Annotated in this window: 99 protein-coding genes and 2 tRNA genes (1 of these 101 running past the window's edge); 40 read left to right on the top strand and 61 right to left on the bottom strand. The window is 73.9% G+C overall.

The window, feature by feature from the left end; all coding sequences use genetic code 11:
* Positions 1-755, bottom strand: the 5' end (the start) of a protein-coding gene (locus tag DS079_RS10760) for a Na+/H+ antiporter subunit A (RefSeq protein WP_164736222.1). It extends 2,173 nt beyond the left edge of the window; only the first 755 of its 2,928 coding nucleotides appear in the window; the start codon lies at positions 753-755; its stop codon lies off the left edge, out of view.
* Positions 756-898: 143 nt separating this feature from the next.
* Between DS079_RS10760 and DS079_RS10755 the strand changes: the two genes are divergently transcribed.
* Entirely contained in the window at positions 899-2,242 is a 1,344-nt protein-coding gene (locus tag DS079_RS10755) for an MFS transporter (RefSeq protein ID WP_164736207.1), read from the top strand.
* A gap of 42 nt (positions 2,243-2,284) precedes the next feature.
* Here DS079_RS10755 and DS079_RS10750 read toward each other — a convergent pair whose 3' ends face one another.
* Positions 2,285-3,091, bottom strand: coding sequence for a hypothetical protein (locus DS079_RS10750; RefSeq protein WP_126987467.1), 807 nt, complete (start codon positions 3,089-3,091; stop codon positions 2,285-2,287).
* Positions 3,088-3,684, bottom strand: a complete 597-nt coding sequence (gene dcd / locus DS079_RS10745) for a dCTP deaminase (protein ID WP_164736206.1) — start codon at positions 3,682-3,684, stop codon at positions 3,088-3,090. The genes DS079_RS10750 and dcd overlap by 4 nt, the downstream gene beginning before the upstream one ends.
* 141 nt (positions 3,685-3,825) lie before the next feature.
* On the opposite strand from dcd, the gene DS079_RS10740 reads away from it, so the two are divergent.
* Together DS079_RS10740 and DS079_RS10735 are read left to right on the top strand one after the other, a co-directional pair.
* A tRNA-Gly gene (locus DS079_RS10740) sits at positions 3,826-3,896 on the top strand.
* 216 nt (positions 3,897-4,112) lie between these two features.
* Positions 4,113-4,688: a TetR/AcrR family transcriptional regulator gene (locus DS079_RS10735; RefSeq protein WP_053918353.1), complete on the top strand. Its 576-nt coding sequence runs from the start codon at positions 4,113-4,115 to the stop codon at positions 4,686-4,688.
* Positions 4,689-4,699: 11 nt separating this feature from the next.
* Here the strand turns inward: DS079_RS10735 and DS079_RS10730 are convergent, their stop codons facing one another.
* From DS079_RS10730 to DS079_RS10700, 7 genes are all read right to left on the bottom strand, one after another.
* On the bottom strand, positions 4,700-7,153 hold the full coding sequence (locus tag DS079_RS10730) for a pyrophosphatase (RefSeq protein WP_126987464.1): 2,454 nt from the start codon (positions 7,151-7,153) through the stop codon (positions 4,700-4,702).
* 32 nt (positions 7,154-7,185) lie between these two features.
* Positions 7,186-9,090 (bottom strand): thioredoxin-like domain-containing protein, encoded by a 1,905-nt coding sequence (locus tag DS079_RS10725; RefSeq protein ID WP_126987461.1) that lies wholly within the window; start codon positions 9,088-9,090, stop codon positions 7,186-7,188.
* Between the two features lie 82 nt (positions 9,091-9,172).
* Positions 9,173-9,850: an HAD family hydrolase gene (locus DS079_RS10720; protein ID WP_126987458.1), complete on the bottom strand. Its 678-nt coding sequence runs from the start codon at positions 9,848-9,850 to the stop codon at positions 9,173-9,175.
* Complete coding sequence (locus tag DS079_RS10715; RefSeq protein ID WP_126987455.1) at positions 9,847-10,560, bottom strand: HAD family hydrolase; 714 nt, start codon at positions 10,558-10,560, stop codon at positions 9,847-9,849. The genes DS079_RS10720 and DS079_RS10715 overlap by 4 nt, the downstream gene beginning before the upstream one ends.
* A 64-nt stretch (positions 10,561-10,624) precedes the next feature.
* Positions 10,625-11,914, bottom strand: coding sequence for an O-acetylhomoserine aminocarboxypropyltransferase/cysteine synthase family protein (locus DS079_RS10710; protein ID WP_126987451.1), 1,290 nt, complete (start codon positions 11,912-11,914; stop codon positions 10,625-10,627).
* Positions 11,915-11,947: 33 nt separating this feature from the next.
* Positions 11,948-13,651: an ABC-F family ATP-binding cassette domain-containing protein gene (locus tag DS079_RS10705; RefSeq protein ID WP_126987448.1), complete on the bottom strand. Its 1,704-nt coding sequence runs from the start codon at positions 13,649-13,651 to the stop codon at positions 11,948-11,950.
* A gap of 97 nt (positions 13,652-13,748) precedes the next feature.
* Positions 13,749-14,717, bottom strand: coding sequence for an N-acetylmuramic acid 6-phosphate etherase (locus tag DS079_RS10700; RefSeq protein ID WP_126987445.1), 969 nt, complete (start codon positions 14,715-14,717; stop codon positions 13,749-13,751).
* A 108-nt stretch (positions 14,718-14,825) separates the two neighbouring features.
* On the opposite strand from DS079_RS10700, the gene DS079_RS10695 reads away from it, so the two are divergent.
* Together DS079_RS10695 and DS079_RS10690 are read left to right on the top strand one after the other, a co-directional pair.
* Positions 14,826-15,860, top strand: coding sequence for an N-acetylglucosamine kinase (locus DS079_RS10695; protein WP_126987442.1), 1,035 nt, complete (start codon positions 14,826-14,828; stop codon positions 15,858-15,860).
* A gap of 173 nt (positions 15,861-16,033) precedes the next feature.
* The gene (locus tag DS079_RS10690; protein WP_126987439.1) at positions 16,034-17,461 is read left to right on the top strand and encodes a flavin-containing monooxygenase; all 1,428 of its coding nucleotides are present in this window, start codon (positions 16,034-16,036) and stop codon (positions 17,459-17,461) included.
* Between the two features lie 75 nt (positions 17,462-17,536).
* On the opposite strand, the gene DS079_RS10685 is transcribed toward DS079_RS10690, so the two are convergent.
* The 14 genes from DS079_RS10685 to DS079_RS10620 form a co-directional block, all read right to left on the bottom strand.
* The gene (locus DS079_RS10685) at positions 17,537-19,291 is read right to left on the bottom strand and encodes a cytochrome c oxidase assembly protein (RefSeq protein ID WP_126987436.1); all 1,755 of its coding nucleotides are present in this window, start codon (positions 19,289-19,291) and stop codon (positions 17,537-17,539) included.
* Positions 19,288-19,698, bottom strand: coding sequence for a fluoride efflux transporter FluC (locus tag DS079_RS10680; protein ID WP_126987434.1), 411 nt, complete (start codon positions 19,696-19,698; stop codon positions 19,288-19,290). Before DS079_RS10680 ends, DS079_RS10685 begins: the two co-directional genes overlap by 4 nt.
* Positions 19,695-20,258 (bottom strand): FluC/FEX family fluoride channel, encoded by a 564-nt coding sequence (locus tag DS079_RS10675; protein ID WP_241237626.1) that lies wholly within the window; start codon positions 20,256-20,258, stop codon positions 19,695-19,697. Before DS079_RS10675 ends, DS079_RS10680 begins: the two co-directional genes overlap by 4 nt.
* A gap of 34 nt (positions 20,259-20,292) precedes the next feature.
* Complete coding sequence (locus DS079_RS10670; RefSeq protein ID WP_126987431.1) at positions 20,293-21,783, bottom strand: dihydrolipoamide acetyltransferase family protein; 1,491 nt, start codon at positions 21,781-21,783, stop codon at positions 20,293-20,295.
* A 33-nt stretch (positions 21,784-21,816) separates the two neighbouring features.
* Positions 21,817-22,824, bottom strand: a complete 1,008-nt coding sequence (locus DS079_RS10665; protein ID WP_126987428.1) for an alpha-ketoacid dehydrogenase subunit beta — start codon at positions 22,822-22,824, stop codon at positions 21,817-21,819.
* Positions 22,821-23,930 carry a thiamine pyrophosphate-dependent dehydrogenase E1 component subunit alpha gene (locus DS079_RS10660; RefSeq protein ID WP_126987780.1) on the bottom strand — a complete coding sequence of 370 codons (1,110 nt, stop codon included), beginning with the start codon at positions 23,928-23,930 and terminating at the stop codon, positions 22,821-22,823. The genes DS079_RS10665 and DS079_RS10660 overlap by 4 nt, the downstream gene beginning before the upstream one ends.
* A gap of 106 nt (positions 23,931-24,036) precedes the next feature.
* Positions 24,037-24,897, bottom strand: coding sequence for a MurR/RpiR family transcriptional regulator (locus DS079_RS10655; RefSeq protein ID WP_126987425.1), 861 nt, complete (start codon positions 24,895-24,897; stop codon positions 24,037-24,039).
* The gene (locus DS079_RS10650; RefSeq protein WP_126987422.1) at positions 24,894-26,099 is read right to left on the bottom strand and encodes an anhydro-N-acetylmuramic acid kinase; all 1,206 of its coding nucleotides are present in this window, start codon (positions 26,097-26,099) and stop codon (positions 24,894-24,896) included. Before DS079_RS10650 ends, DS079_RS10655 begins: the two co-directional genes overlap by 4 nt.
* Entirely contained in the window at positions 26,096-27,703 is a 1,608-nt protein-coding gene (locus tag DS079_RS10645) for a glycoside hydrolase family 3 N-terminal domain-containing protein (protein WP_126987419.1), read from the bottom strand. The genes DS079_RS10650 and DS079_RS10645 overlap by 4 nt, the downstream gene beginning before the upstream one ends.
* Positions 27,704-27,706: 3 nt before the next feature.
* Positions 27,707-28,534 (bottom strand): carbohydrate ABC transporter permease, encoded by an 828-nt coding sequence (locus DS079_RS10640; protein ID WP_126987416.1) that lies wholly within the window; start codon positions 28,532-28,534, stop codon positions 27,707-27,709.
* On the bottom strand, positions 28,531-29,505 hold the full coding sequence (locus DS079_RS10635; protein WP_126987413.1) for a carbohydrate ABC transporter permease: 975 nt from the start codon (positions 29,503-29,505) through the stop codon (positions 28,531-28,533). Before DS079_RS10635 ends, DS079_RS10640 begins: the two co-directional genes overlap by 4 nt.
* Positions 29,502-30,794, bottom strand: coding sequence for a sugar ABC transporter substrate-binding protein (locus DS079_RS10630; RefSeq protein ID WP_126987410.1), 1,293 nt, complete (start codon positions 30,792-30,794; stop codon positions 29,502-29,504). The genes DS079_RS10635 and DS079_RS10630 overlap by 4 nt, the downstream gene beginning before the upstream one ends.
* Positions 30,795-31,125: 331 nt before the next feature.
* Positions 31,126-32,421: a Gfo/Idh/MocA family protein gene (locus DS079_RS10625; RefSeq protein WP_126987407.1), complete on the bottom strand. Its 1,296-nt coding sequence runs from the start codon at positions 32,419-32,421 to the stop codon at positions 31,126-31,128.
* A 150-nt stretch (positions 32,422-32,571) separates the two neighbouring features.
* Entirely contained in the window at positions 32,572-33,906 is a 1,335-nt protein-coding gene (locus DS079_RS10620; RefSeq protein ID WP_126987404.1) for an MFS transporter, read from the bottom strand.
* Positions 33,907-34,277: 371 nt separating this feature from the next.
* Here DS079_RS10620 and trpB point away from each other — a divergent pair, with 371 nt between their 5' ends.
* The gene (gene trpB / locus DS079_RS10615; protein ID WP_126987402.1) at positions 34,278-35,582 is read left to right on the top strand and encodes a tryptophan synthase subunit beta; all 1,305 of its coding nucleotides are present in this window, start codon (positions 34,278-34,280) and stop codon (positions 35,580-35,582) included.
* Between the two features lie 299 nt (positions 35,583-35,881).
* Here the strand turns inward: trpB and DS079_RS10610 are convergent, their stop codons facing one another.
* The gene (locus DS079_RS10610) at positions 35,882-36,991 is read right to left on the bottom strand and encodes a histidinol-phosphate transaminase (protein WP_126987399.1); all 1,110 of its coding nucleotides are present in this window, start codon (positions 36,989-36,991) and stop codon (positions 35,882-35,884) included.
* 318 nt (positions 36,992-37,309) lie between these two features.
* On the opposite strand from DS079_RS10610, the gene DS079_RS10605 reads away from it, so the two are divergent.
* Positions 37,310-37,708: a phage holin family protein gene (locus tag DS079_RS10605; RefSeq protein WP_053918306.1), complete on the top strand. Its 399-nt coding sequence runs from the start codon at positions 37,310-37,312 to the stop codon at positions 37,706-37,708.
* A gap of 148 nt (positions 37,709-37,856) precedes the next feature.
* The gene (gene purB / locus DS079_RS10600; RefSeq protein WP_126987396.1) at positions 37,857-39,272 is read left to right on the top strand and encodes an adenylosuccinate lyase; all 1,416 of its coding nucleotides are present in this window, start codon (positions 37,857-37,859) and stop codon (positions 39,270-39,272) included.
* Between the two features lie 106 nt (positions 39,273-39,378).
* Here purB and DS079_RS10595 read toward each other — a convergent pair whose 3' ends face one another.
* Complete coding sequence (locus DS079_RS10595) at positions 39,379-40,104, bottom strand: SDR family oxidoreductase (protein ID WP_126987393.1); 726 nt, start codon at positions 40,102-40,104, stop codon at positions 39,379-39,381.
* Positions 40,105-40,140: 36 nt separating this feature from the next.
* On the opposite strand from DS079_RS10595, the gene DS079_RS10590 reads away from it, so the two are divergent.
* Positions 40,141-40,908, top strand: a complete 768-nt coding sequence (locus tag DS079_RS10590) for a CPBP family intramembrane glutamic endopeptidase (protein ID WP_164736205.1) — start codon at positions 40,141-40,143, stop codon at positions 40,906-40,908.
* A 10-nt stretch (positions 40,909-40,918) separates the two neighbouring features.
* Here the strand turns inward: DS079_RS10590 and DS079_RS10585 are convergent, their stop codons facing one another.
* The 10 genes from DS079_RS10585 to mshD all read right to left on the bottom strand — a co-directional run bounded on the left by DS079_RS10585 (position 40,919) and on the right by mshD (position 50,526).
* Positions 40,919-41,245: a rhodanese-like domain-containing protein gene (locus DS079_RS10585; RefSeq protein ID WP_010549566.1), complete on the bottom strand. Its 327-nt coding sequence runs from the start codon at positions 41,243-41,245 to the stop codon at positions 40,919-40,921.
* A gap of 65 nt (positions 41,246-41,310) precedes the next feature.
* The gene (locus DS079_RS10580; protein ID WP_126987387.1) at positions 41,311-42,672 is read right to left on the bottom strand and encodes an FtsX-like permease family protein; all 1,362 of its coding nucleotides are present in this window, start codon (positions 42,670-42,672) and stop codon (positions 41,311-41,313) included.
* Complete coding sequence (locus DS079_RS10575; RefSeq protein ID WP_126987384.1) at positions 42,669-43,445, bottom strand: ABC transporter ATP-binding protein; 777 nt, start codon at positions 43,443-43,445, stop codon at positions 42,669-42,671. Before DS079_RS10575 ends, DS079_RS10580 begins: the two co-directional genes overlap by 4 nt.
* Positions 43,446-43,677: 232 nt before the next feature.
* On the bottom strand, positions 43,678-44,463 hold the full coding sequence (gene pstB / locus DS079_RS10570) for a phosphate ABC transporter ATP-binding protein PstB (RefSeq protein ID WP_010549563.1): 786 nt from the start codon (positions 44,461-44,463) through the stop codon (positions 43,678-43,680).
* A gap of 29 nt (positions 44,464-44,492) precedes the next feature.
* A complete protein-coding gene (gene pstA / locus DS079_RS10565) occupies positions 44,493-45,659 on the bottom strand; it encodes a phosphate ABC transporter permease PstA (RefSeq protein ID WP_126987381.1) in 1,167 nt (388 codons plus the stop codon).
* Between the two features lie 10 nt (positions 45,660-45,669).
* Positions 45,670-46,632, bottom strand: coding sequence for a phosphate ABC transporter permease subunit PstC (gene pstC / locus DS079_RS10560; RefSeq protein WP_126987378.1), 963 nt, complete (start codon positions 46,630-46,632; stop codon positions 45,670-45,672).
* A 120-nt stretch (positions 46,633-46,752) separates the two neighbouring features.
* A complete protein-coding gene (gene pstS / locus DS079_RS10555; RefSeq protein ID WP_126987375.1) occupies positions 46,753-47,889 on the bottom strand; it encodes a phosphate ABC transporter substrate-binding protein PstS in 1,137 nt (378 codons plus the stop codon).
* Between the two features lie 219 nt (positions 47,890-48,108).
* On the bottom strand, positions 48,109-48,669 hold the full coding sequence (locus DS079_RS10550; RefSeq protein ID WP_126987372.1) for a DUF4190 domain-containing protein: 561 nt from the start codon (positions 48,667-48,669) through the stop codon (positions 48,109-48,111).
* A gap of 22 nt (positions 48,670-48,691) precedes the next feature.
* Positions 48,692-49,642, bottom strand: coding sequence for an NUDIX hydrolase (locus DS079_RS10545; RefSeq protein WP_164736204.1), 951 nt, complete (start codon positions 49,640-49,642; stop codon positions 48,692-48,694).
* A complete protein-coding gene (gene mshD / locus DS079_RS10540) occupies positions 49,639-50,526 on the bottom strand; it encodes a mycothiol synthase (RefSeq protein ID WP_126987369.1) in 888 nt (295 codons plus the stop codon). Before mshD ends, DS079_RS10545 begins: the two co-directional genes overlap by 4 nt.
* A gap of 148 nt (positions 50,527-50,674) precedes the next feature.
* Between mshD and DS079_RS10535 the strand changes: the two genes are divergently transcribed.
* From DS079_RS10535 to DS079_RS10510, 6 genes are all read left to right on the top strand, one after another.
* Positions 50,675-51,424, top strand: a complete 750-nt coding sequence (locus DS079_RS10535; protein ID WP_126987367.1) for a hypothetical protein — start codon at positions 50,675-50,677, stop codon at positions 51,422-51,424.
* 137 nt (positions 51,425-51,561) lie between these two features.
* A complete protein-coding gene (locus DS079_RS10530; RefSeq protein WP_010549555.1) occupies positions 51,562-52,203 on the top strand; it encodes a heme-binding beta-barrel domain-containing protein in 642 nt (213 codons plus the stop codon).
* Positions 52,196-53,329: a CAF17-like 4Fe-4S cluster assembly/insertion protein YgfZ gene (gene ygfZ, locus DS079_RS10525; RefSeq protein WP_164736203.1), complete on the top strand. Its 1,134-nt coding sequence runs from the start codon at positions 52,196-52,198 to the stop codon at positions 53,327-53,329. Before DS079_RS10530 ends, ygfZ begins: the two co-directional genes overlap by 8 nt.
* 91 nt (positions 53,330-53,420) lie before the next feature.
* Positions 53,421-53,855, top strand: coding sequence for a hypothetical protein (locus DS079_RS10520; protein ID WP_126987365.1), 435 nt, complete (start codon positions 53,421-53,423; stop codon positions 53,853-53,855).
* Entirely contained in the window at positions 53,852-55,150 is a 1,299-nt protein-coding gene (locus DS079_RS10515) for an FUSC family protein (RefSeq protein WP_126987362.1), read from the top strand. Before DS079_RS10520 ends, DS079_RS10515 begins: the two co-directional genes overlap by 4 nt.
* Before the next feature lie 118 nt (positions 55,151-55,268).
* Positions 55,269-55,586 (top strand): DUF2516 family protein, encoded by a 318-nt coding sequence (locus DS079_RS10510; RefSeq protein WP_070502213.1) that lies wholly within the window; start codon positions 55,269-55,271, stop codon positions 55,584-55,586.
* A gap of 384 nt (positions 55,587-55,970) precedes the next feature.
* Here the strand turns inward: DS079_RS10510 and fbaA are convergent, their stop codons facing one another.
* From fbaA to DS079_RS10495, 3 genes are all read right to left on the bottom strand, one after another.
* A complete protein-coding gene (fbaA, locus tag DS079_RS10505; protein ID WP_010549550.1) occupies positions 55,971-56,999 on the bottom strand; it encodes a class II fructose-bisphosphate aldolase in 1,029 nt (342 codons plus the stop codon).
* Positions 57,000-57,205: 206 nt separating this feature from the next.
* Positions 57,206-57,856 carry a TrmH family RNA methyltransferase gene (locus DS079_RS10500; protein ID WP_126987359.1) on the bottom strand — a complete coding sequence of 217 codons (651 nt, stop codon included), beginning with the start codon at positions 57,854-57,856 and terminating at the stop codon, positions 57,206-57,208.
* Complete coding sequence (locus tag DS079_RS10495) at positions 57,853-58,593, bottom strand: DedA family protein (protein ID WP_126987357.1); 741 nt, start codon at positions 58,591-58,593, stop codon at positions 57,853-57,855. The genes DS079_RS10500 and DS079_RS10495 overlap by 4 nt, the downstream gene beginning before the upstream one ends.
* A 167-nt stretch (positions 58,594-58,760) precedes the next feature.
* Between DS079_RS10495 and ypfJ the strand changes: the two genes are divergently transcribed.
* Positions 58,761-59,690 (top strand): KPN_02809 family neutral zinc metallopeptidase, encoded by a 930-nt coding sequence (ypfJ, locus tag DS079_RS10490; RefSeq protein WP_126987354.1) that lies wholly within the window; start codon positions 58,761-58,763, stop codon positions 59,688-59,690.
* Between the two features lie 75 nt (positions 59,691-59,765).
* Here ypfJ and DS079_RS10485 read toward each other — a convergent pair whose 3' ends face one another.
* Together DS079_RS10485 and DS079_RS10480 are read right to left on the bottom strand one after the other, a co-directional pair.
* Positions 59,766-60,365, bottom strand: a complete 600-nt coding sequence (locus tag DS079_RS10485) for an orotate phosphoribosyltransferase (RefSeq protein WP_053916145.1) — start codon at positions 60,363-60,365, stop codon at positions 59,766-59,768.
* A 28-nt stretch (positions 60,366-60,393) separates the two neighbouring features.
* Entirely contained in the window at positions 60,394-61,245 is an 852-nt protein-coding gene (locus tag DS079_RS10480; protein ID WP_126987351.1) for an SDR family NAD(P)-dependent oxidoreductase, read from the bottom strand.
* Positions 61,246-61,325: 80 nt separating this feature from the next.
* On the opposite strand from DS079_RS10480, the gene DS079_RS10475 reads away from it, so the two are divergent.
* The 7 genes from DS079_RS10475 to DS079_RS10445 all read left to right on the top strand — a co-directional run bounded on the left by DS079_RS10475 (position 61,326) and on the right by DS079_RS10445 (position 66,972).
* Positions 61,326-62,126 carry an exodeoxyribonuclease III gene (locus DS079_RS10475; RefSeq protein WP_126987348.1) on the top strand — a complete coding sequence of 267 codons (801 nt, stop codon included), beginning with the start codon at positions 61,326-61,328 and terminating at the stop codon, positions 62,124-62,126.
* A gap of 342 nt (positions 62,127-62,468) precedes the next feature.
* Complete coding sequence (locus DS079_RS10470) at positions 62,469-63,635, top strand: CpaE-like family protein (RefSeq protein ID WP_126987346.1); 1,167 nt, start codon at positions 62,469-62,471, stop codon at positions 63,633-63,635.
* On the top strand, positions 63,632-64,837 hold the full coding sequence (locus tag DS079_RS10465) for a TadA family conjugal transfer-associated ATPase (RefSeq protein ID WP_126987343.1): 1,206 nt from the start codon (positions 63,632-63,634) through the stop codon (positions 64,835-64,837). The genes DS079_RS10470 and DS079_RS10465 overlap by 4 nt, the downstream gene beginning before the upstream one ends.
* The gene (locus DS079_RS10460; protein ID WP_126987340.1) at positions 64,834-65,925 is read left to right on the top strand and encodes a type II secretion system F family protein; all 1,092 of its coding nucleotides are present in this window, start codon (positions 64,834-64,836) and stop codon (positions 65,923-65,925) included. Before DS079_RS10465 ends, DS079_RS10460 begins: the two co-directional genes overlap by 4 nt.
* 116 nt (positions 65,926-66,041) lie before the next feature.
* Positions 66,042-66,242: a DUF4244 domain-containing protein gene (locus DS079_RS10455; protein ID WP_126987338.1), complete on the top strand. Its 201-nt coding sequence runs from the start codon at positions 66,042-66,044 to the stop codon at positions 66,240-66,242.
* Positions 66,242-66,637, top strand: coding sequence for a TadE family type IV pilus minor pilin (locus DS079_RS10450; RefSeq protein ID WP_126987335.1), 396 nt, complete (start codon positions 66,242-66,244; stop codon positions 66,635-66,637). Before DS079_RS10455 ends, DS079_RS10450 begins: the two co-directional genes overlap by 1 nt.
* Complete coding sequence (locus tag DS079_RS10445) at positions 66,634-66,972, top strand: Rv3654c family TadE-like protein (RefSeq protein WP_126987332.1); 339 nt, start codon at positions 66,634-66,636, stop codon at positions 66,970-66,972. The genes DS079_RS10450 and DS079_RS10445 overlap by 4 nt, the downstream gene beginning before the upstream one ends.
* 61 nt (positions 66,973-67,033) lie before the next feature.
* Here the strand turns inward: DS079_RS10445 and DS079_RS10440 are convergent, their stop codons facing one another.
* Positions 67,034-68,362 (bottom strand): heparan-alpha-glucosaminide N-acetyltransferase domain-containing protein, encoded by a 1,329-nt coding sequence (locus DS079_RS10440; RefSeq protein WP_164736202.1) that lies wholly within the window; start codon positions 68,360-68,362, stop codon positions 67,034-67,036.
* A 172-nt stretch (positions 68,363-68,534) separates the two neighbouring features.
* Positions 68,535-70,979, bottom strand: a complete 2,445-nt coding sequence (locus tag DS079_RS10435) for a DEAD/DEAH box helicase (RefSeq protein WP_126987327.1) — start codon at positions 70,977-70,979, stop codon at positions 68,535-68,537.
* Positions 70,980-71,072: 93 nt separating this feature from the next.
* Here DS079_RS10435 and DS079_RS10430 point away from each other — a divergent pair, with 93 nt between their 5' ends.
* From DS079_RS10430 to DS079_RS10405, 6 genes are all read left to right on the top strand, one after another.
* Positions 71,073-72,683 carry a DUF7059 domain-containing protein gene (locus DS079_RS10430; RefSeq protein ID WP_126987324.1) on the top strand — a complete coding sequence of 537 codons (1,611 nt, stop codon included), beginning with the start codon at positions 71,073-71,075 and terminating at the stop codon, positions 72,681-72,683.
* Positions 72,680-73,660 (top strand): phosphatase PAP2 family protein, encoded by a 981-nt coding sequence (locus DS079_RS10425; protein ID WP_126987321.1) that lies wholly within the window; start codon positions 72,680-72,682, stop codon positions 73,658-73,660. The genes DS079_RS10430 and DS079_RS10425 overlap by 4 nt, the downstream gene beginning before the upstream one ends.
* 101 nt (positions 73,661-73,761) lie before the next feature.
* Positions 73,762-76,464 carry a type I DNA topoisomerase gene (topA, locus tag DS079_RS10420; RefSeq protein WP_126987319.1) on the top strand — a complete coding sequence of 901 codons (2,703 nt, stop codon included), beginning with the start codon at positions 73,762-73,764 and terminating at the stop codon, positions 76,462-76,464.
* A gap of 223 nt (positions 76,465-76,687) precedes the next feature.
* Positions 76,688-77,761, top strand: a complete 1,074-nt coding sequence (locus DS079_RS10415) for a Gfo/Idh/MocA family protein (RefSeq protein WP_126987316.1) — start codon at positions 76,688-76,690, stop codon at positions 77,759-77,761.
* Positions 77,758-78,549, top strand: coding sequence for a dTMP kinase (tmk, locus tag DS079_RS10410; RefSeq protein WP_010549528.1), 792 nt, complete (start codon positions 77,758-77,760; stop codon positions 78,547-78,549). The genes DS079_RS10415 and tmk overlap by 4 nt, the downstream gene beginning before the upstream one ends.
* A complete protein-coding gene (locus DS079_RS10405; protein WP_126987313.1) occupies positions 78,546-79,724 on the top strand; it encodes a DNA polymerase III subunit delta' in 1,179 nt (392 codons plus the stop codon). Before tmk ends, DS079_RS10405 begins: the two co-directional genes overlap by 4 nt.
* A 238-nt stretch (positions 79,725-79,962) precedes the next feature.
* Here the strand turns inward: DS079_RS10405 and DS079_RS10400 are convergent, their stop codons facing one another.
* From DS079_RS10400 to DS079_RS10385, 4 genes are all read right to left on the bottom strand, one after another.
* A complete protein-coding gene (locus tag DS079_RS10400; RefSeq protein ID WP_126987310.1) occupies positions 79,963-81,177 on the bottom strand; it encodes a DUF3027 domain-containing protein in 1,215 nt (404 codons plus the stop codon).
* A gap of 1 nt (position 81,178) precedes the next feature.
* Positions 81,179-81,565 (bottom strand): cold-shock protein, encoded by a 387-nt coding sequence (locus DS079_RS10395; protein WP_053916106.1) that lies wholly within the window; start codon positions 81,563-81,565, stop codon positions 81,179-81,181.
* Between the two features lie 297 nt (positions 81,566-81,862).
* Positions 81,863-82,561 (bottom strand): NUDIX hydrolase, encoded by a 699-nt coding sequence (locus tag DS079_RS10390; protein WP_126987307.1) that lies wholly within the window; start codon positions 82,559-82,561, stop codon positions 81,863-81,865.
* Positions 82,558-83,253, bottom strand: a complete 696-nt coding sequence (locus DS079_RS10385; protein WP_126987304.1) for an endonuclease III domain-containing protein — start codon at positions 83,251-83,253, stop codon at positions 82,558-82,560. The genes DS079_RS10390 and DS079_RS10385 overlap by 4 nt, the downstream gene beginning before the upstream one ends.
* 156 nt (positions 83,254-83,409) lie before the next feature.
* On the opposite strand from DS079_RS10385, the gene DS079_RS10380 reads away from it, so the two are divergent.
* Positions 83,410-84,087: a Crp/Fnr family transcriptional regulator gene (locus DS079_RS10380; protein ID WP_010549522.1), complete on the top strand. Its 678-nt coding sequence runs from the start codon at positions 83,410-83,412 to the stop codon at positions 84,085-84,087.
* 162 nt (positions 84,088-84,249) lie between these two features.
* On the opposite strand, the gene DS079_RS10375 is transcribed toward DS079_RS10380, so the two are convergent.
* Genes DS079_RS10375 through DS079_RS10360 form a run of 4 tightly spaced genes read right to left on the bottom strand, consistent with a single transcriptional unit; the run spans position 84,250 to position 86,103 of the window.
* Positions 84,250-85,071 (bottom strand): MBL fold metallo-hydrolase, encoded by an 822-nt coding sequence (locus DS079_RS10375; RefSeq protein WP_126987301.1) that lies wholly within the window; start codon positions 85,069-85,071, stop codon positions 84,250-84,252.
* Positions 85,072-85,082: 11 nt separating this feature from the next.
* Positions 85,083-85,589, bottom strand: a complete 507-nt coding sequence (locus DS079_RS10370) for a RidA family protein (RefSeq protein WP_062947400.1) — start codon at positions 85,587-85,589, stop codon at positions 85,083-85,085.
* A gap of 4 nt (positions 85,590-85,593) precedes the next feature.
* Positions 85,594-85,764 (bottom strand): Sp36 family protein, encoded by a 171-nt coding sequence (locus DS079_RS10365; RefSeq protein ID WP_126987298.1) that lies wholly within the window; start codon positions 85,762-85,764, stop codon positions 85,594-85,596.
* A 36-nt stretch (positions 85,765-85,800) separates the two neighbouring features.
* Positions 85,801-86,103 carry a WhiB family transcriptional regulator gene (locus DS079_RS10360; RefSeq protein ID WP_010549518.1) on the bottom strand — a complete coding sequence of 101 codons (303 nt, stop codon included), beginning with the start codon at positions 86,101-86,103 and terminating at the stop codon, positions 85,801-85,803.
* 238 nt (positions 86,104-86,341) lie between these two features.
* Between DS079_RS10360 and DS079_RS10355 the strand changes: the two genes are divergently transcribed.
* From DS079_RS10355 to DS079_RS10330, 6 genes are all read left to right on the top strand, one after another.
* The gene (locus DS079_RS10355; RefSeq protein ID WP_126987295.1) at positions 86,342-88,741 is read left to right on the top strand and encodes a penicillin-binding protein; all 2,400 of its coding nucleotides are present in this window, start codon (positions 86,342-86,344) and stop codon (positions 88,739-88,741) included.
* Position 88,742: 1 nt separating this feature from the next.
* On the top strand, positions 88,743-89,681 hold the full coding sequence (locus tag DS079_RS10350; protein ID WP_010549516.1) for a metallophosphoesterase: 939 nt from the start codon (positions 88,743-88,745) through the stop codon (positions 89,679-89,681).
* A gap of 55 nt (positions 89,682-89,736) precedes the next feature.
* Positions 89,737-89,810 (top strand) — tRNA-Pro (locus tag DS079_RS10345).
* Positions 89,811-90,488: 678 nt separating this feature from the next.
* Positions 90,489-91,544, top strand: a complete 1,056-nt coding sequence (locus DS079_RS10340) for a C40 family peptidase (RefSeq protein WP_241237625.1) — start codon at positions 90,489-90,491, stop codon at positions 91,542-91,544.
* Positions 91,545-91,746: 202 nt separating this feature from the next.
* Positions 91,747-93,159, top strand: coding sequence for a beta-N-acetylhexosaminidase (locus DS079_RS10335; RefSeq protein WP_126987289.1), 1,413 nt, complete (start codon positions 91,747-91,749; stop codon positions 93,157-93,159).
* Between the two features lie 8 nt (positions 93,160-93,167).
* Positions 93,168-93,785 (top strand): LytR C-terminal domain-containing protein, encoded by a 618-nt coding sequence (locus DS079_RS10330; RefSeq protein ID WP_126987286.1) that lies wholly within the window; start codon positions 93,168-93,170, stop codon positions 93,783-93,785.
* A gap of 25 nt (positions 93,786-93,810) precedes the next feature.
* Here DS079_RS10330 and DS079_RS10325 read toward each other — a convergent pair whose 3' ends face one another.
* Positions 93,811-95,778, bottom strand: a complete 1,968-nt coding sequence (locus DS079_RS10325; protein ID WP_126987283.1) for an Ig-like domain-containing protein — start codon at positions 95,776-95,778, stop codon at positions 93,811-93,813.
* 88 nt (positions 95,779-95,866) lie between these two features.
* On the opposite strand from DS079_RS10325, the gene DS079_RS10320 reads away from it, so the two are divergent.
* A complete protein-coding gene (locus DS079_RS10320) occupies positions 95,867-97,330 on the top strand; it encodes a phosphotransferase (RefSeq protein WP_126987280.1) in 1,464 nt (487 codons plus the stop codon).
* On the opposite strand, the gene DS079_RS10315 is transcribed toward DS079_RS10320, so the two are convergent.
* The 8 genes from DS079_RS10315 to DS079_RS10280 all read right to left on the bottom strand — a co-directional run bounded on the left by DS079_RS10315 (position 97,293) and on the right by DS079_RS10280 (position 108,400).
* The gene (locus DS079_RS10315; RefSeq protein WP_010549510.1) at positions 97,293-97,802 is read right to left on the bottom strand and encodes a hypothetical protein; all 510 of its coding nucleotides are present in this window, start codon (positions 97,800-97,802) and stop codon (positions 97,293-97,295) included. The two genes, DS079_RS10320 and DS079_RS10315, sit on opposite strands and share 38 nt — an antisense overlap.
* A gap of 139 nt (positions 97,803-97,941) precedes the next feature.
* On the bottom strand, positions 97,942-101,355 hold the full coding sequence (locus tag DS079_RS10310; protein ID WP_241237624.1) for an ATP-binding protein: 3,414 nt from the start codon (positions 101,353-101,355) through the stop codon (positions 97,942-97,944).
* A gap of 54 nt (positions 101,356-101,409) precedes the next feature.
* Entirely contained in the window at positions 101,410-102,444 is a 1,035-nt protein-coding gene (locus DS079_RS10305; protein ID WP_126987279.1) for an alcohol dehydrogenase catalytic domain-containing protein, read from the bottom strand.
* Between the two features lie 41 nt (positions 102,445-102,485).
* Positions 102,486-104,435 carry an SIP domain-containing protein gene (locus DS079_RS10300; protein ID WP_126987276.1) on the bottom strand — a complete coding sequence of 650 codons (1,950 nt, stop codon included), beginning with the start codon at positions 104,433-104,435 and terminating at the stop codon, positions 102,486-102,488.
* A 4-nt stretch (positions 104,436-104,439) separates the two neighbouring features.
* On the bottom strand, positions 104,440-105,456 hold the full coding sequence (locus tag DS079_RS10295; RefSeq protein WP_126987273.1) for a FecCD family ABC transporter permease: 1,017 nt from the start codon (positions 105,454-105,456) through the stop codon (positions 104,440-104,442).
* A complete protein-coding gene (locus tag DS079_RS10290) occupies positions 105,453-106,451 on the bottom strand; it encodes a FecCD family ABC transporter permease (protein WP_126987271.1) in 999 nt (332 codons plus the stop codon). Before DS079_RS10290 ends, DS079_RS10295 begins: the two co-directional genes overlap by 4 nt.
* Before the next feature lie 3 nt (positions 106,452-106,454).
* On the bottom strand, positions 106,455-107,513 hold the full coding sequence (locus tag DS079_RS10285) for an ABC transporter substrate-binding protein (protein ID WP_126987268.1): 1,059 nt from the start codon (positions 107,511-107,513) through the stop codon (positions 106,455-106,457).
* Between the two features lie 182 nt (positions 107,514-107,695).
* Positions 107,696-108,400 carry a DUF4194 domain-containing protein gene (locus DS079_RS10280; protein WP_126987265.1) on the bottom strand — a complete coding sequence of 235 codons (705 nt, stop codon included), beginning with the start codon at positions 108,398-108,400 and terminating at the stop codon, positions 107,696-107,698.
* 172 nt (positions 108,401-108,572) lie between these two features.
* On the opposite strand from DS079_RS10280, the gene DS079_RS10275 reads away from it, so the two are divergent.
* From DS079_RS10275 to DS079_RS10265, 3 genes are all read left to right on the top strand, one after another.
* Complete coding sequence (locus DS079_RS10275; RefSeq protein ID WP_126987262.1) at positions 108,573-109,016, top strand: hypothetical protein; 444 nt, start codon at positions 108,573-108,575, stop codon at positions 109,014-109,016.
* 225 nt (positions 109,017-109,241) lie between these two features.
* Complete coding sequence (locus tag DS079_RS10270) at positions 109,242-111,041, top strand: coiled-coil domain-containing protein (protein WP_126987259.1); 1,800 nt, start codon at positions 109,242-109,244, stop codon at positions 111,039-111,041.
* 118 nt (positions 111,042-111,159) lie between these two features.
* A complete protein-coding gene (locus tag DS079_RS10265; protein WP_126987256.1) occupies positions 111,160-111,528 on the top strand; it encodes an MGMT family protein in 369 nt (122 codons plus the stop codon).
* Positions 111,529-111,547: 19 nt separating this feature from the next.
* Here the strand turns inward: DS079_RS10265 and DS079_RS10260 are convergent, their stop codons facing one another.
* Positions 111,548-113,110, bottom strand: coding sequence for a DUF3375 domain-containing protein (locus tag DS079_RS10260; protein WP_126987253.1), 1,563 nt, complete (start codon positions 113,108-113,110; stop codon positions 111,548-111,550).
* Positions 113,111-113,348 lie beyond the last annotated feature (238 nt).

The raw sequence follows: 113,348 nt of genomic DNA, 5'->3' as shown, positions 1-113,348 counted from the left end.
AGGTAGATGCCCGCCTTCACCATCGCCGCGGCGTGCAGGTAGGCGGAGACCGGGGTCGGGGCCGCCATCGCGCCGGGGAGCCAGAAGTGGGTCGGCACGAGCGCGGACTTGCTGGTCGCGCCCGCGAGCATGAGCACCATGGCGGTGATCAGGAAGGGGCCTGCCTCGGTCCACATCGGGTCCGCGACGATCTCGGACAGGCGCAGGGTGCCCGCCTCGGCGGCGACCATCAGCATGCCCACCAGCATCGCCAGGCCGCCGGCGGTGGTGGAGATCAGGGCGTTCAGCGCCGCACGGCGAGAGGCCTGCTTGTCCTGGTAGTGGCCCACCAGCAGATAGGAGAAGACGGTGGTGAGCTCCCAGAAGGTGTAGATCACCATGACGTCGTCGGCCAGGACCAGACCCACCATCGCGCCGGCGAAGGCGGTGAGCACGCCGGCGAAGCGGCCCAGCCCCGGCTCGGAGTCCTTGAAGTAGCGCGCGCAGTACAGCAGCACCATCGCCCCGATGCCGGTGGCGATCAGGCCGAGCACCCAGCTGAGGGTGTCCAGGCGGAAGGCGAGGTCGATCCCGAAGGCGGGGATCCAGGGGACGGACACCTCGACCGGCGCCTCCCCGAGGGAGCGCGGATCGAAGGTCGCCAGCCACACGGCGGAGGCGGCGGGCACCACGGCCAGGGGGTAGAAGGCGCTGCGCCCGATCCAGCGGACGAGGAGGGGAGCCACGAGCGCCGCCACCATGTGGGCGAGCAGCATCGTGAACACGGAATCTCCGTCCGGCGCGGGGAAAGGGCCAGGTGCCATCCTACGGGAGGGGGCGGCTCCGTTCCTGGGCCTCCACTGATCTCACAGCGGGCGGGGCCCACGGCACGGGGCCCGTCGCTCCGTAGAGTATGGCCATGACCTCGCCCCGACGGCTCCGTCCCCCGGTCGTCCCCTTCGCACTGTGGGACGGCGGCATGTCCGCCTTCAGCTCCGTCATCCTCACCTTCGTCTTCGCCACCTACGTGGCCAGCGGCGTCGCCTCCGAGGGCGCGGTCGGCGAGGAGGCGATCACCGCCGCGCAGGCCCACGGCTCGCAGGTGCTGACCACCTGGCAGTCGATCGGCGCTGTCGCCGTCGCGCTGCTCGCCCCGCTGCTGGGCAACCTCGCCGACTCCGGCGGCGCCCGCAACGCCCTGCTGCGGATCACGACGCTCGCCACCGTGGCGACCGTCGCGCTGATGCCGCTGGTGAGGCTCGACTCCGACTACCTCACCCTCGGAGCGGTGCTGATCGCGCTCGCGGTCGTCTTCAGCGAGCTCGCCGGCGTGTTCGTGAACTCGGTGCTGCCGGAGATCTCCACCCCCGAGAACCGGGGACGGATCTCGGGGACCGCCTGGGCGGTCGGCTACTGGGGCTCGATCGTGTGCCTGGGCCTGGTGCTGGTGCTCTTCGTGATGCCGGGGACGGGAATGCTGGGGATCACGGGCGAGGACGGCTGGAACTACCGGGCGATCCCCCTGTTCGTGGCGCTGTGGATCCTCCTCGGGACGCTCCCGCTGATGCTCCGCGCCCCGCGCCACCCGGCCACCGCGCCCGGCGAGCGCTGGAGCCCTTGGCAGGGCTACGCCTCGATCATCCGCCGCGTGCTCCGGGCGGTGAAGGAGGAGCCGGTGATGCTCCAGTACCTGGTCGCCTCCGCGATCTACCGTGACGGACTCGGCGCCGTGTTCTCGATCGCGGGCGTCCTCGCCGCGAACGCCTACGGCTTCGGGGCGGTGGAGATCATCGTCTTCGGCATCGCCGCGAACCTCGTCGCCGGCGTCGGGGTGTTCCTCGGCGGGAGGGTCGACGACCGCGTCGGCCCCCGCCCCGTGATCATCGCCGGCTGCGCCGGCATCATCGTGCTGGGCCTGGTGGTGCTCGCCTTCGAGCCGACGATCGTGTTCTGGGTCGCGGGCCTGGCGATCTGCCTGTTCGTCGGCCCCGTGCAGTCCGCCTCGCGGAACCTGCTCACCCGGCTCTCGCTCCCGGGCCGGGAGACGGAGAACTTCGGCCTCTACGCGACAACGGGCCGGGCGCTCGGGTTCCTCGGCACCGCGGCCTTCGCAGCGACGGTCGCGCTCTCCGGCGAGACCCGCACCGGGATCCTCGGGATCGTGATCGTGATGGCGCTGGGCCTGGTGGCGTTCCTGCCGATCCGGCTGGGGGCGGCGGGCCGCGCCGCCTCGGCCGCGCGCTCGGGAGCCCCGGCCGCCTGACCGGGATCACACGTCCGACCGGGTTCAGCCGCCTGACCGGGATCAGGCGAGGTCGGCGGGGTCCACCAGGAGGCCGTCGAGGTCCAGGACGTAGCCGCCGACGCTCTCGGCGATCAGCCCGGCGATCACCCCGATGCGCCGGTACGCCTCCTGCCAGCGCTCCGCCGTCGGGGCGTCCGGCGTCTCGATCGCGTCCTCCTCCGGGTCCGCGGTGACGTGGACCAGCTGGTAGTCCACGGCATCGCCCAGCCATTCGAGGGCGCTGAGGGCGACGGGGCGGGCGCTGCGCCCCACCCGCACCTCGATCACGTCGCCGCCGGGCAACGGCGCGGTGAGCCCGTAGCCGGTGCGGGAGGTCTCCTCGGGGGCGCGGTCCAGCTCCGCCTCCGGCTCGAGCGGCGCGAGCAGCTGGGCGAGGGACTCCGGCGCGAGGGCGTGGGGGCTCGTGACCGTCAGGTCCCGCACGTGGTACGGATGCGGCTCGAGGCGGACGTGGTCGTCGGTGACGACAGCGCCGTACATACGCCGTGCGAGCGCCCAGGCCAGGTCGAGGCTCTCCCGCTCCACGCCGAAGGGCAGCCCCTCGGGGAAGGCGCGGCCGTAGCCGTGGGAGTCGACCATGCCCTCGGGGACGGGGTCCTCGCGCACCCGTGGGGTCTCCAGGGTCCAGCGTCCCGCCCCGCGCGGCGTCCGGTCGGGGACCAGGCGGACGTCGTCGCCGATCTCGATCACCCCGCCCTCGCCCTCCCGGGCGGTGGGGCGGACGTTGAGGATCATCGTGAGCACCTCGGCGGGGTCGGTGTCCCGCGGCAGCTGGAGACGATGGCTGGTGCGGACCGGCTCGGTCACTGCTGCTCCTCCTGGAGAGGGATCCGGGTGCGATGGAAGTTCTGCGCCGAGCGGGAGGGGGTGGGCCCGCGCTGGCCGAGATAGCGGTTGAGGTTCCCGGCGCTGCCGTAGGGGTTCTGCGACGGGCTGGAGAGGCGGAAGAAGCACAGCTGGCCGATCTTCATGCCGGGCCACAGCGCCACCGGGAGGGTCGCCATGTTCGACAGCTCCAGGGTGATGTGCCCGTCGAAGCCGGGGTCGATGAACCCGGCGGTCGAATGGGTCAGCAGCCCCAGCCGGCCCAGCGAGCTCTTGCCCTCCAGCCGGGCGGCGACGTCGTCCGGCAGGGTGATCTGCTCATAGGTCGAGGCGAGCACGAACTCCCCCGGATGCAGCATGTACGCCTCGTCGGGATCGACGGCGACCTCGCGCGTGAGGTCCGCCTGCTCGATCGAGGGGTCGATCAGGGCGTGCTTGTGGTTGTCGAAGAGGCGGAAGAAGCGGTCGATCCGCACGTCCACGGAGGCGGGCTGGATCATCGCCTCGTCGAACGGGGACAGCCGCACCCGTCCGGCCTCGATCTCGGCCCGGATGTCTCGATCGCTCAGCAGCACGGCGAACAGACTAGTCCCCCGCCGGCGCCGTGCGTGAGCCCGTCCCGAATCATCCCGGTTCGCGGACCACTCCGGAGAGGGGGTATGCTGTCTCCCGTTCGCTCGGACGGCAGGCCTCCTGCTCCGGCCGGGCACCGTTTCGCGGGTGTAGTTCAATGGTAGAACTTCAGCTTCCCAAGCTGACAGCGCGGGTTCGATTCCCGTCACCCGCTCTCGCGACCAGAGCCGCGATCTCCGTCCCCGGAGGTCGCGGCTCCGTCATGTCGGGGTCATGCCAGGGGTCGAAGTCCAGGATCACGTCCGAGTGGGCCCGCGCCCTTCTCCCGCCTCGCTCCCCGCCGCGGCGTGACGCGCTCCGATCCCCCTTCGCGCAGGGGTCTGCGGCACACGGGTTCTGTCGAACGTCCCGGTGAGTGTAAGAATGCGGCATGCCCAAGATCATCGGAGGGTCGCTCGAGGAGCACCGCGAACGCACGCGGGAGAAGATCTTCGCCGCCCTGGCCGAGCTGCTGGAGACCCAGGAGTTCGAGACCATCACCTTCTCCCGCATCGCGGCCGCGGCCGGCGTGGGCCGCACCGCGATGTACAACCACTTCCCCGACCGCGAGACCCTCCTGATCGAGTACGCGATCCACGAGACGACGGACTACATCACCCAGCTGCGGGCCGGGGTCAGCGACTCGGCGACCCCGCGCGAGGCGGTCATCGCCTACGTGCGCACCCAGCTGGAGCTCACCGTCTCCTTCCACGTCCCGCAGGCCGCGGGCCGGGCCTCCCTCACCCCCGACGCGGCCTCGCGGATGCGCGAGCACGTGGTGCTGATCGAGGAGGTGCTCAGCACGATCGTGGAGGCCGGGATCGCGGCGGGCGACTTCTCCGCCGACCTCGACGTGACCGGCACCGTCCGGATCATCAACGGCCTGCTCGTCGGCTCCTCCGCGAAGCGCTACCCGCGCGAGGCGCTGGAGCGCTTCGTGCTGCAGGGGCTCGGCGCGACCGTCTGAGCGCCGGCGCCTCAGCCCTTGCCCTTGCGCTTCCTGCGGGTGGGCCGGGCGGTGACGGTGACCTCGTGGCGGTCCTCCTCGTCGACCTCCCAGTCCATCGCGTCCAGGGATTCCTCCGGGGCCTCCTCCGCGCTGCGGGAGAAGAGCGGGCGGGACAGCTCCTCGTGCTCGTCCTCGAGGTCCACCTCGGGCGCGGTGGCGGTGATGACCCAGCAGGTCAGCGCGATGATGATCGCGACCACGGCGATGCCCCAGCGGAGATAGGAGCTGGTGCCGTCGGTGCTCATCCCCACCACGGCGCTCACCGCGAGCGCGGAGAGCAGCGAAGCGGTCAGCGCCAGCGGCAGCGCCACCGAGCCGATCACGGAGCGCAGGATGCCGGTGAGCACCGCCCCGCCGAGCGCGCCGGAGTGCCCCCAGGAGCCGGGGCCGCCGTAGCGGCCGGAGCCGATCACGGCGGAGGCGCCGGCGAGGGTCGAGGCGGAGCCGAGGGTCCACAGCCCCAGGCCCGCCGCGGTCAGCACCACGCCGACGACGAGGCCCGGTAGGGCGGCCGGGCCGAGCCCGAAGCCGGCCACCACCGGGGCGAGCACCGCGACGACCACGGGGGTCAGCGCGGCCCGTCGCACCATCTCGGGCAGCTCGGGCAGGTCCGCGCCGTCACGGCCCTCGAGCATCGCCGCGCGGGTCTCCACGACCGCGTTCGCGCCGAGCCGGCGGGCGCCGTCCAGGAGCGAGGAGGTCATCAGCAGGACGGTCACCACGCCGAGGGCGACGCCGCCGAGCAGGGTGAGCGAGGCGGGGGTCGCCAGGTGCAGGGCCCGGTCCTCCCAGACGGTCGCGGCGCGCGGGGCGAGCTGCAGCGCGGAGACGACGGGTCCGAGGGCTCCGAGGCCGATCAGCACTGCGGCGAGCAGCAGCGCGCCGAGCGGACCGGTCGCGATGCCGCCCGCGGCGCGGCGCGAGCCGCTCTCCGCCCCGGCGCGGTCCAGCAGCGTGGAGGCCAGCAGCGGCCCCGCGTGGCCGGCGACCACGATCAGCGCGCCGAGGCCGGCGTGGACCGCGAGGGTCAGGGCGAGGGAGGGCACACCGGCGGCGAGCACGGAGAGCACGGCGGCGATGAGGACCACGAGGGCGAGCGCCCCGGCGGCGGTCAGCGCCGTGGAGCCCAGGCCGGCGGTGAGGCCGAGCGCCCCGCCGGTGCGGGAGGTGCGGGCGGCGCGCAGCACGGAGCCGCCCAGGCGGTGGCCGGTGCCGCCCAGCAGCAGCACCGCCGCGAGCGCGGCGAGGGCGCCGAGGCCGAGCGCCACGGCGACCACGACGTTCGGGGTGATGCCGTAGAGGGCGAGCATGTCGAGGAAGGCGGAGGCGTACTGCGAGTCGTCCGTCTGGGAGATGAACTGGCTCAGGTCGCCGCCGAGCTCCTCGATCTGCGGCTCGAGCTGCTCGCGCGGGGTGTCGGTGCCGCCGGTGATCGCGGGGTCGGTGAAGTTCTCGAGCCCGACGTCCTCGAAGCGGAGGTCCTTGTACTGGGAGGGGATCCACAGCGCCGCGGCGGCGACCGCGCCGGCGGCGCCGAGCACGGAGGGGATCAGTCCGCCCAGCTGCAGCGCACCGCGCTCGTGGCCCTCGCGGCCCGCATGGGGGACGACGGCGGCGACGCCCGCGGCGAGCAGCGCGGTGCCCAGCGCCAGCAGCGTGACGACGAAGCCCTCGGCCGCGAGGACGGGCACGCCGAGCAGCACGCCGAGGGCGGCGCCGGCGGTCGCGACGGCGACGAGGTCGGCGCCGAGGGCCCCGCCGCGGCGCACCATGCGGGCGCTGCGCAGGTGGGGGCCGCCGAGGTTCTCCTCGTCGTCGACGTCGAGCTCGTGCTCGTCGGTGCCGACCAGCACCGCGGCCGCGGCCGCTCCCGCCTCGACCGGGGCCGCGCTGGCCCGCACCACGAGGGCGGAGATCGCGGCGCCCGCGGCGAGGGCGACGAGCGCAGGCCCGGCCGTGGTCTGCAGGAACCACACCGCGATCACCACGGGCAGCGCGGCGAGCGCGAGCGCGCCGGCGACCGTGAGCGCCCCCAGACGCGGGACCATCGCCCCGCGCCGCTCGGGATCGACGCCGAGCGCGGCGAGCTGGATCGCCAGGCCCCGCCAGGCCGCGAGCGGGCCGAGCGCGAGCCCGACCAGCAGCATCGCCGAGCGCAGGATGCGGTCGTCGGTCCCGCCGGGGGCCAGGTACACCACCACGGCGAGCGGCAGCCCCACCCACAGCAGGATCGAGGCGGAGGACAGCAGCGGCGCGCCGAGCCGCCGTCCGAGGGTCGGGTCCACCTCGGCGCTGTCCTCGTCGCGCCGCAGCCGGGTGGGCACGACCGCCCCGGCGACGAGCGCGGCCACGGCCAGCAGGCCGAGGACGAGCAGGGTGACGGCGAGATCGTCGCCGAGGGGGAATTGCGTGATCAGATCCACGGGTCGGCTTCAGCTTCCGTCGGCGTCAGAGGTCAGGCGAGCAGGGAGAGGTCCAGATGATCCGGGCCGCCCTCGACGACTCGGATCGGGACCCCCCAGTCCTGCTGGTGCATGTGGCAGGCGGGGAACTCCACGGCCGGGTCCGCGTCGCAGGAGGCGGCGCGGGCGCTGACGTGGAGGACGCCCTCGGCGTACGCGGGGTCGAGGGTCACGGTGCGCTCGAGAGCGGTGTCCACCCCTCCCCCGCCGGTCAGCATCGAGGTGGGGGTGGTCGCGATCGTGACCTGCGTGGACGGCCCGAGGGAGTCGTCGAGCTTGTGCCCGGGCGGCGGCGTGAACAGCACGCGCACGGTGAGCGGGCCGGGACCCACCTCGGTCGCGGGCCGCTCGGAGCGCTGGGCGCCCTCGTCGATCACGCGCTCGGCGGCCTTCGCGACCGGCACCCAGGTGATGCGGTGCGCGCCGGACTCGACGACGATCAGCTGGCCGATCCCGTCCACGGGCGGGCCGACGATCGCATCGGAGGGCTCCTTGAGGTCGGTCGCGACGGTGACGACCTCGCCGGTCTCCTCGTCCAGGAGGCGGATCGCGCCGTTGTAGGTGTCGGCGATCGCGATGCGCCCGTCGGGCAGGGCGGTCACGCCGAGGGGGTGCTGGAGGCGGGCCCGGTCGAGCGGTCCGTCCACATGGCCGAAGTCGAACAGGCCCTTGCCCACCAGGGTGCTGACCTGCATGGTCTGCGGGTCCAGGAGGCGCACCGCGGAGGACTCGGAGTCCGCGATCACGATTCGGCCGTCGGGCATCTCGTCCAGGCCCGAGGGCTGCGCCCACCAGGAGGTGACGGCGGGGCCGTCGACCAGGCCCTCCTGGGTGGTGCCCGCGAGGACCAGCAGGGCGCCGGTGGCGGGGTCGTAGGTCCACAGCTGGTGGATCCCGGCCATGGCGATCACTGCCCGGTTCAGGGAGTGGCTCCAGGTGAGGTCCCAGGGGGTGGAGAGGCTGTAGGAGCGGGCATCGCCCTCGCCGCGCGGCAGCGGCTCGCCCTGCATCCACTGCTCGCCGGTGCCGGCGAGGGTGGTGACCTCGGTCGTGGTGCGGGAGCGCAGCAGGCGGTCCTGCCCGATCTTCACGCCGCGCAGGCGGTGCCCGGCGGTGTCGGCGACCAGGAGGTCGTAGCCGACCTCCTGGGCGACCTCGGCGGGCAGGGCGAGGACGCCGTTGGGCTCGGCGAACCGGGCGGTGTCCTCGTCGCCGTCGGCATGGCCGCGCTCCCCGGTGCCGATGATCGCGTCGACCGTCGCGCCGTCGGCCTGGAAGACGACCAGGCGGTGCTGGCCCGCGTCGGAGACCACCAGCCGGCCGTCGGGCAGGACGGCGAGCTTCGAGGGGAAGCGGAGGGTCTGCTCGGTCCGCTCGGCGAGGACGGTCGGCGCGGGGCCGCGACGCAGCGAGCCGTCGGCCTCGCCCTCGGCGACGAGCTCGGCGACCAGGCGGTCGAGGTTCGCGGCATGGCCCTCGCCGGAGAGGTTGCCGGCGATGCGGCCGTGGGTGTCCAGGACCATCAGGGTGGGCCAGGCGCGGGCGCCGTAGGCGCTCCAGGTCTCCAGCTCCGGATCGTCGATCACGGGGTGGGAGACCTCGTAGCGCTCGATGTTGGCCTGCAGCGCCTCGGGGTCCTTCTCGAACTCGAACTTCGGGGAGTGCACGCCGATGACGACGAGCTCATCGGCCCACTTCTCCTCGAGGGGGCGCAGCTCGTCCAGGACGTGCAGGCAGTTCACGCAGCAGAACGTCCAGAAGTCCAGCAGCACGATCTTCCCGCGCAGCGTCTCGAGGTCCAGCTCGGCGCCGCCGGTGTTCAGCCAGCCGCGGCCGCGCAGCGGCGAGCCGTGGGCGCGGGAGGTCAGGGGCGCGGAGGGGTCCGACGAAGTGGTCATGGGGTCCAGTGAACACCGGATCGGCGCCCGGGGGCCAACTCGGGTGACATGCGCGGACATCCGCGCGGGATCCCCTCCCGGGTCACCAGGTCGCGATCCAGGCCGCGAGCTCGGGATCGGTGAGGGAGGTGAGGGCGAGGTCCGCGGGCGGGACGGGGTGCCCGGGGGCGGGGACCGCGATGAGGCGCAGCCCCGCGTCGCGGGCGGCGCGGGCTCCGGTCCCTGAGTCCTCCAGGGCCAGGCAGTCCTCGGGCCGCTGTCCCAGGGCGCGGGCCGCCGCAGCGTACATGTCGGGGGCCGGCTTGGGGTTCTCGACGGTGTCCGAGGCCTCCAGGACGGTGAAGTGCTCCCGCAGGCCGCCGGCGACGAGCTTATGGTCCAGCGCCTCGAGCCAGGAGTTCGAGGCGCAGCCCAGCGGCACCCGGGCCGCTGCCGCCCGCAGCACCTCGGCCGCGCCGGGCAGGGTGCGCACCCCGCCGGAGAGCTCGTGGTCGAACTCGCGGTGCAGGTCGGCGAGGACCTCGGCCTCGGTGTGGTTGGAGCGGCGGGCGATCAGCTCGGCGGCGACCTCGATCGTCGAGCCGTGCAGCACGGCGTCGTCCTCGGGGTCCAGGACCGCGCCGCGCGCGGCGACGACCGTGTCCTGGGCGCGCTGCCACACCGACTCGGTGTCCAGCAGCAGGCCGTCGCAGTCGAAGACGACGGCGCGCGGGGTCCAGTCGCCGAAGGCGCGGGCGAAGCGGTCGGGCGCGGTGCTCATCGGCGGGCCTCCCAGGTCGAGATCCAGTCGGCGAGGACGGGGTCCTCGAGGGAGTCGAGCCGGCGCGGCGCGACGGGGTCCTGGCCGGGGATCGACGGCACCGCGATGAGCTGCATCCCGGCGGCGAGGGCGGCCCGGGCGCCGGTCTCAGAGTCCTCCAGCGCCAGGCAGTCGGCGGGATCGGCGCCGAGCGCCGCGGCGGCGGCGAGGTAGAGGTCGGGGGCCGGCTTCCCGGCGGCGACGTCGTCGAGGGAGACCCGGGCGTCGAAGGCGTCGGTGAGGCCGAGCGCGTCGAGGGTCCGCTCCAGCAGGTCCCGCGGGGAGTTCGAGGCGACGGCGACGGGGCGCACCGCGGCGACCGCCCGGACGGTCCTGACCGCTCCGGGCAGCGGCACCAGCGGCTCCTCCAGACGCTCCTGGTGGGCGGCCATGAGCTCCGCCCCGGCGCGGTGCGGGTCCTTGCCGATGGCCTCGGCGATCGCGGTGACCACGACCTCGATCGGCCGGCCGGTCAGGGCGCGGCGCGCCTCCGGGTCGAGGGACGCGCCGTGGTCGGCGAGATAGTCCTCCTGCAGCGCGAGCCAGCGCCCCTCGGTGTCCACCAGCAGTCCGTCGCAGTCCATCACCACGGCGGCCGGGGACCACGCGGGCGGCCACGTCTCCAGCGGGGAGGGTGCCAGGAGGGCACCGGGGTCGCTCGCATCGGTCATGGCCCCAGCCTAACGATCACCGCGGCCCCGGCGTCCAGCGAGCTCCCGCCCGCGGAGCGGCCGCTCAGGCCGACACCGCCGCGAGCCCCTGCTCCAGGTCGGCGAGGATGTCCTCGATGTGCTCGATGCCCACGGAGAGGCGGACGAAGCCGGGGGCGACGCCGGCGGCGCGCAACTCCTCCTCGGTCAGCTGCGAGTGGGTGGTCGAGGCGGGGTGGATGACGAGGCTGCGCACGTCGCCGATGTTCGCCACGTGCGAGTGGAGGGTGAGGGCGTCCACGAAGCGGCGCCCGGCCTCGAGGCCGCCGGGCAGCTCGAAGCCGAGCACGCTGCCGGAGCCCTTCGGGAGATAGCGCTGGGCCCGCTCGTGGTGCGGGGAGGAGGGCAGGGAGGCCCAGGTGACCGTGCCCACCCGCTCGTCGGCCTCGAGGAAGTCGGCGACGCGGCGGGTGTTCTCCAGGTGGCGCTCCATCCGCAGCGGCAGCGTCTCCAGGCCCTGCCCGATGAGGAAGGCGTTGAACGGGGAGACGGCCGGGCCCAGGTCGCGCAGCAGGTTGGTGCGGGCGCGGGTCGCGAAGGGGCCGGGCACGCCGGCGAAGACGAGGCCGTTGTAGGACTCGTCGGGCTCGGTGAACTGGGGGTACTTCTCGGCGTGGGCGGTGAAGTCGAAGCTGCCGCCGTCCACGATCGCGCCCGCGATCGAGGTGCCGTGCCCGCCGAGGAACTTGGTCGCCGAGTGCACGACCACGTCCGCGCCGTGCTCGAGCGGGCGCAGCAGGTACGGGGTCGCGACGGTGTTGTCGACGATCAGCGGGACGCCGACCTCGTGGGCGACGTCGGCGAGGGCGCGCAGGTCCGGGATGTCCTGCTGCGGGTTCGGGATCGACTCCACGAAGAAGGCGCGGGTGGTCCCGTCCGCGGCGGCGCGCCAGGAGGCGGGATCGGTCGGGTCCTCGACCCACTGCGGGGTGATGCCGAGGCGGGTGAGGGTGTGCTTGAAGAGGTTGAAGGAGCCGCCGTACAGGCTCGGGGAGACGGCGACCGAGTCGCCGGCCCCGGCGAGGTTCAGGATCGACAGCGTGATGGCGCTCTGCCCGGAGGCGAGCAGGAGCCCGGCCACGCCGCCCTCGAGCGCGGCGATGCGGTCCTCGACCGCGGCCTGGGTGGGGTTGGTGATGCGGGTGTAGATCGGGGCGGCCTCGGCGAGCGCGAAGCGGTCCGCGGCGGACTGCGCCGAGGGGAAGACGAAGCTGGTCGTCTGGTGGATGGGCAGGGCGCGCGAGCCCGCGTCCGCGTCGGGGGTCTGGCCGGCGTGGACGGCGAGGGTCTCGAACTTCTGGTCCTGCTGCGTCATGGCTGCGCTCCTCCTGGGCGTCGGGGGTTGCGCTCAGCCTGTCCGTCGCACGCCGGCAGGGCGAGCACTGTGAACGTCTGTGTCGCCGAGCTCGAGCAGCTCCCCGTCCCAGCGGCGGCGCAGCCAGCGGTCGTGGGAGGCGATCAGCACGGTCCCGCCCCAGTCCGCGAGCGCGGCCTCGAGCCGGGTCGCGGTGACCAGGGCCAGGTGGTTGGTGGGCTCGTCGAGGATCAGCAGCTCGGGCGGGTCCAGCAGCACCGCGGCGAGCATGACGCGGCGCAGCTGCCCGCGGGAGAGGGTCTCCAGGGGGCGGGAGAGGTCGCGGGGGTGGACCAGACCGAACAGCTCCGGCTGCTCGTCCTCCTCCAGGCCGGCCGCGCGGCGCAGATGGGCGCCGACGGTCCGGCCGGGCACGGGCTCGTCGTCCTGGCGGAGGTGCCCGATCCGCAGCGAGCGGGGCCGGCTCACGGTGCCGGAGGTCGGCGCGAGCCGGCCCGCCACCACGTCGAGCAGGGTCGACTTCCCGCTGCCGTTCGCGCCGGTGACCAGCAGGTGCTCCCCTGCCGAGAGGGCGAGGGAGACCGGTGCGAGTCGGCCTTCGACGGCGACGTCCGCCAGGGCGAGCTGGACCTGGCCGGCGCCGCGGGGCGCGTCGGGCAGGTGGGTGAGCTCGAGCTCGGCCGGCGGCTTCCTGACCTGGTCCTGCTCGAGCTGGGCGAGGCGCTGCTCGGCGTCGCGCACGTGTCGGGAGACGCGCAGGGCGTTGCGGTCGGCGAAGAACTTCCGGGCCATCTTCACCTCGGCCCGGCTGCGGGACTCGCGGCCGAGCGTGTGGGCGTCCCGGGCGACCTCCCGCAGCCGGGTCAGCTCCTCCTGCTCGGTGCGATAGCGGTGCTCCCACCGGTCGCGGGCCTCGTAGCGGGCCAGCAGGTAGTCGCTGAAGGTGCCGGTGAAGGCGCGCAGCCCGCCGGGCTCCTCGCCGAGCGGCGACTCGGCGGGGTCGAGGTCGAGCTGGGCGGAGGTCGCGTCGTCGAGGAAGGCGCGGTCGTGGCTGGCGATGAGGACGGGGCCGGGATGGGCGGCGATCGCCCCCGAGACGAAGGCGGCGGCCTCGTCGTCGAGATGGTTCGTCGGCTCGTCGAGCAGCCAGCTGGTGGGGCGGGCGATCAGCAGGTGCGCGAGCGCGAGCCGTTCGCGCTGACCGCCGCTGATCTCCCCGAGCGGGGTGTCGCCGGGCAGGTCCGCGAGCCCGAGGCCGGCGAGGGTCTCCTCGGCGCGGCGCTCGGCGTTCCAGACGTCGGCGAGGGTGGCCTCGGCGAGGACGTGGTCGTAGCGGGCGGCGGCCGCGGCGGTGCCGCCGGCGAGCTCCTCCCCCGCCGTGATCAGCTCCCGCTCGAGGCGCCGGGAGCGCTCGAGCGCGTCGGCGAGGACGCCGGCGAGCGGGGTGCGGGGGCCGAAGGGCAGCTCCTGGCGCAGCATCCCGACGGGGCCGGGCACCTCGCAGGTGCCGGCGTCGGGGTGGAGGTCCCCGGCGAGGACCCGCAGCAGGGTGGACTTTCCGCTGCCGTTCTCGCCGAGCAGCCCGGTGGGGCGCCCGGCGGGCACGACGAGGCTCACGTCGGTCAGGACGCGGCGGTCCGCGGCGAGGCCGGGATAGGTGAAGGAGATCCCGTCGGCTCGCAGGTGCAGGGAGGGGTCGGCGGCCGCGGGGGCGGCGGACGGGGTGTGGGAGGGCATGGATCAGCTCCTCGGCGCGGAGGGACGGCGGGCGCGGGGCTGATCACAGACGCATGGCGACCACGGTAGGGGCCGCGCCCCGGCGCCGTCGAGGGAATTATCCGCCCAGCGCCGCGACCGCGGAGCGGATCCCGGCGGGGTCGCCGATCCGGCGGGGGTCCCGGGGGAAGTCCTCGAGCGCGGCGGCCGACGCCCGGGCGTCCGTCCCGGACAGCAGCGCGACCAGCGCGACGCGCACGCTGCCGCCCGCGTCCTCGAGCACCCGCGCCGCCTCCTCGGGCTCGGCGCCGCTGGCCTGGACGAGCATCCGCACGGTGCGGGCGACGAGCTTCTCGTTCGTGGGCCGCACCTGGATCATCAGGTTCCCGAAGGTGGTCCCGAGCCGGACCATCGTCGCGGTGGAGAGGGCGTTGAGGGTGAGCTTCTGCGCGGTCCCGGCCTTCATGCGGGTGGAGCCGGTGACCACCTCGGGGCCGACGTCGAGGAGGATCGCATGGTCCGCGAGCGGGGCGAGCGGAGCGGCGGGGTTCGCGGAGATCAGCGCGGTGGGCATCCCCGCGGCGCGGGCGGCCTCGAGCGCGCTGGCCACGAAGGGGGTGCGGCCGCTCGCGGCGAGGCCGATCACGACATCGCCCTCACGGCACTGCTCGCGCACCAGCTGCGCGCCCTGCGCGGCGGAGTCCTCGGCGCCCTCGACCGCGGTGAGGAAGGCGCCGGGCCCGCCCGCGAGATGGGCGGTGACCATCGACTCGTCGGCGTCGAAGGTCGGGGCGAGCTCGACCGCGTCCAGCACCGCGAGCCGGCCCGAGGTGCCGGCCCCGAGGTAGTGGACGGTGCCGCCGTCCGCGATCGCCGCCACGCACGTCTCCACCAGCGCGGCGATCTCGGCGGAGCGCGCCTGGACCGCCGCGGCGACGGTCGCGTCCTCGCCGAGGATCACGTCGACCATCCCGCGGGCGTCGAGGGTGTCCAGCTCGGCGCTGGCGGGATTGCGCTCCTCGGTGGGCGAGGCGAGCCCCACCAGGTCGACGTCGAGGCGGCTCGGGTCCCTGCGGGGGTTGCTCACGTGGTCTCCAATGATCGGTGGGCGTCGCACGGGACAGCGTAGGACAGGCGGGCGCGGCCCCTACGATGTGGGGGACGCTCGACGGGGAACGCTGGAGGAGGGAGCCCTATGCGCCAGCACCTGGTGCTCGCCGGGGATGTCGGGGGGACGCGCTCGCGGCTGGTCGCCGCGTCGGTGGGCGGCGGGCTCCTCGCGCAGGTCGAGGGGCCGGGAGCGAACCTCCGCTCCTCGGGTCCGGCGGCCTTCGACACGCTCGCGGCCACGATCGCCGAGGTGCTCGAGCAGGCCCGGCTCGCACTGCGCGCCGCCGACGCGGACGTCGACGACGACACCTCCGACGGGCCCGCCGGCCCGCTCGCCGACGGCCCCGCCGCCGAGGTCGCGGCGGTCGCGCTCGGCATCTCCGGGGCGGGGCCGGCGCGTGCGGCGGAGGTCCGCGCCGCGGTCGGCGAGCGCCTCGACCCGCTCGGGATCCCCGCCGAGCGCCTCCTGGTCACCGACGACCTGCACACCGCCTTCCTCTCCGGTGGGGTGGGCGACGACGGCCTGCTGGTGCTCGCCGGGACCGGCGCGGTCGCGGTCCGCTTCCGCGACCGGGAGGCGATCGCCCGCCGCGACGGGATGGGCTGGCTGCTGGGCGATGTCGGCTCCGCGGTGTGGCTGGGGCGGCGCACCCTCGAGGCGGTCGCCGCGGACCTCGACGGCCGCGGTGCCCGCACCCTGCTGACCGAGGAGGTCGGCGCCGCGCTGGGCCTGGACCTGCGCGAGGGGCATCGCCCGCCCTCCCCCACCGGCGACCCGCGCCAGGACCTGATCCGCGCGCTCGACGAGCACCTGCCCGCCGGGGCGCCGGCGGCGCTGGGACGCTTCGCGCCGCTGCCCGCCCGGGTGCGGGAGGACCCGGTCGCCCGCGGCATCCTCGCCGCCGTGATCGAGCACGTGCTGGACACGGTCGAGGCGCTGGATCCGGAGGCGGTGCTGCCCGTCGTGCTCGCCGGCTCCGTGCTCACCGGCCCGGGCCCGATCCATGACGAGGTGACGGCCTCGCTGCAGGACCGTCGCCGCTCCGTGAGCCCCGCGCCCGACGGGCTGCCGGGCGCGCTGCTGCTCGCACGCGAGCTCGCGGACCGGGTCGCCGGATGACCCGCGCACGTCGCCTGGTGCGCCACCAGGTGGTCCTCGCCTATGTCATGACGACGCCCATCACCACGCTCGGCGTCTTCGCGGTGATCACCGCGGTCGCCTGAACCGCCCCCGCGCGGAGACTAGGATGGCGGGCGTCAGCAGGCCGTCCACCCGGAAGAAGGCTCCTTTCGATGCCCGAGCTCCACGACCAGATCCCCACCCGTGAGAAGGTGCTGATCATCGGCGCCGGCCCCGCCGGCCTCGCCGCCGCGGCGTCGCTGAAGGCGCTCGAGGTGCCCTTCGACATCGTGGACCGCGCCGACCACGTCGGCGGCATCTGGGACCCCGAGCGGGAGGACTCCCCGATCTGGCCGACGATGGAGATGATCTCCTCGCGGGAGCAGACCCAGTACGAGGACCTCCTGCAGCCGGTCTCCTTCCCCGAGTTCCTCACCCCCGCGCACATGGCGAAGTACCTGCGCGCCTACGCCTCCCGCCACGGGATCACCGACCACTTCCGCCCGCGCACCGCCGTGCGCGCCGCACGCCCCTTCGAGGAGGGCGTGTGGGAGGTGGAGCTCTCCACCGGCGAGATCGGGATCTACCGCGCGGTGATCTCCGCGCACGGCATCTCGCAGCGCCCCCACCGCCCCGACTGGGCCGCCGACGTCCCGGGCACCGTGCAGGTCATGCACTCCTCGGAGTGGACCGGCGCCGACGGTCTCGAGGGCAGGCGCGTGCTGGTCGTCGGCTCCGGCCAGTCCGCCGCGGACATCGCGGTCGACGCCGCCCGTCGCGCGCTCGAGGTGCGCTGGTCGATGCGCACCGGCCACTGGGTCGTGCCGCGCCGCATCGCCGGGATCCCCGGCGACGTCGCCTCCGCGCGCGAGCCCGCGATGCTCGGCGGGCTGAACGCGAGGATCGCGGAGACCGTGGTGCGACGCACCGTCGGCGACCCGGTCGAGGCCGGTCTGCCCCGCCCGGCGCAGCCCCTGCTCGAGGACCGCGTGATCGTCTCCGACGACCTGCTGCAGCGGGTCCGCGAGGGGCGCATCACCCCCGTCGGCGAGGTCCAGGGCGTGGACGCCGAGGGCGTGGTCACGCACGCCCGCGGCCGCGACGCCTTCGGCACCGACACCTACCGTGCGGACCTGATCGTGCTGGCCACCGGCTACGAGACCGGGGCCGACCACCTCCCCGAGGACCTCGTGCCCCGCACCGCGAGCGGCGAGAGCGACCTCTTCCTCGGCGCCTTCGCCCGCGGCCGCGACGACCTCGTGATCCTCGGCCAGCAGCGGGTCTCCGGCGGCGTGCTGCCGCTCCTCGTCGAGCAGGCCGACATCGCCGCCTACATGCTCGCCGCGACCCGTGACGGCGGCACCTCCCCCGCGCTCGAGCAGTTCCGTCGCGTGCGCGGCGGCGCCGAGGCCGCGATCCCGGCCCGTCCCGCCCCCGCCTCCGGCGGGCTGCGCGGCCGGCTCGAGACCGCCGTCGGCACCCGCCGCGTCACCCCGCGCGAGGTCCCCTCCGGCGCCGGCGCCCGGGAGGGCCTGGTCCCCGCCGTGGACCGCGAGACCCAGCTCGCGCGGCTCCGCTCGGTGCGCAGCCTCTTCGGCTGAGCACCCCGGGGCCGACGCCCCGCCGCACGCTCCGACGAGGGGCCCGCGCCACGGCGCGGGCCCCTCGTCGTGCGGTCAGCCGCGGCGCCCGCGGATCCGCAGCGCCACCCCGCCGGCCACGAGCGCGACGAGCACCACGACGACGAGCACGAGCGTGCCCGCGGACTGCTGATCGGCGAGCGCGTCGGCCCGCCAGGTGCGGCCGGTCGCGCCGAACCAGCTCGCCGCCAGCAGGCGCTCCGTGCTGCGCAGCGCGATCCCCCCGGCGGCGCCCAGCAGCAGCGGGACCGCCGCGACCCAGGCCCGACGCGGCGCGGGCGCGAGCCGCACGGCGAGCGCGATCAGCGCACCGGCGGCGAGGGCCAGCAGCTGCAGCGCGAGATGGGCGGCGTGGCTGTCCAGGGCGGCGCGGAGCAGCGGCGGGCTGATGTAGCAGGCGGCGAGGAGCAGGGGTCCTGCCGCGGCGAGCAGCGCCGCGAGCGGCCAGCGCCCCTCCAGCAGGGTGCGCAGGCGCGGCGGGAGCGTCATCGCGCAGCCCAGCAGCACCCCGGCGGGCACGAGCAGCAGCACGTGCTGGAGGACGTGGGCGGAGACGAGCACCTTGCCGTACACGTTCAGCGGGCCCGAGGTCAGCAGCACGAGCGCGGCGGTCCCGAGCAGGAGCTGCAGGCTGCGCCCGCGCGGACGCGGCGGGGCGCTCGGCCTCCACCACAGCAGCAGCAGGACGCAGGCGAGCGCCGCCCCGAAGGGGTCCGGGCGCCACTGCCCGAGCACGGTGACGAGGTCCGGGGCGGGAGGCAGGGGGTAGCCGGTGAGGGTGCCGGCGGTGCCCGCCGGCGGGGTGCCCTCCTCCGCGGGCGGCGGGGAGGAGCTCATCGCCGCGGCGAGCGCGACGGCGAGCCCCATCAGCGCCAGCTCGAGCAGGGCGAGGCGCCGGTAGGTCCCCAGCGCCCGGCGCCCCTCGGCGTCCGTGCCGAGCCCGGTGGCGAGCTGGCGCCGCTGGAGCGCGCCGAGCAGGCCCAGGAGCAGCAGCACCACGGCCTTGCCGAGCCCGATCTGCACGTACGCGCTGGTGAGGAGCTCCGCGGGGGTGTTCATGCGCACCGCGAGCGCGAGCACCCCGCTCAGCGCCAGGGCGATCCAGCAGATCAGCGCGAGATGGGAGAAACCTCGCAGCACGCGCACGTCGTCGCGGCTGCGGCCCGTGAGGACCTGCAGCACGGCGAGGCCGCCCAGCCAGATCCCCACCGCCAGCAGGTGCACGAGCATCGTGGAGGTGGCGATCTCGTGGGTCTCGTCGCCTGCGGCGTGCCCGGTCATCGCGGCGGCGAAGGCGACGACGGAGGAGAGGACCGCGACGGCGCGGGCAAGGCCGACCGAGGTGCCGAGCACGGCGACGGTGGTGGTCGCCGCGGCGGCCAGCAGCCCGCACAGGAGCCAGACGCCGAGCTCCGTGGCGAGGAAGACTCCGAGGTCGGAGCCGAAGCGCGGCGAGCCGACGGGCTGTCCGGTCGCGATCGCGTAGGAGAACGTGAGGGAGGCGCCGCGGGCGAGGGTGGTGGCCGCGGCGGCGCCCGCGACGATGCCGAGGGCGCGGGTGCGGTCGGCCTCCTCGCGCAGGAGCCAGCCGGCGACCACGGCGCCGCCGAGGGTGAGGGCGGCGGCGAGGTCGGCGAGGTTCGCGGCGACCGGGGCGCCGATCCGGGCGACGGGACCCGCGTCCAGCAGCACGAGGCTGTCGCCGCCGGCGGCGTCGGCCGCGAGGACGGCGAGCAGGCTCAGCACCGCGAGGGCGGGCAGGAGGGCGAGGAGGGAGCGGCGCAGCGTCATGAGGCGATCACCAGTCCCACCCAGAGGGCGCCCATGCCGGTGCCGACGCTGAGCATCAGGTAGGCCAGCGCGATCGAGTAGGCGCCGCGGCGGACGAGCACGACGATGTCGTGCGCGGCGGTGGAAAGCGTGGAGAGCCCGCCGCAGAAGCCGCCGCCGAGCAGCACGTAGAACACGCCGCCCGCACCGGTGGCGGAGCCGAGCCGCGCCACGACGATGCCGAGCAGGAAGCAGGCCGCGACGTTGACCAGGAAGGTCAGCCAGGGCACGAGCCGCTCCCCGTTCTCGATGCCGCGGGTGGCGATCATGCGGGTGCCGGCGGTCTGCACGCCCCAGCGGGCGACCGCGCCGAGGCCGCCGCCCACGCAGACCACGGCGAGGCCGAGGACGAGCTGCAGCGCCGTCATGCCGCCCCTCCGTCCGTCGCCTCGAGCCCCCGGGCGCCGAGGCGGTTGCCCAGCAGCAGACCGAGGACGATCGCGCCGAGGCACAGCGCGAGGGTCAGCGCGGCGTACAGCAGGGCCAGCAGCGGGAAGTCCGCGCCGATCATCGCCGAGCCCTCGAGCACCACGGTGGACATGGTCGTGAAGCCGCCGCACAGCCCGGTGCCCAGCAGCGGGCGCATCCACGGCCGTCCCTCGCGAACCTCGAGCACGCCGTTGAGCGCGCCGAGCCCGAGGGAGCCCAGCACGTTCACGGTGAGGGTCGCCCACGGCACCTCGACCAGCGTGGGGGTGGTCACGGCGGGGTCGAGCACGGTCAGCAGGAAGCGGAGCATCGCCCCGAGCGCCCCGCCGGCGGCGACGAGCAGGGCGATCCGCCAGGTCGCCGGCGCCGGACGGACCGGGCCCGAGACGAGGGTCTCGGAGTCGGCGACGTCCACGTCGCGCAGGGCCGTCATCTCCACGGTGTGCATGCGGGGGTCGTCGCGCCGCGGCGGCGGGGAAGTGGGCGGGCTCGAGGTCACCGCACAAGGGTACTAAGGAGCGACCTCTCGCCTCTCAGCCCCAGACCAGGCCCAGGGAGGGGTCCTCGAGCACGGCGGAGACGTCGCGCAGCAGCTCCGCGCCGAGCGCCCCGTCGATCAGGCGGTGGTCGAAGCTCAGCGAGAGGGTCGCGACCCGGCGCGGCTCGATCCGCCCGTCCACCACCCACGGCTTCTCCTTGATCGCGCCGACGCCGAGGATGGCGGACTCCCCCGGGTTCAGGATCGGGGTGCCGGAGTCGATGTCGAAGACGCCGTAGTTCGTGATGGTGATGGTGCCGTCGCGGGTGTCGCGCAGGGAGGTGCGCCCGGCCCTCGCGGTGCGGGCGAGCTCCCCGATCCCCTCGGCGAGCTCCCGCAGCGTCATCAGGTGCGCGTCCTTCAGGTTCGGGACGATGAGGCCGCGCGGGGTCGCCGCGGCGATGCCGAGGTTGACGTAGTGCTTGTAGACGATCTCCTGGGCGTCCTCGTCCCAGGAGGCGTTGACCTCGGGATTGCGGCGGATCGCGACCAGCAGCGCCTTCGCGATCACGGCCAGGGGGCTGACCTTCACGTCGGCCCATTCGCGCGAGGCGCGCAGCTGGGAGACGATCCGCGTCACGCCGGTCATGTCGATCTCGTTGAACACCGTGACGTGCGGGGCGGTGAAGGCGGAGGCCACCATCGCCTCGGCGGTGCGCTTGCGGACCGAGCGGATCGGGACGCGGGTGGTGCGCTCGTCGCTCGTGACGCCGGAGAAGGGCTGGTCACGGGTGGTCTTCATGACGTCGCCGAGGTGCTCGGGCGCCTGCGGGGACTCCTCGGGGAAGTACGCACCGGCGCCGTCGTGAGCGGCGGGCTCCGCGCCGTAGGAGCGCTGCTGGGCGTTGAGCACGTCCTGCCGGGTGACGGTGCCCTCGGGGCCGGTGGCGAGCACGTCGTGCAGCGCGATCCCGAGGTCGCGGGCGAGCTTGCGCACCGGCGGCTTGGCGAGGATCCGGTCGATGGGGACCTGCTGCTCCGCGGCGGGCTGCGCGGGCTGGGCCCGGCGTCGGCGGCGGCGCGTGCCCGTGGCCCGCTCCCCATAGCCGACGAGGTTCTTCGGCTCCTGCGCGGCCGGCGCGCCCTCGCCCTCGCCCGCGGCGGCGGGCTGCTCCGGCTGCCCCTCGGCCTGCTCGGCGGCCTGCTCCGTCGCCTGGGCGGAGAGCTCGGCGGCCGACGGGTCCGCCTCCGCCGCGGCGGAGGGGGCGGCGGGTGCCGGGGACGGGGCGGTGCCGCCGGTGGTGTCCACGCGCATCAGCGGGGCGCCGACGAGCACCTCCTCGCCGACGGCGACGAGGACCTCGACGACGGTGCCGGCGACGTGGCTGGGCAGCTCGACGGCGCTCTTGGCGGTCTCGACCTCGACGACGGGGTCGTTGATCTCCAGGCGGTCGCCGACGGCGACCTTGATCTCGAGGATCTCGGCCTCGGTGAGGCCCTCGCCGGGATCGGTGAGGGCGATCGTGACGATCGAGGAGGCGTTCATGGTCGTGATCCTTTCACGCGGCGGGCGCGCGGGTCAGTGCTCGAGCAGACGGTCCACGCCGTCCAGCACCCGGTCCAGGTCGGGGAGATAGGCGTGCTCCATGCGGGAGGGCGGATAGGGCAGGTGGTAGCCGCCCACGCGCAGCACCGGCGCCTCGAGGTGGTAGAAGCACTGCTCGGAGATGCGGGCGGCGATCTCACCGCCGAGCCCGCCGAGCACGGGGGCCTCGTGGACGATCAGCAGGCGCCCGGTGCGCCGCACCGAGTCCGCGATCGTGGGGTAGTCGACGGGGGCGAGGGAGCGGGCGTCGATCACCTCGAGGTCGAGGCCGTCGGCAGCGGCGGCCTCGGCGCTCTCGAGGACGACGGGCATGCTCGGCCCCCAGGCGAGCACCGTCGCGTCGGTGCCGGGGCGCACCACCTGCGCCTGCCAGGGCGAGAGCTCGGGGCGGTGGTCGGGGTCGACGTCGCCCTTGACCCAGTAGCGCCGCTTGGGCTCGAGCATGATCACGGGATCCTCGGACTCGATCGCCTGGCGGGTCAACCAGTACGCGTCCTGCGCGGTGGAGGGGGCGAGGATCCGCAGGCCCGCGGTGTGGGCGAAGAGCGCCTCAGGGCTCTCGGAGTGGTGCTCGACCGCGCCGATGCCGCCGCCGTGCGGGATCCGGATCACCATCGGCATGTTCACCCGGCCCGAGGTGCGGTTGTGCATCTTCGCGACCTGGGTGGTGATCTGGTTGAAGGCGGGGAAGACGAATCCGTCGAACTGGATCTCGACCACGGGCCGGTAGCCGCGCAGGGCCAGACCCACCGCGGTGCCGACGATCCCGGCCTCCGCGAGCGGAGTGTCGACCACGCGCTGGGAGCCGAACTCGGCGTGGAGCCCGTCGGTGACGCGGAAGACGCCGCCGAGCACGCCGATGTCCTCGCCCATCAGCAGGACCTTGTCGTCGGCGGTCATCGCGTCGCGGAGGCCCGCGGTGATGGCCTTCGCGATCGGGAGGGTCGTGGAGCCGGCTCCCTGGTGCTGCACGGCGCTCATGCGCTCGTCCCCTCCTCGTCCTCGAACTGGGCGACATAGGCGAGGTACTCCTCGCGCTCGGCGTCGACGATCGGGTGGGGCTCGGCGTAGGGGTGGTCGAACATGCGCACCGGGTCGGGGTCCTCCATGCCGTGGATGTGGTGGTGGAGCTGCATCGCGAGGTCGTGCGCCTCCTCGTCGCAGCGGGCGACGAAGGCCTCGTCGATCTCGCCGAGCTGCTCGAGGTGGCGGCGCAGGCGCAGGATCGGGTCCTTCTCCGCCCACTCCTGCTCCTCCGCGGCGGGACGGTAGCGGGAGGCGTCGTCGCTGGTGGTGTGGGCGGCCATGCGGTAGGTGAGGGCCTCGACGAAGACAGGTCCGCCGCCGGAGCGCGCCGAGTCCAGGGCGGTGCGCACGGCGCCGAGCACGGCCAGGACGTCGTTGCCGTCCACGCGCACCGAGGGGATGCCCCAGCCGCGGGAGCGCTGGGCGAGGGGGACGCGGGTCTGGACGGAGGTGGGCACGGAGATCGCCCACTGGTTGTTCTGCGTGTAGAACACGACGGGGGCCTGGAAGGAGGCGGCGAAGGTGAAGGACTCCGAGACCTCCCCCTCGCTCGAGGCGCCGTCGCCGAAGAGGGCGAGGACCGCGGTGTCGGTGGCGCTGTCGCCGGTGCCGACGACGCCGTCGCGCTGCAGGCCCATCGCGTAGCCGACCGCGTGCGGGGCCTGGGAGCCGAGCACGATCATGTACGGGTGGGTGCGCAGCTCGTTGGGGTCCCAGCCGCCGTGGCTGATGCCGCGGAACATCTCCAGCAGGCGCCACGGCTCGATGCCGCGGGCCCAGGCGACGCCGTGCTCGCGATAGGTGGGCACGAGATAGTCCTGCTCGCGGGAGGCGTGGCCGGCCCCGATCTGCGCGGCCTCCTGGCCGAGCGCGCTCGCCCACAGGCCGAGCTGGCCCTGGCGCTGCAGGTTCGTCGCCTCGAGGTCCGCGGCGCGGATCATCACCATGTCGCGGTAGTAGCCGCGCAGCCGCTCGGGGGTGGCGAGCCCCGCCTCCTCGAGCACGGCGTCGAGCTGCTCGTGCGGGGTGCGGGTGCCGTCGGGCCCCAGGAGCTGGACCATCGGCTCCTCGGCCGCGACGTCGGGGATCGTGGATCGGAAGACGCTCACGGGAGCGAGCGTAACCTACGGTGCCGTAAGTTCCAAGGAGGGGACGGCCCGCCCCGCCTCAGCGCCGCCGCGTGCCGAGGGCTGCCCGGGAGCGGCGCAGCGCCCCCTCCCCCGCGTCCGGCAGGGCCGCCGCGAGCGCGATGAGCAGGCAGTCCGCGATCGCGAGCTGGGCGATGCGGGAGGAGGTCGCGCCGGCGCGGAAGGACGGCTCGCGCGAGGCCGTGAGAAGCACCTCGTCCGCGCCGCGCGCGAGCGGGCTCGCCGGGGCGCCGGTGACGGCGAGGGTGGCGGCGCCGGCGGCGGCGGCGAGCTCGAGCGCGTCGAGCACGTCGACGGTGCGCCCGGAGTCCGAGATCGCCACCAGCAGGTCCTCCTCGCCGAGCCCGACGACGGCGGGCAGGGCGTCGTGCGCGCTGGTCAGGGCGTGGGCGGAGAGGCCGAGGCGGGTGAGCTTGTACTGCAGGTCCAGCGCCGCGAGCCCGGAGGCGCCCACCCCGATCAGCAGGATCCGCCGCGCCGCGGCGAGGCGGGCGGCGATCCTCGCGAGCTGCTCCAGGTCGAGCAGGCGCACGGTGTCCCGCACGGCACGAGCATCCGCCGCGGCGATCCGATCGACCGAGACGGACAGCGGGTCGCCCGGGTCGATCTCCAAGGGGAAGGCCAGGTCGCCCTGGTCCCCGACCGCGCGGGCCGTCTCGGCGACGAGCGCGGCGCGCAGCTCCCGGTAGCCGGTCAGCCCGAGCTCGCGGGCGAGGTTCACCACGGAGGACTGCGCACAGCCGGCCGCGCCGGCGAGCTGGTCGATGGTCATCGTCCCCGCGGCGAGGGGATCGGCGAGGATCACCTCCGCGATGCGGCGCTGGACGGGGCGGAGGTCGTCGAGCCGGCCGCGGAGGTCCTGCAGCAGCGCGGCGCTCACCGCCCCTCCTCCGGGACGAGGCGGAGACGGCGGACGGGCAGGCCGTCGGCGGGCGCGGCGTGGGCGGCCGGGCTGCGGTGCGGCGGGGTGAGGGAGCCGAGCACGACGGGGGTACGGGCGCCGGTGTGCGCGGTGCCGTCCGGGAGGGCGAGCGTGCCGGGCAGTCCGTGGGCGCCGTGATGGCCCAGCAGCGCGATCAGCAGCGCCTCCTTGCCGTCGGCGGGAATGTCGAGCTGGTCGGCGTCGAGCAGCGGGAGGGGGTCCAGGTGGGCTCCGAGCCGTGCGCGCAGCAGCGGATTGCGGATCCCGCCGCCGGAGGCGACGACACGGCGGGCTCCGAGCGGGGCGACGGCCCGGGCGATCGTCACGGCGGTGAGCTCGACCAGGGTCGCCAGCAGGTCCGGCAGCGGCAGCGCGGCGAGCGCCTCGTCGCCCAGCACGCGTCGCACGTAGCCGGCGTCGAAGTGCTCCCGTCCGGTCGAGCGCGGGAGGGGGCGGGAGTAGAAGGGCTCGGCGTCGAGCAGCCGTGCGAGGGCTGCGGGGTCGACCACGCCCTGGCGGGCGAGGGCGGCGTCGTGGTCGGCGGGGGCACCGGTCGCGGCGTGGACGGCGGCATCGAGCAGCGCGTTGCCGGCTCCGGTGTCGCCGGCGACGAGCTCCTCGCCGCCGACCAGGGTGAGGTTCGCGATCCCGCCGATGTTCAGCGCCGCCGTCGGCTCCTCATGGCCCAGCAGCAGCTGGTCCAGCAGCGGGGCGAGCGGTGCGCCCTGGCCGCCGGCGGCCACGTCGGCGGCACGCAGGTCGTGCAGGACGGGCAGGCCCGTGGCGGCGGCGAGGCGGGAGGCGTCGCCGATCTGGAGGGTCGCGCCGACGGTGCCGTCCGCGCGCACGTCGTGGTGGAGGGTCTGGCCGTGGGTCGCGACCAGGTCGGCGCCGCCGTGGGCGGCGAGGACCCGTGCGGCGGCCGCGGCGAAGGCCTCGCCGACCGCGGCGTGCAGGCGGTTCCAGGTCGCGACGTCGGCGGGCGCCGGGGACAGCGCGGCGCGCAGGGCGTCCCCCGTCCCCTCGGGCCAGGGCTCCTCGCCGAGGTGGACGAGCCTCGCCTCGAGCACGGAGGGGTCGGCCGGATCGCGGGTGAAGTCCACCAGCGCCACGTCGATCGCGTCCAGGCTGGTGCCGGACATCATCCCGAGCACCCTCATCGCGCTCCCCCGTGGGCGGCGTCGCCGTGCAGGAGCAGGTCGACGACGGCGCGCATCATCGTGCGGCCGCCGCCGTGGGCGAGGACGAGCAGGCGGTGGTCGGGGGCGGCGGCCGGGACGCCGGTGTGCACCACGATCGTGTCGGGGCGCTGCGCGAGGAGCGCGACGAGGCGTCGGCCCTCCTCGGCATCGCTGCGGGGCAGACGGGTCACCGCGAGCACCTGCGCGGCCGGGTCGCCGTGGGAGGACCGCGACGGGAGATCCGGTCCTCCGTGGGGCGAGGGCGGCTCGGGATACGAGGGCGGCTCGGGATACCGGTACTGCTCGGGCCCGCCCTGCTCCGCGGGGTCGGACGCTTCGATCCCGCGCTCGCGCAGCGCCGCGACCAGCTGCTGGGTCCGGGCGCCGGAGGCGTGCTGGGCCCGGTGGCGCAGGTCGAGCACCACCACGGGTCGCCCCTCGAGGCGGGCGTGGCCGTGCCGTGAGCGGACGGCGCGCGCGGCCGCCTCCGCGCCGAGGGCCTCCCCGTGCGCGAGGGCGTCCTCGAGCTCGGGGGCCGGGACGAAGCGGCGCCGGGTGCGCAGGCTGCGCAGCCGCTCCCGGGTGCGCTCGGCGCGCTCGTGCAGCGATCTTCGCGGGATCCGCCCCGAATCGACCGCGGCGAGGATCGCGTCGTGGGCCTCCCGAAGCATCTGCTCGTCGTCCCGGCGCAGCGAGGTCCCCAGGCACAGCAGGTCCGCGCCCGCCTCGAGGGCCCGGACCGCCGCCTCCCCGTACCCGGGGTCCTCGGCGACGGCGGCCATGTCGAGCGCGTCGGTGATGACCAGGCCGTGGAAGGTGCCGCCGACGGCGCGGTCCAGGAGCGGCCGCGACCAGGAGGCGATCGAGGCGGGCCCCTCCCCGAGCGCGGGGACCAGCACGTGCGCGGTCATCACCGCGTCGAGCCAGGGCGCGATCCGCCAGGGTGCGAGATGATCGGCCTCGAACTGCGCCGGGCCGAGGTCGATCCGCGGCAGAGCGGTGTGGGAGTCGGTGGCGGTCGCGCCGTGGCCGGGGAAGTGCTTCGCGCAGGTGCCGATCCCGGCGTCGATCAGCCCGGTCGCGAAGGCGCGGGCGTGCAGGGCGACCCGGTCGGGCTCGTCGCCGTAGGCGCGGGTGCCGATCACGGGGTTCGCGGGATCGGTGGAGACGTCGAGCACCGGGGCGAGGTCCAGGTCGATGTCGCAGGCGGCGAGGAGGTCGCCGAGCGCGCGCCCGGCGTCCCGGGTGAGCTCGGGGTCGTCGGCCTCGCCGAGCGCCCAGGCCGTGGGCAGGGACGAGCCCGTCCGCGCCTGGAGCCGGGTGACGTCCCCGCCCTCCTCGTCGATCGCGACGACGCAGTCCTCGGACCGGGCGTGGAGGGCGCGGGAGAGCTCCCGCGCCGTCGCGGGATCGGGGGTGTTGTGCCCGAAGAGGATCACGGAGGCGAGACCGTCCTCGAGCGCTCCGTCGAGCCAGGCGGGCACCTCGGTGCCGGTGAAGGGGGCCATCAGCACGCCGAGCACGTCGGCGTCGTGGCGGGTCCGGGGCGCCGCCGCGCCCGGCCGGGAAGGGATGCTGGTCATGGTTCAGCCCTTCACGGCGCCGGCGGTGATGCCCTTGGCGAGGTTCCGCTGGACGAGCACGAAGAAGAGCACCACCGGCAGGGCGATGATCGTCGAGGCGGCCATCACCGAGCCCCAGTCGGCGGTGTTCTGGGTGAAGAAGGTCCGCAGCCCCACGCCCACGGTGTACTTCGAGCCGTCCTGCATGAAGGTGAGCGCGAAGATGAACTCGTTCCAGGCGGTGATGAAGGAGAACACCGAGGTCGCCACCAGGCCCGGGGCGACCAGCGGCAGCAGGATCGAGCGGAACATCCGCCACCAGCTCGCCCCGTCCACGTAGGCGGCCTCCTCGAGCTCGCGCGGCACCGCGGCGACGAAGCCGCGCAGGTTCCAGATCGCGAAGGCGAGGGAGAAGCCGAGGTAGACGATGGTCAGGCCCAGCAGCGAGTTGAGCATGCCGAGGGTCCGTGCCTGCAGGAACAGCGGGATCACGAGAGCCTCGAGCGGCACCATCTGCACCATCAGGACCATCACCAGCACCTGGGTGCGCAGCCGGAAGCGGAAGCGGGCGACCGCGACGGCGGCCAGCAGCGCCACCGCGCCCGAGAGCACGACGGTGCCCAGGGCGACGACCAGGGAGACCCGCACGTAGCGCAGGAACCCGGCGTCGACCAGCACGTGCTCGAAGTGCTCGAGGGTGAGGCCGCTGGGCAGCAGGCTCGCCCCGCGGGAGAGCGGGCTGGTGTCCACGGCGGTGGAGAGCATCCAGTAGAAGGGGAAGAGGGTCAGCGCCAGCAGCACGACGACGCCGATCGCCCGGGCCGCAGTGGTGGCGGGGGTCCGACGGTTCACAGCTCCTCCTCCTTCATCAGGGTGCGGATGTAGACCACGGAGATCACCATCAGCAGCGCGGTCAGCAGCACCGCGATGGTGGAGCCCATCCCGTACTCGCCCTGGGCGAAGGACTGGGTGTACGACCAGACGCCGAGGTTCATGACCTCGCGGGTGGAGCCGTCACCGCCGGGCATCAGGAAGATCTGGACGAACACCTTGAAGTCCCAGATCGTCGAGAGGATCACGCACACCGCGATGATCGGGCGCAGGGTGGGCACGGTGACCTGCCAGAAGCGGGTCCAGGCGCCCGCGCCGTCCAGCGCCGCCGCCTCGTACAGCTCGTCCGGCACGGTGGTGAGCCCCGCGAGCATCGTCACGGCGATGAACGGGAAGCCGTGGTAGACGACGTTCAGCGTCGCGATCGCGTAGAAGCTCCACCGGTTGGTGAACCAGTTGACGCTGCCGGCCTCCATCAGCCCGAGCCCGTCGAGGGCCGAGATCACGAGCCCGGACTGGGGGTCGAAGAGCCAGACGAAGATGTAGGTGCCGGTCAGCGCCGGCACCGCCCAGGCGACCATGATCGCGGTGGTGCAGATCGACCGCCAGGCGGTGCCCAGCGTGTTCAGGAACAGCGCCACCACGGTGCCGACGGCCATGGTCAGCACGACGCACACGATCGCGAACCCGACCGTGTTGGGCAGCACGATCTGCCACAGGAACGGGTCGGTGAGGACCTGGACGTAGTTGTCCAGCCCCACGTAGTTGCTGTCCCCGCGCAGGAGGTTCTTCAGCTCGTAGTCCTGCAGGGACAGGTTCAGCACCCGCACCATCGGCCACAGCAGCAGCACGCCCAGCACGATCAGGGCGGGGGCGAGCAGCAGCCAGGGGGCGAGGCCGCGGCGCAGACGGCGGCCCGGCGGGACGGCGCGGCGCTCGAGCGGCGCCGCTCCGTCCTGCCGGTCGCGGAGGTCGGGGGCGGCGGTGCTCATTCGGAGAAGAAGCCGTCCATCTCCTCGGCGGCGGTGTCGGCCGCGTCCTGGACCGCGGTGCCGTCCAGGACGGAGGAGATCATCGTCCCGAGCGTCTTGGCGCCCTCGATCTTGCCCCAGGCCGGGGTGACGGGCACGGACTTGCCGCCCTCGGTCATCTGGGTGGCGAAGACCTTGGTGATCTCGTCGCCGCCGGCGACCACCTCGTCCAGCGCCGCGGTGGTGCCGGGGAAGTAGTTGGTCTCCTCGGCCCAGCGGGTGGCGAAGTCGCCCGTGGTGACGAGCTTGATGAGCTCGAAGGCGAGCTCGGGCTCCGCGGTCTCGGTGAAGCGGCACATCAGCGAGCCGCCGAGGAAGGACGGCGCGACCGCGGAGTCCTTCGCCGGGATCGTGAAGGCGACGAGCTTCTCGGCGAGCTCGGGGTTCTCGGCCTCGATGGTGGCGGGGACCCATGAGCCGGTGATGAACATCGGCACCGTCTCCTGGAGGAAGGCGGCCAGCGAGTCGGTCTCCAGCCAGGTGGTGGCCGCGGAGGTCGAGGCGTCGTGCTTCAGCGCGAGGTCGGTGTACCAGGTCAGGCCCTCGACGGCCTCGGGGCTGTTGATCGCCGCGGTCCAGGTCTCGCCCTCCTGCGTGGCGATCTCGCCGCCGGCGCCCCAGACGAAGGGCATGGCGGAGAAGATGCTGCCGCCGGCGACCGGGAAGGGGATCCAGTCCGGGTCGTGCTCCTTGAGCGTGGTGATCATGGTGAGCAGGTCGTCCCAGCTCTGGGGCTGCTCGGCGACCCCTGCCGCCTCGAGCATCTCGCGGTTGGCGAGGATCGAGCGGACGCCCGCGTACCAGGGCATGCCGTAGGTCCCGCCGTCGAGGCTGCCCGCCTCGACGAGCCCCTCGACGAGGCCGTCGGCGAGGCCGGCGGCCTCGATGTCCTCGGACAGGTCGTCGATGCCGCCCGCGTCGGCGAACTCGGGCACCCAGGTGGTGCCGACCTCGGCGACGTCGGGGCCGGTGCCGCCGGCCATGGCGGTGACGAACTTGTCGTGCGCGCCGTCCCAAGGCTGGACCTGGACGTCGAGGGTGGCGCCCGTGGCCTCGGTGAACGCGGTCTTGAGCTCCTCGATGTAGGCGTCGGCGGAGGCGTTGGTGCCCTCCATCAGCCAGAAGGTGAGGGTCTTGCCCTCCCCGTCGACCTCTCCGCCGGATCCTCCGGAGTCCCCGCCGCAGGCGGCGAGGGCGAGGGCTGCCGAGCCTGCGGCACCGGCGGCCAGGACGTGTCGTCGAGCGATCATGAGGGACTCCTTCGTCGGCTCCCACCCACCGGTGAGAAAACTTCACTTCTCGGTCATGTGTGAGTGAAGTTACCACGTCAGGAGTGAGGTGGAACACCTCGTCGCGGCGCGGCGACGCCCGGCCCTCCGACAGGGGCACAGGCGGCCGAACACGACGCCGCCCCGGTTGCTCGACATCCGGTACCACTTTTCTGGCACCTCCCGTCGAACAACCGGGGCGAGCGGAGCAGATCCGGGCAGGTCCCGCCGTCAGACTCCCGCAGCCGGCGCCGCCGAGCAGTACCGGCCGCCCGGCACCGTCGGGCGGGCGACGCCGAGCAGGACCGGGCGGTCAGGCGCCGGCGGCGACCGCGGATGCCTCCTCGATCGCGGCGGCGAGCGCCTGCGGATCGAGGGCTTCCTGCTCGGCGTCGAGGTCGACCACGGGCAGCGGGCAGTCGCCGAGGTCGTGGATCTCGAGCCGCTCGCCGCCGCGGTTCATCGACTGGTGGGCGATGACGCCGGGCAGCGTGTAGCGGGCGGCCTGCCACGCGTTGACCACGGGCTGGTGCCCGCCGACGACGGCGCGCGCGAAGTCGTCGACGAGGAAGTGGTGGGCACCCTCGTGCCCGTTGGGCATGCCCTGGAACTCGGCGGGCAGGCGCTCCTGGTGGTGGGCGCGGGAGGCGCCGGCGACGAAGGCGTCGCGCAGGGTGGGCGAGACGTCCGCGAGCCGCGGGTCGTCCAGGCTCATGGTGCGGTCGGTGCGGATCAGGTCCGTCACCTCGAGCACGTCCTTCTTGTCGTGCCAGTAGGTGACGTCGATGGTCTCCTCGAAGGAGGAGGCCTCGCCGAAGAAGCGGAAGCGGCTCTCGCGCTTGTGGGAGGGGTAGCCCACGCGGCGCAGCTCGTTGGTGCGGAAGGCGCCGCCGTTGTCCATCCCGAACAGGGCGAAGGCGTTGGAGACGTCGTTGCCGAACATCGAGACGTCCTTGTCGAAGACCCCGTCGCCGCGGGTGTCGGGGCGCCCCAGCGCCGAGACGGAGACGGCGTGCCGCTCCCCCAGCACGCCGAGGATCCCGCCGATGGAGTGGGTGGGGTAGAGCAGCGGCGGGTAGGAGGCGGTGGACTTCCACTGCTCGCCGCCGGAGTACCTGTAGGCGTCGTAGAAGCCGAGGTCCATGTCGTGGACGTAGTCGCCCTCGGCGTAGAACACCTCGCCGAACGCGCCGGAGCGGTGGATGCGCCGGGCGAGGACGACGGCGGCGTTGTACTGGCTGGTCTCGCCCATCATGTAGACGAGCCCCGTGCGCTGCACCTCCTCGGTGATCTGGCGGATCTCGTCCCCCTCGATGGCCATCGGCACCGCGGAGTAGACGTGCTTGCCGGCGCGGAGGGCGGCCAGGGCGTGCTGGCCGTGGGTCCAGCGCTGGGTGAAGATCGCGACGGCGTCGACGTCGGAGGCGAGCAGGTCCTCGAGGGTCTCGTACCGGCCGGCGAAGGCGACCCCTCGCGCCTCGACGGCATCGATCCGCTCGGGGACGGAGTCGACAGCGTAGAGCGCGTCGATGTCGGGATGGGCGGCGAAGAGCTCCGCGAAGTGGGACCCGAACTGGCCGATTCCGACGATGCCCAGCGTGAACGACATATTTCCTCCTTGAAAGTAAGTGTTGGGAGGAACGCTACGGCACGGCGGGGACGGCGGCAAGCCCGGCCCGGCCGACGAGGGCCCCGACGGCGGCCGCGGAGCGGACCGAGCCCGACCGACGGGCTCCGGGGCCGACGGGACAGGGGCTCCTCAGAGCTGGCGCCAGCGCCCCGAGCGCCACACCTCGCGCCACGGCGGGACCTCGCGACCCTGCACGGCCATCCGTCGGCGCAGGTTCCGACGGGTCATCAGCATCCCGACCACCCCGATCGCGAGCAGCGGGAGCTGAACGGCGAAGGCGAGGCGGAAGGAGGCCAGGTCGTACTCCCCGTCGGGGCGCAGCAGGTCCAGCACCACGCCGATCAGGAGGATCGCGACGAGGGCGCCGATGAAGCCGCCCATGATCACAGCGCCGGTCGCGGTGCCGAGCCGGTGCTTGGCCAGGTCCGTGCGAGGGAAGTCGAAGCCGACGGAGCTCGCGGGGCCGCCGATCGAGAAGCCCGAGACCAGCACGATCAGCAGCCACATCGGGGCGTTGCCCGGCCACAGCACGAGCGCGAGCAGCGGCACCACGATCGTCGCGACGATCAGCAGCACCAGCGTGGAGCGGCGCAGCGGGTGCCGCTGGGTGAGCGCGCCGATCAGCGGACCGCCGACGATCGCGACGACCACCAGCACGGTCATCACCGCGGAGGCGGCGGGGCGGCTGAGCCCCTCCCCCGCGGTGAGATACGGGTAGCCCCACATCATCGAGAACGCGATGCCGGGGAACCCGGCCGTGAAGTGGGTGAAGAAGCCCAGCTGCGTCGAGGGGTGGCGCACGATCCGCCCCAGCACCACGGGGATCCGTCGGAGGTCCTGCTTCACCGTCGGCCGCGACATCCCCGGCGGCGTCGCGCGGACGACGAGGAGCACCAGCCCGGCGGCGATCGCGCTGAGCGCCGCGGCGGAGGAGAAGGCGGGCGTCCAGCCGGCCACGCTCAGCACGGCCACGAAGGGGACGGCGGAGAGAATCTGCCCGACCTGGCCGAGGATGCCGGTGAGCTGGGTCAGCAGCGGCACGCGTCCGGGCGGGAACCAGGCCGGGACCAGCCGGATCGCGCTCGCGAAGGTCAGCGCATCGCCTGCGCCGAGCACGATGCGGGCGATCATCGCCACGCCCACGGTCTCGGTCTGGGACATGAGCACCTGGCCGAGCGCCATCAGCACGGCGCCGGCGGTGAGGGTGACGCGGGAGCCGTAGCGGTCCAGCAGCACGCCGGCGGGGATCTGGGCGAGGGCGTAGACGCCGAGCTGGAGCACCACGAAGGTCGACACGATGGTCGCCGAGGCCCCGAACCGGTCCGCGGCCTCGAGCCCGGCGACGCCCATCGTGGTGCGCTGCAGCACGGCGATCGAATAGGCGGTGACCGCCGCGATCCAGACCGCGTAGGCGCGGGGGCCGCCGAGGGCGGCAGCGGGGACAGGGACGGCGGGGGCGGCCATGGGGTCCTTCGTGCGAGGAGGTGCGGGGCGACGTGCAGTCGGACCGGACGCCTCGGGCGCCCGTCCCGCAGCGGCAGGGGCCCGACCGCTCTCAAGACTATCGGCGGCGACCGTGGGGCCGGTAGTGATGTCCGCCCCTCCCCCGCATCACCGGGGGCGTCCGTCGGCCGAGCCCGGGTCGCCGGCCGGACGCGGCGCGCAGCACGGCCGGGGCTGGGCTATGGTGCCGCCATGCGCGCCGCGACGATCAGCTGGTGGGCCGCCTGATGGCGGTCCCCTGTCGCATGCGCTGACACCGAAGCCGCCCGTCACCCGGGCGGCTTCTCGTCTCTGCGAGCCTCCCGGTCCGGGCCCGATCACGGGAGGTTCCCATGCCCAGCACCACCGCACCCGCCGCCCCTGTCGTCGACGGGGCTCCCGCCCCGCGCACCCTCGCCGAGGCCGCGGCGCTCACCCGCTCCCCCGCCTTCGCCGGGAACACCGGCGGTCGCTTCGGCGACCACGGCGGCGCGATCCTGCCGCCGCCGCTCGTGGAGCCGATGGCGGAGGTCGCCGCCGCCTACGAGGAGGCCCGGCACGACGAGGAGTTCTTCGCGGAGTACTCGCGCCTGCTGCGCGAGGTCGTCGGCCGACCCTCCCCGATCACGAGCGCTGACCGGCTCTCCGACCAGCTCGGCGGGGCCCGGATCCTGCTCAAGCGCGAGGACCTCAACCACACCGGCGCCCACAAGATCAACCACACGATCGGCGAGGCGCTGCTGGCGAAGCGGATGGGCAAGCGCACCCTGATCGCCGAGACCGGTGCCGGCCAGCATGGGGTCGCGCTCGCGACCGCCGCGGCGCTCGTCGGCCTGGAGTGCGAGATCCACATGGGCGCGGTCGACGTCGCCAAGCAGCGCCCGAACGTGGTGCGCATGCGCCTGCTGGGCGCGAAGGTGGTCGCGGTGGAGACGGGCCAGGCCACCCTGAAGGAGGCGGTCGACTCCGCCTTCGACGTCTACGCCGCGGATCCCGAGCGGTACCTCTTCGCGATCGGGTCCGTGGTGGGCCCGGCGCCCTTCCCGGACATGGTGCGCGACTTCCAGTCCGTCGTGGGGCGCGAGTCCCGTGCCCAGCACCTCGCCGCGCACGGCCGCCTGCCGGGCGCGGTCATCGCCTGCGTGGGCGGCGGCTCGAACGCGATCGGCGCCTTCGCCGCCTATCTCGAGGACGAGGAGGTGCGGCTGATCGGGGTCGAGCCCGGCGGGCAGGGCGACGAGCCGGGCCGCCACGCCGCGACGATGACCTTCGGCCGCCCCGGCATGCTGCACGGGATGGAGACCCTCGTCCTGCAGGACGAGGACGGCGAGCCCGGCGAGGTCCACTCGATCGCCTCGGGCCTGGACTACCCCGGCGTCGGACCGCAGCACGTGCATCTGCGGGAGCTGGGCCGCGTCGAGTACGCGCGCGAGGGAGACGAGGCAGTGCTCGATGCCTTCCGTCTGCTCAGCCGCACCGAGGGGATCATCCCCGCGCTCGAGTCCGCCCATGCCCTCGCCCATGCGATCCGGATCGCGCCGACGTTGGGCCGTGAGACGCACCTGCTGGTGAACCTCTCCGGGCGCGGCGACAAGGACATCGACTACGTCGCCGAGCAGATCGGGATGACCGGGGAGGCCGACGCCTTCGTGCGGTGACCCGCTGGTCACCGCGGATGTCCCCTTGCCGCCGGGCCGCGGCGGTGCTTGGCTCGTGGGCATGCACCCCCTCGCGAGGCACCGCTGCCTGGCCCATCTCACCGACTGCGCCGGCTGTCTCGGGATCGCCGTGTCGATGTTCCCGCTCGGCGCGGTGATCGTCCGGACCACGGACCTGGCGTCCAGGCCGTGGTTCGGGCACGTCGTCCGGACCCCGGAGCCCGTCGGCGTCTGAGGCGCCGCCCGCCCGGCAGACCTGCCGGGCGCCGTGCGGCCGGTCCCGCGCGCCCGGCGGAGGCTCAGCCCGCGATCCACTCCCCCGCGATGGCGAGCAGGCGGTCGTTCGCCTCCTCCTCCGCGATGGTGGCGCGCACCCCGTCGGTGCCGTAGGCACGCAGCACGAGGCCGCGGGCGTCGGCGAACTCGGCGAACTCCCCCGAGCGCTCCCCGAGCGGGAAGTAGACGAAGTTGCCCTGGCTCGCGGGCAGCTCCCAGCCCTGCTCGCGCAGTCCGGCCATCACTCGCGAGCGCTCAGAGCGGATCCGCTCCGCGCGGCGCTCCAGCTCCTCGGCCGCCTCCGGGGCGAGCGAGGCGAGCGCCGCGGCCTGGGCGGGGGCCCCGGCGCCGAAGGGCACGGTGACCTGGCCGAGCGCCCGGGCGAGCCGCGGATGGGCGACGGCGTAGCCGATGCGCAGCCCGGCCAGGCCCTGGAGCTTCGAGAAGGTGCGCAGCAGCACCACGTTGCCGTGGCGGCGGAAGATCCCGGCGGTGCCGAGCACGGTCGCGGGGTCGTGGAACTCGCGGTAGGCCTCGTCGATCGCGACGACGACGTCCTCGGGGACCCGGGCGAGGAAGTCCTCGACCTGCTCGGTGGACAGCGAGGGGCCGGTGGGATTGTTCGGGGTGCACAGCAGCACCAGGCGGGTGCGCTCGGTGACCGCCGCGGCCATCGCCTCGAGGTCGTGATCGCCCGCGGCGGTCAGCGGCACGGGCACGGGGGTGCCTCCGTGGGAGCCGACGAGGATCGGGTACGCCTCGAAGGAGCGCCAGGCGAAGACGACCTCGTCCCCCTCGCCGACCACCGCGCGCACGAGATCGCCGGAGACCGCGACGGAGCCGGTGGACAGCGCGATCTGCGCCGGGTCCACGCCGTGCTTCTGCCCGAGCGCGGCGCGCAGCTGCTGCGCGGAGGCGTCGGGGTAGCGGTTCGAGGACTCCATCGCGGCGACCGCGGCATCGCGCACCGAGGGGATCGGCGGCAGGTGCGACTCGTTCGAGGAGACCTTGTAGCGGTGGATGCCGTCGTCGGCCGCGGGCTTCCCGGCGATGTAGGCGGGCAGGTTCTCGAGCGCGGGGCGCAGACGGATCGTCTCGGCGGGCTGGTCGGGGTGGGCGGCGGGATCGGACATGTCGCCAGGGTATGCCCGGCGCCGCGGACCGAGCAGGGGCGTCCGGGGCGCCTCTCACTCCCCCCAGCATGCGGCGGATCTCCCCCACGATCAGCTCCGGCTCGGTCGCGGCGATGACGTGGCCCGAGTCCTCCGCGGCCACGAACCGCCCGCCCCGCGGGAGTGGAGATGCAGGGCGCGGCCCTCGGGCGTGCGCACGGACTCGGGCGTGCGCACGGAGGAGTCCTGTCGCATGCGGACAGCGTGACAGTGCTCCCCCGAGAGGCCACGGGGGCTCTCCCCCATGCACCGCCGAGGCATTGCGAGGACAATGGCCCCATGCGATTCCTCGGACACCTCATCGTCACCGGCCTCGCGCTGTGGGTCACGGCCCTGATCCTGCCCGGCATGCATCTGGGCGACGACTCGGCGACCCTGCTCAGCCAGGTCCTCACGATCGGCGCGATCGCGCTCATCCTCGCGCTGATCAACACCATCGTGAAGCCCCTGCTGTCGTTCCTGGCCTTCCCCATCACCTGTCTGACGCTGGGGCTGTTCCAGCTGGTGATCAACACGCTGATGCTGCTGCTGGCCGGATGGGTGTCGGGACTGGTGGGCCTGACCCTCGAGTTCGACACCTTCTGGTGGGCGCTGCTGGCCGGCGTGATCATCGGGATCCTCTCGGGGATCGTCGAGGCCGTCACCGGGCTCGGCGAGGGCGACCGCGAGCGGGCCTGATCCCGGATCGCGCCCGACGCGCCGTCGGCCGCCCGGTGCGCCCGCCGGCCGTCGGCCCCGCGCCGGATGCCGCGCGCCCGCCCCGGCCCCGCGCCCGCCCGTCGGCCCCGACGGCGCGGGCGCGCACGATTCTGGGAGAATGACCGCCATGGCTCACTCCTTCGCGGACATCACTCCCCCGATCGCCCTCACCCCGCTCGACGGCCGCTACCGCGGCCAGGTCGCGCCGCTGGTCGACCATCTCTCCGAGGCGGCGCTGAACCGCTCCCGCCTGGTGGTGGAGACCGAGTGGATGATCCACCTGCTGGACGGCGAGGTGATCCCCGGTCTTCGCACCCTGACCGATGACGAGCGGACGCTGCTGCGCGCGATCCCGGAGGACTTCGGCGCCGACGGCATCGCCGAGCACGCCGAGATCGAGCGGGAGACCGTCCACGACGTCAAGGCGATCGAGTACTACATCAAGCGCCGCCTGGCCGGCACCTCCCTCGAGCCGCTCGCCGAGGTCGTGCACATCTACTGCACCAGCGAGGACGTCAACAACCTCGCCTACGCGCTGATGATCCGCGGGGCCGTGCACGAGGTGTGGCTGCCCGCCTTCGAGGCACTGATCGACGACCTCGAGGCCCTCGCCCGCGAGACCGCCGAGGTGCCGATGCTCTCGCGCACCCACGGCCAGGCCGCGACCCCCACCACCCTCGGCAAGGAGATGGCGGTCTTCGCGCACCGCCTGGGCCGCCAGGCCCGCCGCATCCCCGCGAACCAGATGCTCGGCAAGATCAACGGCGCGACCGGCACCTACGCCGCGCACGCCGTGTCCGTGCCGGGCGCGGACTGGGAGCGCATCGCGCGCACCTTCGTGGAGCACCTGGGCCTGACCTGGAACCCGCTGACCACGCAGATCGAGTCCCACGACTGGCAGGCGGAGGTCTACGCCGACATCGCCCGCGCCGGCCGGATCCTGCACAACCTCGCCACCGACGTGTGGACCTACATCTCGCTGGGCTACTTCCGCCAGCGTCTGTCCGCGCAGGGCGGCACCGGCTCCTCGACCATGCCCCACAAGGTCAACCCCATCCGCTTCGAGAACGCGGAGGCGAACCTCGAGGTCTCCGGCGCGCTGTTGGACGTGCTCTCCCAGACCCTGGTCACCTCGCGCCTGCAGCGCGACCTCACCGACTCGACCACGCAGCGCAACGTCGGGCCGGCGCTGGGCCACTCGCTGCTCGCGATCGCGAACATCCGCAAGGGCCTGGCGGGCCTGGACGTCGACGCCGACGCGATGGCCGCGGACCTCGAGGGCAACTGGGAGGTGCTCGGCGAGGCGGTGCAGTCCGTGATGCGCACCCTGGGCGTGCAGGGCCACGAGGGCCTGGACAACCCCTACGAGCGGCTGAAGGACCTCACCCGCGGCCACCGCGTGGACGGGGAGGGGATGCGCGAGTTCATCTCCTCGCTCGGCCTTCCCGAGGCGGAGCAGGAGCGGCTGCTGGCCCTGACCCCGCAGACCTACGTGGGCCTCGCCGCCGAGCTCGTCGGCCACCTGGACGACCAGCGCGGCTGACGCGCCCCGCACGGCCGACGACCCCTCCTGCTCGGGCGAGCTGGAGGGGTCGTCCTGGTTCCGGCGGACGGGGCCCGGGTCGGGCCGGCCCGTCGGCCGCGCCGGGTCAGCCGATCGCGCGGGGGCGCAGGTCCAGGCTCGTCACCACTGCGTCCTCCGGGGCGCGCAGCACGAAGCCGATCGCCGCGGCGACCGTGGCCGGACGCAGGTACTGCTCGGCCTCGTAGGCGCCCTGCTCGGCGGCGCGCAGCTCGTGCTGCATCTCGGTGTCGACCCGGCCGGGGTGGACCGAGCTGACCCGCACGCCCGCGGCGAGCTCCTCCTGGCGCAGCGCGTCGGCCCAGGCGCGCAGCGCGAACTTCGAGGCGGAGTAGGCGCCGCGGTCCCCCTTCGCGGCGTAGCCGGAGCCCGAGTTCACGGCGACGACGGTGCCGCGCGCCGCGCGCAGCGCGGGCAGCAGGCGCCGGGTCAGCTCCGAGACGGCGGTGACGTTGACCGCGAAGTTCCGCTCCCAGTCCGCGGGCGTCAGCTCCTCGACGGAGCCGTTGACCAGGATCCCGGCGGAGTGGACGAGGCCCGCGAGTCCTTCCTCGAGGGCGAGGCCGGTCAGCGCCCGGTCGAGATCGGCGGGGTCGGTGAGCTCGGCGACGAAGGGCTCGGCCGACGGGAGCTCGGCGGCGAGCGCGGCGAGCGCCTGCTCGTCCCGCCCGCCCAGCAGCAGGTGGTGGTCGGCGGCCAGCTCGTGCGCGACGGCGCGGCCGATCCCCCGGTTCGCGCCCGTGACCAGGACGACGGGACGGGAGGTGCGGGCAGCGGGATGCGAGGCAGTCATGGGATCGAGTCTGGCACGGAGCCGGGGTGAGAGCATGTGCGCGTGGAGACGTGGAGACCGAGCCCGGCCTGGCTGCGCGCCGAGGTGCTGATCGTGCTGGCGCTCTCGCTGGGGCGCAGCGCCGTGTACTCGCTGATCGCGCTGGCCCAGGCCCTCACCGCCGGCCCCCTCTCCGGCCAGTCGACCTCGCTGAACTCCTCGCTGCGGGAGGATGCGTGGCTGGACCTGCTGTACCAGCTGCTCTCGATCGCCTTCGCCCTGGTGCCGGTCGTGCTGGTGGTGCTGCTGCTGGCCGCGACCGCGGGCTCGCTGCACCAGGCGCTCGGCGACCTCGGGCTGGACCTCGCCAGGCCGCTGCGGGACCTGGGCCACGGGCTGCTGCTCACCGCCGCGATCGGGGTGCCGGGGCTGGCCGTCTACTACCTGGGCCGGGCTCTGGGCGCGACCGTGGAGGTGATCCCGGCGACGCTCGCGACCCACTGGTGGACCACCCCGGTGCTGATCCTCCACGCGCTGAAGAACGCGCTGCTCGAGGAGGTGATCGTGGTCGGCTACCTCTACCAGCGCCTCGAACGGCTCGGCTGGTCGCCGGGGCGGATCCTGCTCGCCTCGGCCCTGCTGCGCGGCGCGTACCACACCTATCAGGGGGTGGGCCCGGGGCTCGCGAACCTGGTGATGGGGCTGGTGTTCGGCGAGTGGTACCGACGCACCCGTCGGACGATGCCGCTGGTCGTGGCGCACACCCTCCTCGACGTGGCCGCGTTCGTGGGCTACGCGCTGCTGAAGGACGTGCTGCCGCTCTGAGGGAGGCGCCTCAGAGGATGAAGGCCTCGCCCTCGCCGTCGGACTCGATCGGCAGCCCGGACTCGAACCACTGGTCCATGCCGCCGCCGACGTTGATCGCGTCGAACCCGTTGGCGTTCAGCCACTGCGCGACCTGGAAGGAGCGTCCGCCGCTGCGGCAGACGATGTACAGGTCCTCGTCCGTCTCCGGGAGCTGCTCGAGGTTCTGCAGGAGCGTGCTCGCCGGGAGGTGCTGGGCGGTGGGGGCGTGCCCGGCATCCCATTCGGCCTGCTCGCGCACGTCGATGAGATGCGCACCCTCGGGCACGTCCTGCGGGGCGACGGTCTGCATGTCCATCGCCCCAGCCTAACGGCCGTGCCCCGCCCCGCGGGAAGGCGGGGCGGGGCACGCGGAGGTGCCGCTCAGGCGGTGCGCATCGCGTACCGGCGCACGAGCGGGGAGGCGACGAGCACGGCGAGGATCACCAGGGCGTAGGCCCCGGCGACGCTGACCAGGTAGCGCACCGCCGCGCTCGGATCGGCGGCGCCGGACCCCAGCACCGACAGCACGACGAGCAGGGCGGTGAAGGTCGCCAGCACCGAGCTCAGCAGCACCGGCAGCGTGATCTCCGCGATGCGGGCCCGGTGCAGCTGGCCCACCTCGGCGCCGGCGATGTGCTGGGCGCGCAGCACCGGTGCCTGGTCGATCACCCGCGCGGTCTGCGTGACGCCGGTGCTGACCGCGGCGAGGACGGCCGCGATGCCGAGGGTGAGCAGCCCACCGGTGGACATGGCGGTGGCCATCATCCGGTCCTCGACCGCACGGGCCCCGTCGGCCGGGACGATCGTGGCGAGGGTGGTGAGGAAGCCCGCGATGACCAGGGCGAAGGTGATACCTGAGACGGCCCTCCAGCCGGACTTCGGGTCCGCGGCGAGGCGCCTCGCGCCGACCATCAGCGCAGGGGTCGGGGCCGTGCGCGCCGCGAGCAGCGCGACGCCCCAGACGAGGAACGGGCCGACCACGTTCACCCCGGCGACGACCGCGCCGATGAACACGATCATGATCCCGAGGAACAGCATCCCGTCGGCGACACCGCCGAAGATCGCGCCGCCCACCTGCATGAACACGAGGAAGCCGAGGATCAGCACCGCCCAGATCACCAGGCGGACCACGGACATCCGCACGGTGCGGGAGTCGCGGGCGACGCCGAGGGGGCTGAGCACCACTCCGGTGAGGGAGACGGCGGCGGAGCCCGCGGCGAGCAGGACCATGCCGATCACCAGCAGCGGATACGCCCACCACGGCATCAGCAGGTCCGCGGTGGTGAACGGGGCGATCCCGAAGTCGAGCGCGGTCAGGGGCGGGGTCACGACCAGGTGCAGCACCACGCCGAGCAGCCCGCCGAGCAGCGCCTGCGCCGCGACGTCGAGGACCGCCACGGCGCCGACCTGGCCGGCGGTGCCGCCGACGAGACGGATCGAGGCGAGGTCCTGCTCGCGCCGGGCGAGCGAGAGCCGCGCTGCGGAGCCGCCGAGGCCGACGGCGCTCGGGATCAGCAGCACCGAGGCGACCATCGCGCAGGAGACCAGGAAGGGGATCAACGAGGCCTCCCCCTCGAAGGCGACCTCGCCGTCGGCGGGGAGGCGGCCGACGAAGGCGGCGGCGCCGCCGAGCACGGTCCCGGTGATCGCGGTCGCCGCGGCGAAGGCGATCACGGGCAGGACGTCGGCGAGGGCGCCGCGGCGGCGCAGCAGGAGCGGGGCGGAGGCGAGCAGGGCGTTCATCGGGCGTCCCCCGTGCCCTGCGCGCCCTCGGGACGCACGTACTCGCGGGCGATCCGGCCGTCGCGCATCGCGACGGTGCGCCGGCAGGCCGCGGCGACCTTGGCGTCGTGGGTGACCATGACCAGGCTCGCACCGGTCTCGGCACACGCGTCGACGAGCGTCGCGAGGACGGACTGTCCGGTCTCCTGGTCCAGGGCGCCGGTGGGCTCGTCGGCGAAGACGACCGACGGACGCCCCGCGAGCGCGCGGGCGACCGCGACGCGCTGGGCCTGACCGCCGGAGAGCTGGGTCGGACGGCGGTGGTGCATCCCGGCGAGGCCGAGCCGGTCCAGCCAGGCGGTGGCCTCGGCGGTCGCGGCACGGCGCGAGGTGCCGCCGAGCATGCGCGGGAGGATCACGTTCTCGACCGCGGTCAGCTCGGGCAGCAGCTGGCCGTCCTGGAAGACGAAGCCGAACTCGCTGCGGCGCAGCAGGGTGCGCCGGCGGTCCCCGAGCTCGGCGAGGGCCTCGCCGTCCAGGCGCACCGTCCCGGAGGTCGGGGCGAGGATGCCGGCGAGCACGTGCAGCAGGGTGGTCTTGCCGCAGCCGGAGGGGCCCATCACGGCGAGGGAGTCGGCGCGGGCGATGTCGAGGTCCACGCCGTCGAGGGCGCGGGTGGCGGTCTGGTCGCTGCCGTAGGTGCGCACGAGCCCCCGGGCGGAGAGGACCGGCGTGGGATGGGCGGGCGCCGACGGGACGACGGAGGGATGCGAGGCAGGGGGTGCGAAGTTCATGTCCCCCACGATCCGCCGCGGACCCCTCCCACCGCGTCCACCCGGGGATCGGTTCCGCACAGGCGGCGTCAGACCGTGGGATGACGCCCGGATGCGACCGTCGGCCCCGGGACGACGGAGCGCCGGGACCCGGGCACTCGGCCCGGGGTCCCGGCGCTCCTCGCCAGTACGTCGATCAGACCCCGTCCACCTGGCTGATCTCCTACCGGCTCGTTCCTCGCCAGTACGTCGATCAGCCGAAGCGGCCGGAGATGTAGTCCTCGGTCTGCTTGTTGCTGGGGTTGGTGAAGATCGTGTCGGTGTCGTCGATCTCGATGAGGTGCCCGGGCTTGCCGGTGCCGGCGATATTGAAGAAGCCGGTGCGGTCGGAGACGCGGGACGCCTGCTGCATGTTGTGCGTGACGATGACGATCGTGTACTCCTCCTTCAGCTCGTGGATGAGGTCCTCGATCGCGAGGGTGGAGATCGGGTCGAGCGCCGAGCAGGGCTCGTCCATGAGGACGACCTCGGGCTTGACCGCGATGGTGCGGGCGATGCACAGACGCTGCTGCTGACCGCCGGACAGGCCCATGCCGGGCTTGTCGAGACGGTCCTTGACCTCGTTCCAGAGGTTCGCGCCCTTCAGCGCGCGCTCGACCAGCTCGTCGGCCGCGGACTTCGAGATCCGGCGGTTGTTGAGCTTCACGCCCGCGAGCACGTTGTCGCGGATCGACATGGTCGGGAAGGGGTTGGCCTTCTGGAACACCATGCCGACGCGGCGACGCACGTTGACCGGGTCGACCTTGGCGTCGTAGATGTCCTCGCCGTTGATCTCGACCTTGCCCTTCGCGTACGCGCCGGGGATGACCTCGTGCATGCGGTTCAGCGTGCGCAGGAAGGTCGACTTGCCGCAGCCGGAGGGGCCGATGAGGGCCGTGACCGAACGGGGCCGGATCTGCACGTCGACACCCTCGACGGCGAGGAAGTCGCCGTAGTAGATGTTCAGGTCCTCGACGTTGATGGGCTGGGGGGCTGCCATCAGATGTCCTTTCGCGTGGGTGGCCCGGCTCAGCGGCTGAGCTTCGGGGAGAAGTAGTGGCTGATCATGCGCGCGATGATGTTCAGGACCATCACGATCACGATCAGGGTGAAGGCGGCCGCCCAGGCGCGGTCGATGTTGGTGCTGACCGCACAGGCGTACACCTCCTGGTTGATCGGGTTGGTGACCGTGTCCGACATGCAGTTCGCGTTGCCGTTGCGGTACTGCTGGTTGATGAAGGTGGGCAGGGTCGCCATGCGGCCGTCGAACATGTTCCAGTTCACCGAGGTGACCATGCCGACCGTGAGCAGCAGCGGCGCGGTCTCGCCGATGACGCGGGCGATGGCGAGGGTGATGCCGGTGGTCAGGCCCGCGATCGCGGTGCGCAGCACCACCTTGACGATCGTGAGCCACTTGGGCACGCCGAGCGCGTAGGCGGCCTCGCGCAGGTCCATGGGGACCAGGCGGAGCATCTCCTCGCTGTTGCGGACCACGGTGGGGATCATCAGCAGCGAGAGCGCGACGGCGCCCATGATGCCCATGCGCACGGACTGGTCGGGCATGAAGGCGATGAACACCGCCAGGCCGAACAGGCCCGCCACGATCGAGGGGATGCCGGTCATCACGTCGACGAGGAAGGTGACGCCGCGACCGAGGGTCCGCTTCCAGCCCACGTTCGCGTACTCGACCAGGAAGATCGCGGTGAACAGGCCGACGGGGATCGAGATGATCGAGGCCCACAGCGTGATCAGCAGCGTGCCGACGATCGCGTGGAAGACGCCGCCGGCGTCCGCGCCGCCGATGATGCCGGACATGTCCTCGGTCCAGAACGCGAAGGTGGTCGGCCTCGCGGCGATCACGCGGGTCAGGCCGCGGGAGATCACTGACCACAGCAGCGACAGCAGCGGGAACATCGAGATCGCGAACGCGCCGATGACCAGCAGGGTCATGAGCCGGTCGGTCGCCCAGCGGGGGCCCTCGCGCAGGAGCGAGTAGCCCCAGCCGAAGAGCAGGTGGAGGACGAATCCCAGCAGGATGGCGCTGGTGACCGAGAGGGCGCCGACGATCGCCAGCACGGCGATGGCGACCAGGAGGCCCGCGATCCCGGTGAAGACGAGGTGGTACCAGGGCAGGCGGCGCTCGTCGCGGGGGCGGTGGACCGAGGGCTCGGTCCGCACGGTGGTGGGGGTGCTCATGGGGGACCTCTCAGCTCTTGGGGCCGCTGCGGGCGACGATCCACCGGGCGATGGCGTTGATGACGAAGGTCAGCACGAACAGCACCAGGCCGGTGAAGATGAGCAGGGACATGTCGACGCCGGAGGCCTCCGCCTGCTTCGACGCGATGTTCGCGGCGATCGAGTTGTGGCGGCCGACCTCGAGGATGTGCAGGGAGAAGGTCGCGCCGGGCGCGAGGATCATCAGCACGGCCATGGTCTCGCCGAGCGCACGGCCGAGGCCCAGCATCGACGCGGCGACCACGCCGCCGCGGCCGAAGGGCAGCACGACGGTGCGGATGGTCTCCCAGCGGGTGGCGCCGAGCGCGAGCGCGGCCTCCTCCTGCAGGCGCGGGGTCTGCAGGAAGACCTCGCGGGAGACCGCGGTGATGATCGGCAGGACCATCACGGCCAGGACCACGGAGGCGGAGGCGAGGTTGCGCATCGGGGCGGTCGGCTCGCCGGCGAACAGCGGGATCCAGCCGAAGTAGGTGTTGAGGAAGACGTAGAGCGGCTCGAGCTTGGGGACCAGCCATACGCCGCCCCACAGGCCGTAGACGACCGAGGGCACGGCGGCGAGCAGATCGATCATGTAGCCGAGAGCCGAGGCCAGGCGGCGCGGCGCGAAGTGCGAGATGAACAGGGCGATGCCGAGGGAGATCGGGATCGCGATCACCAGCGCGATCGCGGAGGCGAGCACGGTGCCGAACACGAGCGGCAGGGAGTACTCGATCAGCGAGAAGTCCGCGGAGCCGGAGAACTCCCGGCTCGCGATGATCGCGGGGAGGGACTCCAGGGTGAGGAAGATGGCCACCGCGGCGAGGGTGACGAAGATGAGGAGCCCGGAGCCGACGCTCAGGGCGTTGAAGAGCGCGTCGCCGAAACGGCGGCCACCGGACTTCATGGAGGCGGGCGGGGCCGATGCCGCGTCCGGTTCGATGTCAGCTGTGCTCATGGGGACCTTCCTCCGAGCTCACGGTTCGCGCACGGTGCGCTGGCCGGGGTGATGACGGCGGGGACAGCGATGTCGCCGGGCCGGTACGGCCCGGCGACATGCTGTCGTGAGGCGGCGGGATCAGCCGACGGTGATGCCGTCGATCGCAGCCTGGGCCTCGGTGCGCAGCTCCTCGGAGATCGGGGCGGAGCCGGCGGCCTCGGCAGCGGTGGCCTGGCCCTCCTCGGAGATCATGTAGGAGGCGTAGGCCTTGACGGCCTCGCCCTGTGCGGAGTCCGCGTAGGAGCCGCACAGTGCGAGGTAGGAGACGAGCACGATCGGGTAGACGCCGGCCTCCTCGGTGGTGCGGTCGAGCTCCACGACGATGTCGTTCTCCTCGCGACCCTCCTCGCGCGGGGAGACGTCGACGGCCTTGGCGGCGGCATCGGCGCTGTACTCGACGAACTCGTCGCCGACCTGGATCGCGGCGGTGCCGAGGTTGCCGGCCTGCGAGGCGTCGGCGTAGCCGATGGTGCCGTTGCCGCCCTCGACGGTGGAGATCAGGCCGGAGGTGCCGTCGCCGGACTGGCCGCCGTCGATGGGCCAGGTCTCGACCGGACCGTGGGTCCACGCGTCGGGCGCGGTCTCCGAGAGGTACTCGGTGAAGTTCTCGGTGGTGCCCGAGTCGTCGGAGCGGTGGACCGGCACGATGTCCAGGTCGGGCAGCTCGGCGTCCGGGTTCGACTCGGCGATCGCCGGGTCGTTCCACTTGGTGATGTCGCCCGCGAAGATCCCGGCGATGACCTCGGGGGTCAGGTTCAGGGAGTCGACGCCCTCGAGGTTGAAGACCACGGCGATCGGGGAGATGTAGACCGGCAGGTCGAAGGCCTGCGAGTCGTTGCACACCTCGGCGGACTTGGTGAGCTCCTCCTCGTCCAGGGCGGCGTCGGTGCCGGCGAACTGCACCTGGCCGGAGAGGAACTGCTCACGGCCGGTGCCGGAGCCGGTGGGGTCGTAGGTGACCGTGAGGTCGCCGCCCTCGGCCTGGGTGAGGCCCATGAAGGACTCGGTCCACGCGGTCTGGGCGTTCTGCATCGAGGACGCGCCCGAGCCGGCGAGGTTGCCGGAGAGCTCCGCGTAGCCGCCTGCCGCGCCGCCGCCGTCGGAGGCGCCGTCCGTGCCGCCGTTGTCCGAGCCGCCGCCGCACGCGGACAGCGCGAGGCCGCCGACGAGTCCGAGCGCTGCGAGCGAGACGAGCTTGTTCTTGCGAACGTTCACTGCGAGTCCTTTCGGGGCCTTCGGCCCGGGTTCACACCTGCTGACGTCTGTCAGCGGCGAACCTAGGGAGGGGAGATGACGCGGGGCCCGTCGTTGTGTGAACACCGGGTGAACAGCCCTCCCGCCCCCATGAACTCGCAGGTCATGGCCGGATCACGAACGGATCACACTCCCGTTTCGTCCGACTTCCAGTGGGCTGGGACACGTTCGGCATACCCCTCAGTAGCCGGAGCTGGCGGCCACCCCTGCGATCACGAACATGACCACGAAGTAGGCGATGATGAGCAGCAGCGCGACCGTGCCGATGATCGAGAGGATCAGCCCGGTGATCGTGAGCCCGCGGCCTCCCTTCGGCGGGGTCGCGGTCGGGGACGTCTCCCGCATGCCCAGGATCGACAGCACCAGGCCGACGGGCGAGACGAGCGTTCCGCACAGGGTGAGCCCGAGCAGGCCGACCACGAAGCCGGCGATCCCGAGCCCTGAGCTCTGCGGCGCCGGCTGCACCGCGACGGCATAGCCCGGGGCGGCGTAGCGGCCCTGGGACAGCCCCGAGGGGAGGGAGGCGTAGGGATCCTGCACCCCGGCACCGCGCTGCGGGGCCCCGTGCGGATCGGCCGCGCCGTACGGATCCGCCGTGCCGTGACGATCTGCCGTGCCGTACGGGTCCGCCGCCTCGTGCTGCTCCGCACTGCCGTACGGGTCCGCCGACGCCGAGGACCCGTACGGGTCGTACCGCTCCGACGAGGGCCCGTACGGGTCCTGCCCCCACTGCGTGCTCATCCGTGCTCTCTCCAGTCCGTCGTCAGCCGATGTTCGGCAGGTGTCGTTCGATCGCCACCACGACGCCCTCGGGCGTGACGTGCAGCAGCAGGGCCTCGCCGGCGGCGAGATAGGGGTCCTCGCGCGGCAGCTCGAGGGCCGCGCCGGGCCGAGAGACCCGGCGCACCGCCTCGATGACCGTGGGGAGCACAGGACGGTGCGTGCACACGACCGTCGGCCGCGCCTCGCTCAGCACCCGATCGATGACCGCCTCGGTGCGGGAGGGGTGCTCCGCGTGGCCGGCCTCGGTGAGCTCGCCCTTGGTCCGCACCGTGAGGCCCTCGTTCTTCGCCAGCGGCTCGACGGTGCTCAGGCACCGCTCCCACGGGCTGCTCACCACGCTCCCCGGGTCGAAGGCGTCCAGCAGCGGCGGGAGGGCCTTGGCCTGCTTCTTCCCCTTCGAGTTCAAGGGGCGGGCCCCCTCCCCGCGGCGCCACTTCGACCGGGAGACCGCCGCGCCGTGGCGCTGGATCACGACGGGCGCCGTGCGCAGCTCCCCCGCCTCCGCGAAGCGTCGCAGCGACTGCAGGAGGACCTGGTCGCCCTGGCGCGCGACCATCCCCTCGGCCTCCGCCAGCGGGACCCAGCGGACCTTGTCGATCTCGGCGGCGTTCTCCGGACCGGGCGCGACCTTCGCCCGGACCGTGCCGAGCCAGTACTGGACGATCTTGGTGCGCCCGTCCGGCAGCAGGTACACGGAGGCGGGCAGCGGCCGGTGCAGGCGCACCCGGTACCCGGTCTCCTCGGCGACCTCCCGCACCGCGGCCGCGGGGAAGGTCTCGCCCTTGTCGAGCTTGCCCTTGGGGACCGACCAGTCGTCGTAGCGGGGCCGGTGCACGAGCAGCACCTGGAGCTTCCCGCCCTTCTCGCGCCAGGCGAGGGCGCCGGCGGCGAGGACGGGAGGCGGTTTGCCCGGGCCGACGCTCACGCTCATGCCGAGGCCGCTGCGGGACGGCGCATCTGCACGTCGCGGCCCGAGACCTCGAAGCCCCAGCGCTCGTACAGGCGCAGCGCGGCGGTGTTGTCCGCCTCGACGTAGAGCTCGACGCCGGGGACCCCGCCCTCGGCCAGGCGACGCAGCGCGGTCGCCAGCAGCACCGCCGCGATGCGGTGCCCCTGCACCGCCGGGTCGGTCGCCACGACGTAGATCTCGGCGTCGGCGTCCGTCGCGCCGGGCCGCTCCCGCTTGACCCAGACGAATCCGATCAGCTCCCCGTCGCGACGGGCGACGACCATGTCCTCGGCGTCGAACCAGGGCTGGGCGAGGCGCTGTTCCAGGTCCGCGCGGGTGAGTGCCCCCTGCTCGGGATGGGAGGCGAAGGCGCGGGAGTTGACCCCGACCCAGGCGTCCGCGTCGCGCACCGGGTCGAAGACGCCCAGGGTCAGCCCGGACAGGGAGGACTCGGGCACGGGCTCGAGCGCGGCATCGGCCCCGAGCGCGCGGTGCAGGGTGAGCAGGCGGCGCGTCTCGACGAGCCCGGCCGCGGAGAGGAAGGCGAGGGAGCCCTCGAGCGCGCCGTGCGCCCAGACCCCGGCGTCGGGCCGGTCGGAGAGCGCGGCCTCGAGCAGGGCGGTGCCGTGGCCGCGGCGGCGCACCTCCGGGCGCACCATCCCCTGGACGGTGCCGTCGGCGAGCACGCCGGCGTAGGCGACCGCGCGGTCCCCCTCGAGGCGGAGCAGGTGCCGGGCGCCGTCGCCGTCGAGCGCGAGGCTCGCCGCCTCGTCGAGCGGGGAGACGCCGTCGTGCGCGGTCACCGCGCCGAGCAGATCGAGGATCTGGTCACGGTGCTCCTGTGACAGCTCGGCCGTGGAGATCATGGGGTCCTTCCGGGACGACGGACGGCGGTGGTGAGCGGCACGAGTATGCCTCCACCTGCGGGCACTCGTAGACTGCCACTGTAGCGCCGCGGACCTCGAGCCGTCGGCGACCCATCGAGCGACCGGCAGAGACAGCGAGGGAGGCCCCGTGACCGCTCCCGAGCGCGCACCCCTCGGCGCCGCCCTCGCGCTGCTCCTGGCGCTCGTCTCGCTCACCGGCCCCCTCTCCCCCGTGCTGATGGCGACCTCCGTCGCCCTGCTCGGGCTGCTGATCGGGATCTCCTGGCCCGGGCTGCTCGAGCTGCCCTCCGCGATCGGGACCCGCGTGGTCGTCGCCGGCACCGGGATCGGCGGCGCGCTGCTCGCGGTCCTCGTCCCCGAGCGCCTCACCCCCGTCTCCGCGATCGTGATGCTGTGCGCGGTGGGAATCTTCGCCTCCTTCGTCCATCAGATGCTCCGGCGCGACCGCCGCGACCTCACCTCCTCGCTCACGGGCACGGTCGCCGGGGTCTTCCTCGCCGGGCTCGCCGCGACCTGGGTGATCGCCCAGGTCGACGCCCAGGCCTCCGGGAGCACGGCCGTGGTCACCGCCGTCGCGACGGGCCTCGCCGCGACGCTGCTGCTGGACTGGACGCCGCTGCCCGCGCTGCCCCGCTTCGTGCTCTCGGTGGCGGTGGGGGCGGGTCTGACGTGCCTGCTCGCGGTGTCGCTGGCCTCGCTCGCCCTGCCGATCGCGGTGATGCTGGGCGTGGCGACGGCGATCGGGGCGAGCAGCGCCCATCTGCTGGTGGGCTCCTCGCTCGTCGCGCACGAGCCGGTCCCCTCGCTGGCGGTGGCGGCGGTGCCTGTCGCGACCGTGGGCGTCCTCGCGCATCTCGCGATCACACTGTTCGGCTGACGACGGTAGACTCGTCGCCATGTCTGCGCTGTCGCTGTTCTTCCTCGCCCTCGTCGTCCTGGTGGGCATCCTCGTCCTCGGCTTCTCCGTGCTGGTGATCAGCCGCCTGTTCAACCACTGAGCGCCCTGCGGCACCGATGCCCATCACGCTCGACCCCTCCCTCCCCCGCTCCCTGTACCCGCTCGCCTGGCTGATCGGCGAGTGGGAGGGCAGCGGTGCCCTCGCCGCCCCGTCCCCGGACACCCCTGACGTGCGCGTCGAGCAGCGTCTCGTGTGCACCGCCCAGGAGGACGGCACCCTCGCCTGGCGCTCGACGATCCACCGGGTCGACGCCCCCGCTCCCCTGCCGCCCACGAGCGCCTTCGCCCGCGCGGAGGACGGGGACGACGACGCCTCCGCCGCGCCGTCGACCGGCGAGCGGAGCCTGCTGCACCGCGAGGACGGCGTGTGGACCGTCGGCGATCTCCTGCCCGGGCAGGACCGCGCCGCCGCCGAGGCGGCACGCCCCGGCAGCCCCGAGGGGCAGCTCTCCCATCATCTGGAGGCGCGCTTCGAGCGCCGCGGCGAGGCCGCGGAGACCTGGCGCGGCGAGGTCCGCGGGCCGCGCCTGCAGCTCGCCCTGCCCGGCGCCGACGGCGAGGTCGCCGCGACGCGCATGGTCGGCTACATCTCCGGACGCCTCATGTGGCTCTGGGAGCAGCGCGGCCCCGCCCCCGAGGGTGCGCCCGGCGAGACGGCGCTCCTCCCCCACCTCTCCCTGGAGCTGCATCGTGTCTGATCCCGTGTCCGGTCCCGTGCGCGAGATCCGCCCCCTGTCCCTGCGCGGCGCGGTCCTCGGCGAGGGCCCGGACGAGTCCGTGCCCGCCCACTACGGCGCCCCGCTGCGCGAGCAGCGCCGCCTGCTGGAGCGGGAGGCCGTCGTCGACCTCGGCCAGCTCGAGCTGCTCGAGGTCAGCGGCGCCGACGCCCGCAGCTGGATGACCACGGTCTCCACCCAGGTCCTCACCGGCACGCCCGTCGGCGCCTCGTCCTCCCTCGCGGTGCTCTCCCCGCAGGGCCGCGTCGAGCATCTCGCCGCGGCCGTCGTGATCGGCGAGGAGTCGCTGCTGCTGGTCCTCGACGCCGGGGCGCGCGCGGGACTGCGCCGCTACCTGGAGCTGATGCGCTTCGCCGCCCGGGTCGAGATCCTCGATCGCGACGACCTGCGGGTCCTGGGCGCTCTCGCCCCGGCGGCCGAGGTGCTCGCGGACCTCGACCTGCCCGAGCCCGTCGCCGTGTGGTCCGAGCCCTGGCCCGAGGTCGCCCCCGGCGGCGTCGCCTACGGCCCTGCGCCCGAGGACCCGGCCGGCCAGGTCCTCTCGGTCTTCCCCGCCGCGGCGCTCGAGGCGCTGCCCTGGCAGGAGCGGCAGCTGGCCGGGATGAGCTCCTGGGAGGCGGTGCGGATCGCGGACCATCGCGCCCGCCAGGCGCGCGAGGTCGACGAGCGCACCATCCCGCACGAGCTCGACCTGCTGCGCACCAGCGTGCACACCGCCAAGGGCTGCTATCGCGGCCAGGAGACCGTCGCGAAGGTGCTGAACCTGGGCCAGCCGCCGCGGCGCCTGGTGATGCTCCATCTCGACGGCTCCCAGGACGTCCCCGTCGCCGCCGGCGGCGAGGTGCGCCTGGGCGGGGCCGACGGGAAGGTCGTCGGCGCCGTCACCTCCGCGGCCCTCCATGCAGACCTCGGCCCGATCGCCCTCGCCGTCGTGCGTCGGGCGGTGCCGCTGGATGCCGCGCTGTCCGTGCAGGTGCTCCTCGGCGAGGCCGACGGCGAGACCGGGGCGCTCTGGATCGACGCCTCCCAGGAGCCGGTCGTGGTACCTCGCGACCACGGCGAGCGTCCCGCGACCGCGAAGCTCTGAGCCCCGCCTCCACGCTCTTCGCACATCCCCTGCACCGCACCTCCTGCCCGGCCCCGCTGTGCTCGGCGCCGCGGCCTGGAAGAATGGCGTCATGAACCCCCAGGCCGAGCAGCAGGAGTGGTCCCGGCACCGACGCGAGGTGGTCGAGGCCAAGGAGCAGGCTCTCCGCGCCGCCCGTGAGGACGAGCACGCACGGGCCACCGCGCTGATCCGTGAGGCGGTGGCCGGCTATCTCGCCGACGGCATCGCCCCGGTGCCGCTGCGGGCTCGGCCCTATCGCGGCAGCGGCACCGTGCGCACCGGCCTGAGCGGCTGGTACCTCAAGCGCGACCGCTCCCTCGCGGTGGATGCGGAGGGTCGCTACTACGTGCTGCGCGTCGAGGGGGGCCTCCTCGCCCGGCTGCGCGGCGAGGCGCCCGAGCCCTCCCCCGCACCGCTCGTCGTCGGCCGCGGCGCCCGCGACGGAGACACCTTCGAGCTCGAGGAGCTGCTGCGCCGTCGGCGCCAGGATCCGGTGCCCGCATGAAGCACTTCTCGCTCACGCCCACCGGGCCGCTGCCCGTCATCGAGCGCGTCCGCGGCGCCCTGTCCGGCCGGCTGCGCGGCGGCGTCTCCCGCGGCCGCGCCGACGCGCTCACGGTCGCCCGCGCGGCGCTCGCCGCTTCGCTCGCCTATCTGATCAGCCAGTTCGTGTGGGGGCACGAGTTCCCGTTCTTCTCCTCGATCGTCGCCTTCATCATCATCGGCTTCGGCATCGAGAAGAAGATGCGCAAAGTGGTCGAGCTGGGCTGCGGCGTGATGCTCGGCGTGCTCCTGGGGGAGCTGGCCCGCCAGGTGATCGGCTCCGGCGCGTGGCAGATCCTGGTGGTCGTGTTCGGCGCGGGGATGCTCGCGCGCTTCCTCGAGTCCAGCAATCTCTTCGGCTTCCAGGTCACCATCCAGTCGCTGCTGGTGATGATCATGCCGGCCACCCCCACCATGACCCCGGGAGGGCGGGTGCTGGACGCGCTCACCGGCGTGAGCGTGGCGCTCGTCATCCACCTGCTGCTCTCCGGCAACCCGCGCCGACTCCAGTCCCGTGCCGCGGACTCCTTCTACCGTGAGCTCGAGGACGCGCTGGTCAGCCTTGCCGTCTCCGCCCGCACCGGGGACCGCGGGGTGGCGCGGGCGACGCTGCGGAATCTGCGCGACGTCTCCCAGAAGTACACCGACGAGTGGAGCCTGGCCAATGACGTCGCCAACGAGATGGCGACCTTCTCCCCCACCGGGCTGCGCCATGCCGAGGAGGTCGAGCGCATCCAGCACCTGCTGGTCGGCTCCGACCGGGCGATGCGGAACCTGCGCGTGATCGCACGCCGCCAGGCGGAGTTCCTGGAGGCCGTGCGCGGGGACGCCCATTCGACCCTCGCCGACGCGCTGCTCGCCGCCCGCGACGCCGTGCAGGAGCTGCGGGTCGCCGTCACCCATGAGGAGGTCGACTTCACCACGGCACGTCGCCAGCTGCGGCTGTTCGGCTCCTATCTCACCCCCGAGATGCTGCTGCGCAACGACGAGGGGCTGCGGCCGGGGCGAGCCGGCCACTTCGAGGGCGTGACCCTCACCATCCAGCTGCGCTCGCTCGCGATCGACCTGCTGCAGGCCACGGGGCTCACCGCCGCAGAGGCGAAGAAGTTCCTGCCGAGCCTGGTCATCGCCGCCGACGGCGACGCGATCGGCCCGCGCCCGATGACGATGGAGATGAAGGCCGTGGAGCCGCCCGCCACGACCGAGGCGCTCGAGCTGCTGATCACGGACCGCTCGGACCCCGACCGCCGCCGCTGAGCGGGCGGTGCGGCCCGGGGCGCGGTCGCCGCGGCGCCCCGGGCGCGAGCAGCGCGGTCCAGGGGGTGAGGGGCGCGTCTGCGGGGGAGCGTCCAGGGCGCGCCCCTATCCTGGGGCGATGATCGCCCTCATCCAGATGTGGATCTTCCTGGTCCTCGCCGTGGCCCTGCTCGCCCTCGAGATCTGGGCGTTCGTCAACGCGCTGCGCTTCCGCCCCGACGCCTACACGGCCGCGGGCAAGCGCTCGAAGGTGTTCTGGTGCGTGCTGACCGGCGTCGCGATGCTGCTGGGCTTCCTCTCCCTGCCGTACCCGATCGGCCGCGGCAGCAACATGCTGTTCATGCTGGCCGGCGTGATCATCGCCGGGATCTTCCTGGCCGACGTGCTGCCCGCACTGAAGCGGGTCATGGGCCGCGCCGCCGGGAACCGCTGGTGAGCTGACGGCCGCCGGCCACCCCCGGGGCCACCCCGCCGGCCGCCCCGACCGCCGCCTCGACGGCCGTCCCTCGGCCGCCACTCGTGCACCCCGTCGGGCGCCCTGCGGGCCGCCACCTTTTGTGAGTCCCAGGACCCATGCGTGACAGCGCATGGGTCCTGGGACTCACAAGACCTCGCCGCCCCGCCGCGCGCGGGGCAGGAGCAACGCGGGCGGGGCAGGAGCAACGCGGGCGGGGCAGGAGCGCCGCGGGAGGCGCAGGAGCAGCGCGGCGGGCCGAGGCGACCGGGTCGTCTCCGGACAGGGAAGGACCCCGGAGCCATGGGGCTCCGGGGTCCTTCTCGTGCAGGCGCCGGGTCGGCGCTCAGCGCATCAGCTCGTCGCTCAGGCCTGGTGGGTGCCGGCCGAGCGGAGGTTCTCGCAGGCCTCGACGATGCGGGCGGCCATGCCGGCCTCGGCCTTCTTGCCCCAGGCGCGGGGGTCGTAGGCCTTCTTGTTGCCGACCTCGCCGTCGACCTTCAGCACGCCCGAGTAGTTCTCGAACATGTGCGAGACGACGGGGCGGGTGAAGGCGTACTGGGTGTCGGTGTCGATGTTCATCTTGATGACGCCGTTGTCGACGGCCTCCTGGATCTCCTCCAGGGTGGAGCCGGAGCCGCCGTGCATCACCAGGTCGAAGGGCATGTCCTGGCCGTACTCGGCGCCGACGGCCTTCTGGATGTCCAGCAGGACGGAGGGGCGCAGCTTCACGTTGCCCGGCTTGTACACGCCGTGCACGTTGCCGAAGGTCAGTGCGGTGAGGTAGCGGCCGCGCTCGCCCAGGCCGAGCTTCTTGGCGGTCTTCAGGCCGTCCTCGGGGGTGGAGAAGAGCTTGTCGTTGGAGACGTTCGCCTCCACGCCGTCCTCCTCGCCGCCGACGACGCCGACCTCGATCTCGAGGATCTTCTTGGCGGCGACGGACTTCTCGAGCAGCTTCTCGGCGATCTCGAGGTTCTCGTCGACCGGCACGGCGGAGCCATCCCACATGTGCGACTGGAACAGCGGGTCCAGGCCCTTGCTCACGCGGTTCTCGAGGTCCCACTCGATGAGGGGCTCGACCCAGGTGGGGAGGACCTCCTTGGCGCAGTGGTCGGTGTGCAGCGCGACGTTGATCGGGTAGTTCTTCGCGACGGCGTGGACGTACTCGGCCAGCGCGATGGAGCCCGCGACGCGGTCCTTGATGGTGGAGCCGGAGAGGTACTCGGCGCCGCCGAAGGACACCTGGATGATGCCGTCGGAGTTCGCCTCGGCGAAGCCCTGGAGGGCGGCGGTGGCGGTCTGCGAGCTGGAGACGTTCACGGCCGGGTAGGCGAACTTGCCCGCCTTGGCGCGATCGATCATCTCTGCGTACTGATCCGGGGAAACGACTGCCATGGGGGCACTCTCCTTCGTCGGTGGGGTCGATGACGACCGGCGGTGCTCCGCGCGGGGTCGTCCGATCGTGCCCATTGTTCCACAGCGCACCCGGCATGCTCCGTCCGGAGGTCCCGCGTGGACGTCGGGGCGCAGGACGTCGGTCAGGGCGTGGACGGCGCGGCCCGGCCGTGCGCGTCTCCGGCGCCGTCCGTCGCCCGCTCCGCTCAGCGCAGCGGGCCCTCGGGGATCTCGGCATGCTGGAGGACCCAGGCGTGCATCGCGATCGCGGCGGCCGCGGCGACGTTGAGCGAGCGGGTCGAGCCGAACTGGGAGATGCCGACGACGAGATCCGCCGCCTCCAGCATCTCGCGGCTCACCCCGGGCCCCTCCTGCCCCACCACGAGCACGGCGTTCCGGGGCAGGGCGGTGCGCTCGAGCGGGACCGCCCCGGGCACCAGATCTATCGCGACCAGTGGCCTGCCCTCCTCCCGCGCCCAGGCGATCAGGTGAGCGGCGTCGGGGTGGTGGATCTCGTGCTGGTAGCGGTCGGTGACCATGGCGCCCCGCCGGTTCCAGCGGCGCCTGCCGACGATGTGGAAGGCGCCGACGGCGAAGGCGTTCGCGGTGCGCACCACGGAGCCGATGTTCGCGTCGTGCTCGAGGTTCTCGATCGCGACGTGGAGGTCGTGGCGGCGGGTGTCGAGCTCGGCGATGATCGCCTCTCGCCGCCAGTAGCGGAAGCGGTCCTCCACGTTGCGACGGTCGCCGCCGGCGAGCAGCTCGGGGTCCAGGCGGGGATCCTCGGGCCAGGGCTCGGGATGGGGGCCGACGCCGACCTCGCGGCCGGGGTCCGCTGCGCGGGGAGCCTCGCTCATCGCTCCTCGGCGCGCTCCTCCGAGGAGTCGGCGGACCCGGTGGCCCCCTGGCCCGGCTCGGCCTTCTCCTCGGCCTTCTCCTGGTCCAGCTCCGCGATCTCCTCCGCGTCGGGATCGGGCAGGCCCAGCTCGCGGCGCTTCTTCTCGCGCAGCACGAGCTTGACCGCGAACCACAGCACCACCAGCAGGATCACCGCGTAGGCGACGTTGGAGAAGATGTCGGTGTAGGGCTCGATGACGGTCCAGTTCGAGCCCATGAAGTAGCCGATGGTGATGAACAGGGTGTTCCAGATGCCGCTGCCGATCGCGGTGAGCAGGGTGAACATCCCGATCGGCATCGCGTAGAGGCCGGCCGGGATCGAGATCAGCGAGCGGATGCCGGGCACGAAGCGACCGAAGAAGATCGCCTTGTAGCCGTGCTCGTCCATGAACGCGACGGTCTTGTCGTAGTCCTCCACGTGCACCAGCGGCAGGCGGATGAAGAGGACCCGCAGCCGCTCGGGGCCCAGCAGGCGCCCGATCCCGTAGAGCAGCCACGCCCCGACGACGGATCCCGCGATCGAGGCCAGCAGCATCAGCCAGAACGACTGGTTCGGCCCGGCGGAGGTCACCCCCGCCAGCGGCAGGATCACCTCGGAGGGGATCGGCGGGAAGATGTTCTCGAGGAAGATCAGCAGGAACACGCCGAGCGGCCCGAGGGCGTCCATGGTCGAGACGGCCCAGTCGACGATGTTCATGCAGGTGGCTCCCGGAGGTCGTGGTGGAGGAGTCGGACCTCGTCGGCCCGCCCCCGAGTCTAGGTGCCCGCCCCGGGCGCGCGCCCCGGCCCGCCCGCCCCCTGCCCAGGACCTCCACGAACGCTGTTCCGGCTGTTCACAGCGGACTCCCGGTCTACTCTGTGCGCATGACCTTCAACCCGAACGCGGAGATCCGCTCCGACAACGTCTCCGCCGCTGGTCGCGGCGGGGGCGGCTTCTCCCCGCGCGGCGGCGGGCGGGGCGGAGGCGGGCTCAAGCTCGGCGGCGGCGCCGGCTGCCTGCTGCTCGTGGTGGTCCTGATCTACACGCTGATCGGCGGCAATCCGCTGGACCTGCTCGGCGGCGGCAGCAGCACGCAGCAGGGGCCGGCGGCCGAGGGCGGCTCGCTGGACCACTGCCTCACCGGCGCCGACGCCAACGAGCGCGACGACTGCCTGGTCCAAGCGACCGTGGAGTCCGCGGACTCCACGTGGGGGCAGCTCGCCCCCGCCGAGGGCATCGACTTCGTCGAGGCACAGGGCCATGTCTTCGAGGACCAGGTGCAGACCGGCTGCGGCGCGGCGACCGCCGACGTCGGCCCCTTCTACTGCCCGGCCGACATGACCCTCTACGTCGACGTGTCCTTCTTCGACTCTCTGGCCACCCAGTACGGGGCCGACGGCGGGCAGCTCGCGAAGATGTACGTGGTCGCCCACGAGTACGGCCACCACATCCAGTACCTCACCGGGGTGATGGAGACCGCGGACCGCTCGCAGACCGGTCCGCAGTCCGACGGGGTGCGGCTCGAGCTGCAGGCCGACTGCTACGCCGGGGTGTGGGCGCACCACGCCGCGAACTCGGTGGACGACGAGGGCAATGCGATGCTGCAGCCGCTGACCGCGGAGGACATCGAGTCCGCGCTCTCGGCCGCCAGCGCCGTGGGCGACGACCACATCCAGGGCGACGTCGCCGGCGGGCAGGTGCGGCCGGAGACCTGGACCCACGGCTCCTCGGAGCAGCGTCGGGCCTGGTTCACCACCGGCTACGAGCAGGGCACGATCGCCTCCTGCGACACCTTCGCCGCCGACCAGGTCTGACCGGAGCGGGCCCGGCCGGACGGGGCAGCGCGCCGTCCGACCAGGTCCGCACGGGCGGCGAGGACCGGGTCGGTCTCAGATCTCCAGCTCGGAGATGTCGTAGGCGGAGAGGTAGCGGTGCCCGGCCTGCTCGACCGCGTCGCGGGAGGCGTCGGCGCGGTGCACGATCACGGCGACCGCGGCGATGTCCGCGCCGGCCTCGGCGAGCGCCTCGCAGGCCGTGAGCACGCTGCCACCGGTGGTGGAGGTGTCCTCGACCGCGACGACGCGACGGCCCGTGACGTCCGGGCCCTCGATGCGGCGCTGCAGGCCGTGGGCCTTGTTCGCCTTGCGGACCACGAAGGCGTCCAGCGCATCGAGCGCCGGATCGGCGGCGGAGGCGTGCAGGATCGAGGTCGCCACGGGGTCCGCGCCCAGGGTCAGGCCGCCGACGGCCTCGACGCCGGGCACGAGGCCCTCGCGCCGCAGCAGGTCGAGCATGACGCGGCCGACGAGCGGCGCGGCCTCGTGGTGCAGGGTGATGCGGCGCAGGTCCACGTAGTGGTCCGCCTCCGCTCCCGAGGAGAGGGTGACGCGGCCGCGCACCACGGCGAGGTCGCGGATGAGGACGCGCAGACGCTCGCGGGCCTCGTCGATCGGGAGCTGGTGGACGGGATCCGTGCTGGTGGAGGACATGCGGTCAGGGTAGTGGATGCCCACCCCGTCAGAGAGCGTCGTCCTCGCGCTGCCAGGGGGCGCGGAGGTTGCGGCGGGAGGCCCGACGCCGGGAGCGATCCACCGACCGCGCCTGCAGGCGTCGGTACCAGTTCGGGGAGGTCATGGCGCGCACGAGCGGTCGCGGCGCGATCCGGGACATCTCCCCCGCGGTGCGGTACTTCACCGACGGGATCGACAGGACCGAGCCCTTGGCCGCGTCCTTCAGCGCCTGCTCGACGACGTACGGCGCCTTCAGCCAGGTGATGCGCGGCAGCCCGTCCATCGACATCGCGGCCCGCTCGTGGAACTCGGTCTGGACGAAGCCGGGCAGCAGGGCGGTGGCGGTGACGCCGGTGCCCTTGAGCTCCATGGCGAGGGACTCGGTGAACACGGTGACCCAGCTCTTGGAGGCCGCGTAGGGGCCGGCGGTGGTGTATCCGGCGAGGGAGCTGACGTTGAGGATCGCTCCGCGGCGGCGCTGGACCATGGTCCGGGCCGCGGCGTGGGAGAGCACGAGCACGGCCCGCATCAGGGTGTCGAGCTGCTTCTCGTGGTCCTCGACGCCCACCTCGAGGAAGCCGCCGCGCAGCCCGTAGCCGGCATTGTTCACGAGCAGGTCGACGGGGTCGACAGGATCGGTCAGACGGACCTCGACCCGCTCGAGCTCGCGGCGGTCGGAGAGGTCGACCGACATCACCTCGACGGTGACGTCGTGGACGTCCCGGATCTGCTCGGCGACGGCGCGCAGCCGGTCCTCGTCACGAGAGACGAGGACCAGGTCGTGCCCGGTGCCGGCCAGCTGCCAGCCGAACTCGAGTCCCAGCCCTGAAGTGGATCCCGTGACGAGTGCGCGCGCCATGGACAGAGTCTACGCAGGTCCGGAGCCTGCCATGGACCGTTCGAGGCGGACGCGCGCCCGCGCCCCGTAGGATCGGCGGCATGCGCATCGCGACCTGGAACATCAACTCGCTGCGGGCCCGGATGGACCGCGTGCTCGCCTTCCTCGAACGGCACGAGGTGGACGTCCTCGCCCTGCAGGAGATCAAGGCCAAGCCCGCCCAGCTCGACCTCACAGCCCTTGAGGCGGCCGGCTACGAGGTCGCGGCGCACGGACTGAACCAGTGGAACGGTGTCGCGCTGATCTCGCGCGTGGGCCTGTCCGACGTGCGCACGGAGCTCCCGGCCGTTCCCACCTGGCCCGAGGACGAGACCGGGGTGGTCGAGGCCCGGGCGCTCGGCGGGATCGTCGGGGACGGGCTGCGGATCTGGTCGCTGTACGTACCCAACGGCCGCGAGCTGGAGCACCCGCACTACCCCTACAAGCTGCGCTGGCTCGAGGCGCTGCGCGCCGAGGGCGCGCGCGAGCTCGCCGGGGACGCGGCGGCGAAGGTCGCGCTCGTCGGCGACTTCAACGTGGCCCCGCAGGACGACGACGTGTGGGACATGGACTTCTTCGAGGGCAAGACCCACGTCACCGAGCCGGAGCGGGCGGCCTTCCGCGCGGTCGTGGACGAGGGCTTCGCCGACGTCGTGCGGCCCGAGCACCCCGGGCCCGGGGTGTACACCTACTGGGACTACCAGGCGCTGCGCTTCCCGAAGAAGGAGGGCATGCGCATCGACTTCGTGCTCGGCTCCCCCGCCGTGCAGAAGGCGGTCACCGGGTCGTTCATCGACCGCGAGGAGCGCAAGGGCAAGGGCGCCTCGGACCACGCGCCGGTCGTGGTGGACCTGGAGCTCTGAGGACGCTCCGGCCCGGGCGGCTCCCGCACCGCGTCCGGACATGGTGGAGCGGCGGTGCGATCGAGTCGCACCGCCGCTCCTGACGGGCCGTCTGCATCGGGATCAGGCGTACACGTGAAGCAGCTGCGGTGACGCTGTCGACGTCTCACAGCCGGTCCGTTGCGGGGACCAGTCGTACGTGGGTTCCGATGCCGGTATCCGTCGTGGTACAGCTCACACTACGCGCCCGGAGGAGAGGACGCAAGGACCCTCGTCCCGGCGACCTCTCCTCCACAGACCCCGTCCGTCCACCGTCGCGCCGACGGCCTGTCGTCCTCCGCCCGTGCTCGCCACGATGGCGGCATGACCAGCACGATCACCTCCGCCGCCGACCGCTCGCCGAGCTCTGCAGGGCCCGGGCGGACCTCAGCTCCCGCCTCCCTCGACCCCTCCCCGGCCCGCGCGCCGCGACGGCCCCGCTCCCGCTTCCCGGGCGCCGGGCAGGACCGCGCCGAGAGCCCCGGGAGGCCCCGTCGGGGTGTCCGATGGGTGGGACCGGAGGGTCCCCTGCGGGAGCTCGTGGCGGACCATGCCACGGCGGCCGGCTCCTGGCTCCTCGAGGAGCCCCATGAGACGGCGGGCTGCACCGTCGTCCCTGCCGAGACCCTCCGCGACGGGGCGCCGCGCTGCCCCGGCGCCGCCCTGGGCCGCGCCCCGCTGATCGTCGTCCTCGCCGCCGAGGAGGTGCCCGCCGAGCTGTGGCCCCTCGCGCTCGAGGCCGGTGCCCTCGCGGTCCTGCCGCTGCCCTCGGCCTCGGAGGAGCTGCTCTCGCGCCTTTCCGAGCTCACCCGCACCCGCTCGGGCGCCCGGCTGATCGGCGTGACCGGAGGGTGCGGCGGGGCCGGCGCCTCGAGCTTCGCCGCCCGGCTCGCCGGGGCCGCGCGCCGCCACGGACCCGTCGTGCTGCTGGACGCGGATCCGCTGGGCGGAGGGCTCGACCTGCTGGTCGAGGCGAATGGCGCCCCGGGCCTGGACTGGTCGCAGACCGCCTCGCTCGGCGTCGACGACGGCGAGGCCCTGCGCTCGGGTCTGCCGCGCATCGACGAGGTGCACCTGCTCGTGGCCGGGGAGAGGGCCGGCCCCGACCAGGAGGACCTGCCGCGCGTGCTCGCGGCGCTCGGCCCCCTCGACGGCACGGTCGTGGTGGACCTCGCCGCTGCGCTCGTCCCCTGCGCGGTCCCGCACCTGGATGAGCTCCTGCTGGTGCTGCCCGCGAGCGACCATGCGGTGCGGTCCGCCGCGCGGCGGCTGCGGGAGTGGTCGCCGCCGGCCGGGCTCACGAGAGCGGTGGTGCGGCGCGGTCGCGGGCTCTCCCCCGCCGATGTCGCCGAGGACCTCGACCTCCCCCTCGCCACCTCCTTCCGCGACAGCACCCGCGGCGCGGTCCCGCTGCTGGACGTGCGACGCCGAGGTGCTGATCGGGCCGCCCGTGAGCTGGTCACCGAGCTCCTGACGCAGGAGCCGGCATGAGCGGGCGGAGCACGGACGAGGGCGCCCTCGACACCCTGCTCGCCGGGGTGAGGGAGGACCTGGTGCGCTCCCCCGGCGCGGTGGACGTGCCGCGGATCGCCCGGGTGCTGCGCGCCCAGGGGCGGGTGCTGGGCGCCGCGGCGACCCTCGAGCTGACCGCGCAGGTGCGGGACCACGTCGACGGCCTCGGCCCGCTGCAGGGGCTCGTCGTCCCCGGGGTCACGGACCTGCTGGTCAACGACGACGGGACGGTCTGGGTCGACGACTCGGGCGGGCTCCGTCCCGCAGGGCTGCGCCTCTCCGCCGGCGAGGCGAGGGATCTCGCGGTGCGCCTGGCGACCTCGGGCGGTCGCCGCCTCGACGACGCGGTGCCCTGGGCCGATGCGCACCTCCCCTCCGGGATCCGATTCCATGCCGTCCTCCCGCCGCTCTCCCCGGGCGGGGCGATCCTCTCGCTGCGCCTGCCCTCGCAGGACCGCCTGGACCTCGACGATCTCGAACGCCTGGGGGCGTTGACCCCCGCTTTGCGGGAGGTGCTTCGCGCGCTGGTCCGCTCCCGAGTGCCCTTCCTGGTCACAGGCGGCACGGGCACCGGGAAGTCGACGCTCCTGGCCGCGATGCTCCACGAGGCCCTGCCGCAGGAGCGCATCGTCGTGGTCGAGGACGTGCTCGAGCTCGCGGTGGACCACCCCCATGTCGTGCACCTGCAGTCGCGACACGCGAACAGCGAGGGCGCGGGTGCCATCGACCTCACCGCACTGGTGCGACAGAGCCTGCGCATGCGGCCGGACCGGATCGTGCTCGGGGAGTGCCGCGGCGAGGAGATCCGCGAGCTCCTGCAGGCGCTGAACACGGGGCACGACGGCGGCTGCGGCACGGTCCACGCGAACACTGCAGCGGACGTCCCCGCCCGGCTCGAGGCGCTCGGCGCCCTCGGCGGGCTGGACCGCGGCGCGCTCGCCGCGCAGGTGGCGAGCGCCCTCGAGGTCGTCGTGCACCTGGGCCGACGCGACGGGCTGCGCGTGCTGGAGGAGATCGCCGTGCTCTCGCGCGGAGCGGACGGGATGCTCACCGCCCGGACCGCGCTGCGCTCGCAGGGCGGGACGCTGCGGGAGGGGCCGGCCGCGGAGCATCTCGCCTCCCGCCTGCATCGCGGGGCGGACGAGGGGCCCGTCCGGGCAGCGGGACAGAGGGCGGCATGATCCCCGTCCTCGCCGTCGCCGCCCTCGCGCTCGTGCTGCTGTGGGTGCTCGTCCCGCCCGCGCTCCCCGCCGGAGCACCGGTGAGGGCCTCCCGGCCCCGCCGCGCGCCATCGGGTCCGCTGGACCTGGCCCGCACGGTCGAGCAGCTCGCGAGCGTGATCAGCTCCGGGGCGAGCATCCGGCAGGGCTGGGCCGCGCTCGCGCGCACCCTTCCCGACGGGGACCTGCGGGATCTGGCCCGCGCCTCCGCCGCCGGAGCGGATCCGCGCCGCGCGGCGGGCGGACGGCTGCGCAGCGCGCCGACGGTCGCCTCGCTCGGCGCCGCGCTCGCGGTGTGCGAGCGGACGGGCGCCCCGGCCGCCGTGATGCTCCAGCACCTCGCCGACGCCCTGCGCGACCTCCACGACGCCGCCCAGGCGCGGCGCAGCGCCTTCGCGGGCCCGCGCTCGACCGCCCGGATCCTGCTCGTGCTGCCGCTGGCCGGGCTGGGCCTCGGCATGCTCCTGGGCGGCGACCCGCTGCGGCTCCTGGTCGCCTCGACCTCGGGACGGCTGCTCGGCGGGGCGGGGATCGCCCTGACGGTGCTGGGCTGGTGGTGGATGCGCCGCCTGCTGCGCAGCGCCGACCCTCCCCTGCGCACGGAGGTGGACCCGTCGGTGGCGCTCGAGCTGATCGCCGGGGCGCTCGAGTCGGGGCTGCCGCTGTCCCGTGCCCTCGCCGCGGTCGCCGCGGCACTGCCGGGAGGGACGGACGCCGAGGCGATGCGGGCCGTCGCCTCCGCCCTCGCCGCCGGGGTCCCTGCACGGCTCGCGGTCGACGCGCTCCCCGCGGAGCTCGACGCCCTGGGACGCTCCGCCGTGCTCGCGGAGGAGACCGGCGCGGATCTCGCGAGGGTGCTGCGCTCCGCGGCGCGGGACGCCCGTCGCGGCCGCGCCCGGGACGCCGAGGTGCGCGCCGCCGAGCTCGCCGTCCGCCTCGTGCTGCCCACCGGAGCGGCGCTGCTGCCGGCCTTCGTCGCCCTCGGCATCGTGCCGACCGTGATCTCCCTGCTGGGCGGCACCCTCTCCCTCACCTCCGGCGGAGCGTGAGGCCACGGATCACCGGGACGGTCCCGGTCCGTCGTCCCCGCCCGGGGACGGCGTCGGCGGCGGGAGCCGCCACCGCGGGACGGCGAGCGCCGCCCGCAGAACGAAGGAGGAGCACCATGCACTGCACGAGGATCCGACTGCGCCGCACCCTCGCCCGCCGCTGGCGGGACGAGACCGGCGCCTCCACCGCCGAGTACGCGATCACCGTGCTCGCGGCCTGCGGCTTCGCCGCCGTCCTGGTCGCCCTGCTGGCGTCCGGGGAGGTGCGGACCCTGCTGATGGGGATCATCACCTCCGCCCTGTCGATGGGGTCGTGATGATGCGGTCCGCCCGGTCGTCCCGCCTGCGGGACGACCGGGGGTCCGCCACGGCGGAGACGGCGATCGTGCTGCCCGTCGTGGTGGTGATGGTGATGGTCGTGCTGCTGACCGGTGCGGGACTGGCCTCCCAGCTGAGGCTCGAGAGCGCGGCGCGCGGCGCGGCGCGGGAGCTCGCCCGGGGAGAGGAGACCGCGGCGGCGCTCGAGGTCGCGGAGCGGATCGGCGGGGAGGGCACGGCCGTGTCCGTCTCGGGATCCGGCCAGTGGGTGCGGGTCGAGGTGACGCGCACGCTGCAGGCCCCTGCGGGGCCGATGTCCGGCGCGTCCTGGTCCCTCAGCGCCGACGCCGAGGCACGGCTCGAGCCGCAGCTGCTCGAGAGAGGGACGCCATGAGCACGTCGAGCGCGTCGGTGCTGGCCTGGACGGGGACGACGACCACGGTGGTGGCCGCCCTCGCGCTGCTGGGCAGCGGGGTGCTCGCCCGGGCCGAGGCGGGCACCGCCGCGGATCTCGCCTCCCTCGCGGGCGCCGATGCGCTCGCGGTCGCCCATCCGCACCCCTGCCGGGTGGCGGCGGAGACGGCCGAGCGCAACGGCGCGAGGCTCACCGGCTGCGAGCAGCGGGAATGGGACGTGCTCGTCCGGGTCGAGGTCGACGCCGGAGCGCTCCCCTCCGCGGTCGCGGAATCGAGGGCGGGCCCCGGGCCGTCGGAGGTCCCGGAGACGTGAGCGAGGACGGGCTCCGCAGGAGACGAAGGCCCCGACGCCGCAGCGACCTGCCGCCAGCGACCTACCGGACGGCGGACCTCGGGGCGGGGCCGGGTGCCGCGGCGGGGACCGCCTGCCCGGCGCGCCGCGCGGCCCAGGCGGTGACCCGCTCCAGCGGTCCGCGCCCCTTGAGCGCGGACCAGGCGGTGCAGGCCACGAGCAGCACCACGGCGGAGGCGACCCAGACGCGGTCGTCCGCGATCCATCCGCCGGGCCCGGCGAGCACGACCAGGGAGACCAGGTGCACCGAGTAGGCGGTCAGCGGCATCGATCCCATCGCCGACAGCGGCAGCAGCACCCAGCGCAGGGGTCGCGCGATCAGCAGCAGCCCTCCGATCACGGCGAGCGCGATCCCGCCCGAGCGGAAGATCTCCAGCGTCGAGCCGGAGTGCGGCGTCAGCGAGATCACGGACTCGCCGAGCTCCCACGCCGGGTCCATCTCCGCGAGGGACTCCCCATAACCGTCCCAGCCGAGGCCGGGCTCGTCCTCCTCCTCGGCGCTCTCCTCGACGACCGCGCTCGATGCCGCGGACTCCGCCTCGGGCCCGTACACCTCAGGGGCGAGCGTGCCGAGCAGCGCCGCGAGCGCCATCCCGGCCACGGTCGCGAGCACCGCGGCCCCCGCGCCGATCGCGGCGATCCTCGCCGCCACCCCGGGACGGTCCAGCGGCATCCGGCCCAGCGCCATCCCCAGCAGGATCAGCGGCGCCCAGGAGGTGAAGCGATAGCTGCCGATCAGCACGAGATCGGCGCCGGGGCCGTAGGAGCCGAGCGAGAGCATCTCGGCGAGCGTGACCAGCACCGGCCCGAGCAGCGCGATCGGCAGCGCGAGCAGGAGCAGGCGGGAGGGGCGCAGCCGGATCACGGGCAGCGCCGCGATGTACACGACCCCGTAGAAGGTGAGGATCACCGCGACCCCGGTGCCCATCATCTCGAGCACCAGGCCGATGAGGAAGATCGCGATGCCCCGGCCCAGCAGGGAGGCGCGCAGCCGCGGCAGCTCGGCCGGCTCCGGGATCCGCCGCCGCCCGGTCACCAGGGCGATCGAGATCCCCGCGAGCACGGCGAAGAGCATCGAGGAGTTGCCGTGCACGATCGAGAGGTAGCTGGCCGGCCAGATCGGGTCGAAGGGCGGGATGTCCCCGACGTGCGCCCCGATCATCCCGAGGATCGCGAGGGCGCGGGCGATGTCGAGAGCGTTGACGCGAGGCGGGGAGACCAGGGCGGCCAGCCTCTCGCGCGGACCGCGGCGCGCCGGAGCACCGGACCGCGCAGCCGGGGCCCGATCCGTCCCCGCGCTGCCGGTCGCTGCACTGTCGGTCGCTGCACTGCCGGTCGCTGCGCTGTTCATCGGCGGCTCCTCAGCCCGATGCGGCCATGCCGCTCCACCCGCACCGCGGGGAGCTGCTCGAGAACGGGCCCCGACGGCCCCGCCCGTCCCGGGCGTCTCACCCCAGTATGGCCCCGAATCGGACATTTCGTCCATCGCGAAGGGGTGCGGTGCGTCCGTCGGCGCGCCGCCCTCACTCCTCGAGCAGTCCCAGGAGCCGCACGGCCTGCGCCTTCGACAGGGGCTCGTTGCCGTTGCCGCACTTCGGCGAGACCACGCAGGCCGGGCAGCCCGCCTCGCAGCCGCACTCGGCGATCATGTCCGCCGTGGCCCGCACCCAGGCGGCGGCATCGTCGGCCCCGCGCTCGGCGAAGCCCGCGCCGCCCGGTGCCCCGTCGTACACGAAGATCGTCGGCTCCCCGGTGTCCTCGTGCTCGGCGGCGGAGAGCCCGCCGATGTCCCAGCGGTCGCAGGTGGCCAGCAGCGGGAGCATCGAGATCGCGGCGTGCTCGGCGGCGTGCAGCGCCCCGGGCAGCTCCTCGGCAGGGATCTCGGCGGCGTCGGTGCGCTCGCGCGGGACCACCCACCACACGGCCTTGGTGGTCAGCGTGCGCGGCGGCAGGTCCAGCGGGTGCTGGGCGAGGACGGCCTGCGTGAACACGTCCCGCACCTGGTAGCCGGTGACCTGGTCGGTGACGTCCACGGTGCCGAAGCACAGCCGCACCCCGTCCTTCCAGGGCACCTCGCGGTCCACCTGGCGGATCCGCAGCGTCGAAGCGGACTGCGGATGGGTGGAGTGCAGCGGGTCCTCCCGTCGCACGAAGGCGACGGCCTGGTCCACGTCCAGTCTGTTCACCACGTAGCTGCGGCCCTGGTGGAGGTACACCGCGCCGTCGTGGACCTGGGTGTGGGCGCTCGCGGCGTCGACCGTGCCCAGCAGCTCCCCGCCCGCCTCCTCGACGATCCGCACCGGCTCCCCGCCGCTGCCGCGCAGGTCGGTGAGCTCGTGCGCGGACTCGCTCAGCGTCCAGTACCAGCCGGTGGCGCGGGAGCGCAGCACGCCGCGGGCGGCGAGGGTCGTGAGCAGCTCCCGCGCCGTCGGCCCGAAGATCTCCTCCTCGCCGTCGCGGATCGCGAGCTCGGAGGCGGCGGCGCACAGGTGAGGGGTCATCACGTAGGGGTTCGCGGGGTCGAACACGGCCGCCTCGACCTCGGCGCCGAACACCGTCTCGGGGTGGTGGACCACGTAGGTGTCCAGCGGGTCCTCGCGGGCGACGAACAGGGCCAGGGAGCCGCCGCCCGAGTCCTGCCGGCGGCCGGCGCGGCCGAACTGCTGCCACAGCGAGGCGCGGGTGCCGGGCCAGCCGGCGACGACCACGGCGTCCAGCCCCGAGATGTCGATCCCGAGCTCGAGGGCGTTGGTGGAGGCCAGGGCCCGCAGCTCGCCGCTGCGCAGGGAGTCCTCGAGCACGCGCCGCTCGCGGGCGAGATAGCCGCCGCGATAGGCGGCGATCCGCTGCGCGGCATCGGCCAGGCGCGCATCGGCGCCCTCCTCCGCCTTCTGCCCCAGCAGGCGCCGCGCCCCGGTGGAGACGAGCTCTGCCCCGCGCCGCGAGCGGGCGAAGACGAGGGTCTGCACGTCCCGCTCGACGAGATCGGCGAGCAGCGCGGCGGCCTCGCTGGTGGCCGAGCGGCGCAGCGGCTCCTCGCGACGGCCCTGCCCATCCTCGTCGGGGCCCTCGTCCTCCTCGCCGTCGTTCGCGTCGCGGCCCGGCTCCTCCCACCGCGCCGGGTCGCCGCGGCCGTCCACGCGGGTGCGCGTGCCCGGCTCCCACAGCCCGATCGTGAGCCCGGCCCGGGGAGAGCCGTCCTCGGTGACCGCCTGGACTTCCCGTCCGATCAGCCGCGAGGCGGACAGCTCCGGGTTCGCGGTGGTGGCGGAGGCGAGCACGAACGTGGGATCGGCCCCGTACCGCGCGGCGATCCGGCGCAGGCGCCGCAGCACCATCGACACGTGGCTGCCGAACACGCCCCGGTAGCTGTGGCACTCGTCGATCACCACGTAGCGCAGCGCCCGGAAGAAGTGGGCCCACTGCTCGTGCCCGGGCAGGATCCCGAAGTGGAGCATGTCGGGGTTGGTGAGCACCACGGTGCCGTGGCGGCGCACCCAGCGGCGCTGCTCGGCCGGGGTGTCCCCGTCGTACACGGCGATGCGGGCGTCGCGGATCCCGGCCCCGTCGGCGAGGGCGGTGATGTTGGTGAGCTGGTCCGCGGCGAGCGCCTTGGTGGGCGAGAGGTAGAGCGCCGTCGCCCGGGGCGCCCCGGGGTCGATCTCCCGCGCCCCGATCGCGGTGAGGGTCGGCAGCAGGTAGGCGAGGGACTTGCCGGAGGCGGTGGCGGTGGCGAGCACCACGTCCTGGCCGTCGTGCGCCAGGCGCGCCGCCTGCTCCTGGTGGATCCAGGGGGCGGTGATGCCGCGCTCGGCGAGGTGGAGGACCAGGCGCGGGTCGGTCCACTCCGGGAAGCTGCCCCGTCGGCCCTCGCGGGCGGGCCGCCGCTCGACGTGGGTGAGGCAGCCGTGGCGGATCAGCGGGGCGCTGAGGTCGGCGAGCAGCTCCGAGGCCCTGCCTGCCCGCATCCCTCACCGTCCTCCCGCGTCCCCACAGGGTCTGCGCATTCTCCGCACGTCCTCCCCGGAATCCTCCGGGCGCGCTGGGGCACAATCGTAGCCATGCCCGCCACCGCCCCGGAGCACGCACCGGCCGCCGCCCCGACCGTCCTGACCCCGGAGATCGAGGCCCTCGGCACGGACCTGCGCGAATCCCGCTACGTCACCGAGCACCTCGAGGAGGTCCTCGGCGCCGTCGCCTCCGCCGCGCTGCGTCGCGAGGACCCGGCGCCGGCCCGTCGCCGGCTCGCCGGGAGCACCGATCCGGCCGCGACGCTCCTGTCCCTGTTCGTGCTGGGCGAGACGCTGCCGGCGGCCCGGGTCGCCGCGGCGCTGCCCACCCTCGGTCTCGAGGGCGCGCAGCGCCTCGGTCTGCTCGCCCCCGCCGACGGGTCCGCGGCCGACGGGCACGACGGGCACCCCGCCGACGGGTCCGCGGCGGACGGGCCCTCCGTCCGCGCCCTCGTGGACCTGGCCCCCTACGCCGCCGAGGACGATGCCGGCCCGCTCCACTGGTGGATCGCCTCGGACCGCTCCGAGCTCGCGACCGGCGCCCCTCTCTCGCCCGAGCACGTCCTCGGCGTGGGCGGCGCCTCCCTCACACTGGCCCGGATCACGCCCCGCACTCCGGTCGGCCGGGTGCTCGACCTCGGCTGCGGCGGCGGGATCCAGGCGATGCACGCCTCCCGCCACGCCGAGCACGTCGTGGCCACCGACCTCTCCGAGCGCGCCCTCGCCTTCGCCGCCTTCAACGCCGCGCTGAACGGGATCGAGCTCGACCTGCGCCGCGGCTCCCTCCTCGAGCCCGTCGCCGGGGAGGTCTTCGACCTCGTCGTCTCCAACCCGCCCTTCGTGATCACGCCCCGCGCGGGCGACGACGAGCACGACCCCTGGACCTACCGCGACGGCGGCCGCGCCGGCGACACCCTGCTCGCCGAGCTGCTCGCCCAGCTCCCCGCGCACCTCGCCCCGGGCGCGAGCGCCGTCATGCTCGGCAACTGGGAGATCACCGACGAGGAGGACGGCTTCGCGCACCCGCGGGCATGGCTCGAGCCCGCCCTCGCCGACGGGGTCGACGCCTGGGTGCTGCAGCGCGACCGGGAGGACCCCGCCGAGTACGCCGGGACCTGGGCCCGCGACGGCGGGATCACGCCGCGCGATCACCGCTGGGACGCGCTGATCGACGCCTGGCTCGAGGACTTCGCCTCCCGCGCGGTCGAGGGCATCGGCTTCGGCTACCTGCTGCTGCGCCGTCCCGACGCCGGCCGACGGGGCCTGCTGCGCACCGAGCTCGCGACCGGCACCGGCAGCGGCACCCTCTCGGAGCACCTGGCCGCCTCCCTCGCCGCGCTCGACCGTCTCTCCGCGCTGGACGACGAGGCGCTCGCCGCGACCCGCCCCGTCCGCGCCGAGGACGTCGTGGAGCGCCGCCATCTCACCCCCGGCCAGTGGGACCCGCTCCTCATCGAGCTGGTGCAGGGGGCGGGCCTCGCCCGCACCGTCCCCGCGGACCAGGCGCTCGCCGCGACCGTCGGCGCGCTCGACGGGACGCTCACCCTCGGCCAGGTGATCGCTGCGGTCTGCGCCCTCACCGACGCCGACGTCGAGGAGACCCGCGCCCGGATCCTGCCCGCCGTGCGCGAGCTCGCACTGACGGGGATGGTGGCCCTGTGACGGCGCTCGAATCCCTCTCCGCGGCGGAGCCCGCACCGCCCTCCCCCGTCGGCCTCGCCCGGCCGCTGCTGTCGCTGCTGGTCGCCGCGGTGTGCGGCGCGGCGGTGGCGATGATGGCCCGCGGCGCGGTCGGCACCGCGAGCGGTCAGCGGCTGGACCAGCTGACCCTCTCCGGCTCCCGGAACCACGACGGCCTCCTCTCGCGGATCGCGGAGCTCGCGGTGGAGACGGTGAGCATGCCGGTGATCATCGCCCTGCTCGCGCTCACGGCCGTGATCGCGCTGCTGCGACGCCGTCCCGCGCTGCTGCTGCCGCTGGCCTCGCTCGTGCTCGGCGCGAACCTCACCACCCAGGTGATCAAGCACCTGCTGGTCAGCCGCGAGGTGCTGGGCCCCGGCATCGAACCGACCACGAACTCCTTCCCCTCCGGCCACTCCACCCTCGCGGCGACGACGATGATCGCGCTCGTGCTCGTCGCCGGACGGGCCCGGCCGCTGGTCGCCCCGCTCGGCCTGCTGTGGAGCGGCGCCGCCGGCATCGGCACCCTCGTCACCGGATGGCACCGACCCAGCGACGTGATCGGTGCGATCGCGGTCAGCGCCGCCTGGACCTTCCTCGTGCTCGGGGTGGACGGGCTGCACACGAGGCGGCGGCTGCGCCGCGCGGCCGCGCACGCCGGCCGGGGGCGGCGACGTCGCGGACGCGACCTCCGCCACGACGTGCCGCGCCTGCCGCGGGCCGAGCTGGCCTGCGCCCTCGTGCTCGGCGCGATCGGCGCCGTCGGCCTGGTCGCCGGCGCCGCGGGCATCGCCGGCCTCCCCCTCCCGCTGGACCTCGCCGACCGGGCCTCGCAGCTCGCGGCCTTCCGCGCCACCGGCGCCGTGATCGCCGGCGCGACCGCCGCCTGGGTGGCGCTGGTCCTGGTGCTGCGCACGCCGAGCGTCCTGCGGACACCTCCGGCGGAGCGTGTACCGTGAGCAATCGCCGCGCCCCGAGTCAGCGCGCGGCGGAGATGCGACCCCGCGACGGGGCGTGACGTACGGCCGCGAGCGACGCGGCGAGGAAGGACGCAGGCGACGTGACAGGCGGACGGCATCTGGTGATCGTCGAGTCCCCGGCGAAGGCACGGACCATCGCCCGGTATCTGGGCGATGAGTACGACGTCAAGGCGTCGGTGGGCCACATCCGCGACATCCCCGTGCCCCGAGACCTGCCCGCCGAGATGAAGAAGGGGCCGTACGGGAAGTTCGGCGTCGACGTCGAGGGCGGCTTCGACCCGTACTACATCGTCAGCCCCGACAAGAAGAAGACCGTCGCGGAGCTGAAGAAGTCACTCAAGGACGCCGACACCCTCTACCTCGCCACCGATGAGGACCGCGAGGGCGAGGCGATCGCCTGGCACCTGCTGGAGACCCTTAAGCCCAAGAAGTCCACGCCCGTCAAGCGCATGGTGTTCCACGAGATCACCAAGGACGCGATCCAGGGAGCGCTGGAGAACACCCGCGACCTCGACGCGCACCTGGTCGACGCGCAGGAGACCCGCCGCATCCTGGACCGCCTGGTCGGCTTCGAGCTCTCCCCCGTGCTGTGGCGCAAGATCAAGCCGTCGCTGTCGGCCGGGCGCGTGCAGTCCGTCGCGACCCGCCTCGTGGTCGAGCGGGAGCGGGAGCGGATGGCCTTCGTCGCCTCCGACTACTGGGACGTGACCGGCACCTTCGGCCCCGACGCCGAGCAGTTCACCGCGAAGGTCCAGACGGTCGACGGCGCCCGCGTCGCCACCGGCAGCGACTTCGCCGACGACGGCACCCTCAAGCCCCGCTCGAAGAGCGCGACGATCCTCACCGAGGCCTCCGCCCGCGAGCTCGTGCAGGTGCTCGACTCCACCCCGGCGACCGTGACCTCGCTGGAGTCCAAGCCGTACACGCGCCGGCCCGCCGCCCCCTTCACCACCTCCTCGCTGCAGCAGGAGGCCAGCCGCAAGCTGCGCCTCGGCGCGCGCCAGGCCATGCGCGTGGCGCAGTCGCTGTACGAGAACGGCTACATCACCTACATGCGCACCGACTCGGTGACGCTCTCGGGCGAGGCGATCCGCGCCTCCCGCGCCCAGGCCGCCGAGCTCTACGGCTCCCAGTTCGTGCCGGACAAGCCCCGCGTCTACACGAACAAGTCGCAGTCCGCGCAGGAGGCGCACGAGGCGATCCGCCCCGCCGGCGACCACTTCCGCACCCCGGCGGACGTCGCGGGGCAGCTCTCCGGCGACGAGTTCCGCCTCTACGAGCTGATCTGGAAGCGCACCGTCGCCTCGCAGATGGCCGATGCGAAGGGCACCACCTCCACCGTCGAGCTGAAAGTCGAGAACGAGGGCCGCAGCGCGACCTTCCGCGCCGCCGGCACCGTGATCACCTTCCGCGGCTTCCTCGCCGCCTACGAGGAGGGGCGCGACGCCTCCCGCTATGGCGACGACGACAAGGGTGACGACAAGCGCCTGCCGCAGATGGAGGAGGGCCAGACCCTCCCCACCCGCGAGCTGGTCCCCGACGGCCACACGACCACCCCGCCCCCGCGGTACACCGAGGCCTCGCTGGTCCGCGCGCTCGAGGACCGCGGCATCGGCCGCCCCTCGACCTACGCCTCCACCGTCGCGACGATCCAGGACCGCGGCTACGTGCTGCGCCGCGGCACCGCGCTGGTGCCGAGCTGGACCGCCTTCGCGGTGGTGCGCCTGCTGGAGGAGCACTTCGGGCCGTTCATCGACTACGACTTCACCGCTCAGATGGAGGCGCAGCTGGACCGCATGGCCCGCGGCGAGCTGGGACGCGCGGACTACCTGCGCGACTTCTACCTCTCGGACGGCTCGGGCGATGCCCCCATCGGGTTGAAGCCCATGGTCGACGACCTCGGCGAGATCGACGCCCGCGCCATCAACTCGATCGACATCGGCGAGGGGATCACCCTGCGTGTGGGCCGCTACGGCGCCTACGTCGAGCAGTACCCGACCGACGAGGACGGGAACGTCGTCGAGGGCGCGGACCCGCGGCGCGCGAACGTCTCCGACGAGGTCGCGCCCGATGAGCTCACCGTCGAGAAGGCGAAGGAGATGCTCGAGCGCGCCAAGGACGACGGCCGCGTGCTCGGCACCGACCCCGAGACCGGCCACGAGATCATCGCCAAGGACGGCCGCTACGGCCCCTACGTCACCGAGGTGCTGCCGGAGCCCGAGAGCACCGACGGCAAGAAGGTCCCCAAGTCGAAGCAGCCGAAGCCCCGCACCGGCTCGCTGCTGAAGTCGATGGACCTCTCGACCGTCACGCTCGAGGACGCGCTGAAGCTGCTGAGCCTGCCGCGCGTGGTCGGCACCGCCGCGGACGGCACCGAGATCACCGCCCAGAACGGCCGATACGGCCCGTACATGAAGAAGGGCACCGACTCCCGCTCGCTGGAGACGGAGGAGCAGATCTTCACGATCACCCTCGAGGAGGCCGAGAAGATCTACGCCCAGCCGAAGACCCGCGGCCGCGCCGCGGCGAAGCCCCCGCTCAAGGAGCTCGGCACGGACCCGACCTCGGAGAAGCCGATCGTCATCAAGGACGGCCGCTTCGGCCCGTACATCACCGACGGCACCACCAACGTGTCGCTGCGAGCGACGGAGAAGGTCGAGGAGATCACGGAGCAGGTCGCGATCGAGAAGCTCGCGGAGAAGCGGGCCAAGGGACCGGCGAAGAAGCCCGCCGCCCGCCGCACCACGACCACGCGGAAGAAGAGCACCTCCGCGAAGAAGTGAGGCGCCCGCGCCCCGCACGCCGCAGCGGCCCCGCTCCCTCGAGCGGGGCCGCTGCCGCGGGTGGACCCGACGTCGGTGCTCCTGGCCCTGCGGCGCCCCTGGTGCGCGGCATGACCGCCGGCGCGGTCGGACCGGACAGCGCCGATTCAGCCATCGGCGCAACCCCGTCCACAGACGTCCTCGGCACGCCCGTGGTGTCGGGGACGCTCGGTAGATTGGAGCCATGAGCCAGACCGACGAGACCCGCGGCGCCGCCCCGCCCACGCTGGTCCTGCCCGAGCCCTCCGTCCCCGATCCAGCCTCGGCGCCGGGTCTGCGCTGGGGCGTGGTCTCCCCCGGCCACATCGCCGGCCAGTTCACCGACACCGCCCATCGGGCGACGGCCTCGCGCATCGTCTCGGTCGTCTCCCGCTCCGCCGAGCGGGCCGCGGCCTTCGCGGCCGAGCACGGCATCGAGCGCTCCTTCGACAGCGTCGAGGGCATGCTCGCCGCGGGCGGCATCGACGCGGTGTACATCGCCTCCCCGCACGCCCAGCACCACGAGCTGGCCCGCCCGGTGCTCGAGGCAGGCGTGCCGGTGCTGGTGGAGAAGGCGTTCACCCTGAACACCCCGCAGGCCCGCGACCTGCTCGACCTCGCCCGGGAGCGGGGCGTGTTCGCGATGGAGGCGATGTGGGCGCGCTTCCTGCCCCAGTACGACCTGCTGCGCGGCGTGATCGAGGCCGGCCTGCTCGGCGAGATCCTCGAGGTCGCGGCCGATCACGGCCAGGCCATGCCCACCGACCCCTCCCACCGCATGAACGCCCCCGAGCTCGGCGGCGGGGCGCTGCTGGACCTCGGCGTCTACCCGATCTCCTTCGCACAGATGGTGCTCGGCGATCTCGAGGACCCCGTCGTCCGGGGGGAGCTGACCCCCACCGGCGTCGACGCGACGCTCGGCCTGCTCGCCCAGGGCGCGCGCGGCGGGTTCGCACGGCTCGGCACCACGCTGCGCACCCGCACCCCGGCCGAGGCGGTCGTCGCGGGCACCGCGGGCACGGCCCGTCTGACCGGTCCGTTCTACGCCCCGGGCACGCTCACCATCGAGCTGCTCGACGGCCGTTCCGCGTCCTTCGAGCATCCTGGCGCGCCCGGCGACGGGATGGCCTACGAGATCGCGGAGGCCGCCCGGCGGATCACCGCCGGCGAGCTCGAGTCCCCGCTGATGAGCTGGGCCGACACCCTGTCGGTGATGGAGACGATGGACGCCGTCCGCGCCGCGCTCGGCGTCGTCTACCCCGGGGAGGAGGGCGCATGAGCCGCACCGAGCCCGCTCCCGCGCCGCACGAGGACGCCCTGCAGGCCGCGGCACGGCACGCACCGGCGCTGCACAGCACCTCCCTGCGCATCCCCGCGACCCACCCGCCCCGCCGCGGCGTGTTCATCTCCTTCGAGGGAGGGGACGGCGCCGGGAAGTCCACCCAGATGAGGATGCTGCGGGACCACCTGGTCACCGAGCGCTCCGTCGCCGAGGACCTCATCCTCACCACCCGGGAGCCGGGCGGCACGCCGCTCGGCGAGAGCATCCGCGAGCTGCTGCTGCACGGGGAGCACGTCGAGCCCCGCGCGGAGGCGCTCCTGTACGCGGCGGATCGCGCCCACCACATCGCGACCGTCGTCCGCCCCCACCTGGCCCGCGGCGGGCTCGTGCTCGGGGACCGGTATCTCGACTCCTCCGTCGCCTACCAGGGCGCCGGGCGCGAGCTCTCGCCGGAGGAGATCGCGGGGCTGTCGCTGTGGGCGGTCGACGGGCTGCTGCCCCATCGCACGATCCTGCTCGACGTGCCCACCAGCGCCCTGGACGAGCGGCGCGGACCCGCCGGAAAGGACCGCCTGGAGAGCGCGGGCCTGGAGTTCCACGAGGCGGTGCGCGAGGAGTTCCTCGAGCTCGCCCGCGCGGATCCCGAGCGCTACGCCGTGATCGACGGGACCCGCCCGCGCGAGGAGGTCCACGCGGAGGTGCTCGCCTCCGTCGCCGAGGTGCTGAGCCTGTTCGACCCGACCTTCGAGCCGGTGCCCCCGCCCCGGCACAGGGACGAGCAGTGACCGCGGCCGCGCAGGCAGCCGGGACCCCGCACGCGCCCGGGGTGTGGGCCGACGTCGTGGGCCAGGACGCGGCGGTCGCGCAGTTCCGCCGCGCCGCCTCCCCCGAGGGGTCCCTCGCCCAGGCCTGGCTGATCACGGGTCCGCCCGGCTCCGGCCGCTCCACCGCGGCCCGGGCCTTCGCCGCGACCCTGCAGTGCGAGCAGGGCACCGGCTGCGGGCAGTGCCCGGCCTGCCGCACCACCCTCGCGGGGACGCATCCCGATGTCACCGTCGTCGCCACCGACAAGCTCTCCATCGCGAAGGAGGAGGTGCGCTCGCTGGTGATGACCGCGCAGCGCGCCCCCGCCACCGGCCGACACCGGGTGCTGATCGTCGAGGACGCGGACCGCATGACCGCGGGCACCTTCAACGTGCTGCTGAAGTCGATCGAGGAGCCGCCGCCGTCGACGGTGTGGATGCTGTGCGCCCCCTCGGCGGAGGACCTCGCCCCCACGATCCGCTCCCGCTGCCGCCTGGTGACGCTCACGGTCCCGGACTCCGACGTGGTCGCGGAGCTGCTGCGCCGCCGCGACGGGATCGAGGACCAGCTGGCACTGCGTGCGGCGCGCGCCGCCCAGGGCCACATCGGCCTCGCGCTGCGCTATGCGACGCAGGAGGGGGCGCTCGGCGCGCGGGTGGAGTCGGCGCGCACGCTGCTGGCCCTGCGCACCGCCGGCGGCGCCGTGCTCGCCGCCCAGGCCCTCGTCGAGCGGGCCACCGCCGAGGCGAAGGAGCACGCGGACCAGGTCGCGCTCGAGGAGAAGGAGCGCTTCCTGCGCTCGGCCGGCATCGACGACGGGAGGGTGCCGCCCTCGCTCCGCTCCCAGATGCGCCAGCTCGAGGAGGACGCCAAGCGGCGCCAGACCCGTCTGGTCCGTGACGTGCTGGACCGGTACCTGCTGGACGCCCACTCGGTGCTGCGCGACGTGCTGAGCCGTCAGCTGGCCACCGGGTCGGAGCTGGTGAACGTCGACGTGACGGGCGAGATCGAGCAGGCCGCCGCGCACGGCACGGGCCGCTCCACCCTCGCTCTGCTCGAGGCCGTGCAGGAGGCCCGTCAGCGGATCGCGGGGAACGTGCCGCCGCTGCTCGCGGTCGAGGCGCTGCTCTCCCGGATCGCCGTCTCCCAGCGCTGACCCCGCCGGGCACCGGGCCGGATCCGCCCCGCGCGCCCGGAGCACGTCCCACGCCCGGCCCGGTCCCGACCTCCCCCGCCTCGGCCCGGCGCCCCTGCCCCGCGCGGCCCCGCCCTGGTCCGGCGCACCTGCTCCGGTTCAGGGGGTTACCGCGAAGTCATGAGCGCCCCTGTTCCGGTTCTGGAACAGGGGCGCACATGACATGCAGGGCGTCGGTCCGCGGGGCCGACGCGGAGGATCAGTCCTCGGGAGAATCCGCCTCGGGGATGTCGAAGGAAAGGGCCGGGTGCTCCGTCGGGACCTGCTCCTGCGCAGCCTGCTCCGGCTCGGCCGGCGCGGGCTCGGCGTCGGCCGCCGGCTCCGTCCCGGCGATGTCCTGCGCGGTCGTCGCCTGCTCCGGCTCCTGGACCGGAGCGGGCTCAGCGGGCGTCGACGCGTCCGCGGACGGGGCGGGCTCAGCTGCCGGCTCGACGAGCGCGACGTCCGCCGGGGCGGAGCTGCTCTCGGCGTCCGAGCCCTCGACCCGAGCAGCACCCTCGGCCTGAGTCTCAGCCTCAGCGTCAGCGCCGGAGTTCCCGGCATCCGGGCCCTCGGTCTGAGCGGCATCCTCGGCCGCGGCGCCGTCGGCCGGTGCGTTCGCGTCCGCCGCCGCCTTGTCGTCGTCGACGACCTCGACATCGAGCTCGTCGACGATCACACCCGCGCCGCGGGGGATCTCGGGCTCGCCGTCGTCCTGCCCGGTCTCGGAGTGGGCACCGCAGCCGTAGCCGAGGTGGACCACGCGGCCGTCGGCCGGGGACCACTCGTTGGTGCACACGCCGAACTCGGAGCGCAGGGAGCCGGAGAGCTTCATCAGGAAGCCGCAGCTGGTGCAGCTCGCGGGGACCGTGCCCTTGCGGCCGCGGGAGGAGGTCTGGCGGGGGCCGAACTCGCCGGCCTGCCAGCGCTCGGCGGCCTCGCCGCGGCCCTCCTGCGAGAGCACGCGGGGGCGGCCGAGTCCCAGCTCCCAGAGGGCGACGCGGTCCTCGTCCTCGTCGCCGGTGGCCTCGTAGCCCTGCTCGAGCCGCTCGTCCTGCTCCCGGTAGGGCAGCAGGTCGTCGGCGCCGACGTCCTCGGGCTTCAGCCGCTCGGACCACGGCTCCCAGGCGGGGGCGAGGATCGCGTCCTCGCCCGGCAGCAGCGCGGTCTCGGCGACGGTCGCGGCCTTCGCGCGGGAGGCGCGGGCCAGCACGACCACCCAGGACCAGCCGCGGTAGCCGGGCATGGTGCACTCGAAGACGTGCGTGACCAGCCGCTCCCCCGTCGCCTCGACGCGGAGGTGCTCACCGACCTGTCCGGGCTCGGTGACGTCCTCGAGCGCCTCGCGGGCGAGCTCGACGGCGGCCGCGGCGACAGCGTCGAGCTTGGGACGTGCGGTGCGGGGACGGCGGGGGGCGGTGGTCGGGGACGTCATCTCAGGCCTCGAAGTTGTCGGCGACGGCTCGCAGCACGGTGGCGATCTTCTGGGAATGGCCGCGATCGGGGTAGCGGCCGTGGCGCAGCCCGGTGCCTGCGTCGTCGAGGAGCCGGATCAGGTCCTCGACCATGACGGCGAGGTCCTCGGGCTTCTGGCGGCGGGCGCGGGCGACCGACGGCGCGGGCTCGAGCAGCTGCAGGGAGAGCACCTGCGGGCCGCGGCGGCCGTCGACCATGTCGAACTCGACGCGGGCGCCGGGGCGGAGGGTCGTGACCCCCTCGGGCAGGGTGGTGGCGTGCACGTACACGCTCTGACCGTCCTCGTCGTCGAGGATGAAGCCGAAGCCCTTCTCGGCGTCGTAGAACTTCACCTTGCCTCGTGGCACCTGGATCCCATTCCTCATCTGGTGGTCGTCGTGGGGCGATTCTCGGATCCCGGGCGCGTGCGGACCGGCGTGCCGGCCGCCTCCACCCGGGAGGCTGCCGGAGCGGGTCCGGCAACACTCCATGCTATCGCGAGCGGGCCGGCAGCGGCGAGCGGGTTCCTGCGAGGTGACGACGGCCACCGCAGGCGCCGACAGGACGGCGCGGGCAGGACCCGACAGGTCGACGGCGCGGGCAGGACCCGACAGGTCGACGGCGCAGCGCAGCACCCTGCTCGACGGGACGGCACGGTCCCCCGCTCAGCGGCGACGCTCGGGCGGGATCTCGCGGGTCGGGGCGTCAGCCGGGACGGGGTCGAGGCCGAGCCCGGCGAGGACCTGCTCGAGGATCATCGCCGTGAAGCCCCAGACGAAGGCGTCCTCGGGCAGCTCGAACACGGGGCCGACGTCGTGCCCGTTCAGCCGGCCGCGTCGGCGCAGCGCGGCGTCGTCGAGGGAGTCGCTCCCGGTCAGCGGCGCCCACACCAGGCGCTCGACCTCGATCGGGTCCTGCACCCCGAGCGGCGGGACCTCGGCGGACCAGCTCAGCACCGGGATCACGAGCTGACCGCGCCAGGGCATCGGGATCGGGGCGAAGGCGCCGAGCACGTGCGCGTCGGCGGGGTCCAGCCCCGTCTCCTCCTCCGCCTCCCGCAGGGCGGTGTGCACGTCGTCGCGGTCGCCGGGGTCGCGCTTGCCTCCGGGCAGGGAGAACTGGCCGGGCTGGGAGCGCAGGCGGTGGCCGCGCTCCTCGAGGACGAGCCGGGCACCGGCCAGATCCGTGCCGGCGACGTGGATGAGCACGGCGCTGCGCCGCCCGCCGTCGGTCGGCATCGGAGGGGAGCCGCGCCCGTCCCGACGGTCCACGAGCACGTCCCCGCGCCGGGCCCGCTCGGCGAGCGGGGCGAGGAAGCCGGCCCCGCCGGGGAGCCCCTCGGCCGACGGGAGGGCCGTGCTCATGGCGCCTCCCCCGCGCTCGGGCAGAGGTCGGCCAGGACGCACTCCCCGCAGCGGGGCGCCCGCGCCGTGCAGACGCGGCGGCCGTGGAGGATCAGGCGCAGCCCGAGCATCGTGAGGTCCTCGGCGTCGGCGCCCGTGCCGTCGGCCTCCACCCGCGCCACGACGTCCTCCTCGACCGCTCGCGGGTCGGTGGCCGTCGTCCAGCCGAGCCGGCGCGAGAGCCGTCCCACGTGCGTGTCCACGGCGAGCAGGGAGCGGCCGAACCAGGCCCCGCGCACCACGTGCGCGGTCTTCCGGCCGACGCCCGGCAGCCGCTCGAGCGCGGCCTGGTCGTCGGGCACCTCCCCGTCGTGGTCCACGAGCAGCGCACGGGAGAGGCCGATGATCCGACGCGCCCGGGTCGCGCCCATTCCGAGCGGGCGCACCTGCTCGGTGACCGCGTCCTCGTCGGCCTCGGCGAGAGCGGCCGGACCGGGCCAGCGGGAGAACAGTCCGGGGGTGACCTGGTTGACGCGCACGTCGGTCGTCTGCGCGGAGAGCACCGTCGCGACCAGGAGTTCGAAGGCGTCGCGGTGGTCGAGCTCGGTGCGCGCACCGACGTGGAGGCGCTCGAGCCGGGCCGCGACGAGACCCGCGTCGGCGGGGGCCCCGGAGGCGGCCGCGGCGGGGCGGCGGGACGACCTGCTCGACATGCCGGAGACGTCTCCCTTCCTCGGTGATGGGCCATGACGCCGCGAGCGCGATAGTGTTTGACCATCATGTGACAGCCGCCACCGCTGAACGTGGCGACCGCCACAGGTTGCACAGCACGGTCCCGGAAGATCGGGACCCCACATCCAGGAGGTTCCGTGGACGAGAACATCGTACGGTCGTCGCCGCTGTTCGCCGCGCTCGACGAGGACGGCAAGCAGGCGGTCCTGGCGTCGATGAAGCAGGAGGACTACCACCGCAGCGCCATCATCTTCCGTGAGGGCGATCCGGGCGACCGGCTCTTCATCATCGGCTCCGGCAAGGTGAAGGTCGGCCACGCCTCGGGCGACGGCCGCGAGAACCTGCTCGCGGTGCTCGGCCCGGGCGAGACCCTCGGCGAGCTCTCCCTCTTCGATCCCGCGCCGCGCAACGCGACGGCCACGGTCGTTGCCGAGTCGACCCTGTACTCCCTCTCGCAGCAGGACCTGTACCGCGTCCTCGCGCAGCGTCCGGAGGTGGGCCGCCACCTGCTCGCCTCGCTCGCGCGCCGTCTGCGCAAGACCAACGAGTCCCTCGCGGACCTGGTCTTCGCCGATGTGCCCGGTCGCGTGGCGAAGAACGTGCTCGACCTCGCCCAGCGCTTCGGGCGTCAGACCGACGACGGCGTGATGGTCGCCCACGGCCTGACCCAGGAGGAGCTGGCCCAGCTGGTCGGCGCCTCCCGCGAGACGGTGAACAAGGCTCTGGCCGACTTCGCCTCCCGCGGCTGGATCCGGCTCGAGGCCCGCGCCGTCCTCATCGCCGACGTGGAGCGCCTGCGCCGCCGCGCCCGCTGAGGCGGGCCCGGGCGTCGCGTGCAGACGCCCGACGCTCCGCCCGCGGACGAACGGCCCTCCTCCCCGCACGGGGAGGAGGGCCGTTCGTCCGCCCGGAGCAATAGCGCCGCGCCCGGAGCCCGCAGCCGCGGGGGAGTCACGGCGCAGCGCCGCAGCGCGGGGTCAGCGCTCCTGGGCGAGGTGGTCGAGGGTGGCGCGGAGGTTCCAGCGGGCCGCGTCCTGCAGCTGCTCGGGCAGGTCCGGGCCGTAGACCACGCGCAGCAGCCGGTCGAGGGTGAGCACCCCGGCGGTGCGGGCGCGCCGCACCTGATCGATCCGCTCCTCGCGGTGCGCGATCGTCTCCTCGAGGACGGCGAGCACCTCCAGCGGGGAGTCGACGGACGGGCCGTGGCCCGGGAAGAACGCGCTGATCCGGCCGTCCTCGGCGAGGGCGTGGAGGATCGCGAGGGACTGCAGGTACTCGGTGAGCGAGCCGCCGTGCTCGGGCACGATCACCGTCGAGGAGCCGCCCAGGAGCGTGTCTCCGGTCAGCACCCGTCCACCCTCCACGAGCACGCCGACGGAGTCGGAGGTGTGCCCGGGCAGGTGGATGACATGTCCGACGGTCCCGTTGTCGCCGATCAGCGTCGCGGGCAACGGACGCGAACCGGGCACGGCGGACTGATCGGCCGCCCACAGCGGCACCTCCCGGCCGCTGCGGGCGGTGAGCTGCCGGGCGAGGGTCGCGGCGCCCGCAGCGTGGTCCGCGTGCCGGTGGGTGACCAGCACACCCTCCGGTCGGGCGTCGTCGCCGCAGGTCAGCAGCAGCTCGGCGAGGTGCTCGGGGTCCTTCGGGCCGGGATCGACCACCCACACCTGGCCCTCGTCGCGCAGCACGTGGCTGTTGGTGCCGCTGAGCGTCATGGGGCCGGGGTTGTCGGCCCGCACCACGATCAGCTCGACCGCCGGGGCATCGGGAGCCCGCTGCCCGAGATGCTCGTCCATCGCGACCCCGCTCAGGCGGTGGGGGCGAGAGACGCGGAGAGCTCGACGACGAGCTCGAGCTCGACCGGGGCGTCCAGGGGCAGCACGGCCACGCCCACGGCGGAGCGGGCATGGCTCCCGGCCTCGCCGAAGACCTCGCCGAGCAGGGTGCTCGCGCCGTTGATCACGGCGGGCTGGCCCGTGAACGAGGGGTCGGAGGCGACGAAGCCGGTCACCTTCACGATCCTGACCACCTGGTCGAGGTCGCCCACGAGCGCCTCCACGGCGGCGAGGGCGTTCAGGCAGCAGGTCGCGGCGAGCTCGGCGGCCTGCTCGGCCGTGACCTCGGCGCCGACCTTGCCGGTGCGCGGCAGCGCCCCGTCCACGAAGGGCAGCTGCCCGGAGGTGTGGACGTGGGAGCCGGTCCGGACGGCCGGCACGTAGGCGGCCACCGGGGCCGCGACCTCGGGCAGGGCGTGCCCGAGCTCGGCGAGGCGGGCGCGGGTGCGGGGGCTGCGCGCCGGGACGGCGTCGGTCATCGGCTCAGCCCTCGACCCGGGGGCGCTTGAGGTAGGCGACCAGGTTCTCCGGGTTCGGCCCCGGCACGACCTGGACCAGCTCCCAGCCCTCGTCGCCGTAGTTGTCCAGGATCTGCTTGGTCGCGTGGATCAGCAGCGGGACGGTCAGGTACTCCCAGCGGGTGAGTGTGCTCATGGGACGAGCCTACCCGGGGAGCCCGGTCCGAGGAGGTCAGCCGCCGACGGCCTGCTGCTCGGCACGCCGCAGCAGCGCGGACCAGTCGCTGACGTGCGGGTGGCGGCGCAGCAGACGTCGCCGCTCCCGCTCGGTCATCCCGCCCCAGACGCCGAAGTCGACGCGGTTGTCGAGCGCGTCGGCCAGGCACTCGGTGCGCACCGGGCACGCTCCGCAGGCCGCCTTGACGGCGTGCTGCTCCGCGCCCTGCACGAAGAACCCGTCGGGATCCATCGTCACGCAGGCGCCGCGGGCGGCCCAGCTGCTGTCGCCGGTGAAGGCGCTTCCCCCGATGGTCATTCTCCATCCCCTTCCGTCTTCCGGATCGACCTTGATCCGTTCCTCGCCCCACTGTATGGAGACGGTCGCCACATGGCAAAACGCGCGATGCTCCATGACGGCGGCCGGAGCCCGTGCTAACGCGCACATGAGCCCGTCGCGCCGGGGCAGGTCACGGCGCGGCATCGGCTTCGTGAAGATTCCGCGCGCGCGGCCTGCCTGATGGCCGCTCCGGGGAGGGTCGCCGTACTGTAGTTCCATGGCCCGCACCTCGCCCGCGTCCAGCTCGGGACGCTCCCTGCCCGTCGCCCTGGCGCAGACCGTCTACCTGCTGCTGGGGCTCCTCGCCGTCTCGGCCCTCGCCGGCGTCCTGCTCGCGGCGTTCTTCCTCCCCGCGGTCTCGGCGACCTCGGCCGTCGCCGAGGACGGGGTGGACCTCTTCGAGTCCTACCCCAGCGAGCTCGAGGTCGAACCGCTGAACGAGGCGAGCCGCATCGAGGCGGCCGACGGGTCGCTGCTGGCGACCTTCTACACCGAGAACCGCATCATGGTGCCGATCGAGGAGATCTCGCCCCACATGCAGAACGCGGTGATCGCGGTCGAGGACCGCCGCTTCTACGAGCACGGCGGCGTGGACCCCAAGGGCCTGGTCCGCGCCTTCGCCTCGAACGCCGCGGGCGGCGCGACGCAGGGCGGCTCGACGCTCACCCAGCAGTACGTGAAGAACGCGCTGCTCATGGACGCCGTGCAGCGCGGCGACCAGGAGGATCAGCTCGCCGCGACCGAGCAGAGCTACGGCCGCAAGCTGCGCGAGGCGAAGCTCGCGATCTCGCTCGAGAAGCGGTGGAGCAAGGACGAGATCCTCAACGCCTACCTGAACGTGGCGCAGTTCGGCCCCTCCCAGTACGGCGTCGAGACGGGCTCGCGCCACTACTTCTCCAAGAGCGCGAAGGACCTCAACCCCGGCGAGGCCGCGCTCCTGGCCGGCATCACCAACGGCCCGAACCAGTACGACCCGGTCGCCCATCCCGAGGCGGGCGAGAAGCGCCGCAACGAGGTGCTCGCGGACATGAAGCGCGAGGGCTTCGTGACCGAGGAGGAGTACGAGCAGTACACCTCCCAGCCCGTCGAGGAGATGCTGCAGATCCAGAACGTGCGGGCCGGCTGCGCCGACGCGGGCACGAGCGGGTTCTTCTGCGACTACGTCACGCGCTCCCTGCTCAACGACCCGAACTTCGCCCCCACCTACGAGGAGCGGCGCAAGCTGCTCTACGGCGGCGGGCTCACGATCAGGACCACGCTGGACCCGAACACGCAGGCCGCAGCGGTGGACATCCTCCAGCGCAAGGTCCCCGGCGACTCCCAGCACGGCTTCGGCCACTCGATCGTCACCGTCGAGCCGGGCACCGGCAAGATCCTCACGATGGCGGAGAACCGCACCTTCAACCCGCACGAGGACTCCCAGCCCGGCGAGACCGCGATCAACTACAACGTGCCGCAGGCCCTCGGCGGCGGCAGCGGCTTCCCCGTCGGCTCGACCTTCAAACCCTTCGTGCTGCAGAACTGGCTCGAGAGCGGGCGGAGCATCGACGACCGGGTGAGCACCACGCGCGAGTCGATGTCGAGCTTCCCGGCGGAGTGCCTGCCGCGCGGCGCCTGGCGCGAGAACCCCGGCTACAACCCGGACAACGCGGTCTCCGTGCCGATCGCGCCGATGGAGACGGTGCTGAACTCGACGAAGTTCTCGATCAACACCTCGTACGCGAACATGGCCCGCCAGCTCGACCTGTGCGGCATCGCGGAGACGGCGCGCGACATCGGCGTGGTCCCCGCGACCTACAACCCCTACGACCCCGCCACCTGGGACATGCCGATCGAGGACCTGTACGGCACCGAGCTGGCACCCTCCGTGGCGGTCCTCGGCGAGCTGCGGATCTCGGCGCTGGACATGGCCTCGGCCTACGCGACCTACGCCTCGGGCGGCACCTTCTGCTCGCCCCAGGCGATCACCGAGGTCGTCGACCGCAACGGCGAGGCGATGGAGATCTCCGGCGCCCAGTGCCACCAGGCGGTCGAGAAGGAGGTCGCCGACACGATGGCCTGGGTGCTCCAGCAGGACCTCGAGGACCCGCGCGCGACCGGCAAGGGCAAGACGATCCCCGGCCACGCCGCGGGCGGCAAGACCGGCACCTCCGGCTCGCAGTTCCACACCTGGTACGTCGGCTTCACCCGCCAGATGTCCACCGCGGTGTGGTTCGGCCACCCGCAGTCGAACATCCGTCCCGGCGGCTTCGACGTCGACGGGGAGATGCTCCGCAGCGGCAGCGTCTGGGGCAACACGGTCTCCCTGCCCACCTGGCAGGAGTACATGACCCGGGTGCACGAGGGGCTCCCCGGCGAGCCCTTCCCCGCCGCCCCCGCCCCGACGGACAGCGCCGCGGGCGACGCGGTCGAGAAGGGGAAGGTGCCCGACGTCGGCGGCATGCCGATCGAGCAGGCCCGCGCCGCGCTCGAGGCGGCCGGCTACTCCGTGCGGATCGAGCAGGCGCCGCACGGCGAGATCGGTGCCGGCCATGCGATCGACACCGACCCGCCGGCGGGCACCGAGCTGCCCGAGGGCCGTCCCGTCGTGATCCGCGAGTCCTCCGGTGAGGAGTGAGGTGAGGCCCGCGCTCGCGGCCGCCGGTGCGCTCGGCGGGCTCGGGCTCGGGCTCGCCGGGGCCGCCCACGTCTGGGCCCGCCATGTCGAGATCCATCGGTACACGCTGCGCGAGGCCGAGCTGCGGATCCTGCCGCCGGGCGCGCGCACGCGACGGGTGCTGCACATCAGCGACATCCACCTGCTGCCGGAGCAGCACCGCAAGCTCGCCTTCCTCGAGCACCTCGAGAGCCTGCGCCCGCACCTGGTGATCGACACGGGCGACAACATCGCCTCCGCGGCCGCGGTCCCGGCCCTCGCCGAGGCGATCGAGCCCCTGCTGCGCCGGCCCGGCGCCTTCGTGATGGGCTCGAACGACATGTTCGCGCCGATGCCGAAGAACCCCGCCAGGTATCTGCTGCCGGATCCGCGGCCCGCCGGGCTCACCGAGCCCCGGGAGCCGACGCTGCCCACCGCGGAGCTCGCCGCACGCCTCTCGGAGCACGGCTGGAAGGACCTGACCAACACCCGTGCCACGATCGAGCTCGGCGGCCTGGAGGTGCGTCTGGCCGGGGTCGACGACCCCCATCTCGAGCGCGACCGGATGCCCGCCCCACCCTCTCCGGCGCCGCGCACGCCCGAGCACGGCAACGTGCTCCAGGTGGGCGTCGCGCACGCCCCCTACCGCCGCGTGCTCGACGCCTTCGTCGCCGACGGCGCGGAGCTGATCCTCGCCGGGCACACCCACGGCGGCCAGCTCCGCCTTCCCGGCATCGGCGCGCTGGTCACGAACTGCGACCTGCCCCGGCAGCAGGCCCGCGGCCTCTCCGACTGGCAGGGCGTGCCGATGAACGTGAGCGCGGGGATGGGCGCGAGCCCGTACTCGAACTACCGTCTGCTGACCCCGCCGGAGGCGACCTTGCTCACGTTGCGGGCCCGGAGGCCCTCGGACGTCGGCTGACCGGCCGGGAGCCTGCTAGAGTTTCTCCTCGGTGACCCGCTCGAGCGGGTTCCACCGGGGTGTGGCGCAGCTTGGTAGCGCGTGCCGTTCGGGACGGCAAGGTCGCAGGTTCAAATCCTGTCACCCCGACCCTCTGGGGAGTCGCGAGATCCATCGATCTCACGACTCCCCTTCTGCGTCGGCCGGCGGTCCGACCGCCGGCCGCCCGCGGGATCGACGACGACGATGATCCCGCTCCGCACACCACCCTCGAGTTGTTACTTTATCGCCAAATGACCATTCTCGGTCGGGTCGATCGCGCTTTCTTTCGACGACCGTCAGGACACTCCCGGACCCCTCACGACCCATATCGGACTGTTCGGGCATATCGCCCCGACTCTCGGTGACCGACGGGTCGACCTGCGACATCACTCTATTTGGACATACCGGACATTCTGTCGACGTGAATGACAATGGAGTAGTTATCACGGTGGAATTCATTTCCCGGATGGAACACGCGGCATTTCGGGCGCGATTCGCAAAATCTTCGCAAAGAAGTGCACGCCCGACAGCAAATCCACCTGTGGTCATACATGTCCTCACCCCTACAGTGACCTGCGGCGCCGCCTTTCCGAGGCGGCTCCCACCGGGCTGCCGCCTCCCCGTCACCGGCCCGGTTCCTTCCTCCGCTTCCCTGGGTGACGGGCGCAGGCTCCGCGGACTCCCCCACGGGTCCGCTGTGCATCGACTGCGAGGCGACGGAGAAAGTGATCGCCACCGATGTTCCGCACCGCTCCACGCGCCACGCACCGGGCTCCCGGTCGTGCCGTGATCGACTACCGAGGGCTCGCCGCCCCGGTCGGCAAGGGCGTGGGAGGGGCCGCCGTGATCGGCGCCGTCTCCGCGACCGCCGCCCTCGCCGGCGGTGCCTCCGCCACCGCACAGGCGCCCGCGGCCCCCGCCGCCTCCGCCGCGCCGTCCGCCGGGACCGCCGCCGCGATCCCCGCGGCCGCGTCCGCCGTCGCTCCCGCCAGCACGCAGTACACCTCGGTGAAGCTGCGGCTCGGCTCCCGCGGCAGCGCCGTCTCCTACCTCCAGCAGCGTCTGAACGCCCACGGCGCGAACCTGAAGGTCGACGGCGTGTTCGGCTCCGCGACCCTGCGGGCCGTCAAGAACCGTCAGTCCGCGGCCGGCATCGGCGTGGACGGCGTGGTCGGTCCGAAGACCTGGAACGCCCTGACCGGCGGCTCGTCCTCCGCTCCCGCGGCCGGCTCGTCCTCCTCGCAGCCGAAGCTGCGTCACGGCAGCCGCGGCAGCGCCGTGTCGACCCTGCAGAGCGGGCTCAACGCCCGCGGTGCCAATCTCAAGGTCGACGGCGTCTTCGGCGCCGCCACCGGATCGGCCGTCCGCTCCCTGCAGTCCGCCGCCGGCATCGGCGTGGACGGCGTGGTCGGTCCGAAGACCTGGAACGCCCTGTACAGCGGCGTGTCGATCCCCTCGGGCGGCACCGGCGCGAGCTCGGGCACCACGGTCAACGGCAGCGCCATCGTCTCCGCGGCCCGCGCCCAGCTCGGGGTCCGCTACAAGTGGGGCGGCTCCACGCCCTCCTCCGGCCTGGACTGCTCCGGCCTCGTGTACCACGCGTACAACCAGGCCGGCATGAACATGCCGCGCAAGACCGCCAAGGGCTACACCTTCGGCGGGCGGATCATCCCCAAGTCGCAGGCCAAGCCCGGCGACCTCGTGGCCTTCACCGGCAACGACTACGGCCACATGGGGATCTACACCGGCGGCAACGGCATCATCGACGCCTCCGGCTCGCGCCAGCAGGTCGTCGAGCGCACCATCTGGAACGCCCCGCACGTGTTCGTCACCTACCGCTGAGTCGGCAGGGGTCGCGTAGAGGACCATGACGGCCTGCTCGACGCGAGAGCGTCACCGGGAAGGAGCAGGGCGACATGGTGGAGGAGCCCGGTCGGCCTCGCCGACCGGGCTCCGCCGCGTCCGGGCCGGTGCATGCCGCGGGATGTGTTCCACGGGGCAGACTGGTCGGGTCACGAACTCCCACGTCCCTCAGGAGATCCGGATGCCCGACCCCATCGCCCTCGTCCCGCTGCCCCGATCCGTCGTGTGGTCGGAGGGCACGTGGGAGACGACCGACCCGTGGGAGGGTCTCTCCGTCGGCCTCAGCGAGGACCTGCCCGCGACCGAGTACGCCCTCTCCATCTCCCCGCAGGGCGCGGCGCTGAGCGCCGGCAGCGAGGCGGCCCTGGCCGACGGGCGCAACACCTTCGCCCAGATCGTCACCGGGGCCGACGGGTCGATCCCGTGCGTGACCATCGCGGACAGCCCGAAGCACGCCTGGCGCGGCATGCACCTGGACGTCTCGCGCCACTTCCTCCCGGTCGAGGAGATCGAGACCCTCCTGGACGGGATGGCCCTGCACCGCCTGAACGTCCTGCACCTCCATCTCACCGACGACCAGGGATGGCGCGTGGAGATCAAGGGCTACCCGCGCCTGACCGAGGTCGGCGCGTGGCGGGAGCAGACGCTCGTCGGCCATATGAGCGGGGACGCGGAGTCCTGGACCTTCGACGGCGTGCGCCACGGCGGCTCCTACAGCCAGGAGGAGCTCAAGGGCCTCGTCGAGTACGCGCGGCGCCGCGGGATCATGATCGTCCCCGAGATCGACCTGCCCGGGCACATGCAGGCCGCCGTCGCCGCCTATCCGGAGCTGGGGAACTTCCCCGAGCAGCAGGTGGGCGTGCGCGAGGTGTGGGGGATCTCCGACCACGTGCTCGGCGTCTCGGACCAGGTGTTCGACTTCCTGCGCGACGTGCTCACGCAGGTCGCCGGCATCTTCCCCGCCCCCTACGTGCACATCGGCGGCGACGAGTGCCCCACCGGCGAGTGGGAGCGCTCCTCCCAGGCCCGTGCCCGCATGAACGAGTGGGGCCTGACCCGTGTCTCGGAGATCCAGGGACGCTTCACGACCTTCGCCTCCGAGGTGCTCGCCGAGCAGGGCAAGCGCGCGATCGCCTGGGACGAGGTCCTGGAGACTCATCTGCCCGACGACACCGTGATCATGAACTGGCGCGGGCCCGCGGGCGTCGGGGAGGCCACCTCGCGCGGCTTCCAGACGATCGTGGCGACCTCCGACCTGCTCTACTTCGACCACTACCAGGCGGACCCGGCCGACGAGCCGCTCGCCATCGGCGGGAGGACCACGCTCGAGGACGTGTACACCGGTCGTCTGCTGCCCAAGAAGACGAGCGCGGACCAGGAGCGTCTGGTGATGGGCCTGCAGGCGCAGCTGTGGACCGAGTACCTGCCCGACGCCGGCGCCGTCCAGTACATGGCCTTCCCGCGCCTGTGCGCCTTCGCCGAGCGGGCCTGGGGCTCACCCGAGCAGGGCTGGGACGAGTTCCAGGAGCGCCTGCGCGCCCACCTGCCGCGCCTGGACGCCTTCGGGATCCGGTACCGCCCGCTCGACGACTGACACCTGCGATGCCCACCTCCCACCGCGACGCGCACCCCTACGGCCGCTCGGCCGACGACGTACGCCGTCGTGACACGCGGCTGCGTCGCACGCGCCGGCTCCGTGCGACGCAGCTCGCGTTCTTCTCGGTGCTCGCCGTGGCGCTGATCGCCGTGGGCGTGTACGCGGTGGGCGAGCTGCGCGAGCCGGTCGAGGAGCCCGGGATGATCGCACCGAAGGAGTTCGGGCCGGACCCGGTCGCCGTGGAGTGCCCCGACGAGGGCGCCGTGCCGCTGCCGCCCGCCGAGGTGACGGTCACCGTGCTGAACGGGACCACCCGCAGCGGACTCGCCGGCGAGGTCGCGCACGAGCTCGCAGGGCGCGGCTACGAGACCGGCGAGCCGGGCAACACACGCAGCGCGAGCGGCCCCGCCACGATCGTCCACGGGCCGGCCGGCTATCTCGCGGCCCAGTCCGTGCGCGCACAGCTCGCCACGGCCGACGTCGAGCCCGTGCTGAAGCTCGACGAGGCGAAGGAAGGCACCGCCGTGGATCTGCTGCTCGGCGACGGCTTCACGGTGCTCGCGCCAGCGCCCGCGGCCGCAGATGCGCTGGAGGCGCCCGTCGCCGCTCCCGAGGGCTGCTGAGCCCGTCCCACGAGCGACCCCCGGGTCAGTCCTCCCAGTCCCGACGATCGACCTCGCTCCGCGTCCCGGTCCACAGCGAGATCGCGCCGCCGAAGAGCAGCAGCATCACGATCGTGCCGAAGACCAGAGCGGTGCTGGGCGAGGAGGGCATCAGCCCGGCCAGCACGCTGTTGATGCCGGACACCTCGGGGCCCGAGTCGCCGGCGTCGGCCAGGCCCGGGTCGACGTCGACCGCGAGGCTCGCCCTCGCCGGGATGCCGGTGCTGTCGACCACGTGGTAGGTGATCGTGGAGGTGCGCCCCGAGAAGCCCTCCTCCGGGGTGAAGGTCACCGCGCCGTTGCCGCTGACGGTGAACTCCCCCTCCCCCGGGATCACGAGGCGCTTGCCGCGCCCGTCGCGGAGGTCGGCGAGGTTGGTCGCCTCCAGGGCGCTGATCTCCACCGTGGCCGGCTCGAGGGGCTGCGAGCCGCTGCCGGCGGTGTCGTTGCCGAGCACGTCCACGGAGACCGGGCTTCCCGGTGCGGTGCGCGCCTCGTCGTCACGCAGGGTCGCGACGATCGGCGAGTAGATCGCCGTGAGCGAGGCGCTGACGGGGTTGTCGGCGTAGACGCCACGGGCGGTGATCGCCACCGGATCGGCCGTGCCCTCGAAGCCCTCCTGCGGGGTCAGGGTGACGGTGCGGGACTCGAGGTCGATCCGCCAGGTGCCCTGGTCGGGGACCGTCAGCGCCGTCCCGTCGGCCGAGACCTCGGCCCCCTCGGGGGCTTCGGCGGCGTCGAAGCGCAGCGAGTCCGAGCGCACGTCGCGGATGCCGGTGCTGAGGTCGAAGACGATCTCCGTGCCGGGCAGGGCCGCCTGCTGGCGGGAGAAGAGCACGGGATAGGCGGTGCTCAGCAGCGCGGTCGCGGCCGTCGCGCCCTCGCCGTCCCCGCCGGTGATGCCCATCGGCGCGACCACGCGCACCTCGTCGCTCTCCGGGGCGAAGCGGACCGTGGCCGTGGCGCGGTCCAGCGTCCACACGCCCACGTCCCGCTCGGTCACGCGGGTGCCGTCGGCGGAGGCCTCGTAGGCCCCCTGGTCGCCGAGGGGCTCCAGGCGCAGCGTGGTCGGGTCAACGTTCTGCTGCCCCTCCCCCACCACGAACACGATGTCCTCGCCGAAGGGCGCGGAGCGGTCGAGATCGGAGATGATCGGGATGGTGAGCGTGACCTTCCCGGCCCGCACGACGGCGCCCTCCTCGTCCTCGACCACGTAGAGGACCGGGTTGAGCTGACGGCCGAGGTCGGGGCCCGCGGGGGTGTGGGTGAGGCTGCGACGATCGCTCGAGAGCTGCCAGGTGCCCTGGTCGGGGACGGTCGCACGGCTGCCGTCGAGGCCGACGGTCGAGCCGGCCGGGAGGTCCGCGAGATCGAGCCGCACGGCCCCGTCCTCGGGCAGGTCGCCGGGCAGCCCCACCGTCGTGGCCTCCCCTGCGGAGCCGTGCGCGTCGAGCTGCTCGAGGTCGAGCAGCTCGGGCGTCAGCACCACGGGCAGGGAACGGCTGTCGTGGAGGCTCCCGATGGTCAGGGCGATCGGGGTGCTGGGACCCTGCACCCCGAGAAGCGGGGTGAACACCAGCTCCTGGCCCAGCAGCGTCCAGGTCCCCTCCCCGGCGACCGCGATGCTGAGCGAGTCCTCTCCCAGCTCCATCGTCGAGCGGACCGAGTCGTCGAGATCCTCGGGCACGGCGAGGCGTGCGGAGTGCAGGTCGACCTGGTCCTCGACATCGTCGGTGACCAGCGCGCGCAGCGGGATCCGCGTGACCGTCCCGGGCCCGGGGATCACCGAGAGGGTCTGCGTCTGGGCGGGGAACTCGAAGGGGCCGTCCTCCCCGAGCGCCGACGCGGCGGGCGCGAGCGAGACCGCGAGCGCGGCGGAGGCCAGGAGCGCCGCCGCGCGGGTCAGCGGCCGTGGCCCACGCGCGCGCGGAGGACGGGGCGGGGGCTCGAGCACCGGCCCAGCCTAGCAACGGCCGCGGCGCAGGCCCTGGGGAGGCGGCCCTGCCCCTCCCTCCCGGTCCCCTCGACCGTAGAGTGACCTCATGGCCGATGCGCGCTCCACCGCCCTGCTGGACATGACCCTCCTGCCACCGCTCGAGGAGGTGCTCGACCTCGCCGCCGCGCAGCTCGCCGCCTGGATGCCGAACCAGCGCTGGTACGCGCACAAGGGCGCCGGCGCACCGCAGGTGGAGGTCGCCGGGTGGGCACCCCTTCGGATCGCCCCGGATCATGCGACGGTCCTGCTCGTGGCCGCGGTGCATCTCGGGGACAGCGGCGGCGCCGGCACCGGGCCGACCGGGCCCCGGGAGCCGGACGCCCTCTACCAGATCCCGCTCGTGCTGCGCCGTCCCGAGGGCGCCCCCGCCCCCGAGGAGGGCGCCGAGATCGGGGTGCTCGCGGTCTCCGGCGGTCCGCTGCGGGTGGACGACGCGACCCGGGACGCCGACGGGCGCGCCGCCCTGGTCGCGACCCTCGTCTCCGGCGACGGCGCCGCCGGCCCCGGGCTGTCCCTGGCCTCCCACCGCACCCGCCCCGGCTCCCCGTTGCCGCTGGGCCGAGCGATGCGCAGCCGAGTGCTGGCCGGGGAGCAGTCCAACACCTCCCTGATCATCGAGACGGAGGGCACCTCCCCGCTGATCGTGAAGCTGCTCCGGGTGCTGCAGGACGGGGAGAACCCCGATGCGGTGCTGCAGGGCGCGCTCACCGCGCAGGGCTCCGCCCACGTGCCCGCCGTCGTCGGCGCCGCAACCGTGCGCACCGGCGCGATGCGCACCCACGCCCTCGTCGCCCAGGAGTTCCTGCCGCAGGTCGAGGACGCCTGGCGGGTCGCGCTGCGGCTCGCGCGCGCCGGCGAGGACTTCACCGCCCCCGCCCGGGCGCTCGGCACGACCCTCGCCGAGGTGCACCGCGATCTCGCCGCCGCGCTCGGCACGGTCGCGGCTGACGAGGGCGCGGTCCGGGCCGTGCTCGCGCAGATGCACAGGCGTCTCGCACAGGTCGCCGCGGAGGTGGAGCAGGTCGCCGCGCACCGGGAGCGTCTCGCCGCCCTGCTGGACACGGCCGCGGGCCAGACGTGGCCTGCGATGCAGCGCATCCACGGGGACCTGCACCTCGGACAGGTGCTCGCCTCGCCCGAGCGCGGCTGGGTGCTGCTGGACTTCGAGGGCGAGCCGCTGCGGCCGCTCGCCGAGCGCGCCCTGCCCGACTCCCCGCTGCGGGACGTCGCCGGGATGCTGCGCAGCCTCGACTACGCCGCCGGCGCCGTCGCCCTCGAGCACGGGGTCGACGCGGGCTCCTGGGCGGCCGACGCCCGCGCCGCCTTCCTCGAGGGCTGGGCGGCGGAGGCCGGGACGCCCGCACCCGCGGTGCTCGCCGCCTTCGAGGCCGACAAGGCGGTGTACGAGGCGCTGTACGAGTCCCGTCAGCGCCCCGACTGGCTGCCGATCCCGCTCGCCGCGCTCGAGCGGATCAGCGCACGAGGCGCGGGGGCGGGGTCGGCGGGCTGAGCGCCGAGACCGGGCTGGTGGTGGTGATCGGCGTGAGGGAGCCCGGCAGGAACGGGGCGCTGATGGCCCGCACCGCGACGCGCACGCCGACGATCACCTCGAGCAGATCGCCGTCGGCCCCGCCCCAGGTCGCATCGAGGATCCCGTTCGCCTCCTCGGCGGAGCGGCGGGTGAGGCCGTGGGCCGCGGCGCGGCGCTCGACCGCCTCGAGCAGCCTCGCGCTCGCCGCCTGATCGGGATCGGGCGTCCCGTCGGCCGCGAGGAGGGCGCTGACGTGGCAGAGCGTCTGCAGCCCGTGCCACGAGCCGCCCGAGGAGCGGTCGCGCTCGGGGCGGTGGTCGCGGAAGGCGATCAGCCCGGGCTGCTGCTCGAGGAGCACGGCGGTCACGTCCTCAAGCAGGGAGCGGATCCGCGCATGGGTGGCGTCCTGGCCCTGGATCTCGTCCTCGGTCCCTCGGGGGAGCGCTGACATCCTCGACCGCCTCTCCCGTCGCGCCGCCCGCGGCGACGTCCTGCTCCGTCACCCGTCCGCGCGGGTGGCGACCAGGGTATCGGCCCCTCGGGGAGCCCTGCGATGGGGAGAACTCCCCATCGGCCGGCGAGCGCCGAGCTCAGCCCTCCTCGACCGGCACGAACTCGACCGGGGAGACCGAGGAGTAGCGGTCCTGTCGGATCGAGACCACGCCGACGCCGCCGATGAACGGGGCGAGCGCCTGCGGGTTCTTGCCGGGGTTGGCGAGGATGACCTGGAAGCCGAAGTGGCGGAAGGACTCCATCGCGGCGGTGATGAACTTGCCCGCGCCCTTGGAGAACGCCTCGTCGATGATGATCGGCGCGTAGCGGGGCACCTCCTGCCCGGTGCCGGCGAGCTGGTAGCGCAGCGCCGCGGCGAGGCAGAAGGTGGCCAGGCGCTCGTTCTGGCCGCCGGAGAGGGGGCCGCCGGACTCGTGGGCGTGGACCACGGTGCCCTCGGCGTCGACCTCCTCGGCATGGAAGTGCACGTGCCGGCGCACGTCGAGGATGACGCGGGAGACCTGGTCGTCGCGGGTGCGGGCGGCGCCGATGAGGTCCATCAGGTGGCGCAGGGACAGGAAGCGCTCCTCGGCCAGCTCCCGGTCGCGGGAGATGTCGTTCAGCGCCGTGTCCGCCACGGCCTCCTCGAGCGCCTTCCTGAACTCGTCCAGGGCCGCGAGGTGCACGGGCCGCATGGACAGCTGCAGGAAGCGGCCGGAGTGGAACTCGACCTGGGCCAGCAGCGCGTTGATGCGCTGGAGGCGCTTGCGGATCTCGGCGGGCTCGCGCGCGATCGCGGTGGCCAGCGCCTGCACGTCCCCGAGGGTGTTGCCGGTGAAGAACTCGAAGAAGCGGTCCTCGACCTCGGGCAGCTTCTCCTCCTCGATCCGCTGGAGGATCGCGAGATAGTCCTCGATCCCCTCGAGGGTGGGGGCGGTGTCCCCGGCCTGCGCGGGCCAGCGGCGGGAGAACTCGCGCATGGCGGTGCGCATGTCCTCCTCGGCGCGGGAGGTGCGCTTGGTGAGGTCCATCAGCTCCGCGTCCAGGGTGGCGGAGGCGTCCTTGGTGACGCGGTCGATGGTGGACAGCACGAGCGTCGGGGCGATCGCGGCGAAGCGCGCGGCGAGCTCCTCCTCGACCTCGGGGTCCAGGCTCGTCTCGGCGATGCGCTCCTTCGCCTGGACGAGGCGCTCCTCGGCCCGCTCGGCCTGCTCGGAGGTCTTCCCGGCCGCGCGCACCACCTCGAGCAGCTCCTCGTCGCTCGCGGCGATCGAGGCCTCGACGTCGTCGATCTGTCGGGCGAGCTCGGTGAGGGCGGCGGAGCCGTCCTCCGCGGCACGGACCATGTCGCGCAGGTTCGCCACGCGCCGCGCGACCGAGGCGGCGTCGATGTCGTCCCAGGTGACCGCACTGATCGCCTGAAGAGCGTAGAGCCGCTCACGGCGCCGCTCACGCTCGACCTCGACGTCCTTGCGGCGGGCCTGCGCCTCGAACAGCGCCTGCTCGGCGCGGGTGCGCTCCTGCTCGAACACGGCGCGCTTGGCGCGGTTGTCGAAGCCGAGCACCCACTGGGAGCGGTCGTTGATCTGCCGGTCCGCGCTCTTCTCGTGCCGGGTGGCGGAGTGCTTGATCTGGCCGGAGCGGAGCACGGCCCGGTTCAGCCGGGTGAACTCCTCGAGGTTCTCGGCGCAGGTGTAGTCCATGCGGGCGGCGATCTCGTGGGAGAGCCAGACGTGGAACTCGCCGTCCTTGACGTCGAGCTTCGCCGCGAGCGAGCGCTCGTCGATGTTCTTCGCGGGGCGGCGCAGATCGGTGTTCACGCGGTTGTAGGAGATCCGACGGCGCAGCTTCGTGCGGTCGATGACCTGCGCGACCTGGCGGTACGCCCGGTCCGGGACGAGGATCGAGCGGGCCAGTCCCCGCAGCGCCTGCTCCGCGGCGGCGGTCCACTCCTCCTCGCCGTCGCGCACCTGCAGCAGCTCGGCGGCGAAGGGCAGCTCGGTCGGGGCGATGCCCACCTCGGCGGCGATGTGGTCGCGCAGCGCCACGTCCTCGGAGTGGAGGTTCGAGGCGCGGGAGGTGAGGGAGGCGAGCTCCTCGCGGGTGCGCTGGAGTGTCGCGCCGAGCTCGCGCACGGTCGCCTCCGCCTCCCAGCGGGCGGCGTCGGCGCCCCGCTCCTCCTCCTCGAGGGACTCGCGCAGCTGCGCGACCTCGCGCTGCAGGCCGAGGAACATGTCCTCCCCCGCCGGGGTGCGCAGCTCCACGGTCGCCAGCTGCGAGGCGAACTCGGCGGCCCGCTCGCGCCGGCGCTCCCGCTCCACCTCGAGCCCGGCGATCTGCTGCTTCCAGTCGTCGATCTCCCCGCCGCCGGCGCGGCGGCGCTGCTCCTTGAGCTGGGCGAGGTCGGAGCGGGCCTCGGACACGTCCTGGGTGAGGCGGCGCTGCTGGGCGGTGAGGGAGTCCCGCTCCAGCTGGAGCCGGCCGGTCTCCTCCCCCAGCAGCCGCACCAGGTGCTGGGCGGCGAAGACGTCGATGTCGGCGCGGCGGTCCACCAGCTCGCCGCCGCGCTCGCGCATCGCGGACCAGTCCTCGTGGGTGGTGCGCAGGGTGCGCAGCAGGTCCCGCTGCTCGCGCGCGGTCACCAGGGCCTCGTACACCTCGGAGAGGTTGTGGAAGTTCGCCAGCGCCTGGTCGGCGAGCTCGAAGGTGCGCGGCTCGTCGAGCATGTAGTCGCGCAGCAGCGCGTTGACGTCGCCGAGCTCCTTGGCGGACTGGATCTTGTGCAGCAGCCCGAGCGCCTTCTCGTCGGGGATGCCCAGCAGCTGGCAGAAAGCGGCCCGGTACTCGCGGAACTGGCGGAAGGTCTGGGTGCCGGGATGGGCGGCCTCGAGCGCCTTGCCCTCGATCTGGGTGGAGACGAACTGGCGCAGGTCGGTGACGTCCAGGGGCTTCCGGGCGATCACGTAGAGGGACTTCACGTCGGAGTCCGCGGAGTGGCCGGCGTGCAGGAGCAGCAGACGGGAGAGCTGGACCGTGCCGCCGCGGCCGTCGCCGTAGCGCAGGGTGAGCACCGACAGGGTCGTCTTCTCGCGCAGCACCTCCTGGCTGAACTCGCCGGTGGCCTGGTCGTAGTGCATCGCCCAGGCGCCGCGGACGTAGCTGGCGACGGTGCGGCGGTACTTCGAGCGCTGGGGGCCGGCGTCGGAGGCGGCGGCGTTGAACTGGAGCGTGCGCGGCGGGGTGAGCAGGGCGCTGATCGCGTCCAGCAGCGTGGACTTGCCGGTGCCGGGTCCGCCGGTGAGGAAGAAGCCCTTGGAGGAGATCGCCAGGTCATGGGTGCCGTGGAAGGTGCCCCAGTTGGAGATCTGCACATGGGTGAGCCGCCACTGCCCCGGGTGCGGATGATCGGGGTCGGTCACCGCCGGCTCGGCGGGGGCGTCCGGCCCGGCCATGCCGGGGAGGTCGAGGACGTCCTCTCCCCGGGTGTTCGCGGCGTCAGTCGTGGTAGGCACCCCGTCAGGGTACCGAGTCCGATCGCGATGCGGGGCTGACCGGGGTCGCCCCGCTCACGGCCGGATGACGCCCACCCCGGCCGGCGCCCGCTCCCCGAGCTCGACGAGCGCTTTGCAGGCCTGCTCGAGGTCGAGGGTGCGGGTGACGAGGTCCTGCGGTCGCAGCGAGCCCTCGCGCACCAGGGCGAGCAGCCCCGGATAGTCCGCGGCGGCCATGCCGTGGCTGCCCAGCACGGCGAGCTCCTGGGAGATCACGCGAGGGATCGCGAGTCGCGGCGGCTCCGCGTACAGCCCGATCTGCACATGACGTCCGAGCGGCGCGAGGGCGAGCAGCGCCGCGTCCGTCGTCGCCTCGCGGCCGAGCGCCTCGACGCTCGCCGTCGGCCGCTCCCCCGCCGCCTCGACGATCGCCGCCGCCGTCGCCGCCGGATCCAGGCCGCGGGAGTCCACGGCCACCGCCGCGCCGTGCTCGCGGGCGAGGGCCAGGGCTCCGGGATCGATGTCGACGGCGATCGGCCGGGCGCCGAGCGAGGCGGCGATCATGATCGCCGAGAGCCCCACCCCACCGCAGCCGATCACGGCGACGGACTCCCCGGCGCGGAGCCCGGCGCGGGCGGTCAGCGCCCGGTAGGCGGTCGCGAAGCGGCAGCCGAGGGTCACGACGGCCTCGGCGGGCAGCTCCTCGCCGACGGGGACGAGGTTGTGGTCGGCGGCGCGGATCACGACCTGCTCCGCCCAGGAGCCGTCGTGGGTGAAGCCGGGCTGGGTCTGGTCCGGGCAGATCTGGGCAGCGCCCTGCCGGCACCAGCGGCAGCGCCCGCAGCCCTCGACGAAGGGGGTGGTCACCCGGTCCCCGACCCGCACCGCCCGGACGCCCTCGCCGAGCGCCGCGACGCGGCCGACCATCTCGTGCCCGGGCACGCGCGGGAGCGTCACCGAGTCGTCATGACCGGCGAAGGCGTGATGGTCCGAGCGGCACAGCCCCGTCGCCTCCACGTCCAGCACCACGCCGCCGGGCGGGGCCGACGGGGCGGGGAGGTCGCGGACCTCAGGACGGAGACCGAACTTCTCGATGACGACGGCGCGCATGGGAGGAGTCTGTCAGCCCCGCGGGTGGGTCGCCTTCGTGCTCACCCTTCGGCACGCCCCTTGCGCCAGTAGCCCATGAAGCTCACCTGCTTGCGGTCCACGCCGAGCTCCTTGACGAGGTGGCGGCGCAGGGTGGTGATCACCCCGGCCTCCCCGGCGAGCCAGGCGTAGAAGGGGCCGTGCCCCTCGGTGGTCTCCCACAGGATCGCCTGGTCGATGTCGACCTCCTCGAACTCGCCCGGCTCGGCAGGCACGCCGACGGAGCAGTCCTGGCACAGCTGCGGCCGCTCGTCCAGGAGGCGCCGCACCGCGGGGTCCAGGAGCGTGCCGTGCGGGGCGTCGCCTCGGGCGAGCCAGGTCAGCTCCACGTCGGAGCGGGAGAGGACGCGCTGCTCGTCCCGGGCGTCGGGCACCTCGATGAAGGCGTGGCCGGTGAAGCCGGCGGGGAGCGTCTCGAGGATCGCGCAGATCGCGGGCAGGGCCGTCTCGTCTCCGGCCAGCAGCAGGCGCCGGGCGGTGCCGGGTCGGAACTCGATCCCGCCGTAGTCGGGGCCGACGAGGCGGCGGTTCGGGCCGAGCATCGTGATCGTGTCGCCCACCTCGGCGGCGGCCGCCCAGCGCGCCGCGACCCCGGAGCCGGGGACGGCGGGCTCCTCGAGGTGCAGGACCATGTCGATGTCCAGCTCGGGATCGTCCCCCAGGTTCCCGGGATGGCCCGCGCCACGCATCTCGCGGATCGAGTAGGTGCGCATCCAGCCGCGCTCGGCGGTGTCGACCTGCAGCCAGTCGCGGTACCAGCCCGCGAAGGCGTCGGGATCGGAGACGGCGTCGGGGCGCAGCGCGGCGAAGTGGTCCGCGCTCGCCTCGGGGCCCGGGATGATCAGCTTGATACGCACGTCCAGCAGCGGCCCGCCCACGCCGAGATGGCGCAGCTCGGGGCTGGTCAGGGTCAGGCGCACGAGGTTCTCGCCCACCATGGTGCGGGCGCCGACCGTGAGGGTGAAGGCGAGCTGCGGGCTCCCCTCGAGAGCGGGGACCAGCACGGGCTCCTCCGAGGCGCGGGCGGCGGTGCGGTGCTGGTCGGTGGCGACGGGCATGGGGTCCTCCTCGGACTCGTCGGCCGTGCCGGGGGCGGTCCCCGCGGCGGCCTGGCGTGCGGATTCGGGGTCGGTGCCGTCGGCGCCCCGGGAGGCGACGGCGTCGGGGGCGGTCTCCCGGCCCAGCGGCAGCACCATCGGGGTGCCGGTGACGGGGTCGGGGGCGATCAGGGCGTTGAGGGCGAAGACCTCCTTGACCATGGCCGAGGTGATCACGTCGGCCGGGGCGCCCTGGCAGTGGACGGCGCCGCGGTGCACGGCGACGAGATGGTCGGCGTAGCGGGCGGCGAGCTGGAGGTCGTGCAGCACGATCGCGACGGTGGTGCCGCGGGTGCGGTTCAGCTCGCTGACCACGTCGAGCACCTCGAGCTGGTGGGTGACGTCGAGATAGGTGGTCGGCTCGTCCAGCAGCAGCACCTCGGTGCGCTGTGCGAGCGCCATGGCGATCCACACCCGCTGGCGCTGCCCTCCGGAGAGCTCGTCGAGCAGACGGCCCTGGAGCTCGTCGGTGCGGGTGAGGGCCAGCGCCTCGGCGACCGCCTGCTCGTCCTCGTCGCTCCACTGCGGGAACAGGCCCTGGTGCGGGTAGCGGCCGCGGGTGACCAGCTCGCGCACGGTCACCCCGTCGGGCGCGAGCGGGGACTGCGGCAGCAGGCCGAGCCGGCGGGCGAGCTCCTTGCCGCGCAGGGAGTGGATGTCGGCGCCGTCCAGCAGCACCGACCCCTGACGGGGCGGCAGCAGGCGCGACAGGCCCCGCAGCAGGGTCGACTTCCCCGAGCCGTTCGCGCCGACGATCATCGTCACCTTCCCCTCGGGGAGGGTCAGGTCGAGGTCCTCGACGACGACGCGTCGCTCGTAGGCGAGCTGCAGGTTCCGGGCGGTCAGCTGGGCCACGGGATCACCTTCCACTTCCGGAGGTCTTCGAGCGCACGAGCATCCACAGCAGGAACGGCGCCCCGAGCGCTCCGGTGATGACGCCGGCCGGCATCTCGTGCCGGCCGAAGAGGTTCTGGCCCGCGACGTCGGCCGCGAGCACGAGCACGGCGCCGAGCAGCGCCGCGAGGAGGAAGCTGGGCCGGGCCGCGATCATCCGCGCGAGGGGTCCCGCGAGGAAGGCGACGAAGGCGAGCGGGCCGGCGACCGCGACGGTGAAGGAGCTCAGCAGCACCCCTACGATCACCAGCGCGATGCGGGTGGCGGGCACGGGCAGTCCGAGGCTGGTGGCGGTCTCGTCCCCGAGCTGCAGGATCCGCAGCCGGCCCACCAGCCCGGCGAGAAGCGGCACGAGCACCACCAGAGAGCCGGCCAGCACGGCGGCGCGCGGCCAGGTGGCGCCGGCGACGGAGCCGACCAGCCAGTGCATCGCATCCCCCGCCTGCTGGGACTCCATCCGGCTGAGCAGGTACTGGATCACCGCCGTGAAGCCGGCGGCGACCCCGAGGCCCACCAGCACGAAGCGGTCGTCGACGGCCCCGGCGCCGCCGGCCCCCGGACCGCCGGGTCGGTGCGCCCGCGCCACCCACAGCACCAGCAGCGCGGTGCCGAGGCCGCCCAGCAGCGTCCACCAGAACAGCGCCATGCCCTGGGCGTCCAGCACGGCCATCGCCAGCACCGCAGCGGCGGCGGAGCCGAGGGTCACGCCGATCACGTCGGGGCTGGCCAGGGGGTTGCGCAACAGGGTCTGGAAGACGGTGCCGGACAGGCCCAGCGCCGCCCCGGCGAGCGCGCCGACGACCGCAGCGGGCAGGCGGTCGTCCATGACGATGAAGGAGACGCCGGGGATCTGCTCGCCGAGCACGGCCCGCACGGCGAGGTCGGCGTAGACGAAGGGGGTGCCCAGCAGCACCCTGGCGGTGAGGAGGCCCGCCACGGCCAGGACCAGCAGCAGCGGGAGGAGGAGGCGGCGCGAGGTCACAGGGCCACCCGCTTCCGGGTCCGGATCAGCACGAGGAAGACGGGCACGCCGAGCAGCGCGGTCATCACGCCGACCTGCACCTCGGCGGGTGGGGCGATGACGCGGCCGACCACGTCGGCCAGCAGCAGCACCACGGGGCCGAGCAGCGCGGTCAGCGGCAGCAGGCGGCGGTGGTCCGAGCCGACGAGCAGGCGCACCGCGTGCGGGACCACGAGGCCGAGGAAGCCGACCGGTCCGGCGAGGGAGACCGCCGCCCCGACCAGCAGCACGATGCCGACGCCGAGCACGACCCGGGTGCGGCCCACGTGGACGCCGAGCCCGGCGGCGGCGTCGTCGCCGAGGGCGAGGGCGTTCAGGGCACGGGCGGCGCCGAGCACGATCACGGCCCCGATCAGCAGGGCGGGCGCCACGGCGGCGAGGTCCCCGAGGTCGCGGGCGCCGAGAGTGCCCACCTGCCACAGCCGCATCCGGTCCAGCGCCCCCTGGTCGAGGATCACGAGGGCGTGGACGAGGGAGCCGAGGCCCGCGGTGACGGCGGCGCCGGCGATCGCGAGGGTGATCGGGGTGGCGCCGGTGCGGCTCGCGGCGGCCAGGGCGTAGACGAGCACGGCGGCGAGGGCCGCGCCCACGAAGCCCGCCGCCATGAACTGGGTGACGCTCGAGAAGGAGAAGAGGTAGACGCCGGTGGCCACGGCCGCGGCCGCGCCCGAGTTCAGTCCGAGGATCCCGGGATCGGCCAGCGGGTTGCGGGTCATGCCCTGCAGCCCGGCGCCGGCGAGCGCCAGGGCCACGCCGACGGCGAGCCCGGCGAGGGTGCGCTGCAGGCGGCTGGCGAGGACCACGTGGTCCGCGCTGCCCGGGTCGAAGGCGAGCGCGGCCTGCCAGGCCGCGTCGAGGGGGACGGTGCGGGCGCCCACCAGCAGCGAGAGCACGCACGCGACCGCCAGGGCCACGAGGGCCCCGGCGGTCGCGAGCAGGGTGGGGCGGGCGGGCACCGCTCAGGCCTGGGCCGTCTGCGCGGCCTCGATCACGGAGGGGACCACGTTCTCGAGCGCCCAGGGCAGGCTCAGCACGCTCGCCGCGGAGATCGAGAGGGTCTGGTGGTCGTCGGGGGTGAGGACGAGGGCGCCGCTGGCGACCGCGGGGATCTGCGCGAACAGCGGATCGTCCTGGAAGGTCTCGACGGTGTCGCCGGCGGCGGCCCAGGTGTACAGGACGTCCGAGACGAGCTCGTCGCCGCGCTCGGCGGACCAGTCGAAGTAGAAGGTGTTCTCGTCGGCGGTGTTCTCGGTGACGACCTCGGCCTGGGTCATGCCGAGCGCGGTGAAGAAGCGCGGGCGGGTGTCGTCGCCGGAGTAGATCGAGATGGTGTGGTCCGTGGTGGACAGGCTCGCGGCGATGAAGGTCGACTCGGCCACGGCCGGGTTCTCCTCGCCGACGGCGGCGAGGTCCGCGGTGAGCTGCTCGGCGAGCTCGGCGGCGGCGTCGCTGCGGCCGGTGGCGGTGCCGACGGCGGTCAGCACCTCCTCCCAGGAGGCGGTGTAGTTCGCGGCGAGCGGGCCGATGGTCGGCGCGATCTTGGAGAGGGTCGCGTACTCCTCCTCGGTGAGGCCGGAGTAGGCGGCGATGATCAGGTCCGGGGTCAGCGCGGCGATCTCGTCGGTGTTGACGCCGTCGGCCTCGGAGTAGGTGGTCGGGGCGTTCTCGCTGCCCCAGGAGGCGCCGAGCTCCTCGAGCTTGGCATCGATCCAGTCGGTGGACTGGTTGTCGTTGCCGCCCCACTCGACCAGCGGGAGGCCGACGGGGACGATGTCCAGGGCGAGGGCGGTGTCGGCGTTGACCCAGGAGACGGTCGCGATGCGGGTGGGCTCCGCGGCGATCTCGGTGGTGCCGTAGAGGTGCTCGACGGTCACCGGGAAGGCGTCGGCCGCGGCACCGGAGCTGCCGCCCGCGTCGGAGGCGTCGGTGCCGGCGACGTCGCCGCCGCTGCAGGCGGCGAGTGCGGGCAGCGCGAGGGCGGTGAGCACGACGGAGCGGCGCGTGAACGAGCTCGGCATGGGGCGATCCTTCTCTCGGCACCCCCGGTCCAGGGGTGAGGTGAGCCTGACCTTATTACGCAACTCTCGCGTCACTCAATTGTCGAGAGGGTCGTCGCGGCCTCCGACACGGACCCTCAGGACAAGCGTGCCGGTCACAGCCCCGCACCCCGACGGGAAAGCGTCTCAGATCACGCCGAGGATCAGTCGGTCGGCGCCGCCTCGTCCTCGCCGTCCTCGCCGTCCGCGCCCTCCGGATCCTCGGCGTCTCGAGGGTCCTCGAGCCCGTCGACCCCGGCCTGCCGGTACAGGGAGATGAACTCGCGGGCGGTGTCGGGGCCGATCATCAGGCGCAGCACCGGGGAGACCTCGTAGTCGTCGCCCTGCTCGTCCAGCAGTCCGGCGCGCTGGACCTTCGCGATCGAGGCGCGGACCTCCTTGGCGAAGCCGGCCTCGTCGGTGGAGGTGGTGCGTCGGTAGGCGGCCAGTGCCTGCTGGATCTCCGCCTCGGAGACGACGGTGCGCTGGCCGCGGGAGGACTGGGTCAGCAGCATCTGGCGCAGCACGAGCAGCAGGACGGAGTCGAGCCGGTTCATGCCGGTCAGTCGACGCAGGAGCTTGGGCGCGTCGGGGTCGTCCTCGCTCTGGCGCACGAAGGCGACCTGGGCGTCGTCGTCGACGATCAGCTCGAGGAAGAGGTCGGCGAGCCGGGCCTCGATCGCGACCCGGTCCCGCAGCAGCTGCGCGTAGCGGCCGCCGTCGCGGCGCCCGTCGAGGAAGGGGCCCTGGAGCAGGTGCACGAGCACGCGGCGGGACTCATCCACGAGCGCGCCGCCAGGCACGGAGGGGCTCGCCTCCTCGGTCGGCGCGAGGTCGTCGGGGGCGGTGCGGTGCGCAGGACTGGTCACGGCGAGACAGCCTACCGGCGCACCGCCCGGCGGGAGGGGATCCCGTCATGACGACCCGATCCCGACCACCTGTTGAGAAATCCACCCAAAACGGACATTCATCTGATGGAATCAGGGCAGGCCAGGACCAGAGCCGCCGTCCGGAGCCCGTCGACGACCACGAGGAGCCGTCATGTCCGATCTGCCCGTGCCCGCCGTCCTGACGATCCTGGTGCTCGTCCTGCTGGTGCTCATCGTGCTCGTCGTCCTCGGGGTGCGCGGACGACCGGGCACCGCAGCCCCGGCGGGCACAGAGCCGGAGCAGGAGGGAGAGGAGACCGAGCGCCCGAACGGCGCGACGGCCGCCGAGGCTGCGGAACCGGCCGACGCCCCCGAGGATCCGGCCGACGCCGAGCCGATCGACATGGAGCCGGCGGACGCAGCGGCCGCCGACGCGGACCCCGACCTCGAGAATCCCGTCGACGAGGATCCCCGGCCCTGGCGGGAGCGCCATGGCCGCCGCGCCCCGCGTCCGCTGCTCAGCGAGCGCTCCGAGGCCCGGACCGCCGAGGAGGAGCTCGCCCCGGCGCAGAACTGGGAGAAGCCCCAGGACGGGGAGGCCGAGCTCCGGCGCTGAGCCGCGCCGACAGCTACCGGCACGGGCGGACGACCGCTCCCCCGCCACGCTCAGGACGCGCCCGTCGACGGCTCTGCGGGACACGTCGGGCCGATCGACTGGTCGAAAATCCCTCCGGATCCGTCTCGGTCTGGTGGAATCGGGGCATCGCCCTGTGCCGGGACCCCCGTCCGGGGCGCGCTCCGCCGCCCGGCGGTGGAGCAGTCGAGCGGTGAGGAGCCGACCATGACCGACCTGTCCACCCCCGTGATCGTCGGGATCATCCTGCTGGTCCTGATCGTCGTCATCGTCCTGATCGTCGTGGGCGCGAACGCCTCGAAGCGTCGCAAGCAGCGACAGCAGGAGGAGGATCGACGCCGCGCCGCGGAGATCCGCGAGCAGGCCGCCCAGAAGGAGCAGGCCGTCCAGGACCGCGATCTGAAGGCCCGCGAGTCCGAGATCGAGGCCGACAAGGCCCGTCTCGAGGCCGAGCGGAAGGCGAACGCGGCCGAGCAGGAGCAGCTCGCCGCCGAGCGTCGCCGGAGCGAGGCCGAGACGCAGCGCCAGGAGGTCGACCAGGAGCGCAGCGCCCTCGAGGAGCAGCGCGCCGAGGCGGACCGCCTGGACCCCGATTCCCCCACGCCCCGCGACGGGGACCGCACCGCGCCGGCCGCAGGCGCTGCCGGCCACGACCGCACGGCTGGCGAGCGCATGTCCGACGACCGTGCGGCCGACGGCCGACGCGTCGATGACCGCGCCGCCGACGATCGCTCCGCTCGCGACGACCAGCGCACCTTCCGGGGCGATGAGCGACCCGTGCAGCGCGAGGACGAGCCCCGCAGCGGGGCCGGGACCGCAGCCGCGGCCGGTGTCGCAGGCACGGCCGGCGTCGCCGCCGGGGCGGCCGCCGCGCATGGCGGCTCGCCGGAGGATCGCGCTTCAAAGGATCGCTCCGCAGTGGCCGACGACGCGTCGTCGCACGAGCGCCCTCACGGCCGTCGCGCCGCTCGCACAGAGCAGGAGCCGCGCGACGACCGGAACCCCGAGGGCGACGTCCGCGAGGGAGGTGCCCGAGAGGACCGGACTCCTGAGGATCGCGCCCCTGTCGACCCGGCCCGCGATGACCGCGCCCACGAGGGCCTGGATCGGGACGGTGCCGTTCGCGACGGCGGGGCCGCCGGGGTCCGTGAGGCCGACCGTCCCGTCGGGGCCGGCGAGGCCCGCCCGACCGACCATCCTGTCGGGACCGGCTATGAGGGCGAGGCCCACCGGGCCGAGCAGCGCCCGGTCCGCGACGAGTCGATCGACCGTCACGACATCGATCAGCAGGACGTGGCCCGGCACGATGCGGACCGCCGGAATGACCTGAACGATCACTCCGCGGGTCGGCAGCAGGCCGACCCGCAGCGCATCGATCAGTCGGCGGTGGACCGCAGCGACGTCGACCGGTCCGCCGTCGACCGCGGCGAAGCCGATCGCAACGACGTCGATCGCGACGACGCCGCCCGTTCCGAGGCGGACCGCCACGACCCGGTCCGCTCCACGGACGAGACCGGCGACCTCGGCCGGGCCGGGACGGAGCGCGACGAGCGCGGCATCCGCGACGACCGCGTGGGCGATCGGCCGGCGCGCGCCGAGGACCGCTCGGGCATGGAGCCTCCCGTCGCGCAGGACTGGTCCGGCGGCTCCGCGGACCGGCGCGGCACGGAGCAGGATCGGCTCAGCGTCGATCAGGACCGGCTCGGCGCCGATCGGCAGGCCTCGCAGCCCCAGGACGGTCCGGAGTTCCGTCCGGCCGGGGCAGATCCGGCGGTTCCGCAGGACGGTGCTCGCCACCAGGGCGAGTTCCGCCCCCTGGACAGCCGCGACGGTCGCCAGGACGGCTTCCAGACCCAGGAGTCGCGACAGGGTGAGTTCGAGGACGATCCCTTCTTCCGCCAGGAGCAGCAGCTGCGGGGCCAGAACGGCGATCTCCCGCCGAAGGCTCCGGAGTTCGGTGCCCCTGAGGACGGCATCGGCGGCGAGGGCGGGGGCGCACGTCGCTGACGCCTCCTGACCGCGGACGCGACCCCGGCGCCCCTCGGCGCCGGGGTCGCTCCCTGTTCGGGCCCGCATTCGGTCCGGGGCGGCGGATCGTCCGGAGCCGCGTGCCAGACTGTCGGCCATGCCCGAGCGCACGCCCCGCACCCGCATGGACGACCTCACGGTCGAGCGGGTGCTGCGCGTGGTCGAGGCGATCCCGCCGGGACGCGTCGCCGCCTACGGCGAGGTCGGCGCGATCGTCGGCGTCGGCCCCCGACTGGTGGGCCGCATCATGGGCACCTGGGGCTCCTCTGTGCCGTGGTGGCGCGTCACCAACGCCTCCGGCGACCATCCGCTGCTCGCCCGCGCCCTCCCCCATTGGCAGCAGGAGGGGATCGCGGTGAAGCCGAACGGGCTCGGCTGCAGGATGAAGGACTTCGGCGCGGATCTCGAGCGGCTGCGCGCCGAGGCCGCACCGGGACTCGCGGAGCTCGAGGAGGACGACGCATGAGCCCCTCGCTCCGCCGGGCTCACTCCACCGGGACGTCGTCCAGGAAGTAGAACGAGGGGACGCGGGCGGCGTAGTCGTTGCCGTCCAGCTCCCGCCAGGTGACGATCTCGGTGGAGCCCTCGCGCTCCTGCGCATGGCTGGTCGCGAGGAACATCAGCCCGATGACGCTCGCCAGCCCCTGCTCGGCAGGCTTCTCCCGCAGGATGTCGCCGATCGAGGCCTGGCGGGAGCGGCCGCGCACGTCGTTGACGTGGGAGGTGAGGCCGACGAGATCGATGTCGTTGGTGCGCACGAGGTCCTGGAGCACCTCGACGCTGAGAGAGGTCGCATCGTGCACCTCGGCCTCCGCGGGGGCGCCCGGATCGGTGGGGTCCTTCAGCCGGTGCTGGGAGACGGAGGAGATCTGGACCCGCGAGAGGTCGAGCTCGAGCGGGAAGGGGGCGCGGGTGGGCACCTCGTCCTTCTGCGCCAGCGCCAGTCCCTGCGCCTCCTGGAGAGCCTCCAGCAGCACCCGGTGCTGGCGGAAGTCCTGCGATCGCACGAAGCGGGCCAGCGAGCGGTACAGCTCCGTCTTGACGTCCAGCACCTCCTGCGCCGGCTCGTAGAGGTCGCTGAACACGTTGGCGAGGCGCTCGCGCTCGTCCCGGGAGAGGGAGCGGGAGAAGTCCCGCTCGAGCAGACGGTCCACGAGCTCCTGCGTGGCACGGGTCTGCGCAGGGTCGTTGAGCATGCGGAAGAAGGCCGTGAAGGTGCGGCCGACGGTCGACTGGCCCAGCAGGTCGTCCCCGGCCAGCAGCTGCTCGAGGATCTCGCCGCGCGAGCCCTCCGGGGAGAGGATCTGCTCGCGCAGGTGCAGGTCCACGGCGCGCAGGTCCTCGCGGTACTGGAGGAAGTCGCCGGAGAGCTCCTGGGCGATCTGCAGGATGTCCCGCAGGCGGTCCACCGACGCCTCGGCGCTGGGGAGCATCAGCTCGCCCTCGGCGAGCTCGCGGATCTCCTGCTCGATCCGCTCGCGGCGACGCTGGAGATCGGCGAGCCGCACGTCGCGGTCGGTCTCCGTCTCCTGGGCGAGGCGGTCGAACTGCTGGATGACCAGCTGCAGACGCGACTGGGTGGTCGTCGGCCGGTGCTCCTCGAGCGAGGCGATGAACTGGATCGCGTCGATCGTGGCGGGGCTCGGCTCGAAGGTCGTCTCGGTGCGCTGGGGGTCGTCGCGACGGGTCAGGTAGCCCTCGCGCACCCAGCCGTCGACGTACTCGGCGGCGCTGCGACCGCCGCGCGCCTCGTCCCCGGCGCCGTCGGCCGAGGCGGCCCCGTCCGCCGCGGAGGTCCCGTCGGCCGGGCCCTCGTCGTCGTGCAGCAGCGAGAGGTGCGCGCCCACGCGGGCGATGAGCTCGCTGCGCGGCAGCCGACGATCGCCGGCCGGGAAGGTGGCCTGCAGGATCGCGAGCACCGCCGGGGCCTTCGTCGCGGCGAGCAGGCGCCAGGTGCTGGCCCGCCGCAGCTGCTCGTAGGCCTGCTTGCGCGCGGACACGGCGTCGCTGCGGCGGTCCGTCCACCGGTTCGGCTCGGTCGTGGTCACGGTCAGCGAGTCTAGCGGTCCGCTCCCCGCCTCGATGCAGGGCCTCGACTCCGGCCGATGCCGGGCCTTCCCCTGCGCCGTCGCCCGGTGCTGCATCAGGACCATCACCAAGCCGGCCGCCTCGGTGACGGTCCTGATGCAGCTCTCGGAGCGTGTGACGGGCCGCGCGCCTGCCCCGCCCCAGCCCCCCGCCCGGCCCGGACCGCCCCCGGCCATCGGCCCTCACCGCCGAGTGGCG

Source organism: Brachybacterium paraconglomeratum, from assembly GCF_003994255.1.
Taxonomy (GTDB): Bacteria; Actinomycetota; Actinomycetes; order Actinomycetales; family Dermabacteraceae; genus Brachybacterium; species Brachybacterium conglomeratum.
This window is presented reverse-complemented; position numbering and strand designations above follow the sequence as displayed.

Coding starts and splice junctions, on each gene's coding strand:
- DS079_RS10755 (WP_164736207.1), top strand. CDS start 899: ATGACCTCGCCCCGACGGCTCCGTCCCCCGGTCGTCCCCTTCGCACTG.
- DS079_RS10735 (WP_053918353.1), top strand. CDS start 4,113: ATGCCCAAGATCATCGGAGGGTCGCTCGAGGAGCACCGCGAACGCACG.
- DS079_RS10725 (WP_126987461.1), bottom strand. CDS start 9,090: ATGACCACTTCGTCGGACCCCTCCGCGCCCCTGACCTCCCGCGCCCAC.
- DS079_RS10720 (WP_126987458.1), bottom strand. CDS start 9,850: ATGAGCACCGCGCCCGACCGCTTCGCCCGCGCCTTCGGCGACTGGACC.
- DS079_RS10715 (WP_126987455.1), bottom strand. CDS start 10,560: ATGACCGATGCGAGCGACCCCGGTGCCCTCCTGGCACCCTCCCCGCTG.
- DS079_RS10710 (WP_126987451.1), bottom strand. CDS start 11,914: ATGACGCAGCAGGACCAGAAGTTCGAGACCCTCGCCGTCCACGCCGGC.
- DS079_RS10705 (WP_126987448.1), bottom strand. CDS start 13,651: ATGCCCTCCCACACCCCGTCCGCCGCCCCCGCGGCCGCCGACCCCTCC.
- DS079_RS10695 (WP_126987442.1), top strand. CDS start 14,826: ATGCGCCAGCACCTGGTGCTCGCCGGGGATGTCGGGGGGACGCGCTCG.
- DS079_RS10690 (WP_126987439.1), top strand. CDS start 16,034: ATGCCCGAGCTCCACGACCAGATCCCCACCCGTGAGAAGGTGCTGATC.
- DS079_RS10685 (WP_126987436.1), bottom strand. CDS start 19,291: ATGACGCTGCGCCGCTCCCTCCTCGCCCTCCTGCCCGCCCTCGCGGTG.
- DS079_RS10680 (WP_126987434.1), bottom strand. CDS start 19,698: ATGACGGCGCTGCAGCTCGTCCTCGGCCTCGCCGTGGTCTGCGTGGGC.
- DS079_RS10670 (WP_126987431.1), bottom strand. CDS start 21,783: ATGAACGCCTCCTCGATCGTCACGATCGCCCTCACCGATCCCGGCGAG.
- DS079_RS10665 (WP_126987428.1), bottom strand. CDS start 22,824: ATGAGCGCCGTGCAGCACCAGGGAGCCGGCTCCACGACCCTCCCGATC.
- DS079_RS10660 (WP_126987780.1), bottom strand. CDS start 23,930: ATGGTCCAGCTCCTGGGGCCCGACGGCACCCGCACCCCGCACGAGCAG.
- DS079_RS10650 (WP_126987422.1), bottom strand. CDS start 26,099: ATGAGGGTGCTCGGGATGATGTCCGGCACCAGCCTGGACGCGATCGAC.
- DS079_RS10645 (WP_126987419.1), bottom strand. CDS start 27,703: ATGACCAGCATCCCTTCCCGGCCGGGCGCGGCGGCGCCCCGGACCCGC.
- DS079_RS10635 (WP_126987413.1), bottom strand. CDS start 29,505: ATGAGCACCGCCGCCCCCGACCTCCGCGACCGGCAGGACGGAGCGGCG.
- DS079_RS10630 (WP_126987410.1), bottom strand. CDS start 30,794: ATGATCGCTCGACGACACGTCCTGGCCGCCGGTGCCGCAGGCTCGGCA.
- DS079_RS10625 (WP_126987407.1), bottom strand. CDS start 32,421: ATGTCGTTCACGCTGGGCATCGTCGGAATCGGCCAGTTCGGGTCCCAC.
- DS079_RS10620 (WP_126987404.1), bottom strand. CDS start 33,906: ATGGCCGCCCCCGCCGTCCCTGTCCCCGCTGCCGCCCTCGGCGGCCCC.
- trpB (WP_126987402.1), top strand. CDS start 34,278: ATGCCCAGCACCACCGCACCCGCCGCCCCTGTCGTCGACGGGGCTCCC.
- DS079_RS10610 (WP_126987399.1), bottom strand. CDS start 36,991: ATGTCCGATCCCGCCGCCCACCCCGACCAGCCCGCCGAGACGATCCGT.
- DS079_RS10605 (WP_053918306.1), top strand. CDS start 37,310: ATGCGATTCCTCGGACACCTCATCGTCACCGGCCTCGCGCTGTGGGTC.
- purB (WP_126987396.1), top strand. CDS start 37,857: ATGGCTCACTCCTTCGCGGACATCACTCCCCCGATCGCCCTCACCCCG.
- DS079_RS10595 (WP_126987393.1), bottom strand. CDS start 40,104: ATGACTGCCTCGCATCCCGCTGCCCGCACCTCCCGTCCCGTCGTCCTG.
- DS079_RS10585 (WP_010549566.1), bottom strand. CDS start 41,245: ATGGACATGCAGACCGTCGCCCCGCAGGACGTGCCCGAGGGTGCGCAT.
- DS079_RS10580 (WP_126987387.1), bottom strand. CDS start 42,672: ATGAACGCCCTGCTCGCCTCCGCCCCGCTCCTGCTGCGCCGCCGCGGC.
- DS079_RS10575 (WP_126987384.1), bottom strand. CDS start 43,445: ATGAACTTCGCACCCCCTGCCTCGCATCCCTCCGTCGTCCCGTCGGCG.
- pstB (WP_010549563.1), bottom strand. CDS start 44,463: ATGGCAGCCCCCCAGCCCATCAACGTCGAGGACCTGAACATCTACTAC.
- pstA (WP_126987381.1), bottom strand. CDS start 45,659: ATGAGCACCCCCACCACCGTGCGGACCGAGCCCTCGGTCCACCGCCCC.
- pstC (WP_126987378.1), bottom strand. CDS start 46,632: ATGAGCACAGCTGACATCGAACCGGACGCGGCATCGGCCCCGCCCGCC.
- DS079_RS10550 (WP_126987372.1), bottom strand. CDS start 48,669: ATGAGCACGCAGTGGGGGCAGGACCCGTACGGGCCCTCGTCGGAGCGG.
- DS079_RS10545 (WP_164736204.1), bottom strand. CDS start 49,642: ATGAGCGTGAGCGTCGGCCCGGGCAAACCGCCTCCCGTCCTCGCCGCC.
- mshD (WP_126987369.1), bottom strand. CDS start 50,526: ATGATCTCCACGGCCGAGCTGTCACAGGAGCACCGTGACCAGATCCTC.
- DS079_RS10530 (WP_010549555.1), top strand. CDS start 51,562: ATGCCCATCACGCTCGACCCCTCCCTCCCCCGCTCCCTGTACCCGCTC.
- DS079_RS10520 (WP_126987365.1), top strand. CDS start 53,421: ATGAACCCCCAGGCCGAGCAGCAGGAGTGGTCCCGGCACCGACGCGAG.
- DS079_RS10515 (WP_126987362.1), top strand. CDS start 53,852: ATGAAGCACTTCTCGCTCACGCCCACCGGGCCGCTGCCCGTCATCGAG.
- DS079_RS10510 (WP_070502213.1), top strand. CDS start 55,269: ATGATCGCCCTCATCCAGATGTGGATCTTCCTGGTCCTCGCCGTGGCC.
- fbaA (WP_010549550.1), bottom strand. CDS start 56,999: ATGGCAGTCGTTTCCCCGGATCAGTACGCAGAGATGATCGATCGCGCC.
- DS079_RS10500 (WP_126987359.1), bottom strand. CDS start 57,856: ATGAGCGAGGCTCCCCGCGCAGCGGACCCCGGCCGCGAGGTCGGCGTC.
- DS079_RS10495 (WP_126987357.1), bottom strand. CDS start 58,593: ATGAACATCGTCGACTGGGCCGTCTCGACCATGGACGCCCTCGGGCCG.
- ypfJ (WP_126987354.1), top strand. CDS start 58,761: ATGACCTTCAACCCGAACGCGGAGATCCGCTCCGACAACGTCTCCGCC.
- DS079_RS10485 (WP_053916145.1), bottom strand. CDS start 60,365: ATGTCCTCCACCAGCACGGATCCCGTCCACCAGCTCCCGATCGACGAG.
- DS079_RS10480 (WP_126987351.1), bottom strand. CDS start 61,245: ATGGCGCGCGCACTCGTCACGGGATCCACTTCAGGGCTGGGACTCGAG.
- DS079_RS10475 (WP_126987348.1), top strand. CDS start 61,326: ATGCGCATCGCGACCTGGAACATCAACTCGCTGCGGGCCCGGATGGAC.
- DS079_RS10470 (WP_126987346.1), top strand. CDS start 62,469: ATGACCAGCACGATCACCTCCGCCGCCGACCGCTCGCCGAGCTCTGCA.
- DS079_RS10465 (WP_126987343.1), top strand. CDS start 63,632: ATGAGCGGGCGGAGCACGGACGAGGGCGCCCTCGACACCCTGCTCGCC.
- DS079_RS10460 (WP_126987340.1), top strand. CDS start 64,834: ATGATCCCCGTCCTCGCCGTCGCCGCCCTCGCGCTCGTGCTGCTGTGG.
- DS079_RS10455 (WP_126987338.1), top strand. CDS start 66,042: ATGCACTGCACGAGGATCCGACTGCGCCGCACCCTCGCCCGCCGCTGG.
- DS079_RS10450 (WP_126987335.1), top strand. CDS start 66,242: ATGATGCGGTCCGCCCGGTCGTCCCGCCTGCGGGACGACCGGGGGTCC.
- DS079_RS10445 (WP_126987332.1), top strand. CDS start 66,634: ATGAGCACGTCGAGCGCGTCGGTGCTGGCCTGGACGGGGACGACGACC.
- DS079_RS10440 (WP_164736202.1), bottom strand. CDS start 68,362: ATGAACAGCGCAGCGACCGGCAGTGCAGCGACCGACAGTGCAGCGACC.
- DS079_RS10435 (WP_126987327.1), bottom strand. CDS start 70,979: ATGCGGGCAGGCAGGGCCTCGGAGCTGCTCGCCGACCTCAGCGCCCCG.
- DS079_RS10430 (WP_126987324.1), top strand. CDS start 71,073: ATGCCCGCCACCGCCCCGGAGCACGCACCGGCCGCCGCCCCGACCGTC.
- DS079_RS10415 (WP_126987316.1), top strand. CDS start 76,688: ATGAGCCAGACCGACGAGACCCGCGGCGCCGCCCCGCCCACGCTGGTC.
- tmk (WP_010549528.1), top strand. CDS start 77,758: ATGAGCCGCACCGAGCCCGCTCCCGCGCCGCACGAGGACGCCCTGCAG.
- DS079_RS10400 (WP_126987310.1), bottom strand. CDS start 81,177: ATGACGTCCCCGACCACCGCCCCCCGCCGTCCCCGCACCGCACGTCCC.
- DS079_RS10390 (WP_126987307.1), bottom strand. CDS start 82,561: ATGAGCACGGCCCTCCCGTCGGCCGAGGGGCTCCCCGGCGGGGCCGGC.
- DS079_RS10385 (WP_126987304.1), bottom strand. CDS start 83,253: ATGTCGAGCAGGTCGTCCCGCCGCCCCGCCGCGGCCGCCTCCGGGGCC.
- DS079_RS10375 (WP_126987301.1), bottom strand. CDS start 85,071: ATGGACGAGCATCTCGGGCAGCGGGCTCCCGATGCCCCGGCGGTCGAG.
- DS079_RS10370 (WP_062947400.1), bottom strand. CDS start 85,589: ATGACCGACGCCGTCCCGGCGCGCAGCCCCCGCACCCGCGCCCGCCTC.
- DS079_RS10365 (WP_126987298.1), bottom strand. CDS start 85,764: ATGAGCACACTCACCCGCTGGGAGTACCTGACCGTCCCGCTGCTGATC.
- DS079_RS10360 (WP_010549518.1), bottom strand. CDS start 86,103: ATGACCATCGGGGGAAGCGCCTTCACCGGCGACAGCAGCTGGGCCGCC.
- DS079_RS10355 (WP_126987295.1), top strand. CDS start 86,342: ATGGCCCGCACCTCGCCCGCGTCCAGCTCGGGACGCTCCCTGCCCGTC.
- DS079_RS10335 (WP_126987289.1), top strand. CDS start 91,747: ATGCCCGACCCCATCGCCCTCGTCCCGCTGCCCCGATCCGTCGTGTGG.
- DS079_RS10330 (WP_126987286.1), top strand. CDS start 93,168: ATGCCCACCTCCCACCGCGACGCGCACCCCTACGGCCGCTCGGCCGAC.
- DS079_RS10320 (WP_126987280.1), top strand. CDS start 95,867: ATGGCCGATGCGCGCTCCACCGCCCTGCTGGACATGACCCTCCTGCCA.
- DS079_RS10315 (WP_010549510.1), bottom strand. CDS start 97,802: ATGTCAGCGCTCCCCCGAGGGACCGAGGACGAGATCCAGGGCCAGGAC.
- DS079_RS10305 (WP_126987279.1), bottom strand. CDS start 102,444: ATGCGCGCCGTCGTCATCGAGAAGTTCGGTCTCCGTCCTGAGGTCCGC.
- DS079_RS10285 (WP_126987268.1), bottom strand. CDS start 107,513: ATGCCGAGCTCGTTCACGCGCCGCTCCGTCGTGCTCACCGCCCTCGCG.
- DS079_RS10275 (WP_126987262.1), top strand. CDS start 108,573: ATGTCCGATCTGCCCGTGCCCGCCGTCCTGACGATCCTGGTGCTCGTC.
- DS079_RS10270 (WP_126987259.1), top strand. CDS start 109,242: ATGACCGACCTGTCCACCCCCGTGATCGTCGGGATCATCCTGCTGGTC.
- DS079_RS10265 (WP_126987256.1), top strand. CDS start 111,160: ATGCCCGAGCGCACGCCCCGCACCCGCATGGACGACCTCACGGTCGAG.